Origin of the sequence: Streptomyces pacificus (genome assembly GCF_011766325.1) — a bacterium.
Lineage (GTDB): Bacteria > Actinomycetota > Actinomycetes > Streptomycetales > Streptomycetaceae > Streptomyces > Streptomyces pacificus.
On sequence record NZ_BLLG01000004.1, the window covers coordinates 402913 to 518255 of the forward strand.

90 protein-coding genes and 1 tRNA gene (2 of these 91 only partly in view) are annotated in these 115343 nt (G+C 72.0%); 45 read left to right on the forward strand and 46 right to left on the reverse strand.

The genetic code is table 11. From position 1 onward, the window contains the following. Both nrtL and SCWH03_RS09195 read right to left on the reverse strand, forming a co-directional pair. Positions 1-557 carry the 5' portion of an ArgS-related anticodon-binding protein NrtL gene (gene nrtL / locus SCWH03_RS09190; RefSeq protein WP_173263663.1) on the reverse strand. Its footprint begins 445 nt before the window's first position, so only the first 557 of its 1002 coding nucleotides appear in the window; its start codon is at positions 555-557; the stop codon falls past the left edge of the window. 55 nt (positions 558-612) lie between these two features. Then, positions 613-1038 carry a response regulator gene (locus SCWH03_RS09195; RefSeq protein WP_254076650.1) on the reverse strand — a complete coding sequence of 142 codons (426 nt, stop codon included), beginning with the start codon at positions 1036-1038 and terminating at the stop codon, positions 613-615. 673 nt (positions 1039-1711) lie between these two features. Between SCWH03_RS09195 and SCWH03_RS09200 the strand changes: the two genes are divergently transcribed. Then, positions 1712-1783 (forward strand) — tRNA-Arg (locus SCWH03_RS09200). Positions 1784-1854: 71 nt separating this feature from the next. Here SCWH03_RS09200 and SCWH03_RS28865 read toward each other — a convergent pair. Both SCWH03_RS28865 and SCWH03_RS09205 read right to left on the reverse strand, forming a co-directional pair. After that, entirely contained in the window at positions 1855-2130 is a 276-nt protein-coding gene (locus SCWH03_RS28865; RefSeq protein WP_254076630.1) for a hypothetical protein, read from the reverse strand. Further along, a complete protein-coding gene (locus SCWH03_RS09205; protein WP_254076631.1) occupies positions 2120-2680 on the reverse strand; it encodes a bifunctional DNA primase/polymerase in 561 nt (186 codons plus the stop codon). The genes SCWH03_RS28865 and SCWH03_RS09205 overlap by 11 nt, the downstream gene beginning before the upstream one ends. Positions 2681-3477: 797 nt before the next feature. On the opposite strand from SCWH03_RS09205, the gene SCWH03_RS09210 reads away from it, so the two are divergent. The 3 genes from SCWH03_RS09210 (at position 3478) to SCWH03_RS28555 (ending at position 6294) form a co-directional block, all read left to right on the forward strand. Further along, positions 3478-3939 carry a helix-turn-helix domain-containing protein gene (locus SCWH03_RS09210; RefSeq protein ID WP_173263666.1) on the forward strand — a complete coding sequence of 154 codons (462 nt, stop codon included), beginning with the start codon at positions 3478-3480 and terminating at the stop codon, positions 3937-3939. A 3-nt stretch (positions 3940-3942) separates the two neighbouring features. Continuing rightward, positions 3943-4503 carry a PIN domain-containing protein gene (locus tag SCWH03_RS09215; RefSeq protein WP_173263667.1) on the forward strand — a complete coding sequence of 187 codons (561 nt, stop codon included), beginning with the start codon at positions 3943-3945 and terminating at the stop codon, positions 4501-4503. Between the two features lie 753 nt (positions 4504-5256). Next, positions 5257-6294: an SEC-C metal-binding domain-containing protein gene (locus SCWH03_RS28555; RefSeq protein ID WP_216854728.1), complete on the forward strand. Its 1038-nt coding sequence runs from the start codon at positions 5257-5259 to the stop codon at positions 6292-6294. Positions 6295-6375: 81 nt separating this feature from the next. On the opposite strand, the gene SCWH03_RS09225 is transcribed toward SCWH03_RS28555, so the two are convergent. Continuing rightward, the gene (locus tag SCWH03_RS09225) at positions 6376-7953 is read right to left on the reverse strand and encodes a serine/threonine-protein kinase (RefSeq protein ID WP_173263668.1); all 1578 of its coding nucleotides are present in this window, start codon (positions 7951-7953) and stop codon (positions 6376-6378) included. A gap of 124 nt (positions 7954-8077) precedes the next feature. Next, complete coding sequence (locus SCWH03_RS09230; protein WP_173263669.1) at positions 8078-8605, reverse strand: ATP-binding protein; 528 nt, start codon at positions 8603-8605, stop codon at positions 8078-8080. A 182-nt stretch (positions 8606-8787) separates the two neighbouring features. Here SCWH03_RS09230 and SCWH03_RS09235 point away from each other — a divergent pair, with 182 nt between their 5' ends. Together SCWH03_RS09235 and SCWH03_RS09240 are read left to right on the forward strand one after the other, a co-directional pair. Next, on the forward strand, positions 8788-9636 hold the full coding sequence (locus tag SCWH03_RS09235; protein WP_173263782.1) for a helix-turn-helix domain-containing protein: 849 nt from the start codon (positions 8788-8790) through the stop codon (positions 9634-9636). Beyond that, complete coding sequence (locus SCWH03_RS09240) at positions 9633-9953, forward strand: DUF397 domain-containing protein (protein ID WP_173263670.1); 321 nt, start codon at positions 9633-9635, stop codon at positions 9951-9953. The genes SCWH03_RS09235 and SCWH03_RS09240 overlap by 4 nt, the downstream gene beginning before the upstream one ends. A 59-nt stretch (positions 9954-10012) precedes the next feature. Here SCWH03_RS09240 and SCWH03_RS09245 read toward each other — a convergent pair whose 3' ends face one another. The 4 genes from SCWH03_RS09245 to SCWH03_RS09260 all read right to left on the reverse strand — a co-directional run bounded on the left by SCWH03_RS09245 (position 10013) and on the right by SCWH03_RS09260 (position 18862). Then, positions 10013-13216 (reverse strand): type I restriction endonuclease subunit R, encoded by a 3204-nt coding sequence (locus tag SCWH03_RS09245; protein WP_173263671.1) that lies wholly within the window; start codon positions 13214-13216, stop codon positions 10013-10015. After that, positions 13213-14223 carry a restriction endonuclease subunit S domain-containing protein gene (locus SCWH03_RS09250; protein ID WP_173263672.1) on the reverse strand — a complete coding sequence of 337 codons (1011 nt, stop codon included), beginning with the start codon at positions 14221-14223 and terminating at the stop codon, positions 13213-13215. Before SCWH03_RS09250 ends, SCWH03_RS09245 begins: the two co-directional genes overlap by 4 nt. A gap of 287 nt (positions 14224-14510) precedes the next feature. Continuing rightward, a complete protein-coding gene (locus SCWH03_RS09255) occupies positions 14511-16502 on the reverse strand; it encodes a type I restriction-modification system subunit M (RefSeq protein WP_173263673.1) in 1992 nt (663 codons plus the stop codon). 89 nt (positions 16503-16591) lie between these two features. Beyond that, positions 16592-18862 carry an N-6 DNA methylase gene (locus SCWH03_RS09260; RefSeq protein ID WP_173263674.1) on the reverse strand — a complete coding sequence of 757 codons (2271 nt, stop codon included), beginning with the start codon at positions 18860-18862 and terminating at the stop codon, positions 16592-16594. 66 nt (positions 18863-18928) lie between these two features. On the opposite strand from SCWH03_RS09260, the gene SCWH03_RS09265 reads away from it, so the two are divergent. Continuing rightward, positions 18929-19123, forward strand: coding sequence for a hypothetical protein (locus tag SCWH03_RS09265; RefSeq protein WP_173263675.1), 195 nt, complete (start codon positions 18929-18931; stop codon positions 19121-19123). Here SCWH03_RS09265 and SCWH03_RS09270 read toward each other — a convergent pair. Next, positions 19101-20666 (reverse strand): alpha/beta hydrolase, encoded by a 1566-nt coding sequence (locus SCWH03_RS09270; RefSeq protein ID WP_254076632.1) that lies wholly within the window; start codon positions 20664-20666, stop codon positions 19101-19103. The genes SCWH03_RS09265 and SCWH03_RS09270 overlap by 23 nt on opposite strands. A 1164-nt stretch (positions 20667-21830) precedes the next feature. Between SCWH03_RS09270 and SCWH03_RS09275 the strand changes: the two genes are divergently transcribed. The 3 genes from SCWH03_RS09275 to SCWH03_RS09285 all read left to right on the forward strand — a co-directional run bounded on the left by SCWH03_RS09275 (position 21831) and on the right by SCWH03_RS09285 (position 24051). Then, entirely contained in the window at positions 21831-22394 is a 564-nt protein-coding gene (locus SCWH03_RS09275; protein WP_173263676.1) for a hypothetical protein, read from the forward strand. Between the two features lie 87 nt (positions 22395-22481). Next, the gene (locus SCWH03_RS09280; protein ID WP_254076633.1) at positions 22482-23159 is read left to right on the forward strand and encodes an ATP-binding cassette domain-containing protein; all 678 of its coding nucleotides are present in this window, start codon (positions 22482-22484) and stop codon (positions 23157-23159) included. After that, complete coding sequence (locus SCWH03_RS09285) at positions 23107-24051, forward strand: hypothetical protein (protein ID WP_173263678.1); 945 nt, start codon at positions 23107-23109, stop codon at positions 24049-24051. Before SCWH03_RS09280 ends, SCWH03_RS09285 begins: the two co-directional genes overlap by 53 nt. A 525-nt stretch (positions 24052-24576) precedes the next feature. On the opposite strand, the gene SCWH03_RS09290 is transcribed toward SCWH03_RS09285, so the two are convergent. Further along, positions 24577-25416 carry a DUF4394 domain-containing protein gene (locus tag SCWH03_RS09290; RefSeq protein ID WP_173263679.1) on the reverse strand — a complete coding sequence of 280 codons (840 nt, stop codon included), beginning with the start codon at positions 25414-25416 and terminating at the stop codon, positions 24577-24579. 577 nt (positions 25417-25993) lie between these two features. Here SCWH03_RS09290 and SCWH03_RS09295 point away from each other — a divergent pair. The 3 genes from SCWH03_RS09295 (at position 25994) to SCWH03_RS09305 (ending at position 27638) form a co-directional block, all read left to right on the forward strand. Beyond that, on the forward strand, positions 25994-26323 hold the full coding sequence (locus SCWH03_RS09295) for a hypothetical protein (protein ID WP_173263680.1): 330 nt from the start codon (positions 25994-25996) through the stop codon (positions 26321-26323). Between the two features lie 360 nt (positions 26324-26683). Further along, positions 26684-26884 carry a hypothetical protein gene (locus SCWH03_RS09300; RefSeq protein ID WP_173263681.1) on the forward strand — a complete coding sequence of 67 codons (201 nt, stop codon included), beginning with the start codon at positions 26684-26686 and terminating at the stop codon, positions 26882-26884. A 337-nt stretch (positions 26885-27221) separates the two neighbouring features. Beyond that, positions 27222-27638 carry a hypothetical protein gene (locus SCWH03_RS09305; RefSeq protein WP_173263682.1) on the forward strand — a complete coding sequence of 139 codons (417 nt, stop codon included), beginning with the start codon at positions 27222-27224 and terminating at the stop codon, positions 27636-27638. A gap of 883 nt (positions 27639-28521) precedes the next feature. On the opposite strand, the gene SCWH03_RS09310 is transcribed toward SCWH03_RS09305, so the two are convergent. Together SCWH03_RS09310 and SCWH03_RS09315 are read right to left on the reverse strand one after the other, a co-directional pair. After that, the gene (locus SCWH03_RS09310) at positions 28522-28704 is read right to left on the reverse strand and encodes a hypothetical protein (RefSeq protein ID WP_173263683.1); all 183 of its coding nucleotides are present in this window, start codon (positions 28702-28704) and stop codon (positions 28522-28524) included. Positions 28705-28745: 41 nt separating this feature from the next. After that, complete coding sequence (locus SCWH03_RS09315) at positions 28746-29162, reverse strand: hypothetical protein (protein WP_173263684.1); 417 nt, start codon at positions 29160-29162, stop codon at positions 28746-28748. Positions 29163-29309: 147 nt separating this feature from the next. Between SCWH03_RS09315 and SCWH03_RS09320 the strand changes: the two genes are divergently transcribed. Together SCWH03_RS09320 and SCWH03_RS09325 are read left to right on the forward strand one after the other, a co-directional pair. Continuing rightward, positions 29310-29564 carry a GntR family transcriptional regulator gene (locus SCWH03_RS09320; RefSeq protein ID WP_173263685.1) on the forward strand — a complete coding sequence of 85 codons (255 nt, stop codon included), beginning with the start codon at positions 29310-29312 and terminating at the stop codon, positions 29562-29564. A gap of 222 nt (positions 29565-29786) precedes the next feature. Continuing rightward, a complete protein-coding gene (locus tag SCWH03_RS09325; RefSeq protein WP_216854729.1) occupies positions 29787-30455 on the forward strand; it encodes a TRM11 family SAM-dependent methyltransferase in 669 nt (222 codons plus the stop codon). 81 nt (positions 30456-30536) lie between these two features. On the opposite strand, the gene SCWH03_RS09330 is transcribed toward SCWH03_RS09325, so the two are convergent. Continuing rightward, entirely contained in the window at positions 30537-31277 is a 741-nt protein-coding gene (locus SCWH03_RS09330) for an isocitrate lyase/PEP mutase family protein (RefSeq protein ID WP_173263687.1), read from the reverse strand. A 46-nt stretch (positions 31278-31323) separates the two neighbouring features. Next, positions 31324-32541, reverse strand: coding sequence for a 3-deoxy-7-phosphoheptulonate synthase (locus SCWH03_RS09335; protein WP_173263688.1), 1218 nt, complete (start codon positions 32539-32541; stop codon positions 31324-31326). Positions 32542-33124: 583 nt separating this feature from the next. Between SCWH03_RS09335 and SCWH03_RS09340 the strand changes: the two genes are divergently transcribed. Beyond that, complete coding sequence (locus SCWH03_RS09340; RefSeq protein ID WP_173263689.1) at positions 33125-34003, forward strand: LuxR family transcriptional regulator; 879 nt, start codon at positions 33125-33127, stop codon at positions 34001-34003. A 74-nt stretch (positions 34004-34077) separates the two neighbouring features. Here SCWH03_RS09340 and SCWH03_RS09345 read toward each other — a convergent pair whose 3' ends face one another. From SCWH03_RS09345 to SCWH03_RS28880, 13 genes are all read right to left on the reverse strand, one after another. After that, entirely contained in the window at positions 34078-35532 is a 1455-nt protein-coding gene (locus tag SCWH03_RS09345) for an ATP-binding protein (protein ID WP_173263690.1), read from the reverse strand. A 1-nt stretch (position 35533) separates the two neighbouring features. Next, positions 35534-36307, reverse strand: a complete 774-nt coding sequence (locus tag SCWH03_RS09350) for an ATP-grasp domain-containing protein (protein ID WP_173263691.1) — start codon at positions 36305-36307, stop codon at positions 35534-35536. Next, the gene (locus SCWH03_RS28870) at positions 36304-38952 is read right to left on the reverse strand and encodes an ATP-grasp domain-containing protein (protein WP_254076634.1); all 2649 of its coding nucleotides are present in this window, start codon (positions 38950-38952) and stop codon (positions 36304-36306) included. The genes SCWH03_RS09350 and SCWH03_RS28870 overlap by 4 nt, the downstream gene beginning before the upstream one ends. 79 nt (positions 38953-39031) lie before the next feature. Continuing rightward, positions 39032-40300 (reverse strand): MFS transporter, encoded by a 1269-nt coding sequence (locus SCWH03_RS09360; protein ID WP_173263693.1) that lies wholly within the window; start codon positions 40298-40300, stop codon positions 39032-39034. Further along, complete coding sequence (locus SCWH03_RS09365) at positions 40297-41244, reverse strand: PLP-dependent cysteine synthase family protein (protein ID WP_173263694.1); 948 nt, start codon at positions 41242-41244, stop codon at positions 40297-40299. The genes SCWH03_RS09360 and SCWH03_RS09365 overlap by 4 nt, the downstream gene beginning before the upstream one ends. Before the next feature lie 15 nt (positions 41245-41259). Continuing rightward, positions 41260-42480, reverse strand: a complete 1221-nt coding sequence (locus SCWH03_RS09370; RefSeq protein WP_173263695.1) for an ATP-grasp domain-containing protein — start codon at positions 42478-42480, stop codon at positions 41260-41262. 115 nt (positions 42481-42595) lie between these two features. Continuing rightward, positions 42596-43843, reverse strand: coding sequence for an MFS transporter (locus SCWH03_RS09375; RefSeq protein ID WP_173263696.1), 1248 nt, complete (start codon positions 43841-43843; stop codon positions 42596-42598). Further along, positions 43840-46569 carry an ATP-grasp domain-containing protein gene (locus SCWH03_RS28875; protein WP_254076635.1) on the reverse strand — a complete coding sequence of 910 codons (2730 nt, stop codon included), beginning with the start codon at positions 46567-46569 and terminating at the stop codon, positions 43840-43842. Before SCWH03_RS28875 ends, SCWH03_RS09375 begins: the two co-directional genes overlap by 4 nt. Before the next feature lie 86 nt (positions 46570-46655). Continuing rightward, complete coding sequence (locus tag SCWH03_RS09390) at positions 46656-47279, reverse strand: mycothiol-dependent nitroreductase Rv2466c family protein (RefSeq protein WP_173263697.1); 624 nt, start codon at positions 47277-47279, stop codon at positions 46656-46658. Beyond that, positions 47276-48952 (reverse strand): class I adenylate-forming enzyme family protein, encoded by a 1677-nt coding sequence (locus SCWH03_RS09395; RefSeq protein ID WP_173263698.1) that lies wholly within the window; start codon positions 48950-48952, stop codon positions 47276-47278. Before SCWH03_RS09395 ends, SCWH03_RS09390 begins: the two co-directional genes overlap by 4 nt. Before the next feature lie 17 nt (positions 48953-48969). Further along, on the reverse strand, positions 48970-49845 hold the full coding sequence (locus SCWH03_RS09400; RefSeq protein WP_173263699.1) for a prephenate dehydrogenase: 876 nt from the start codon (positions 49843-49845) through the stop codon (positions 48970-48972). Then, positions 49842-51968 carry an aminodeoxychorismate synthase component I gene (pabB, locus tag SCWH03_RS09405; RefSeq protein WP_173263700.1) on the reverse strand — a complete coding sequence of 709 codons (2127 nt, stop codon included), beginning with the start codon at positions 51966-51968 and terminating at the stop codon, positions 49842-49844. The genes SCWH03_RS09400 and pabB overlap by 4 nt, the downstream gene beginning before the upstream one ends. After that, a complete protein-coding gene (locus SCWH03_RS28880; protein ID WP_254076636.1) occupies positions 51965-52264 on the reverse strand; it encodes a chorismate mutase family protein in 300 nt (99 codons plus the stop codon). Before SCWH03_RS28880 ends, pabB begins: the two co-directional genes overlap by 4 nt. Positions 52265-52719: 455 nt before the next feature. Between SCWH03_RS28880 and SCWH03_RS09415 the strand changes: the two genes are divergently transcribed. Beyond that, on the forward strand, positions 52720-56721 hold the full coding sequence (locus SCWH03_RS09415; protein ID WP_173263701.1) for an amino acid adenylation domain-containing protein: 4002 nt from the start codon (positions 52720-52722) through the stop codon (positions 56719-56721). A 179-nt stretch (positions 56722-56900) separates the two neighbouring features. Continuing rightward, positions 56901-57125 carry a tautomerase family protein gene (locus tag SCWH03_RS09420; RefSeq protein WP_173263702.1) on the forward strand — a complete coding sequence of 75 codons (225 nt, stop codon included), beginning with the start codon at positions 56901-56903 and terminating at the stop codon, positions 57123-57125. A 74-nt stretch (positions 57126-57199) separates the two neighbouring features. Here the strand turns inward: SCWH03_RS09420 and SCWH03_RS09425 are convergent, their stop codons facing one another. From SCWH03_RS09425 to SCWH03_RS09440, 4 genes are all read right to left on the reverse strand, one after another. Next, positions 57200-57418: a hypothetical protein gene (locus SCWH03_RS09425; protein WP_173263703.1), complete on the reverse strand. Its 219-nt coding sequence runs from the start codon at positions 57416-57418 to the stop codon at positions 57200-57202. A gap of 272 nt (positions 57419-57690) precedes the next feature. Beyond that, positions 57691-58764, reverse strand: a complete 1074-nt coding sequence (locus SCWH03_RS09430) for a pyridoxal phosphate-dependent aminotransferase (RefSeq protein WP_371872638.1) — start codon at positions 58762-58764, stop codon at positions 57691-57693. Between the two features lie 54 nt (positions 58765-58818). Next, positions 58819-60261, reverse strand: coding sequence for a nitrosuccinate lyase (locus tag SCWH03_RS09435; RefSeq protein WP_216854730.1), 1443 nt, complete (start codon positions 60259-60261; stop codon positions 58819-58821). Then, entirely contained in the window at positions 60258-62372 is a 2115-nt protein-coding gene (locus SCWH03_RS09440; protein WP_173263705.1) for an FAD/NAD(P)-binding protein, read from the reverse strand. Before SCWH03_RS09440 ends, SCWH03_RS09435 begins: the two co-directional genes overlap by 4 nt. A 1070-nt stretch (positions 62373-63442) precedes the next feature. Between SCWH03_RS09440 and SCWH03_RS09445 the strand changes: the two genes are divergently transcribed. Further along, positions 63443-64102, forward strand: coding sequence for a complement C1q domain-containing protein (locus SCWH03_RS09445; RefSeq protein ID WP_173263706.1), 660 nt, complete (start codon positions 63443-63445; stop codon positions 64100-64102). Between the two features lie 189 nt (positions 64103-64291). Here SCWH03_RS09445 and SCWH03_RS09450 read toward each other — a convergent pair whose 3' ends face one another. From SCWH03_RS09450 to SCWH03_RS09465, 4 genes are all read right to left on the reverse strand, one after another. Beyond that, positions 64292-65581, reverse strand: a complete 1290-nt coding sequence (locus tag SCWH03_RS09450; RefSeq protein ID WP_173263707.1) for an MFS transporter — start codon at positions 65579-65581, stop codon at positions 64292-64294. 2 nt (positions 65582-65583) lie between these two features. Then, positions 65584-66801 carry an ATP-grasp domain-containing protein gene (locus tag SCWH03_RS09455; protein ID WP_173263708.1) on the reverse strand — a complete coding sequence of 406 codons (1218 nt, stop codon included), beginning with the start codon at positions 66799-66801 and terminating at the stop codon, positions 65584-65586. A 70-nt stretch (positions 66802-66871) separates the two neighbouring features. Next, complete coding sequence (locus SCWH03_RS09460) at positions 66872-68104, reverse strand: peptidogalycan biosysnthesis protein (RefSeq protein WP_173263709.1); 1233 nt, start codon at positions 68102-68104, stop codon at positions 66872-66874. Beyond that, positions 68101-68622 (reverse strand): hypothetical protein, encoded by a 522-nt coding sequence (locus SCWH03_RS09465; RefSeq protein ID WP_173263710.1) that lies wholly within the window; start codon positions 68620-68622, stop codon positions 68101-68103. The genes SCWH03_RS09460 and SCWH03_RS09465 overlap by 4 nt, the downstream gene beginning before the upstream one ends. A gap of 420 nt (positions 68623-69042) precedes the next feature. Between SCWH03_RS09465 and SCWH03_RS09470 the strand changes: the two genes are divergently transcribed. From SCWH03_RS09470 to ectB, 4 genes are all read left to right on the forward strand, one after another. Beyond that, positions 69043-72228, forward strand: a complete 3186-nt coding sequence (locus tag SCWH03_RS09470; RefSeq protein WP_173263711.1) for an amino acid adenylation domain-containing protein — start codon at positions 69043-69045, stop codon at positions 72226-72228. A gap of 36 nt (positions 72229-72264) precedes the next feature. Further along, a complete protein-coding gene (locus SCWH03_RS09475; RefSeq protein WP_173263712.1) occupies positions 72265-73599 on the forward strand; it encodes a SidA/IucD/PvdA family monooxygenase in 1335 nt (444 codons plus the stop codon). After that, positions 73599-74768, forward strand: a complete 1170-nt coding sequence (locus SCWH03_RS09480; RefSeq protein WP_173263713.1) for a pyridoxal phosphate-dependent aminotransferase — start codon at positions 73599-73601, stop codon at positions 74766-74768. The genes SCWH03_RS09475 and SCWH03_RS09480 overlap by 1 nt, the downstream gene beginning before the upstream one ends. 137 nt (positions 74769-74905) lie before the next feature. Next, on the forward strand, positions 74906-76174 hold the full coding sequence (ectB, locus tag SCWH03_RS09485) for a diaminobutyrate--2-oxoglutarate transaminase (RefSeq protein ID WP_173263714.1): 1269 nt from the start codon (positions 74906-74908) through the stop codon (positions 76172-76174). Positions 76175-76198: 24 nt separating this feature from the next. Here the strand turns inward: ectB and SCWH03_RS28885 are convergent, their stop codons facing one another. Beyond that, positions 76199-76417 carry a beta/alpha barrel domain-containing protein gene (locus SCWH03_RS28885; RefSeq protein ID WP_254076637.1) on the reverse strand — a complete coding sequence of 73 codons (219 nt, stop codon included), beginning with the start codon at positions 76415-76417 and terminating at the stop codon, positions 76199-76201. A gap of 337 nt (positions 76418-76754) precedes the next feature. Between SCWH03_RS28885 and SCWH03_RS09495 the strand changes: the two genes are divergently transcribed. The 10 genes from SCWH03_RS09495 (at position 76755) to sbnA (ending at position 91718) form a co-directional block, all read left to right on the forward strand. Further along, positions 76755-77717, forward strand: coding sequence for a helix-turn-helix domain-containing protein (locus SCWH03_RS09495; RefSeq protein WP_173263715.1), 963 nt, complete (start codon positions 76755-76757; stop codon positions 77715-77717). Beyond that, on the forward strand, positions 77714-77902 hold the full coding sequence (locus tag SCWH03_RS09500) for a DUF397 domain-containing protein (RefSeq protein WP_109295619.1): 189 nt from the start codon (positions 77714-77716) through the stop codon (positions 77900-77902). The genes SCWH03_RS09495 and SCWH03_RS09500 overlap by 4 nt, the downstream gene beginning before the upstream one ends. A gap of 37 nt (positions 77903-77939) precedes the next feature. Beyond that, a complete protein-coding gene (locus tag SCWH03_RS09505; protein ID WP_116428820.1) occupies positions 77940-78125 on the forward strand; it encodes a DUF397 domain-containing protein in 186 nt (61 codons plus the stop codon). Between the two features lie 287 nt (positions 78126-78412). Beyond that, a complete protein-coding gene (locus SCWH03_RS09510) occupies positions 78413-79579 on the forward strand; it encodes a hypothetical protein (protein ID WP_173263716.1) in 1167 nt (388 codons plus the stop codon). Between the two features lie 366 nt (positions 79580-79945). Continuing rightward, positions 79946-81385, forward strand: a complete 1440-nt coding sequence (locus tag SCWH03_RS09515) for a DUF2254 domain-containing protein (RefSeq protein WP_173263717.1) — start codon at positions 79946-79948, stop codon at positions 81383-81385. A gap of 1347 nt (positions 81386-82732) precedes the next feature. Next, positions 82733-85315 carry a Pls/PosA family non-ribosomal peptide synthetase gene (locus SCWH03_RS09520; RefSeq protein ID WP_173263718.1) on the forward strand — a complete coding sequence of 861 codons (2583 nt, stop codon included), beginning with the start codon at positions 82733-82735 and terminating at the stop codon, positions 85313-85315. A 117-nt stretch (positions 85316-85432) separates the two neighbouring features. After that, complete coding sequence (locus tag SCWH03_RS09525; protein ID WP_173263719.1) at positions 85433-89329, forward strand: non-ribosomal peptide synthetase; 3897 nt, start codon at positions 85433-85435, stop codon at positions 89327-89329. Between the two features lie 32 nt (positions 89330-89361). Further along, positions 89362-90369 (forward strand): TauD/TfdA family dioxygenase, encoded by a 1008-nt coding sequence (locus SCWH03_RS09530; RefSeq protein ID WP_173263720.1) that lies wholly within the window; start codon positions 89362-89364, stop codon positions 90367-90369. Further along, positions 90366-90500, forward strand: a complete 135-nt coding sequence (locus SCWH03_RS29590; protein ID WP_272491046.1) for a hypothetical protein — start codon at positions 90366-90368, stop codon at positions 90498-90500. Before SCWH03_RS09530 ends, SCWH03_RS29590 begins: the two co-directional genes overlap by 4 nt. 123 nt (positions 90501-90623) lie before the next feature. Next, positions 90624-91718 (forward strand): 2,3-diaminopropionate biosynthesis protein SbnA, encoded by a 1095-nt coding sequence (gene sbnA, locus SCWH03_RS09540; protein ID WP_173263721.1) that lies wholly within the window; start codon positions 90624-90626, stop codon positions 91716-91718. Positions 91719-92002: 284 nt separating this feature from the next. Here sbnA and SCWH03_RS09545 read toward each other — a convergent pair whose 3' ends face one another. Together SCWH03_RS09545 and SCWH03_RS09550 are read right to left on the reverse strand one after the other, a co-directional pair. Further along, positions 92003-93088: a mandelate racemase/muconate lactonizing enzyme family protein gene (locus tag SCWH03_RS09545; protein WP_173263722.1), complete on the reverse strand. Its 1086-nt coding sequence runs from the start codon at positions 93086-93088 to the stop codon at positions 92003-92005. A gap of 226 nt (positions 93089-93314) precedes the next feature. Continuing rightward, positions 93315-94808: a hypothetical protein gene (locus SCWH03_RS09550; RefSeq protein WP_173263723.1), complete on the reverse strand. Its 1494-nt coding sequence runs from the start codon at positions 94806-94808 to the stop codon at positions 93315-93317. A gap of 180 nt (positions 94809-94988) precedes the next feature. Between SCWH03_RS09550 and SCWH03_RS09555 the strand changes: the two genes are divergently transcribed. From SCWH03_RS09555 to SCWH03_RS09565, 3 genes are read left to right on the forward strand one after another with little or no spacing between them, the layout of a single operon-like run. Further along, positions 94989-96122, forward strand: coding sequence for a DegT/DnrJ/EryC1/StrS family aminotransferase (locus tag SCWH03_RS09555; protein ID WP_254076638.1), 1134 nt, complete (start codon positions 94989-94991; stop codon positions 96120-96122). Then, positions 96119-96931: a hypothetical protein gene (locus tag SCWH03_RS09560; RefSeq protein ID WP_254076639.1), complete on the forward strand. Its 813-nt coding sequence runs from the start codon at positions 96119-96121 to the stop codon at positions 96929-96931. Before SCWH03_RS09555 ends, SCWH03_RS09560 begins: the two co-directional genes overlap by 4 nt. Continuing rightward, positions 96931-97671, forward strand: a complete 741-nt coding sequence (locus tag SCWH03_RS09565) for an amidohydrolase family protein (RefSeq protein ID WP_173263724.1) — start codon at positions 96931-96933, stop codon at positions 97669-97671. The genes SCWH03_RS09560 and SCWH03_RS09565 overlap by 1 nt, the downstream gene beginning before the upstream one ends. A gap of 233 nt (positions 97672-97904) precedes the next feature. Here SCWH03_RS09565 and SCWH03_RS09570 read toward each other — a convergent pair whose 3' ends face one another. Then, a complete protein-coding gene (locus SCWH03_RS09570; RefSeq protein ID WP_173263725.1) occupies positions 97905-98873 on the reverse strand; it encodes a dihydrodipicolinate synthase family protein in 969 nt (322 codons plus the stop codon). 126 nt (positions 98874-98999) lie between these two features. On the opposite strand from SCWH03_RS09570, the gene SCWH03_RS09575 reads away from it, so the two are divergent. After that, a complete protein-coding gene (locus SCWH03_RS09575; protein ID WP_254076640.1) occupies positions 99000-99980 on the forward strand; it encodes an LLM class flavin-dependent oxidoreductase in 981 nt (326 codons plus the stop codon). Between the two features lie 13 nt (positions 99981-99993). Here SCWH03_RS09575 and SCWH03_RS09580 read toward each other — a convergent pair whose 3' ends face one another. The 4 genes from SCWH03_RS09580 to ku form a co-directional block, all read right to left on the reverse strand. Continuing rightward, positions 99994-100902, reverse strand: a complete 909-nt coding sequence (locus tag SCWH03_RS09580; protein WP_173263726.1) for a carbohydrate ABC transporter permease — start codon at positions 100900-100902, stop codon at positions 99994-99996. Continuing rightward, complete coding sequence (locus tag SCWH03_RS09585; protein ID WP_173263727.1) at positions 100902-101921, reverse strand: carbohydrate ABC transporter permease; 1020 nt, start codon at positions 101919-101921, stop codon at positions 100902-100904. Before SCWH03_RS09585 ends, SCWH03_RS09580 begins: the two co-directional genes overlap by 1 nt. Continuing rightward, entirely contained in the window at positions 101918-103177 is a 1260-nt protein-coding gene (locus SCWH03_RS09590; RefSeq protein ID WP_173263728.1) for an ABC transporter substrate-binding protein, read from the reverse strand. Before SCWH03_RS09590 ends, SCWH03_RS09585 begins: the two co-directional genes overlap by 4 nt. 183 nt (positions 103178-103360) lie before the next feature. Next, a complete protein-coding gene (ku, locus tag SCWH03_RS09595; protein WP_173263729.1) occupies positions 103361-104515 on the reverse strand; it encodes a non-homologous end joining protein Ku in 1155 nt (384 codons plus the stop codon). 50 nt (positions 104516-104565) lie between these two features. Between ku and ligD the strand changes: the two genes are divergently transcribed. The 8 genes from ligD to SCWH03_RS09635 all read left to right on the forward strand — a co-directional run bounded on the left by ligD (position 104566) and on the right by SCWH03_RS09635 (position 115031). Then, entirely contained in the window at positions 104566-105450 is an 885-nt protein-coding gene (gene ligD, locus SCWH03_RS09600; protein WP_173263730.1) for a non-homologous end-joining DNA ligase, read from the forward strand. 32 nt (positions 105451-105482) lie between these two features. Next, positions 105483-106409: an ATP-dependent DNA ligase gene (locus tag SCWH03_RS09605; protein WP_173263789.1), complete on the forward strand. Its 927-nt coding sequence runs from the start codon at positions 105483-105485 to the stop codon at positions 106407-106409. 71 nt (positions 106410-106480) lie between these two features. Next, entirely contained in the window at positions 106481-106912 is a 432-nt protein-coding gene (locus tag SCWH03_RS09610) for a nuclear transport factor 2 family protein (protein ID WP_173263731.1), read from the forward strand. 402 nt (positions 106913-107314) lie between these two features. Next, positions 107315-109492: a HEAT repeat domain-containing protein gene (locus tag SCWH03_RS09615; protein WP_173263732.1), complete on the forward strand. Its 2178-nt coding sequence runs from the start codon at positions 107315-107317 to the stop codon at positions 109490-109492. A 397-nt stretch (positions 109493-109889) separates the two neighbouring features. Next, complete coding sequence (locus SCWH03_RS09620; protein ID WP_173263733.1) at positions 109890-110609, forward strand: hypothetical protein; 720 nt, start codon at positions 109890-109892, stop codon at positions 110607-110609. A 35-nt stretch (positions 110610-110644) separates the two neighbouring features. Next, positions 110645-112027, forward strand: a complete 1383-nt coding sequence (locus SCWH03_RS09625; protein ID WP_216854734.1) for a histidine kinase dimerization/phospho-acceptor domain-containing protein — start codon at positions 110645-110647, stop codon at positions 112025-112027. Positions 112028-112053: 26 nt separating this feature from the next. Next, positions 112054-113568: an FtsW/RodA/SpoVE family cell cycle protein gene (locus SCWH03_RS09630; RefSeq protein ID WP_254076641.1), complete on the forward strand. Its 1515-nt coding sequence runs from the start codon at positions 112054-112056 to the stop codon at positions 113566-113568. Continuing rightward, positions 113565-115031: a penicillin-binding transpeptidase domain-containing protein gene (locus tag SCWH03_RS09635; protein WP_173263735.1), complete on the forward strand. Its 1467-nt coding sequence runs from the start codon at positions 113565-113567 to the stop codon at positions 115029-115031. Before SCWH03_RS09630 ends, SCWH03_RS09635 begins: the two co-directional genes overlap by 4 nt. Positions 115032-115291: 260 nt before the next feature. Here the strand turns inward: SCWH03_RS09635 and SCWH03_RS09640 are convergent, their stop codons facing one another. Then, positions 115292-115343: the 3' portion of a ferritin-like domain-containing protein gene (locus tag SCWH03_RS09640; RefSeq protein ID WP_173263736.1), read on the reverse strand. It continues 1067 nt past the right edge of the window; the window shows 52 of its 1119 coding nt (coding positions 1068-1119); its start codon lies beyond the right edge, outside the window; its stop codon occupies positions 115292-115294.

Here is a 115343-nt window from a genome sequence, read left to right on the forward strand (position 1 = left end):
GGCCTGAGCAGCGCCCAGAGTGCGGCGTCACGGCCGGCGCGCTCGAACACCGCCTCGTCAGGTGCCGGCAGGGCGGTGATCCGCTCCCCCCCGTCGGGCTCGACGGCGGCCGTGGCGCCCTGGGCCTCCAGCAGCCGCACGACGGTGTCGGTGATCACCCGGGCACGCAGCTCGCCGGCGGGCGCGAAGCGGACGCGGACACCGCGGAGGGCGCCACCGTGGCCGTACTGCCGTCCCTCCTCGCCGATCGCGCGGACGAGCCCGGCGGCCGGGTCCGCGCCGAGGGTGAAGTTCAGGAATCCGGGACCGGTGATCTCCACACGGGCGATGCCGGGACTGCCCGTGATGCGGGCCCTGATCGCCTCGGCGACGTCACGCGGCCGCCGTCCGGCGGGCCCGGCGAGCCGCAGCGCGACATTGGTGGCGTAGTCCCCGCGGCCTCCGGGGCGGGGGCGCTCGACCGTGATCCGCTCGGGCACGGGTGCCTGCAGGGCGCCCTCCTCGACCGCGCGGCGCACGGCGCCCAGCACGGTACGGGAGAGGTCTGCGGGGGTCACGGGACAAGCGTAGGGGAGGTGGGGGGTGTGATCGCGAACCGGTTTCGCCATGCGGTCAGCCCCGGGTGCTCTCCGCCCTCCCGGCGCCGTGCCTGCCGTCCATGGACGGCGGGTCCTCCCCGTATACGAGCCGCCGGACGAGCCTCACCAGTTCGGCGGGCTCGAAGGGCTTGGCGAGAAAGGCGTCGACGCCCGCGGCGACGCCCGTGTCGACCTCGTGCCGGGTGCAGGCGCTGATGATCGCTATGGGCACGCGCCCCGTCCTCGCGTCCGACCGAAGCCGTGCGGCGGTCCGCAGGCCGTCGAGCCGGGGCATCACGACATCGAGCGTGATCACGTCCGGGCGCACCTCGTGGACGACCTTCAGGCACTCGGCACCATCGGCCGCGGTCACGACCTCGAAGCCCTCCAGCTCGAGGTTGACCCTGATCAGCTGCCGAATGACCCTGTTGTCGTCGACGACGAGCACCCGGCCGGACACACCTGACACAACTCGAGAGTAGGTCCGCGAACGCGCCCGCGTCCGGCTTTTCTCCACTTCTGACCCGTCCGGGGTGCGCGAGGGGCGCGAGAAGACGCGGCGCGGGCGGGCATGAGGGTGAAACGGCGGCCGCGGAACGGGCGGCGGCAGCACTGGCTCCGCCACGTTCGGCGCCGGAAGTGCCGGAGGGGCTGGGAGTGCCGGAGGGGCTGGGAGTGCCGCGAGTGTTCCGGGCGTTCCGGGTGTTCCGGGGCGTTCCGGGGCGTTCCGGGTCCCGGTCGTGCGAGGAGGCGCGGGGCCCGGACCTGAAGTGAGACGCGGACGGCGGGAGTGCGACTCGGTGGCAGCCGGCGCAAGTGGCCCGGAGAGGGGCCGCGGCACGACAAGGGCACGGGCCGCGGGGCCAGTCCGCGAGAGGGCGCCAGAAGACGGCGCGCGGCGGCCGGGACGGGGGACCGGGCAGACCGGCACACATGGCACACGCGGCCGGACCTCCGGTGGGAAACGGCCGCACGGGTGCGGGGCCGGGCAGCCGCTCCGCCGGAGCGGGAAGGACCGGGTGGCCGGCCCGAACCGCCCGGGCGGCTCCTTGGTCACGGGCTGGAAATACCTGTTCACGGGCACCCCATCGGAGCTGGTAGGGTTCTACCCGTCGCCGCCGAGAGCGGCGGACGCCCCCGTAGCTCAGGGGATAGAGCAACGGCCTCCGGAGCCGTGTGCGCAGGTTCGAATCCTGCCGGGGGCACTCGCCAGTCAGCCAGCAAGAATCATGCTCTGACCAGTGCGGATGCCGACAGAAGAGGGCGGGAGTCAGTCTCACTGACTCCCGCCCTCTCTCATTCGTCTCATCAGCGCCAAGCGCAGGAGGGATGCGAGGCGTTCGGCCGTATCGGGGGACACTCGGCCCAGCTCGACGAGGCCGTATCCAAAGGCGTTCAGATCTGCGCGTAGATAGGGGAAGTCCTTCTCCAGCCCCGCGCGCACGAGGGCGTCACGTAGTGCGGTGGTCGCGCTTCGAGCCGCGTACCACCCGTCGCTGTCCAGGGGCGACCACGTGGCGGAGTCGTGCCCGCTCGTCGGCTCACCCTGCATCCGTGGTCGTCTCCTCGGGAAGTGCAGCGACCGCCGCGTACGGCGTCGGGTACTGCTCGCCGAAGCGGTCGATCCTCGCGAGGAGCTCCGCAGATGCCACCAGTGCGGTCGCCAGGGCGACCGGCCGCAGCGGGTTGGCCTCCGGCCGGCGAATCGGCGTGCGAAGCCACTGGTAGCGGTCGCCGGAGAGCGGGATGGGGCCGGGCACTACGACCGCGGAGCCGTGGCCGAGGTACCGGTACGGCGGAGGTGAAGGGGTTTCGCGTTCGAGGTAGTGCGTGAAGGCGTCGCGGCTCTGCGAGCCGAGGAAGAAGCCGACGCGTTGCGCCTTGCGGTCGACGAGCGACGGACCGAACGGGAGGCTACTGCGGGTGAGCCGGTCGAACATCTCCAAGCCGAGGCGCTGTTCGACGCTCACCACGTCGAAGGAGCAGCCCGTCGCGAGCAGGCACGGCATCCGAGGATCGTCCGCCCAAGCCTGTCGGCACAGCGCCGGGTCTTCCGCCGCCGCGGACAGCCATTCCATGCCGCGCCTGTTCACCCTCTGCACGTCGTCTCACCCGAGGCTGTCAGAGAGGGGTCGGTCGTTCACCGTCGGCACCCTGCGCGACCTTCGGGGCCTGCGTCACGAGATCGGGCAACTTGCATCCTCCCCGAGGCCGAGGGAGGCCCGGAGCCGCTCGAAGTCCGCGGGGTACGCCCTCTCGCGGAGTGCACCACCAATCAGGCGTTCCGCATCAGACGCCAGCCTGCGCCTCGCACTGAACTTGTTGCACGGTACGCCCGAGGCCCGTCGGCGCCTCGCGGGACGTGTCCCACCTGTCCGACCGTCCGGATAAGACTCTCACCTGCACAAAAACCCCGGACAGCCCCGACAGAAGCTGTCCGGGGTGTGAGGGGTGTCCGGTCAAGGACGGGCTGTAACACCCCACGCTCGGGGTGTTGCAGCCCGTCGGCGTAGCCGACCTCGCAATGGGTGTAGGAGCCGGAGGCGACTTCCGATCTCCCCGCCTACACCAGCGGCCCTCGCGACACGCCTCCGCCGCACTCTGTGTCGCCGCACACCCCCGGTCTGGCTTCGCCGCAGGTCAGAGGGATAGACAGCGCCGACCGCCGCAAATCACCCCTAGGATCTGTTGCGAATGTTTCGAATATTGCGGATACTTCGATAGGTAGGCAGCACTGACCACCAAGACCAGAACCACCACCACCGCCACCATGACGGCCGTAGGCCCCGTGCGTCGCGCCGACGACAAACGACGGGGCCTGCAACCGTCACGCCAGCCCACCCTCGCGCCGACGACGGCGGGCTATTGGCGCCCACCCACGGCTACCAGGGGCGCACGGATGACCAAGATCGATATTCGTCCGGTGAAACTCCCGGACGACAAGCAGAAGACTGCACACCAAGCCCTCACCCGGGTCCGGGCCTACCTGGCAGAGCACCAGGAGGCTTCCCAGATCACTGTCATCGTTCAAGATGAAGGCGATCGTGAGCCCTTGGCTCTCCCTCGCGAGGCTGTAGAGCTCCTCGCGTCGCTCCTGGCGCATCTTGGCGCCGGCCGGGCCGTGTCCATCGTTCCGTCAGACGCCGAGCTCACCACTCAGCAAGCAGCCGACATACTCAACGTGTCCCGACCTTTCCTCATCGGCCTCTTGGATGCCGGAGAGATCGAGTTCCGGACCGTTGGCTCGCACCGCAGAATCACCGCGTCGTCTCTGATGGAGTACCAGCGCAGGGACGACCACCGTCGCCGAGGCGTGGCTGATGAGCTCACCCAGCTCGGCCAGGAGATGGGAATGATCTAGGCCATGGCTTTCGTCGCCGTCTACGACGCCAACGTCCTGTATCCGAGCACCTTGCGTGACGTACTCATCCGCGTAGCGCAGGCAGGGCTTGTACAGGCGAAGTGGACGGACCAGATCCTCGATGAGACCTTCCGCAATCTGAGGAAGAATCGGCCTGACCTTGATCCGAAGAAATTAGATCGTACGCGGGAGCTGATGTCAGGGGCGATCCGGGATGTGCTGGTCAAGGGGCACGAACCGCTGATCGACATACTCGAACTGCCGGATCCCGACGACCGGCACGTCCTGGCCGCTGCCATCAAGGCGAAAGCGCAGGTGATCGTCACATCCAACCTGAAGGACTTCCCCACCGACAAGCTGTCCGTGTGGGATGTACAGGCCGTCCATCCAGACGCCTTCATCGAGGCTCAGGTCGACCTCTCCCCCCGGCTGGTGTACGGAGTGCTTACGCAGATAGCGGACTCCTGGGAAAGCCCGCCGAACGCAGTGGTCGCGGACGTGATCGATTCACTGGAGCGAGAAGGCCTGGTGGCGTCGGTAGCGGCACTGCGAGCCTTGACCTAGACACCCTTCTGACGCCCGTGCCCTGGCCGGTCCGGCCAGGGCACGGGCGTCTCCGGGCGCCAGCGAGCTTTCGCGCTCCAGTGCGCGCGACACGCCTCCGACACACTCTGCGTTGCCGACTATCCCTTGCGTGGCTCCACCGCAGGTCAGAGGCCATAGAGGGGGACAACCAGACAATCAATCCGGAGTCGTGTGCGCAGGTTCGAAGCCTGTCGGGGGCACCCGGAGGACGGGAACGGTGCTGCCGGTTTCGACGTTTCGTTCCCCGCGAGTGCCGCGGTCGGGCATCAGCACTTCGGTGGTGATGCCCGATTTCCTGTTCCCCAGGTCCCTCTCTCGGGTGACGGCCACCGTGCGTCAACCATGTGCCCCGGGATCGTCACCCGCAGGGTCACTTCCCCCGCGAGGCCGACGCTGCAAGTCCTCCGGCAGACGGGACGGGTCCACGTCCAACAGCGGCAGGGCGTCCCGCAGAGCCGCGTTGTCGGCGGCGGCCACCGAAGCCGCGCCGGGTTCGGTCAGCCGGGCCAACTGATCGGCAGGCGCCTTCCGGAGCGTGTCACGGAACACCCGCGCATGCTCATGCTCACCGAACCCTCCCCGTCGCCCCCCACCCCTGATACCGGCGGGGGCCGCCGTGCAGCCGTCTGTGACGGGGCGGGCCCCGGACAATGCGGGCGCGCGTTCCACGGGTGATGCCTCGCGAGGGCTCCGCACGCACCGGGACGCATTGCTTATCGGTAGGGTTTTCCCGTGACCGAACTCGCTGCCTCTGATGCCCCAACAACCGCCTACGGGACCTTTCTTGGCACCCAGCGCGGAGAGCCGTCCGCCGCCATGTGCGAGCGCTGGGCGGATGAGCACGCCGGTGATCCGGAGGAACCACGGGCACTGGTGGACGCCGGATGGCTCACGGTCCGAAACGGCGAGGCCGAGGGGGCTCTGTCTCTGTTCCGGCGCGCCGCCGCCTGCGATGGCGAGTACCGCCTCGACGCCCACGTCGGCATCGTCGACCAGTTGTACGCGCTGGGCCGCGCGACGGAGGCCGAGCACACCCAGGAGGACCTACGGGCTCACCTCGACGCCGAACACACCGGGGAGGCGCGGCTGCGGGTCATCGACGACATGGTCGAGGCGCTGACCGAGGCAGGGCGGTACGAGCGGGCACTTGAGTGGTGCCAGGCGGGCCTGGACCGTATCACCGCAAACGACGACGGCCTTCAGGCCGCCGAGTACCGGCATATGCTGCTCATCGACCGCGGCTTCCTGCGCGGCGAGTTGGGGATCGAGCTTGACGAGGACGACCTCGCCGCAGAGGCGGAGGCGAACGCCTCCTTCGCGGAGTTCCGGGAGGGACTGCGGGGTGCGCTGTCGCAGGGACCGTCGGTGGACGTGCCCGAGGACGGGGAGGCGTTCGACGGAATCGTGCTGCGCTGGGTCCGCGAGGACTTCGCCGCCGTCCGCGCCCGCTGGCTGGAGTCGACCGCCCACTACGGCGACGACTACGACACCTACGCCGAGCGGCTGCAGCGTGAGGCCCGCGCCTACAGCGAGGCCGGCGCTGCCCGTGTCCGGATGGTCAGCGCCACCCTCACCGAGTTCGAGGCGTACACGGACCGGCAGGGCCGTGACAAGGACGCGGCGGAGACCCGGCGTTCCTTCGGCGAGTGGTATGCCCTGACGGGACACCCTGAGCGTGTCCTGTTGTGGCCGCCGGCGCGCAACGGCCCGTGCTGGTGCGACTCGGGCCGCAAGTACAAGAAGTGCTGCGGTGCGCCCGCGAAGAACTGACGCACGGTGGGAGCCGCGGCGGCCGCGAGCCACCGTCCGCTGCGGACGCGAGGCGGTGACCGGCTCACGAGTCCGGCCCGTTCAGGCGCCCCGGCCGTCGGGATCCAGCCGTATCAGCGCCAGGGCCTCGGCGACCTCGGCGGTCAGCTCGTCCGCGGGGCCGTAGACGACGTCGAGGTCGGCGTGCAGCGGTTCGAGGACGACCGCGGCGTCGGCGGCCCGGCCCTGGGCGAGCAGCAGCATGCCGATGTCACGGCGGAGTTCGACGGCTTCCTCGCTGACGTCGCCGTCCACGGACCGGACGACGGCCAGTACCGCTTCGAGCGCCGTGAGCGCCTCCGTCACCTGGCCGAGTTCGGCGCGGCAGCGGGCGGCCTGGGCACGGCAGGCGCGGGCCTGCTCGCCCGTGGGCCCCGAGACCCGTGCGTATGCGTCGGCGAGCGCCGTGAACTCGGGCAGGGCGGCGCGGTAGTCGCCGCCGAGCAGCCGGATCGCCGCCCGCTGCGTGCGCAGTTCCAGCACCTGCCGGTTCTCGGTGCCCAGCGCGCGGGCGGCGGGCTCGATGGCCGCGCTGAGCACCTCCGCGGCCTGGGTGAACCGCTCCTCTTCGAGGAGGGCGTCGGAGTGGGCGTAGGCGTCCTTGATGTCCGCCCGGATCTCGTCCGGTACGGGCACGGGCCCGGGGGCCCGCTCCCCCGGGGGCGCCGGGGCGGCCGCCGGCCGGGGCCGGGAGCGGGGTGCGTACGGGTGGCGGAACAGCCCGGTCGGGTCCGGGGCGCCGGCCGGGCCCGTCTCGCCGGGCGGCGGTTCCTCACCGGCCCGCGGGAGGAGGGGCCGCAGCCGCTCGTACACCTCCTGGACGTCGGCGGGCCGCGCCTCGGGGGCCTTGGCGAGCAGGTGCAGGACGAGTTCCTCCAGCGCGGCCGGGACCTCGGGGCGCAGCCGCCGCAGCGGGGTGGGGGCCTCGTTGACGTGCCGGTACATGAGGGCGAGTTCGCTGTCCGCCTGGAACAGGGCGCGCCCGGCGAGCAGTTCGTGCAGGACGCAGCCCAGCGCGTACAGGTCCGTCCGCGGGGTGACGCGCCCGCCGCGGACCTGCTCGGGCGCCATGTACTGGGAGGTGCCGACCGGGCTCCCGGTCGCGGTCAGCTTGGTGGCGTCGGCGCGCAGGATGGCCGCGATGCCGAAGTCCAGCACCTTCACGGTCCCGTCGCGGGCGACGAGGACGTTCCCCGGCTTGAGGTCCCGGTGGATCACGGGCACCTCGTGGGCGTGCGACAGCACGGTGGCCACCTGCGCGGCCACCGACACGGCCCAGCCGACCGGCAGCGGCCGGACCGGGTCCACGTAGGCGGACAGCCGGACGCCGTCGACCAGCTCCATGACGAGGAACAGGTGCTCATGGGCGTCGTCGAGGACGGCGTCGTAGACCTGCGGCACCCCGGGGTGCCGGATGCGGGCCGTGATCCGGGCCTCGCGCCGGAACCGCCTGGCGAGCTCGTCCGCCATCTGCGGCGAGGTGACGGCCTGCGACCGGATGAGCTTCACCGCCACGGGCCGGTCCAGCACGGAGTCGTAGCCGCGCCAGACGTCGCCCATGCCGCCGTGACTCAGCTCCTCCAGGAGTTCGTAACGTCCGTCGATGATCCGCTGCGGCACCGTGCCCCTGCCCCGTGGTGTTGCTGTCGCCGACGTGGCACCCGGGCTGGTGTCGGCCGGCCCCACGTGTCGGACCAGTGTGGTGGGGTCACGATCTTCCGTCCAGGGAGGCGTACGAGGTACGTCACATCTGGCCGAGAACCGTCTGTGCGGCGTGGTTCCGCCTGTCGTACTCGGCCCACACGACCTTTCCCGGCGCCTCGCCGGGCCGTGGACCCCACCCCCACCGGTCGGCGAGGGCGGCGACGAGGAGCAGACCGCGCCCGTCGGTACGGTCGGCCCCGGGAAGCCGCCGCGCGGGTTCCGGGAGCCGCTCGCCCCGGGTGTCGGCCACCTCGATCCGCACGGTGGAGAGCGGCCCTGCGGACACGGTGAGCCGTACGAGGAAGTCCCGGCCCGGCACCCGGCCGTGGTGCGCGGCGTTCGCGCTGAGTTCGGCCACCAGGAGCACCACGGCGTCATGCTCCTCGGTGCCGTACGGGATCCCCCAGGCGTGCAGCCGCTCCGCACACAACCGGCGGGCGAGCCGGGCGCCCCGGGGTGTGGAGGTGAAACGCATCTCGAAGTGGTGTGCGGGCACGGTGGGTTGGGTGGGGGGAGTGGGCTGCATGAGGTGGGTGGGGGTCGTGGGGTGGGCGGGGTTGTTCGTCATGGCTCCACGGTGGGTCGTGGTGGCGTAGCGTGACCATGGGTGACGCGCCGTCGCGTTCCGCTTGTACGCGGCCGGGCGGTGCGGTGTACGTGCGCGGAAGGGTGGCGGCGGTGCGGCAAGATGACGCGGCGGGCGGACGGGAGCCGGTGGACGTGGTGGAACCGGTGGAACGAGTGCCGGCGATGGAACCGCCCGGGGCGGCGGAACCGGCGGGAAAGCGACCGGAGGACGAGCCCGGGCAGGGTGTGGTCACGGCGTTCGGGCGGCAGTTGAAGCTCTTCCGGACCCGGGCCGGGTTGGGGCGGCCGGAGTTCGGGAAGCTGGTGGGATACGCGGCTCAGTCGATCGCCTCGTTCGAGCAGGGGCGGCGCATCCCGCCGCCGAGGTTCATCGACCGGGCCGACGAGGTACTGGACGCGGGTGGTGTGCTCAAGGCGCTGAAGGATGAGGTGGCGCGGGCGCAGTATCCGGCCTTCTTCCGGGACATGGCGCGGTTGGAGGCGGAGGCGGTGGAGTTGCACGTCTACGACACTCACGTGATCAATGGCTTGCTACAGACAGAGGAGTACGCGCGAGCGGTGTTCCGGATGCGGCGTCCGTTGCTGGACGAGGACACCATCGAGCATCGGGTGTCGGCGCGGTTGGGACGCCAAGCGATCTTCTCGCGCCGAAGGCTGCCAACACTCAGCTTCGTCATCGAGGAGTCGGTACTGACACGGCCCATCGGAGGTCGAGAGGGCATGCGGGGCCAGCTGGAACAACTTCTGCTACACGGCCAGCGGAGGAATGTGGAGATCCAGGTCATGCCCAACGAGCGTGAGGAGCACAGTGGATTGGCGGGCCCTTTCACCTTGATGGAGACGGCGAAGGGGCGCAGGATCGCCTACGTAGAGGTGCAGAAGGACAGCCGCCTCTACACCGATCGCGAGACGGTCAGGGAGATGGAAGCCCAGTACGGCATTCTGCGGGCGCAGGCCCTGACGCCGCGCGAGTCCCTGACCTTCTTCGAGAAACTGCTGGGAGAGAGATGAACGAGAAGTTGCCCGAGCCTCCTCTGTCGGCCCTGGCGTGGTTCAAGAGCAGCTACAGCAGCGGCGAGGGTGGCCAGTGCGTCGAGGTCGCCTGGCGCAAGAGCAGCTACAGCGGTGCCGAAGGCGGCGAGTGCGTCGAGGTCGCCTGGCGCACGAGCAGCTACAGCGGTGCCGAGGGCGGCCAGTGCGTCGAGGTGGCCGCCACCCCCGGCACCGTGCACGTCCGGGACTCCAAGCAGCTGGGCGGGCCCGTGCTCAGCGTGAGCCCCCGGGCGTGGGCCGGGCTCGTGGAGTTGGCGGCCGACCACTCGGCCTGACACGGGAGGGGCCCCGTACACCTCGCGGTGTACGGGGCCCCTGCTCATGCCGAGGGCGGCTACGCCGCGTCGTCCACGCCCTCCTCGCGGCGGATCATCCGCCAGGCGGCACGGCGTGCACTGCGGTCGAGGCTGGACTTGAAGTTGCGGTCCGCGCCGAAGTACTGGCGGCCGAGGCCGGCGATGGAGTCGACGTGGTCGGCCATCTTGTCCGCGAAGACCTTGTCGAAGACCCTGCCGAAGTTGTCCTCGTCGTTGACGACCGCCGCGGCCCGGACCTTGGCGTCGGCCTTGGCCTCCTCGAAGGGCCGGATGACGTCCTGTTCGGTGAAGTCCGTGCCGAACTTGGCGTTGAACTTCTCGATCAGCTCCGACAGGAGGGACTTCTCGGGCTCCTTGGCGCCGCCCGGCCCCTCGCCGAAGCCGGGCATCATCGCGGGCCCCTCGGGGCTGAGGGAGACGTCGTGCTCGCCGGTCCTCTGCACGCGCAGGTGGCTGAGGTCGACCTCGCCGATGTCCACGCCGCCGTCCGTGCGTCCCCGCAGCCGGGTGAGGAGGTAGCGGCCGTAGAGGTGGAGTCGTTCGAGGTCGGGGTCGCGGTAGGGCACGATCTGGGCGAGGAAGCCGTACTTGCGTACGTAGTCGTGGAGGTCGGCGCGGAAGTCCTCGGCCGTCCTGACGTCGTCCTCGTCCTCGTCGTTGTCGCGCAGGGCCTCGTAGCGGGTGACGGCCGGGGACAGCAGGCGGTACAGCTCGGCGTGCAGCTTCTCCCACTTCGCCGGTGATCCGGCTGCCTTCTCCTTCGCCTCGAACCAGGCGGCGGCGAACTCGTCCATCTCGGTCTCGGAGATGATCGGCGCGGACATGACCCGGCTCTGGGCGGTGTAGAGAAGGTTGGGATCCGAGGGGAGGGTGTTCGCCTCCTCGAAGTACGGGCGGAACGCCTCCTTGATGTCCTCGGCCTCGTTGCTGAAGTCCAGGACGGCGAGGTCGGCCTGCGCCTTGCGTTCGGCGGTGCGGTTCAGCCGGGAGAGGGTCTGGACGGCGGCGATACCGGTGAGCTTCTTGTTGACGTACATGGTGGTCAACAGGGGCTGGTCGAAGCCGGTCTGGTACTTCTCCGCCACGACCAGGATCCGGTACTCCTGCTGCCCCTTCGCCCCGGCCTTCACCGCCTTGTCGTCGGCGCGCGTGTAGCCGAAGGCCTTGGGTAGGGCGGTCTCGGACAGCCCGCCGTTCTCCTTCGGCTCGGTGGTCTCCTCGCCGTCGATGGTGAGGGAGCCGGAGAAGGCGACCAGGACGCCCAGGTCCGGATACCTGGTGTGGTAGTCGCGGTCCCTGATGTAGCTCCTGATGGCGCGGGCCATCTGGACGGCGGAGTGCCGGGAGCCGGTCACGACCATGGACTTGGCCCGTCCGCCGAGCCGGCCCCTGGTGTGGGTGACGAAGTGCTCGACGATCACCTGTGCGTGCTGGGAGACGGTCGAGTCGTGGGTGAGGACGTACCGGGCGAGCAGCGAGTTCGCCTTCGCGGGGTCCACTTCGCGCTCGTCCTGGTTGTGGTTCACCAGCTTCCAGTACGTGTTGTACGTGACGTAGTTGCGCAGCGGGTCGAGGATGAACCCTTCCTCGATGGCCTGGCGCATGGAGTACGTGTGGAAGGGGCGGTACGCCGCCTTGCCGTCGACCTGTTCCGGGGTCCCGAAGAGTTCGAGGGTCTTGGACTTGGGCGTGGCGGTGAACGCGAAGTAGGAGAGGTTCGCCGCCCGGGACCGCTCCAGCGCCTTCTTCTTCAGCTTGTCCGTGACGGTGTCGGTGACGGTGACGGTGGTCGCGCCGGCGTCCTCGGAGTCCGAGTCAAGGCCGAGTTCGCGCAGTGCGGCACGGACGGAGGTCGCCGCGTCGCCGGACTGGGAGGAATGGGCCTCGTCGATGACGATCGCGAAGGTGGTGCCCCTGATCTCGGTCGGGTTGCGCTTGAGGTAGTCCAGGAGCGCGGGGAACGAGTGCAGGGTGACGGTGACGATCTTCCCGGTGTCGCGGGAGAGCGCGCGGGCGAGCTGCTCGCTCTTGGCGCCCTGCCGCTCGTCGATCTTGACGACCAGGCCGTCGGTCTGGGAGAAGCTGCCGACCGTCTCGCGAAGCTGGGCGTCGAGGTTCCGGCGGTCGGTGATGACGATGACCTTGTCGAAGACGGGCGCCCCGGGCTTGATGAACCCCGCGGCCAGGGCCTCGGTGTTCAGCATGCGGGGGTCGTTGTCCGCGTGCAGGTCGGAGAGGCGGTGGACGAGCCACCCGATGGTGTTGGACTTGCCGGACCCGGCCGAGGCCATGATCAGGTAGTTCTGTCCGGCGCCGTGGGTGGCCGCGTGGGCGGTGAGCTTCCTGACCGCGTCCCACTGGTGGTAGCGGGGGAAGACCGTGGTGCGGGTGGTACCGCCACCGGGCGTCCTGGTCTTCTGCTGGTGCGCGAACCGCTGGAGCAGATCGAGCCAGTTCTCCCGCTCCCAGACCTGCTCCCAGAGGTAGGAGGTCGCGTACCGGCCGAAGGCGGTGGGAGCGGGGTTTCCGGCGCCGCCGGGGCGGCCGGGGCCCTCGGAGCCGGTGTTGAAGGGCAGAAAGCGCGTGTTCCTGCCCTTGAGGGTGGTCGCGACGAAGACCAGGTCGGGATCGACGGCGAAGTTCGCGACGACCCGGCGGGTGAAGATCGGCTCGGTGGGGTCGCGGTCGGTCCGGTACTGCTCCTTGGCATGCTCGACGCCCTGTCCGGTGAGCGGGTTCTTCAGCTCGGCGGTGGCGACGGGGATGCCGTTCAGGAAGAGGGCGAGGTCGAGCCGGTTGTTCCAGTCGAGCTGCTTGGTGGCGTAGGGCAGCTCGCGGACGACGGTGAGGCGGTTGGCGCGGTAACCGTCGAGGACGGAGGCGTCGGGGACCAGGTTCGGCCTGAAGTAGGCGACGCGGAGGCGTACGCCGCGGTCCTTGACGCCGTTGCGGAGGACGTGGAGCAGGCCGTCGTTGGCGATGGCCTGGTCCAGACGGCGGACGAAGCCGCGCTCGGCCTCGGCGGGGTCGCCGTAGACGGTGCGGAGTTCGTGCCACTCCTCGGCCTGGGTCCTGCGGAGGAACTCGAAGAGTTCGCCCGTGTCCAGGCCGAGATCGGGCTGATAGCCGGCGGGGCTCGCCTCGCGCCAGCCGCGCTCGGTCATGGCGGCGACTATCGCGTCGCCGAACGCGGACTCACTGTGGACCGGGCCGGGGCTCATGCGCTGATTCCCTCCGTGTTGTTGCGTCCGCTGGCGGTGGAGACGTCGAACTGGCCGGTGACGGCGGCGGTGATGAGGGCTTGGCGGCGCTCGGCGAGCATCTGTCCCTGTTGCTGGAACTTGTCCTTCAACGCGTCAAGCCCAGCGACTCGTTCGTCGAGTGCTTTGACGATCCTCTCCTGCCGGGCGAGCGGCAACGACGGGACAGGGATCTTCTTCATCGACCCAATATTGAAATGCGCCTGGATGCTGCCGACCGCATGCTCCGAGACGTGCGCTTGGGCGTACTGAGAGTTCAATACGTACTCAAGGTACCTCGGCGCCATGCTCCTACCTGGACGCACAACAATGAGATCAATACAGTTCGCGCCGGCCAAGTGCGGCGGAACGACTGCCGCCGCGCCAGCCTGACCGGTGCGCACCACGACCACGTCTCCTGCCCGCAGCCGGGACTTCACATTCTCCGCATCCCCTTCGTCGCTAATCCGCACGAGATCGCTGTCTTCGATGACACCAGGTCGGACGTTCAGTCCCCGCAAGGCAGGCGTCCCCCCCGACTCCACGTACCACTTGGCTGGAGTGATGACGATGCCAACGGTGATTCCTTCCACCAGGTACTTGAGCGGAGCCATATCGTGGGCGTGGCTGTCGTGTTCAAGGCCGAGAGCAAGCTCAACCACTCGTTCTCTCTTCAGAGCGAGCAGATCAGTCATCTCACGACGCCTGGTGACGAGGCCGTCGATACGGGCGGTCTCGGCGTCGAGGAAGTCGGCGATGCGACATTGTTCCTCCTGCCGCGGATACGCCCACAGCGAAGAGAAAAAGGTTCCGGTGTCCAGATTCTGGATACCTGTGGTCTGCTTAATCGCGCTCTGCGTCAACCCCTGCCCGTATGCCGCGGCAAGAACATATGTCAGGAAGCGGGGGTCGACACCGGCCGCCGGAGAGAGGCGTGCACAGAAGTTGGAACATACGGACTTTTCTGGGCCCTCGAACAAGACAGCCATCCCCACAGGCTGTTTCTCACCTCCACCCGACTTCTCAAGGATAAGGTCGCCGGGCCGCAAGAGGTATTGCCTGAGCGATGACGCATCGACACGCCTCAACGGGGCGTTATCGATACGCACTCGGCGCCTTGGGCGGTCGAAATCTGCGGCGCGGACGCAGCGAACGTCACTGCCGTCTTCAGCAGGATCACTTCCCCAAGTTCCGTTAGCAGCCTTGGCAATGAGGTTCTTGAGACGTCCTCGCGTCCAACGATCTGGTGCTTGCTGAATCCAGTGGACTGCGGCGGTCACTCCGTCACCTCCCCCAACAGCGCCTGAATCTCCGCCTCCAGAGCCTTCAGCTCCGCGTCGATCTCCGCCAGCGGCCTCGGCGGCTCGTACACGTAGAAGTGCCGCGTGAACGGGATCTCGTAGCCGATCTTCGTCTTCGTGTGGTCGATCCACGCGTCCGGTACGTGCGGGTGGACCTCGCGCTTCAGGTACTCCTCGACGTCCTCGCCCAGCGGGACGTTCTCGTAGTCCCGGAGTTCCGTGTCCGGTTCCGGCTCGCCCTTGACCTTCTGCACCTCGCCCTCGGGGTCGCGGACGCCCACCGCCTCCCGCAGCGCCTTCGCGAACGGCGCGCCGGTCGGCCACAGCAGGCCGGCCGCCACGACGGCGTCCTTGAGGGACACCAGACACTCCGACTTGGTCGCCCACGTCGAGCCCAGCAGCGTACGCACGGCGGCCACGAACGCCTCCGCGTCCGCCAGCTTCTGGACCGGCTTCGCCGCCGCCAGGGCCGTCAGCGTCTCCTCGGTGACCTCGAAGCGGAGCTTGAGCGGGCGTTCGACGGTGATGCGCTGGTAGCCGAAGGCGCTGTTGTCGAAGACCTTGACCTTGGCGTGGAGTTCGTGGTCCGGGTCGGCCGCGGCCTCGACAGCCTCCCTGTACAGGCGGGTCACGTCCGCGATGTGCCGCTTGCCCAGTTCCTTGCGCTTGTCGCCGAGCGACTTGCGCATCTTCTGGAACTGGTCGCGCGCGTCCAGCAGGACGACCCTGCCCTTGTGGTCGGGGGACTTGCGGTTGGTGAGGATCCAGAAGTAGGTGGAGATGCCGGTGTTGTAGAAGAGCTGGTCCGGGAGGGCGACGATCGCCTCCAGCCAGTCGTTCTCCAGGATCCAGCGGCGGATCTCGGACTCGCCCGACCCGGCCGCGCCGGTGAAGAGCGGGGAGCCGTTGAAGACGATGGCGATGCGGGAGCCGCCGCCGCCCTTGGCGTCCACCGGCTTCATCATCGAGATCATGTGCTGGAGGAAGAGGAGCGAGCCGTCGTTGATGCGCGGCAGGCCCGCGGCGAAGCGGCCGGCCTCGCCCATGTGCTTGTGCTCGTACTCGACCTCGTCCTTGACCTTCTTCCACTCCACGCCGAACGGCGGGTTGGCCAGGATGTAGTCGAACCTGTCGCGGCGGTGGGCGGGGTCGCTGAAGGAGTTGCCGAACGCGATGTGCTCCGGGTCCTGCCCCTTGATCATCAGGTCGGACCGGCAGATGGCCCAGGACTCGGGGTTGAGCTCCTGACCGTAGACCGCGACGGTGGCGTCCGGGTTGAGGGACAGGATGTGGTCCTCGGCCGCCGACAGCATGCCGCCGGTGCCGCACGCCGGGTCCATGACCGTGCGCACGACGCCCGGCACCTGCAACGCGTCCCCGTCGGGTGCGATCAGCAGGTTGACCATGAGCTTGATGACCTCGCGGGGGGTGAAGTGCTCACCCGCCGTCTCGTTGGACTGCTCCGCGAAGCGGCGGATCAGTTCCTCGAAGATGTAGCCCATGTTGTGGTTGGGCACGGTCTCCGGATGCAGGTCCAGGTCGGTGAACCTGCCGATGACCTGGTAGAGGAGGTCGGCGCCGTCGAGGCGCTTGATCTGCTGGGCGAACTCGTACTTGTCGAGGACCTCGCGGGCGTTGTCCGAGAAGGCGCCGACGTAGATCTGGAGGTTCTTCGCCGCGTTCCGCGGGTCCGCGGCGATCTTCTTCAGGGTCAGGTCGCTCCTGTTGTAGAAGGAGTGGCCGGAGGCCTTGCGCAGGAAGTACGCGGTGTCGATGTCCTGGCCCTGGAATCGGGCGACGGTCTCGGCGACCTTCTCCCGGGTCGGTTCCAGGACGCACTCGAGCCGGCGCAGCACCGTGAACGGCAGGATGACCTTGCCGTAGTCGGACTGCTTGTAGTCGCCGCGCAGGAGGTCGGCGACGGACCAGGCGTGGTTCGCCAGTTCCGTGTGCTTACTGCTGTTCAAGGGGTTCCCCGGTTTCCTTCCGGACCGTCCCGCCCAACCGGAGCGGGTGCGGACAAGTGTGGTGGATGGGTGCGAAGTTCGGGTGCGGTTCAGGCCGGTTCGGTGCCGGCCGGCGGCCCGGCCGCGGCCGAAGGCGGGCCCTCGGCCGGGAGCAGCGCGCCGCCCGTGAGGCCGTCGGCCAGCAGGGCCGCCGTCTCCTCCGCGAGCCGCGCGGCCCGCCGTGCCCCGGCGCGCAGTCGATGGACGTGCCGGAAGGCCTCGCCGTAGCGGCGCTGCTCGTCCACCGGGAGCAGCGGGACCCGGAGCCGGCCCGGGGCGACGTGCAGGACGGTGCTGCCGGTGGAGGCCCCGGCGACGTTCTCCGCCGAGCCGACGAATCCGGCCAGGAACCAGGAGTCCAGGCGCGCCGGGTCCGGTCGCAGGAGGTGGACCTGCGGGCCGAGGAGCGCGCCGGTGTCGCCGTCGTCGGCGACCCGGGCCATCGGGCCGCCACCGCCCGCGATCGCCCGTACGAGGACGTCCCCGGCGGCGATCACGGGTGCGGTCGTGGCCGCCGGGCCCAGCTCCGCCGGATCACCGGTCGGGCCCGTACCCCGGGCGATGTCGGCGCCGGTGAGGACCGGCGCCGCCGCGGCTGAACCGTCCGGCACGGGGGCTTGGGTGTCCGACACGAGAGCTTTGGTGTCCGGCACGGGGGCTTTGGTGTCCGGCACGGTGCGGAGCAGGGTCAGCGCGCCGCCCCGGGCGAGGTCGGAGGCGTTGGCCGTACGCCACTCCCGGACCGAGCCGCCGGGTGCCGTCCAGCCGGTGAGACCGGCCGTGTCGAGGAGGGCGCGGGCGGACTCGGCCAGCTCGCGGCGGCCGGTCTCCGTACGCGCGGACAGCTCCGCGGGGTCGACGTCCCGGTGCGAGGTGCGGACCCGGCGGGCGGGGGTGAGGTCGACGAGGTCGTCGAGGAGGTCGACGACCGGCACCGTGCGTGCGGTGCCGGGTTCGGCGGCGAACCGGTCCGGGTCGGCGGTGAACGCCTCCCAGTGGGCGAGCGTCCGGGCCGTCAGGCCCGCCCAGTCGATCGGGGCGCGGGAGGGACCCGTACCCGTACGCGGTATGCCGGCCGCCCGTGCGCCGGTGCCCGAAGGGGGTGCGCCGCCGTCCGTGGGGGGTGCGCCGGCCGGGTCGGCGAACAGCACCGACTTCCGCTCCGGGCCGCCCGGTTCGGGCCGGGACAGGACCCACAGGTGCAGGCCCACATGCAGCGGAGGCGCGGCGCCGGGCGGGAGGGCCAGCACGGCCCGCACGACACCGCTGCGCACCAGCTCCGCCCGGATCCGGCGCCCGGAGACGCGGGAGGCGGTGGCGGGCGGCAGGATCAGCACGGCCCGGCCGCCGGGTACGAGGTGGGCGAGGCAGTGCTGCACCCAGGCGAGTTCGGATTCGGAACGGCCCGGTACGCCGTACGCCCAGCGCGGGTCGTAGGCGAGGCGGTCGTGGCCCCAGTCGCGGTCCCCGTACGGCGGGTTGCACACCACCGCGTCCGCCGTCAGGCCGTCGAAGGCGTCCGCGCGCAGGCTGTCGCCGATGCGCACGGTGACCTCGGCGCGCGGCGCGGCGAGGCTCAGGCCGACCGCGGCGCGCCGGGCCTGCACGGGTACGGAGTCCTGGCCGAGGAGTTCGCCGGCGCCGCGCCCGGCGGCGGCCGCCAGGAGCGCGCCGCTGCCGCAGGCCGGGTCCAGGACGCGGGCGGCCCCGGCCGGGAGCAGTGCGGCGACGAGCCGCGCCAGGGGCTCCGGGGTCCCGTAGACGCCGGTCGCGGCGCTGTCGTCGAGTTCCCTCTCCGCGAGCACCGTGAGGGCGGCCGGGGCGCCGGCCTCGCGCACGCAGCGGAGGAGGGCGCGCAGTGCGGTGCCGTCGGAGGCGGAGAAGAGGGGGCTCGCGGGCGCCGGGCCGGGGAGCGAGGCCAGGAGCCCGGCCACCTCCCCGGAGGCGCGGGCGGCGAGTTCGGCATCCGTGAGGCCGGCGAGTTCGGCGTTCTTGAGGCCGGCGAGCGCCGCCGTCTGGTCCGCGGGGCGGCGGGCGAGCGTGAGGACGAAGGCCATGCGACCGGTCGTGCCGTCCGGGTCGGAGGCGTGGAGGCGGACCGCGGTGCGCAGTTCCTCCCGGGGGTCGGCCACCCGCGTGTGACCGCGGGAGCCGAGCCATGCCCGGACGGCCCCGAGGTCGTAGAGCGGGCTGGTGTCGGTGCCGGCGGTCGGTGCGGGGAAGTCGGCGTGGCGCCTGCGCCAGTTGCTGACGGTGGCCCGGGTGACGCCGGCGATGCGGGAGATCTCCGCGGCTGTCACATGGGCTGCGGTCTCGGGCATGGCCTGGCGGCACCTCTCCTCGACGGGGACAGCTCACAGCCTACCCCATCACCCCAACGGAAATTCATGTTTGACAGCGCTTTCACTGGCGTCGGGGAACTCGACGGCATCATCGTCTCGAACGACAACTTCGCCCGCATCGACATCACCGGCAGCGCGCACGGCTGTCACCACCGTTCGGGGCGTGGGGGCGTGCGCGCCCCGGGGGAGGTGAGGTGTGGTGGTGACGAGCCGGGCGTCAGCAGGTCGCGCCTGCCTTGACCGGCTTGAGATGGATGAGGTAGCTGTCCACAGCTTTGTCCACGCAGCTACTGCCCCGCCCGTAGGCGGTGTGGCCCATTGCCTCAAAGGTCAGCAGCATGCCCTTGGGTAGCTGGCGGGCCAGGCTCTGTGCCTCGTGATAGGGCGTGGAGGGGTCGCCGGTAGTGCCCACCACCAGGACCGAGGGGAGACCGTCGGCACTCACACGGTGCGGGCCTGGACCGCGGTGCGGCCAGCCCTTGCAACCAAGCTCGGCGATCACGCTCTCGGCCCCGAAGTCGCCCTCGGCCTGATGGGCCTGGTCGAGGGCCTTCCAGTATGCCTGGGGGTCTTTGGGGTGGGGGATGTCAAGGCAGTCGACGGCGGTGATGGCCACATCGGAGTTGTCGGGGTGGCTCTCCTCCCGCTCATCCTCCTGTGCCTCGCCCTCGCCGGCGCCCTCCTCCCCGGCGGCAATCCTGTCGAGCCGCGTTCCATCACCCCCGGCCGCCTCGCTCAGAGCGCGGGACAGGTCTTCCCACTGCTCCTCGGGGGTGTACATCGAGGTGACGATGGCACTGTGCAGGGCCGCCGTGTCCAGGTCCGATTCGCCGTCGTCGACCGGCAGCGGCTCCTGTTCGGTTTGCGCGTACAGACCGTCGAGCAGCTCATGAATGCCCTCAGGGGTGTCGGCGGGGCAGGCGTCCCCCACCACGTCGGCGCAGTACTCAGCGTAGTCATCGACCGCTGTGCGGAAGCCGACGGCCTGGCTGCGGGCCCGCTCCACCCAGTTGAGCGAGGGGTCGATGGCCCCGTCCAGCACCATCGCTCGTACCCGCCGGGGGAACAGCTCGCCGTACACGGTGCCGAGAAGAGTCCCGTAGGACCAGCCGAGATAGCTCAGCTTGCTATCGCCGAGCGCGGCGCGCAGCACGTCCATGTCGCGGGCGGCGTCGGCCGTTCCCACATACGGCAGGATCGGGCCGCTGTGCCTTCTGCAGGCCGCGACCGCGCTCTCGGCATCAGCCAGAGCAGCCCGGCGCTGCTCGGCCGTTGTGGGGTACAGCGGCTGCGGCACGGCGTCGTCAACCTCCGCCTCTTCCTCAGGGCCGCAGTCCACGGCGGGCTTGCTGCCCGCCACACCGCGCGGGTCGAATCCCACGATGTCGAAGCGGGCCCGTATTCGCTTGCTGAATGACTGAACTCCGCCGTCCTGGAGCAGGGCGACCCCGGACTCTCCGGGGCCGCCGGGATTGACGACCAGCGACCCGCTGCGGCGGGCCGTATCCGTTGCGGCGGCCCGTATGAGGGGGAGAGTGAAGGTCTTGCCATTGTTGGGCGCTGTGTAGTCCATGGGGACCTTCAGCGTGGCGCACTCCTCCTGGCCGCAGGGCTTCCACTGGGGCTTTTGGTGGTAGAAAGCGCGCAGGTCGGCGCGGGCGGCGGGATCGTCGGCGGACGTCTCTGGAGCGTTCTGCGTACAGCCGCTCAGCGAAGTGGCGGCGAGGGCCGCTGCCACTGCCAGGACGACGGCGCGGTGATGGCACTTGACATGGATGAACAAGGGTGTCTGCTCCGGAGTCCGAACGGTGAGCATCGCTTCGGGCATGTCAGCGACCCGGATACGGTACGGACCGGAATCTCACCCTCACGTCATTCTCAGGTAGAGGTTCGTCTCTGTTCCTTGTCCCCAGGGATGACAACCAAGAGAGCGGCACAGCCCTCCGGGGGCGCCGTCGGGCGTCTTACCATCGAGGCCCGGGGGGGACGAGGACCACGGTCGGTTCCTGGAGGGAGCGGAATCCGGGTGTGTGAGGGCCGGTACCCGGCCTCCGGCGCGCGTCCCGTGGTGCCCTACGAGCCCGCACTGCCGCAACAACGAAGATCGCGTCGTCAAGGTTACGGCCTCCCGCTGAGCACGCAAACGGGGTGCGGGCAGACGAAAGCCCCGGTCAGCGGCCGTAGGTGCTGGTGCAGAGCCTGGCGAGGTCGTCGGAGGTGACCCCGGCGGCCTTGCGGCAGAGCTGGCGCATCTGCGGGACCTGCGCGGTCGGCGGGGCTTTGCGCACGCGCGGTGCGGCGGGCTTCGGCCGGGCGGGGGCCTGCCACCGCACCCGCGGCGCCGGCACCCGAATGGTAGACAGCCGCCAGGCGCAGTTCTTGGTACTGGCCGACAGTGAAACGGGTGGATGGCGGGTCGGCGTTGAAGCGCTGACCACGGCGTTCCGGGCCCGATGGGCAGCCGTCGAAATCGATTGGTAGCTCCCAGCTGATCTCACCTCCGCCTGCCGTCCCTTCGGGCTGCGGCGCTGGGGCGCCGGTCCCGGCCGAGCGGCAGGCCGGGAAACGCGCCAGAGGATCCCAGGGGAGCGAGGAGACTTCCGACAGTCCGGGACACGCTGACGCAAGGGGCCAGGTCGTCTGACCGCCGGACTGCGCCGAGACCGCTCATCAGCGCCAAGCGCAGGAGGGCGCCCGTGGACGAGGCGTGGGACTTGTTCCGCCTCGCCGTACAACCACGAAAGACGAGAGAGCCTGGAAACAGCTAAATCATGACAGACACCGATCAATCCCTAAATCTGAGGAAGGCCTGAGCAAGGAATGTGACGCCCGTCACTGCATGGGACGGTTGGGCCTGATGTGATCATTCGTGACCAGACGGCTACAACACCCGCACTTGCGGCAGATGTCGGGGGAGGGATGGCCGTGACAACTGAATGGAGATCAAGTGCGCAAGCGCTTTATGACCATCGCTGCGTCCTGCGGACTCGCGCTGGCGGTCGTGGCGCCCGCCGCTACTGCCCTCGCGGTTGCCGCCGACGACCCGATCGCCGTCAGTGAGGACGGGCAGGCGGTCCAGGCGGAGCAGCTGAGCCCGGAGCAACTGGCGGCCTTCACCAACGAGCCGGTTGCGGAGGGGGTCGACGTCTCGGGAGAGGGAGCCGGGGCCGGGTCGGTGCAGGCTGCTGCCGCCGCGACCAAGTACCGGAAGGCCCAGTTCAAGCGGGGCGGTTCGCTGATGTGGACCCGTGACACCGTGTACTTCGGCTACAACGGGAGCAAGGTCACGTCCTCGAAGGGCTGGCAGGAGAGCGGGCACGTCTTCCCGAATATCGCGAAGAACAACGGGATCACGCGATACCACACCACCTCGTCGACTCACAAGTGGCGTGCGAAGGACACCATCGGTGCCGGTGTCCCCACGCCTTGGGGCGATGTGAAGGCGTACTCGAAGGACTACACGCACTACTTCTCGGGTAGCAAGTCCGGGGCCTGGAACTGGAAGGGCTGAGGTTTCGCGTACGAGCGCGGTGAGCGGCCGGGGCGCCTGTGGATACTCCGGCCGCCCGCTTGTCGCGCCGTACACGGGATGTCACCGATGATCAGTATCAGGAACCTTACGAAGAGCTATGGTGGGCACACGGTTCTGAACAGAGTGTCTGCCGAATTCCGCGCAGGCAGGGTGAGCTACCTCTTGGGCCCGAACGGAGCCGGGAAGACTACCCTTTTCAAGTGCCTGGCCGGCCTGGAAACACACACCGGAACCGTCGAGTTCGACGGCCGTCCACTGGCGGACGTGCGTGAGCATGTCTTCCCAGTGTTCGACGACTGTGCCCTGTACCCGCACTTGTCCGGCTTCGAGAACCTGCACTTCCTCCTTGGCCGGAAGACCCTCTGGGAAGATGTCCGCACGGTCGCGGACGGTGTGCTGGACCGCGCGACGCTGCGCAAGCCGGCCCGGGCGCTGTCCTACGGGCAGCGCAAGAAGCTGTACACGGTGGGCCTGCTGCTGGCCCGGCCCTCGTACGTCGTCCTCGACGAGCTGGCGAACGGCCTGGACTACGACAGCCTGCAGTGGCTGCGCGCCTCGCTGGCGCAGCTCAAGCAGGACAGCGTCGTGGTCGCCTCCGGCCACCAATTCGACTTCTACGACCGTGTGGCGGACGATGTGTTCGCCGTATCCGAGAACGGGCTGAGCAAGCTTGACTTCAACCACGCCGCCGGTGACCGTCTCGAAGACGCGTACCTGGCCCATCACGCGCACGGTCCGCGCTGATCTGCGCTACCAGTGGGCGTCGCGGTACTTCCTGTACACGCTCGTCTGCTTTATGGCGGTCGCGTCGGCTTTCGCTGTGGGCGCGTACGCCACTGCGCACAGCGCGGTGAACAGCCTGCGGCAGGAGTGGGCATTCCTGCACCAAGACGGCGGCTACACCTTCGAGCGGGCCATCGGGCGCGGCAGCGACCCCACCGACGACCCTCTGAAGGAGACCTGGGAGAGCGCCGGGCAGGCCGTGGCCAACCTCCATCCCTTCCAGGGCACCGTCAACCTGCTCCAGGTCCTGTGCTTCGTCATCGGCCCGCTCGTCTTCTTCACCTACGGCGCGATCGCACCGACACGCGACACGCACTACAAGACCCTGAAGTTCCGCGCGGTCCGCGAAGGACCGCGGAGGCTGTTCCTGTCCCAGGCCGTCACCCTGACGGCGGCGGTCACCGCTCTGACCGCGGCAGCCTTCGTCGCAACACTGCTCACCAGCACGGCTCTGCACCTGGCGGTGAACGGACGCGTCGACACCCGGCTGCTCGAAGTGCCTGGCGACCTCTCCCCGGCCGACACCCTGCCGACCCTGGCGATGACGCTCACAACCGGTGTGGTCTTCGCTCTCCTGGGCATGAGCGCGGCGCTCATCGTTCGGCGCCCACTGTACGTGCTGCCGGTGTTCCTGGTCGGTTTCTTCCTCGTGCCCATCCTGGGCCGGTTCGACCCCCGCAACCTCCTGATGGCGATCGCCTACCCACACCTGGAGTTCGTCGGCGGATTCATTCCCCCTGCCCCCGCACCGGTATCAGAGCTCGCCGCCGCCGCGCTCCTGACCGTCGGCACGGCAGTGGTGCTGGCCATCACCTATGCCGTGCACTCGCGCAGATCGCTCTGCACCACGTGAATGCGTCAGTCACCCTCGCGAGGTGCCCGAGCAGGGGTGGCGGTGGCTCTCTCCTGCAGGGGACGCCTTCCCCCCCTCATGGCCTGGCACCGGCCCTGCTGATCCGCCGCTCCACCGTGCCGAACAAGAAGAACGAGAACGGTGAACTCGACCGCGAGGTGGCCTGCTTCCTGTGCCACCACGCCCCCGGCGCCACTCTCGCCGCGCTGGTGACCGCCGTGATGCCCGATCTTCTGTTCCCCGGGGCCATTTCTCGGGTGACGGCCACCAGTGCGTCAACCGTGTGCCCGAGATCGTCACCCGCAGGCTCAGGTCGCAAAGCCCACACCGTCGGGGATCCCGGCCCCGAGACTGGGTGCCGGCGACGACCAGGACCCCTTCCGGATCACCGAGGCCGGGCCACGATCCGCTCACGCCCCGCCGCCTCCAGGACCGCCGCGCTCCACGCACCCCGGACAAGAACGTCCGAATGCGGCCGGGCTGAGAGTGCCCGGGGTGTTCCGCGATGGTCCGGCCGTTTCTGGGCTACTTCTGGTTCAGCGGAATGGCGATGTCGAAGACCTGCCGGCCGGAGGGGAAGGAGCCGACCCTCTCGGCCCTGCCGGTGATGAGGCTGACTTCGTAGAAGCGCTGGGCGGCGTTGACGGTGAGGGCTGCGAAACCGCGGTGGCTCTGGTCCTTGGCGGAGAAGTAGATGTCGAAGCCCGCACCGGGACCCGCGTCCACGCCCAGGTTGCCGGTGGGGGCGAGCGTGCCGGAATTGGCGGGGGACTGCAGGACCACACGGTCGTTGCGGGTGTCGATGTCGAACAGACTGGTGGCGGTGTCCGTGTCCAGGTCGTTGTTGGTGTAGGCAGCACCGGTCACCCCGAGGGCGGCGCCTGGGGCCGGCGGGTTGGTGAGCGGGGTATCGGCGACGGTTCCGCCGACGGCGACGTCGACGTTGTGCCGCAGGTTCTGGCCGGCGTCGCTGATGATCCGCAGCCGGTCCGCGGCCGGGTTGAAGTCCACGCCGAAGAACCTGCCCTGAAGAACGATGCTCAGCTGGGACACCTTCGTCGCCGCAGCACTGCCGGTGCCGATGATGTATACGCCGCCGGCGTTGCCCACGCCGTACAGCAGGCCGTTGCGGACGCGGTAGTCGATGCCGACCAGATCCGTGTCGCCTTGCAGGCCCGTGACGGTGCCGATCGGGTCGACCCTGTTCGGCCGGTCCGCGCGGAACTGCACCAGCCGCAGGTCGTCGGTCAGTCCGATGACCTCCAGAGCTCTGCGGCCATCTCCCATGTCGGGGGCGGCGGCCACAGCCGGAACGGACACGGACCAGGCAGTGGCAAGCACCACTGCGAGAACTGCCTTGCGCATGAGAATCTCCGATGGAATCGAGGCACCCGTGCTGCCGGGCACCACCCCCACGACGACAACAGCCGCCTCCGTGCCGAGCAACCGCGAGGCGGCCAGACGGCGGCACCCCGGCCCGGGCGTGCGCGGCCTCGCGGGCCTTCTCCCCTTCCGCGGCCGCGGAAGGGCGGCGGGCTGTCCTGTCAGTCCCGGGGGACCGGGGATCGGGGGATCGGGGGCCCGGGGATCGGGGGCCCGGGGGCCCGGGGGACCATCACTTCGGGGACACCTTGCCGGGCGCGGCCGATCGCAGCGCGGGAACTCCCGTGATCGCGGGTCAGCGGGTACTTCTTCCTCTTTCCCCCTGCGCGGGCCGATCACCGGCCGGTGCGTCGGTGCCGAGTCCGTGGCCACTGCCGAAGCAGCTGCACCTACTCCGGAAGGTGGACTCGTCTTCGCGTGGCCATGTCTCTCACCTGCGAGGACGAATCGAACAGGCTGCCACGGACAGCGTCGGCGGCAATCCGGGCCATCACACGGTGCGAATGACTCACGGAATGCCCTTGACGGGCCTGAACACCAGAGAAAGTGAGTATCCGTGATGCGTAGTCTTCTGCGTGCCGCTGTCGTCACCGCCGTACTCGTTCCCGCCGCGATCGCCACCGCGGGAGCGGCCAGCGCGGACAGCTACGGGCAGCACAACTCGTCGGCCGGCCCCAACGGGGCCGTCTCCAGCCACGTCGCGAGCGGCACCACCGCCGACGGAGGCACCTACTACATCGAGCGCACCACCATGGCAGGCCCCGGCGGGGCGATGAGCTCCAGCACCCACAGCGTCGCCGACGGCGGTATGAGCCACGGCCAGGGTGACGGCGGGCTCGGCGGCGGACTCGGCGGCGGGTTCCTCGGCCTCGGCGGCCTCCTCGGCTGACAGTGAACCGGGCCGACCAGACGGCCCCCACCCAGCAGCGACCCCACCCCCGGCAGGGTGGGGCCGCGGCGGGCCGGGATGAGCCGGAAGGGCCCTGGCTGCCGGCTCGGTTACGGGATGGAGACCGTCCCGTTTGCGGAGCGGGGGTGCCCGTCCGTGACGCCCTGACACGCGTTCCTTCGGCGAGGACACCGCAGGCGTGCCCACCGGGGGCGTACAGCATCGACTGTCCGACCGGGCGATCCTCAACCTGACGGCCCGCGTCCGCCCGCCCGCGCCACCGCCCTTCGCCTCCCTTCACACCAGTACCCGGAACCGGGTCCGGACGGAGATCACGCGGATCGCTCCTGACCTGCCGGCATGGATGTCGATGCTCGCCCTCGTCGGCACCGCCGCGCGGTGGCGGCCCGCCGCCTGCGACTGCGGCGACTGTTCTCCGCCGCTGCCCCGCCGGTCGCCGACGGGCGGTGCCGCATCCTCCGCCTCGCGAAGCACCGGTCCCGGACCGGCGAGGTCACCGGCGCCCTGCAGTTGCCCACGGCCCTGCCGGACCCCGACTGACGGGCAACTTGCCGCTGCTACGAGCACGAGCAGCACCACCCCACCGGAGCCGTGGGACCCGGCGCCCACTCGACGCGACAGCCAAACCCGCGATCCGCCGTGATCAGTCCGGACGGCCGGAAGGGCCCGACAGCGATTCCGACGGACCGTCACTCAAGTTTCGTAGATGATCAATTATCGGCCATGTGTGAACACTTCATGGCTCATTTGTTTCTTCTCGGACCGAGTTGGTGTCCATAAGATCAACTCGCTCACTCCAGGGCAATGGAATGAGTCCAGAAACGGACCCCGCTCCGCCATTACGCAGCGGGAAATAGACCGAGGAGATGGAATTCCCATGCGCTTCAAAGCTCTGACGGTTGCCGTCGCCGCTGCGGGAGCCCTCGCGCTCGCCGCTTCCCCTGCCAGCGCTGCGGCGAACTGGCAGGAAGTGAAGACGAACAGCAACTGGGAATGTCTCCCTTACAAGACACACACCATATCCACGAACATCAAGTTCAAGCCGTGTGTCGTCACCAACGCCAACCACGACACGCAGGTCGTTCTCGTCGTCCAGCACTCAGGGACTGCCGCTGCCGTGATCGCTGGTGAGGTCGTATCGAGCTTCGGCAGCAACACGCTGTGCAACAGCTCGACCCTCAACCCGGGGTTCACCCGCGGCTGCTACGCACCGACGGTCACCGTCCCCTCGTCGGGCGGTGGAACCGTGAATGTGCGGCTGAGTGTCAACGGCACCAGCAACTGGTACGTCTGATCACGGTCTTTCACTAGGGGGCGGTCCCAGGAGTGGCCGGATGAGCGAGGACTGCCTCTGAGCGGGGACGGTAGCCGGGCCCGGGTCTCACACACCGACGAGCAGGTGGTCGTGGACCTCTACGGCGTGCAGGTGTCACGTCGGGCGCGCCCGTCCCCGTGCCGGCGCTCGGGCGCCCACTGCCCTCATCGACGCGTGTCCGGTGTTCGACCGCGGCGACCGCTCGGAAGTGCCCCACCTCATATACGGGCTCATGCACGGGTTTGGAGTGGGCTGCTGCGAGCGGCGCTGCGGGAACGTGATCGGCACCGGGCTCTTGCGGAACCACCGCAACCGGTCAGTTGTGAGAACCAGGCGGCAGCGGATTGCTCCCGAGCCGGCGACGGATCGCCCCGGCCTCGTGCTGACGTCCTGCGCCGCCGGGCACATGTGCGGCGAGTGACGGCAGGCGGCACGCCCCGCAACGCCGGGACCGGCCCGGTGAACCGAGTCGGGCCGGAAAGCGGGGATTCCGTCAGCCGAACGTGACACGGTCACGCGGTGTGACGTGGGGACGAGTGCCTGCCGGGGAGCGGCACGGGGCCGCCCCGGCGGTGGCCGGCTCCGCCGCCTGGCGGGCGGCGGGGAGGGCGGCGGCAGCCGGGAGTCGGCGATGGGGGCGCCGGCGGGCGGCCGCAGGTACGTCGGAGCCCGCGACAGCCCGGGGCTGAGGGCTGGGCCCGTACGGAAGACCCGTCGGCTCCGGGCATCCCGAGCCGCGAAGCCCCTAGCCGGGCCTCCCGCCGCTCCCGCCAGACGCGGACCAGTCCTCCGTACCCCCGGTGGGCCGCGGGCGGCAGACCGCCGTCGACACCGCTGCGGGGCGCCTCGACCAGCGGCGCGGTCAGTCGGCGCGGCCCTCGTGCCGTCGTCGCCCGTCCCCCAGGAGGTCGAGCGCGTCGGGTACCGGCGGGAAGCGCGGGGCGCACTCCGGGCAGGCGTACACGTTCCATCCGGGCCCGGAGCCCTGGTGCACCTCGGCGACGACCACGGGCTCATCCGTGACGCGCTGGCAGCGCACGCACATGCGGACCGGCTTCCGCGTGGGCGGCCTGGGGGCGGACTCGTTCACCGGGCCGCCCCCGTCAGGCACACGTGCCGGGCGGCCAGGTCCACGCCGACGTCCGCCGCCATCCCGGGGCCGAGGCCCCGCCACCGACGGCGGGCGGCCCGCTCCTCCTGGCGCTCGTACGCGGCCAGATAGGGGCGGACCAGGGCGGTGGCCTCACCGTCGAGCGTTTCGATCAGCCCGTACGGGGACCTGGGCCGCGCGCCCCCTCCCCCGGCCGGCCGGAACCGCTCGTACGGCGCCGACCGGGCTCCCTCCGGCCGCCGGGCCTCCTCCGCCGACCAGGCTCCCTCCGCGCGCCGGACGGAAGCCCGTGCGGCGGGCGGAGCGCAGGACCGGCGCCTCCCGGATCCAGGTGCCAGCGCGCCCGTCAGCCACGCGAGCAGCGCGAGCAGCGCAGCGATAGGGTTCCGCATAGCCGAAGCTCCTTTCTTCGGTCAGCCCCTGGGTACGGCCCTAGCCTGGCCGCCCGGGGGCGCTTGTGTGTGGGGCCACACTGTATCCGTAGTTATCCGCGGTTATCTACGGATGCGCAGAGACCTGCGGTCATCCACGCTGGCGACATGGACCTTGATCGCACTCGCCCACTCTGGAGACAGATCGCAGCGGAGATCATCCGGCGCATCGAGTGCGGGACCTACCCGCCGGGAAGCCGCGTGCCGTCCACCCTGGAGATCGCCCAGGAGTTCGGCGTGGTGAACGCGACGGCGGCCAAGGCCATGCGGGAGGTACGCGAACAAGGTTGGACTCGAGGCGAGGTGGGACTGGGGACGTTCGTCGTCGACCCGCTCCCGTCCGGTGGCGAGCCCGGCAGCTGACGGCGTCCGGCCCCACCACGACTCAGCCCCTCCCGGCCCCTCCCAGCCGGTTCCGGCCCCGGCCGGGGCGCATGCGGCGGGGCTCGCCCGGCGCCGTGCGAGCAGCGCGCCGGACGCCGCTCCCCGACCAGATCCCGACTCCGGGCAGGCCCTAGCATGGCGGTCCCGGTGCCGCGCGGTGCCCTGACCGCGGCCGGGAGGGCGAAGGGATGGTGGTTTCCGGTGGGGGTGGCCAGTTGGCTCGTGCTCGGAGGAGAGGACCCGGAGCATGCGCTTCCCGAGGCGGCGGGGCAGGCCGGTCTGGTCAGCCAGTTGCGGCCGTTGATCCGGGAGTTCAGCGCGCCCGGGGAGCTGGTTCTCGACCCGTTCGCCGGGTGGGGGACGACGCTGGTCGCGGCCTCGGTGGAGGGGCGGCGCGGGTTCGGCATCGAGGTGGACGCCGAGCGCGCCGAGAAGGCGCGCAGGCGCCTGGAGGGCTACCCGGGGCAGGAGTTGGTCCCCGGTGACGCCCGCAAGCCCCCGCTGGAGCCGGGCTCGGTCGATCTGGTCCTGTGCGACCTGCCGTACTTCGGCACCGATCTGAACACCGACGCCACCGACGGGGCGCAGTTCTACGCGCTGCGCGACTACGAGGACTACCTGGGCGCGCTGGACGAGGCGTTCGGCGCGATCGCGGGGACCATGCGCCCGGGCGCCCGGGCCGTCGTCGCGGTCCAGAACCGGCGCATCGCCGACCGGTTCGTTCCGCTGGCCTGGGACGCGGCGCGGGTGCTTGGCCGCCATCTCACACTGGGCGACGAGCGGGTGCATCTGTACGACCGCCCGGCGGGCGGTGACGACCCGATGCGCACCAACCGGTCGCACGAATACCTGCTGACGGCCGTCAAGTAGGGGTCGGCGCCCGCCCCCGGGCCGGTCGGTGACCGGCCCGGGGGCGGGCGCCGGGGGCGGGCGCATGGGGGGCGCGTGAGGCTACCGGGCCCCGTATGCCCGTCCGATCTTCCGCGCCAGGTCGGTGACGTCGGCAGCGGCCTGCTGGTACAGGCCGCCGCCGAAGGTGACCCGGGCGGCACCGAGGGAGCCGAGCCTGCTGGGCGACGCGCCGCCGGGGCGGTACAGGGCGTTCAGCGGCTTGCCGACACCGTTGGCCAGGTCGGGGAGCACTTCCTCGGGGGCGAGGATCGGGTAGACGACGTCCGCGCCGGCGTCGACGTACAGGCGGGCGCGCTTGACGGCCGACTCCGCCGAGCGGTCGCCGTAGAGGAAGGTGTCGATCCGGGCGTTCAGCACCAGGCGGTCGCCGGCGGCGACGCCGACCTCGGAGAGCCACTCCGCGTGCTGCCCGGCGTCCTTGAGCCGCCCCGCCGCGGAGTCCTCCAGGTTGCAGCCGGCCACGCCCGCGTCGAGCAGCCGCTCGACGATCTCGGCGGGGGCGAGGCCGTAGCCGGCCTCGATGTCCGCCGTCACCGGCACTCCGGCGGAGCGGACGATCCGCTTGATCGCGGCGAACATCTCGTCGGCCGGGGTGTGCTCACCGTCGTCGTACCCGAGTACGGCGGCGACCGCCGCGCTGGAGGTCGCCAGCGCGGGGAAGCCGGCCTCGGCGAACGCGTGTGCGCTGACCGCGTCCCAGACATTGGGGATGACCAGCGGGTCTCCTGGTTCGGTCCGCTGGTGAAGTGCCAGGAACTCCCCGGCACGGGTGGCCACCATCAGGCGGTCTCCTCACTCGTCGTCGTCGGGCGACGGGGTGGCAGCGTCACACCGTCGCCCAGGTGGTCCCGCGGTCGGTGACCGGAGAAGCCGTGTACATGGCAGCGAGCTCGAAGGCGACGTCCAGTGACTGACCGAGGTTCAGCCGAGGGTCGCAGACGGTCTCGTAGCGGGTGGGCAGGTCCTCGAAACGGATCTCGTAGGTGCCGCCCACGCACTCGGTGACATGATCACCGGTCAGCTCCAGGTGGAAACCGCCGGGATGGGTCCCGAGCGAGCGGTGGACCTCGAGGAAGCCCCTGATCTCGTCGAGCACATCGTCCAGCCTGCGGGTCTTGTGCCCCGTCGGGGAGGACACGGTGTTGCCGTGCACCGGATCGCAGACCCAGACCACCTCGGCGCCGGACGCCGCGACCTTCGCCACCAGGTCGGGCAGCGCGTCGCGCACCGCGCCCGCGCCCATCCGGCTGATGAAGGTCAGCCGGCCCGGTTCACGGTCCGGGTCGAGCAGGTCGATGAGGCGCAGTGCGTCGTCCGGGGTGCTGGACGGGCCGAGTTTGACGGCGACCGGGTTGCGCACCCGGGCGGCGAAGGCGACGTGCGCGCCGTCCGGCCGGCGGGTGCGCTCGCCGATCCACAGCAGGTGCCCGGAGAGGGCGTAGCGGCCGGCCGGGGTGAGACGGCTGAGTGCGCGCTCGTACTCCAGGATCAGGGCCTCGTGGCTGGTCCAGAACTCGCCGCCGTCGGCGGCTGTGAGCCGTTCCAGGTCGTTCAGGGTCCCCAGGGAGGCGTGGTAGACGCGCCGCAACCGGTCCGGGTCCGGGGTCCGCGCGGCGGCGGTGAAGGCCGGGCCGTTGACCATGTCCCCTCGGTAGGCGGGGAGTTCGACGTCTCCGCGCAGTTCGGTCGGGCTCGACCGCGGTTTGGCGAACTGTCCCGCGATGCGGCCCAGCCTGATCACCGGAAGGCCGGAGGCCTCGGAGACGACCGCGGCCATGAGGTTCAGGGTGCGGTACTTGGCCGCTGTGGTGTCCGGGCCGGCTTCGGCGAGGCTCTCGGCGCAGTCGCCCCCCTGGAGCAGGAGCGCCTCGCCTCGGGCGACCGCGGCCAGCCGTTCCCGCAGGCGGTCGCAGTCCTCGGCCGCGACGAGCGCGGGGAGGGCTGCGAGGTCGTCCGCGGCCCGGCGCAGCGCGGCGGTGTCGGGCCAGTCGGGTTGCTGGGCGGCGGGCGGGCCGGTCATGGCGGAGGAGTGGTTCGGGTTCATCAGGTATCGCCCCTTCGTCCGCCGAGGGGCGCGGCTCTCGCGCTGCCTCGGCGGGTTGGTCCGGCACCGGGGCGGCCGGCGGGTTCCCGGGGCCGAAGGGTGTACCCCGGTACCGAACTCTTCCTAGTGTCGGGCCAGTTGCCGTGCGGCAGTGGTGCGAGTGGAGAGGTGTGGGGGGCGGGTCGGGCCGAAGGCGGATCAGCTCACGCGGGCAGGGCCGGGCACGGCGTTCCAGCCCACGTCCCTGGTGCCACCGGAGCACTCGAGGCCGGCTCGTCCGGTTCCGGCCGGAGCCGGGGTCCTGCGTGTGCGTGTGCGTGTGGTGGCGGGTATTTCACGGTTCGTCATTTTTTTCACCCTGATTGTTTCACCGTGGCTCAACGGCCGGAAGGCTTCCGGTGATTGATGCGGCATACCGGTTGCGAATAACCGAATTCCACCGCCCTGACCTGCCCCCTTGCCGCCTCAGAGGCAACTATGTATCCCCCTCGACTGTCTGAAAAGGATGACCGATACTTCGGGTAGGCGCACTTCGGTGAAGCGAAGGATGCAAATGGAAATACACTGGAATAAATCAGACAGTATGGGCTTAACAGTGACCGGCGCCGAGACTCAGGACGGCACCCTGGCCATCACCCTGCCACCCGACGACCCAGCCTGCCGCGAGGCACTGACCCGCGTGGGCGAAGCGCTGGGAGACCTGTCCCGCGCCGTCTCCAGCAGAGCGGGGCGGCCTCCTTCCGCGACCGTGCCACTGCCCGGGCAGGACTCTCCGGCGGTGGGCTTCGAGAGCATCGAGGGACTGCCCCGGATCAACGCCGCGATCCAGGACCTGCTCGACGGCGTCACCTTCGAGATCCTCACCGCCCAGCCCGACGGGCCGCGCCCGATCGCGGTGCTGGACGAGGCGCTGACCTCGGTGCGCGACCGGATCGCGGCAGGCGTCTCGATGCGGACCCTGTACCAGCACAGCACGCGGTTCGACGAGCCCACCAAGGAGTACGTCCGGGCGGTCACGTCGTACGGCGCCCAAGTGCGCACCCTGGCGGAGTTCTTCGACCGGATGATCATCGTCGACCGGCGCGCCGCGCTGATCCCCGCGAACGCGGCGCGCACCTCGGCCGTGGTGATCACCCTCCCGGCCGTGGTGCACTTCCTCGCCGACATCTTCGAGCGCGCCTGGGACCGTGCCGAGTCGTACCCCTTCCTGCCGGTGCGGGCGGCGGACGCGGCGCCCGAGGTCATTCCGGCGATCCGCGGGTCTATCCGGAGGCTGCTCATCGAGGGCAGATCGGACAAGGAGATCGCCCGGCGGCTCGGCCTCAGCCTGCGCTCCCTGCAGGCGCACGTCGCCCGCCTCAAGGAGGAGCACGGCGCAGAACACCGGCTCCAACTGGGCTATCTGATGGGTCTGCGGAGCGTCGCGGCGGCCGACCGGGAACGCGAAGCCGACGGTCCCTGACCCGGCGGGTGCAGCGGTGGCCCGGCCGACGTCCCGTGCCGGCCGGGCCATGCCCCGGGCGCTCGAGGGACGGCTCAGACCATGTCGCCGAGGTCCGTTTCGCCGGCCGGCGCGCCGCCGGAGGCCGCACCGCCGGAGGCCGCACCGCCGGAGGCCGCGCCGGCGCCGGCGCCGGCGCCGGTTCCAGGCGCCGCACCACCGGCCGGCGCACCGCCGAGGTCCGTTTCGCCGAGTTCCGTTTCGCCGAGGGCCGCCCCGCCGGCAGGCGCACCGTCGACCGGCTCAAGGAGCAGCTCGCCCAGGAACCACTCCTCCAGGGCCCGCAGCCGGGCCTCGCACTGCGCCCGGTCGGCGCCCGAGACCAGCGCGGTGAGCAGGAAGTCGGAGGAGTACGCGGCCTCCCGCATGGTCTGTCCCGGCCCGACGAACACCTGGTACTTCTCGACCCAGGGGAGGTCAGGCGGTTGCTGCGGAATCCGCACCACCCGGCCGGGACGCTTCATCAGCACCAGCTGTCCCACCATCCGCTGCGGCGTGCGCTTCTCCGCGCCGAGCCACCCGGGCAGCGGAAGGCCGAGCTGTGCCCGGACCCATGCCTCGCCCGGATCGACGCCGAACATCAGGCGGACGATGTCGCGGATCGCGGCACCGCCGTTGCGGCAGGCGATCTCGCACAGCACCAGCTCGTCCTCGGGCGTGTGGAAGACCTCCGCGTGGAAGGCGAAGTCCTCCGGGCCGCCGAGCGCCTCCAAGGTCCGCTCGGTGAACTCCAGCAGCCGATGGGCCAGCGGATCGTCCACGTCGAGGGTCAGGTCCAGCCGGGCCCCGGTGTCGGTCGCGTACGAGGCCAGCGCGTACTGGTACTGCGAGGCCCAGGCGAACACCGTACGGCCGCCCACGACCAGCCCGTCCACATGGCACATCCGGCCCGGCACGAACGCCTCGGCGAGCAGGTTCGGCAGATGCGGCCCGTACAGGTCGAGGCCGTCGGCCAGATGCGCGTCCAGCTCGTCGCGGGAGCCGAGGATCCGCAGGCCGACCGATCCGGCGCTGTCCACCGGCTTGAGCACCAGCGGGTAGCCGTGCCGCTCGGCGAAGCCGATGAGTTCGGTGGCGCTCTCCACCTCGAGGTACGGGGCCACGGCCAGTCCCGCGGCCTCGGCTCTGCGCTTCATCAGCGCCTTGTCGCGGTAGGGCAGCACGGTCTCCATCCGCTGCCCGGGGAGCCCGAGCATGTCGCGCAGCTCGGCGGCCCGCTCGAGGTCGCGCTCCTGGCAGGCGACGAGGTGCCTGACGCCGTGCTCGCGCGCCCAGGCCAGGGCGAGCCGCTCCAGATCGCCCCCGGTCTCGTACGCGTCCACGGCGGCGGTCCGCCGGTAGGAGCCGCCCTCGGGCGGCAACTCCTCCGACACCAGGGCCAGATGCTCGCGGGAGGCGATCAGCAGCAGATCGCCCTCGTAGTCCGCCAGCCATGCGTGGTACGGGGTTCCCGTCAGCGAACCCCGGTGGTGCAGGATCAGTACGGACATCTCAGAGCACCTCCGAGGACAGCGGGTCGATCCCGGCCTGGGCCCGCACCAGTGCGCGGGCCGGCCGGGATTCGGGGGCGTAGCGCACCGCGTGCACCCGCCGGTCCCCGTCCGGGCCCCGGACGGTCTCCACCACGTACGGGTGCCCCGGGTCGACGGGCAGCGCCCCGGGCAGCGGCAGGTCGACATCGCGCCGCGGCTCAACCATGAGGGCGGGTTCCACGGTCAGGCTCGGTACCGCCGCCGGATCCGCGGGCAGCAGCCCGCCCGCCACCGCGGCGCCCAGCGCGGCCTCGTCGGCGGGCTCGGCGACCACCGGCCGGTCCGGGCCCCTGCGGCGCCGGATCACCAGCGGGTAGCCCCACTGATGCGCCCACCAGTACAGATCGGCGACCCGCCGCACCTCGGCCCGGGGGGTCGTGGCGATCCGGGCCCGCGCCAGCAGCGCGTGCGCCGCCATCGAGTCGGCGAGGGCCAGCGCGGCCTCCCGGGTCCGGCCGGGGAGGCCGAACCGCTCGCGCAGGCACGCCGCCCGCAGCTGGTCCCCCGGCGCGATCGCCACCACCGCCCGGACCGGCCTGCGGGCGGCGGAGGCGAGGACGGCCAGCTCGGCCCCGGCGCCTTGCTCGTACCGCTCCACCACCGACACCTCGGCGAAGCCAGGGTGGGCGCCCGCCCGGCCGGTGACCAGGTGCAGCTCCTCGCCGGCGTCGGCGAGCCAGCGGGGGCAGCCGGCCGCGTACCGGCCGTCGGGGTCCAGCACGACCAGGGTCATCGGTCCTCGTCCTCGGCCTCGGTCGCGGTCTCGGTCGCGGCCTCGGTCGCGGCCTCGGTCTCGGTCGCGGTCGCCTCCTCGGTCGCGTCCTCGATCGACACGGTCAGCACGGTGGCGAGCAGCTTCTCGCAGAGCACGACCGCCTCGTCCGTGCCGGCGGCGGTGACGGCCAGCAGGCCGAGCCGGTCCCAGTTGTCCTGGATCGGCCGGATCACCGAACCGGGCCGGGCCGCCAGGTCGAGGGCGAGCACCGACGGGTGGGCGCGCAGCTCGTCGGCGCCGGTGATCGCGGCGACCCGGCCGGGACGGCCGACGATGCCGCGCACACAGCCGGCCGCGACCGGCTCCGGGCGCTTGGCCATCGGCTCCACCAGGCCGAACGGCCAGGCGATGGCGTAGCGGGTCAGATCGACGCCGTACGCGGCCTGGACCAGTTCCGGGATGCGGTCGCCGCCCAGCCGGTTGTGGCCCTCGATGATCAGCGGCCCGCGCGAGCTGAGCCGCAGTTCGGTGTGGCTGGGGCCGTCGGTGATGCCGATCGCGTCGAGGAACTCGCCGGCGGCCTCGACGAGGCGCTGCTCGTCCGCCGGGTCCAGCCGGGCCGGCTGGGCGTGCCCGAGCTCCACGAAGTGCCCGCCGCCGGTGAGCTTCTCGGTGACGGCGACCACGGTGTGCCGCCCGTGGAAGCTGAAGGCCTCGACGCTGTACTCGGGGCCGTCGATGTACTGCTCCATCAGGAACTCGGTGACCGCGTACATCGTGGAGCCGCGGTCCATGCCGGTGCGGCGGGCCTCGCCGATCCGCTCCCACACCCCGTCCACGTCCTGGGGGCCGGCGACCCGGAACAGGGCGTAGCCGGCGGTCAGGTCCACCGGCTTGACCACGAAGGGGTAGCCGTGGGCCGCGCCGAAATCGGCCAGGGAGTCCCGGCCGGTGAGCGGCTCGGCGGCGACCGTGGGGGCACCGGCCGCGGCGAGGTGGCGGCGCATGGCGAGCTTGTCACGGAGCAGCCGGGCCGGTTCGAAGCCGGTGCCGCCGAGGCCGAACAGGTCGTTCACCCGGCCCGCGGGCTCGAGACCGGGTTCGGTGAGCGACAGCGCGGCGGAGAAGTTCCAGATCGTGTGGGCGGCCCTGGCGAGCGGCTCGAGCACCGACCAGTCGGTGTAGTCCGCGATCAGGGTGACGTCGGCCAGCTCGGCCTGCTCGGGCTGGAACTTCTCCTTGTGCTGGACCAGGATCACGTTCAGCCCCAGCTCCTTGGCGATCCGCACCGGTTCGGTGAGATGGCCGATCAGGAGCAGGGTGCGGTCGGGCCGCATCGGGGCGGCGGGCGCGGCCGTCACGGCGTTCAGCACGGCGGAGCCCGTCTCCACCCTCGGCAGCGCCTTCGTCTCGGCGGCCAGGCGTTCGGCCTCCTCGGCGGTGCCGCCCGTCACGATCACATGGCCGTGCCGGGAGCCGGAGTGCCGGGTCGGCGGCAGCACGTCGCCCTCGGCGAACGGGAACCGGACGCCGTGCACATGGGGGAGGGCGTCGAGTTCCGCCATGCCCTCCAAGCGGGTGATCCTGCCCGGCGGGAAGGCGAAGAACGAGATGGCCGCCGTCCGTTCGGCGGGGGCCGGCTCGGCGGTGCCGCCGACCAGCAGGTCGAAGACGGCCCCCTCGATGTCGAAGCCGGTGGCGAGCCGGATGAGGGCGGGGATCCGGTCGCCGCCGAACCGGGCCTGCGACTCCACCACCCGGGGGCCGGCTCCGGTGAGGATGACCTCGGTGTGGGCCGGGCCGAACCGGTATCCGGCCGCGTCCAGCACCGCGGTGACCAGTGCGCCGATCGCGTCGGCGTCGGTGTCCGCCAGCGGCGCGGGGAAGACGTGCCCGGTCTCCACGAACGCCGGGGCGGGCGTCTTGCGCTTGGCGGTGATGCCGACCACCAGATGGCGGCCCCCGCGGGTGAGCGTCTCGACGCTGAACTCCGGCCCGCGCAGATACTCCTCGACCAGCACCGGCCCCCGGTACCCGTGCCCGGCCAGCTCCCGCCGCCAGGCGTCGAGGTCTGCGGGGCCTCTCACCAGGCGTACGGCGGCGCTGCCCTGCAGCCGGGTCGGCTTCACCACCGCGGGCAGCCCGAAGCCGGCCAGCAGTGACGCGACCTCGTCGGGGGTGCCGGCGACCGCGGTGCGCACCGGGGACAGGCCGTGCCCGGCGAGCAGCTCGCGCAGCGCCGCCTTGTCGTTGAGCCGCCGGAGCGCCTCCGGCGGGTTGAGGGCCAGCCCGAGGGCTTGGGCCTCCTCGGCGACGGCGACCATGGTGGCCTCCTCACCCAGGTGCAGCAGGCAGCCGACGTCGTGGGCGAGCGCGGTCCGGCGGACCAGGCGGCGCAGCGCGGCCTCGTCGGAGAAGTCCACCCACAGCATCTCCCTGGAGGCCTTCTCGACCCCCGCGAGATAGGAGGCGGGCTGGAGCGTCGGGTCCCAGATCGACCAGACCTCGAAGCCGAGGGCGACGGCCTTCTCGACGAACTGGGTGTACGGCTGCACCATCAGCAGCCGGTTGTTGGCGGGTGCCGCGTGCTCGGTCTTCGCCGCGTGCTCACCCTCCGCGGGTGCCGCGTGCTCGGTCTTCGCGGGTGCTGCGTGCTCGGTCACGGAGTGCCATCCCATCCACGGCGGGTGCGGGGGTCACCGGTGGCCCCCTCTTCTGCGGGCACCGGTGGGGTGCTCGGGGTCATGCGCCGGCCTCGGCCTTCGGCTCCTCGGCGGCCGCGCGGGCGTCCTGGATCCGGAAGAGCTGCCGGTACAGCAGGATCGCGGCCGCGCAGAAGGCCGCGTACAGCAGGGCCATCACCCAGGGCTCGACGACCGAGCCGAGGATCACCGACAGCGAGCCGACCATGTAGCCGAGCCGGACGTGCAGTCCGTAGGCGGCCATGTACTTGGTACGGGAGCCCGCGGGCACCAGGGCGGCCACCAGGCTCTGGTTGACGGGCTGGTTCATCAGCTCCCCCAGGGTGACCACGACGGCCGCCGCGATCATCAGCCAGGCGTTGTCGCCGAGCGCCCACGCGATATAGCCGGCGGTGAAGATCACCACCCCGGCCACCAGGCGCAGCCGGTCGTCGAGGCGCCCCAGCAGCCGGCCGGCCCACAGGCCGCAGGCCACGACGAGCAGGGTGTTGGTGGCCCGCAGGATGCCCAGCACGTTCACCCCGTCGACGGTCACCTGCCAGGAGCCCAGCGACAGCAGTTGCTGCTCGGGGAAGTCGGAGCCGAGCCGGACGGCGAGATAGGAGGAGATCTGGACCTCCACGGACCAGACCAGCAGGGCCGCGAGGACGAGCCGCAGGAACACCTTGTCGCGGGTCACCGCGAGATAGCCGCGCAGGGCGGGGCGCACCCCGCGGGGATTGCGCGCGGCCTCGGGCGGCGCGGTCTCGGTCAGCGCCAGGAACGTCACCACGAAGATCCCGCCGGTGGCGATCGCTGCCGCGGTCAGCAGATGGAAGAAGTACCCGCCGTAGAAGAAGCCGCCGACCAGCGAGCCGAGCATGAAGGCGACGTTGATCACCCAGTAGTTGATCGTGTAGACGGCGGTGCGGCTCTCCGGGGTGGAGACGTCCACGATCATCGCCTCGTTGGCGGGCAGCGCGAGGGCCGCCATGCAGGCGGCGCTCAGATAGAGCACGTAGGTCGCGGGACCGGACTGCAGCAGCGGCGAGTTGACCAGGGCGAGGCCCGCGTAGGAGAGGAAGACGCCGATCTCGCCGGCCATCAGCACCTTACGGCGGCCGTACACGTCGGACAGGTGCCCGCCGACCAGGTTGCAGCCCACCGTGGCCACCGCCACGGCCAGCGTCATCAGGCCGGCGGTGGCCGCACCGTACAGGCGCGCGAAGTGGATGACCATCAGCGGGACCAGCATGATGTCGAAGAACCGCTGGAAGAAGCCGACGCCGATCCGCAGCTTGAGGTTGCGGTGCAGTTCGCCGAATCTCACCGCTCCTCCTCCGGCGGCCACCAGCTGAGGTAGCGCTCCCCGCTGTCGGGGAAGACGGTGACGACGGTCGCCCCGGACAGGTCGTGACGGCGCGTCAGCTCACGGCAGGCGTGGGCGGCGGCGCCGGAGGAGACACCGACCAGCAGGCCGCTGCCGGCGGCCAGCGCCCGGGTCGTGGCCGCGGCGTCCTCGTCGGAGACCACGACCACCTCGTCGATGCAGGCGACATCGGTGACGGGGCTGGTGAAGCCGCCGTTCAGGCCGGGTATCCGGTGCGGGCCGGGGGAACCGCCGGACAGCAGCGCGGAGCCCTCCGGCTCGACCGCGACGACGCGCAGCGCGGGGTTGCGCTCGCGCAGGTAGTGGGCGATCCCGGTGAGGGTGCCTCCGGTGCCGACGCCGCAGACCAGGACGTCCACCCGCCCGCCGGTGCCGCGCCAGATCTCCGGCCCGGTGGTCTCGTAGTGGGCCCGGACGTTGGCCGGGTTCTCGTGCTGCCGGGCGTACCAGGAGCCGGGGATCTCGGCGTGGAGTTTCTCGGCGCGCTCGACACAGCCGGCGAGGCCCAGCTCCGGGTCGGTGAACTCCACTTCGGCGCCGAGCATCCGCAGCGTCATGACCCGCTCAGCCGAGGCGCTCTGCGGGAGCACGATGACACACGGGTGGCGGTGGGCGGCGGCCAGGGCCGCGAGCGCGATGCCGGTGTTGCCGGAGGTGGACTCGATGACGGTGGCCCCGGGCGCCAGTTCGCCGGAGGCCTTCGCGGCGCGGATCATGTACAGGGCGGGCCGGTCCTTGATGCTGGAGAGCGGGTTCGCCGCCTCCAGTTTGGCCAGGACGGTCACGTCCCGCGGGACGCCGTCCATGGGCAGGTGCAGCAGGGGGGTGTTGCCGACCAGGTCCTCGAACGAGGCGGTCGCTCCCGCGGCCGGTGGGTTGGTCATCGGTTACCTCGGGGCTCAGTGCTGCTCGGTGGTGATCTTCTCGGTGGTGATCTTCAGGGTCCCCCGTACGCGCTTCAGGGCGTCCTCGCGCTCGGCCGGGGAGGGTGCGTCGACGAGCACATGGCCCATCCGCCGGGAGGAGGACGTCAGGGGCAGGACGGTGTCGCCGGGCCGCTTGCGCAGCCGCACCCGGACCACCGACGGGTGGGCCGCGGTCTCCTCGGCACCCGTGATCGCGGTGATCGTCCCGGGGGCCGCGGTCGGGAAGTGGGTGGCGGGCCAGGAGACCGGCTCGGTGCGGATCAGCTCGTCGACGGGGAGCCCGAGGGCCAGCCTGAGCACGGCCTCGTACAGGTCGAAGCCGTAGGCGAGGCCGACCGCGTCGGGCAGGTAGTCGCCCGGGGTGCGCACCGCGATCTCCATCAGCGCCGGGCCGTGCTCCCCGACCTTGAACTCCAGGTGGACCAGGCCGGTCCGCATGCCGACGGCGCTCAGCACGCGCCGGGTCAGCTCGTGGACCCGGGCGGCCGGCTCCCCGTCCTCGAAGCGGTGGGCGCAGCGGTGGGTGAGCTCCACGAAGTACGGCGGCGGGGTGGTCTCCTTGGCCGTGACGTTCTCGAACAGCACCTCGCCGTCGCGGACCAGCGCCTCCCAGCTGTACTCCGGTCCTTCGACGGCCTCCTCGACCAGGACCTTGCCCTCGCCCGAGCGGCGGGCGACGACCTCGGCGGCCTCCTCGGGGGTGCGGACCAGTTCGACGCCCTCACTGCCCGCCCTGGTGAGCGGCTTGACCACCACGGGCAGCCGCTCCAGCATCCAGGTACGGGCGTCGGCCACGTCCGCGACCAGCAGGTGCTCGGGCTGCCGGACGCCGTGGGCGGCGAAGAGGGCGCGCTGCAGCGCCTTGTTGCGGGAGACCACAGCGGCGTGCAGCGAGGGGCCGGGCAGGCCGAGCCGTTCCTGCACCAGGGCACCGGCGAGCACATGCGGTTCGGCGAAGGACACCACGCCGTCCGGCTCCCGGTCGGCGACGGCCCGGGCGACCGCGGCCGTCCAGTGCTCCTCCTCGTGGCCGTCGACCCGGTAGAAGTCCTCGGCGAGTCCGAGCGGCCGGGCTTCCCAGCCGGCCGCCGCCTCCACGGCGCGTACCCGCAGGCCGAGCCGGGCGGCCGCCTCCAGATAGGGCCGGCCCATCGTGCCGACGCCGACGAGCAGCAGATCCCCTGGCGCGCTCACGGCGCCACCTCCTTCTCCACGGGCAGCCGCGCCGCGGACGGCGTGCGCGGCACGCGCCCGGCCACCGGCCCCACGGCACCGACGAACACATCAAACGACGGACGACCCGGCACACTCACCGCGCCACCTCCCCCTCCACCGACGGCCGCGCCGCGGACAGCGTGCGGGTGACGGGCCGGACCAGCAGCGCGGCGAGGCCGAAGAGCACCGCCAGGCCGATCCAGCCGACGGGACCGGCCGCGATCACCACGGACGTGATCAGCGCCGGTCCCACGATCCGCTGGCCGGTGTTGCCGAGGCTGAACACCGACAGATAGACGCCCTTGCGGTCCTCGGGCGCGAAGTCGTAGCTCAGCTCCCAGCCGCCGACCGCCTGCCACATCTCGCCGAAGGTGAGCAGTACGCAGGCCGCCAGCAGCACCGCGGCGGCCGCCGCCGCGGAGGACGGGGCCTTGGACAGGGCGAGCGCCAGGCAGCACGCCGTCAGGGCGAACCCGCCCATCCGCAGCGCCCGTTCGGCCCCGCCCCGGCGCTCCACCATCCGGGAGACCGGGACCTGGAGCAGGATCGACATCACGGTGTTGAGCAGGATCAGCACCGGCAGGAACGCGGCCGGCACGTCGGTGGCCTGGATCGCCCACAGCGAGAGGCCGACCGCCAGGATGGTGGTGTGCAGGTTGAGCACCCCGTTGAGGGCGGTCAGCAGCAGGTACCGCCAGTCGCGGAAGTCGCGCAGCGCGGCAAGCGGGTTCACCTTCTTCTGGACGGTGGCCGCGGTGGCGGTGCGCACCCGCGACAGCATCGCGGCGGACAGCACGAACGCCGCAGCGGTGCCGAGCACGATCCCCCGGTACGTCCAGACCCGGTCGGCGGCCAGCAGGGGTGCGGCGAGCAGGGCGCCCAGCGAGAACCCCACATTGCGCACGGTGCGGACGATGGCCATGGTGCGGGTGCGGTCGGTCCCCTCGGTGGTGGCCGAGGCGACCGCCTGGGTCATCGGCTGGGTGGCGGCCTCCGCCGCCGCCAGGCAGCAGGAGATCACCGTGAAGCTCACCATGCCCTGGGCGAAGGCCAGCGCCACGAACCCGCCGGCCCGCCACAGTTGCAGCCCCACCAGGGTCGGCTTGGCGCCGAGCCGGTCGGCGAGCGCGCCGATGGGCACCGTGGTGAGGAAGCCGACCACCCCGGACAGCGCCAGGCCGAAGCCGACCTGGGAGGTGGTCAGGCCGACGGAGCGGACGAAGAACACCGCGGACCCGGCCAGATACAGGCCGGTGCCGATGGCGTTGATCAGCGAGGTGATGGCGAAGGACCGGCCGGCCGCCGTGGCGGGTATGTACTCCCTCGGGGAGGGCAGCCTCATCGCGCACCCCCGTCGGCGCGTGTGCCGGCGTGTGTGCCGGCAGATACGTCGGCGTCCGTGCCGGCAGGCGTGCCGGCAGTGATGACGGCGCGTTCCTCGACCCGTGCACCGGCAGATACGTCGGCGTCCGTACCGGCGTCCGTGCCGGCAGGCGTGCCGGTGCGTATGTCGACCAGGGACAGGGCGTGCTCCGCCCGGCGGCCCGCCTCGGCGGCGTCCTCGCCGGTGGCGATGACCAGTCCGGCCCGCTCCCAGGAGCTGGTGGCGGAGTGGACGGTGGAGCCGGGGGCGGCCGAGAGGTGCAGTTCGGCGACGCCCGGCGCGGCCCGCGCCTCGTCGGCTCCGGTGACGGTCTCCACCACGCCGGGGGGCGCGATGAGGAACCGGGCGGCGGCGGCGCGGTGGACGGGCAGGGGGCCGACCGGGCCGGCGCCGGTGAGCACGTGCAGCAGGCTGCGCAGGATGTCGGTGCCGTAGGCGAGGTCGATCAGCACGGTGATGCCGCCGCCCGGCAGCCGGCCGGCGCATTCGACGAGGTGCGGGGTGCCGTCGGCGAGGATCCACTCGGAGTGCAGCACGCCCGAGCGGAAGCCGGTCGTGTCCACCAGCCGGGCCACGGCCTCGCGCAGCGCGTCCGCGAGGGACGGCGGCAGTGCGGCGGGGACGGTGTGGCCGGTCTCGACCGGGTGGCCGTTGTCCTGCACCAGCTTGGCGGTGATGTTGGTGAAGCCGACCTCGCCGTCGTGGACCACGGCCTCGACGCTCACCTCGGGCCCGGACAGCCGCTGCTCCACCAGGAACCGGGTGGTCTCCTCGTAGGGGGCGCGCAGGGCCGGCTCGTCGGCGGCGGTGGTCCCCGCCCAGGCCTCGTCGATGTCGTCGGCGGGTCCGAGCAGCCGTACGCCCAGGCTGGCCTGGCGGTTGGCGGGCTTGAGCACGCACCGTCCGCCGTGCGCGGCGCGGAAGGCGGCGACCTGTCCTGCGCTCTCGGCCACGGCCCAGTCGGGCTGGGCGATGCCGCTGCCGGCCAGGGCGGCGCGCAGCAGGCCCTTGTCGCGCAGCACGCGGGCCGCTTGAGGGCCCGCGCCCGGCAGGCCCCAGGCCTCGGCGAGCGCGGCGGCGGTGACCACGCCGTACTCCACCACGGGGACCACGGCGCGGACGCCGGGGGGGCGGGGCACGGCCAGGACCACCCGGTGGGGGTCGGCCTCGTCCTGGCTGGGCGCCGGGAACAGGGCCGCCACGCAGGGGTGCCGTTCGGCGAGCGCCGTGATGCCCCGGGCGTCGATGACGGCCGGCTCCTCCAGGACAAGCACCGAGCCGGCCGGCAGCTGCTCGTCCAGTTTGGCCAGCATGACGGGGCTGTAGCCGACCAGGACGTGCGTCACGGTGTCCGGGACGTCCGGTTCGGTGTGGACGGTGACGGCGCGCCGCACCCGGCTCTCCAGCAGGTCCAGTTCGGCGGCGGTGGGCGCGTCGACGAAGAAGGACACGGCCCGGTCCTCGGAGCTGCGCAGCGGCCCCAGTGCGGTGCCGCGGTCGCGGTGCACCAGGACCGCGCGCAGGGTCGGCGGGTCGGCGGGCGCGGCCGGTCCGACGGCGGGCCACAGGCCGCCCTCGCCGACCCACACGGGCTCCACGCCGAAGCCCCGGACCCGGACGTCGGCGAGCACACCGGGCACATGCTCCAGATAGACCTGGCGGGCGACCCGGGCCGGCTTCGGGTACGCGGCCGGCTCGCCGAGCGCGATGCGCACGATCTCCGGCTCCAGCGGCGCGCCGGTGGCGAGTTCGTAGAGGGTGCACAGTCCGTCGCCGGGGGTGCGGGCGGCGACCTCCATCAGATAGGCCCGGCCGTCGGCGCCGATCCGCCACTCGGCGTGGGCGATGCCGTCCTGGAAGCCGAGGGCCTCCAGCATCCGCCGGTTGGCGTCCAGCAGGAGCGGGTCGGCATCGGGCCGGTCGCTGGGCACGGTGTGCGCGAGCTCGACGAAGGTGTGGGCGTGGGAGTCGGTGGTGGTCTTGCGGGTGGCGGAGGAGAAGACGATCCGGCCGTCCTGCACCAGGCTCTCCACGGAGTACTCCTGGCCGTCGACCTTCTCCTCGACGAGGACCGTCTCGTGGCCGGGGTAGGAGCGGAGCAGGGCCGGCAGGGCGTCCGGGCCGGTCACCGTCTCGACGCCGGAGCTGGAGTGCCGGCCGGCGGGCTTGACCACCACCGGGTAGCGGACGGCGGCCGGGTCGAGGGATCCCCGGGCCTCGGGCGGCACGGTCAGCGACACCGGGCTGAACTCCGGGAGGTACCAGCGCTGGAGGTACTTGCTGCGGCACGCCCGGGTGGCCCTCAGGCCCGGGGTGCGCAGTCCGAGCGCGTCGGCGAGCAGACCGGTCGGCTCGACCTGGGTCTCGCCGACGGCGTAGGCGCCGGCGATGCGGTAGTGGTCGCGCCAGCGCCGGGCGGCCGAGAGCACCCCGGGCAGGTAGGAGTTGTCGCGGCTGACGTCCCCGTCGACGAAGGCGATCTCGTCGATCGCATGGGCGGGGTGGCCGGGGTCCTCGGCGGCGGCCAGCGCCTCCTCGCGCCAGGAGGAGGGGGTGATCAGCAGGATCCTCAGGCCGCGGCGGGCCAGTTCCGCCAGGTAGAGCGGCGCCCGGCAGACCACCAGGAAGGATCCGGTGAGTATGAAGGCGTCCGGCCTCGGCCCGGGGGCCGTCTGTGTGTCCATGAGTCCTCGTGTCCGTCCGTTCGCATGGGTGCGAACCGCCCCCCGGACAGGAGCGGTTCGCACGTGGGGGTCCGCGTGGGGCGGGGTCAGCTGTAGTCGAGACCGCCGGTGCGGGTGCGCTTCAGCTCGAACAGGTCGGGGTGGCCGGCCAGCACCCGGAAGCTGTCGAAGAGCTCGGCCGCGTGCTCGCCGCGCGGGATGGCGCGGAGGACGGGGCCGAACCAGGCGGTGCCGTCCACGTGGATCGTGGGGGTGCCGACGTATCCGCCCGCTTCGGGGTCCCGGCCGGCGTCGTGGCTGGCCCGGAGGGTCTCGTCGTGGGCGGGGTCGTGGGCCGCGGCTGCCAGTTCGGCGGGCAGGCCCGCCTCCGCGAGGGATTCGGTGACGACCTCGTCGAAGTCCGCCGCCTTCTTCTCGTGGATCCGGGTCCCGTACGCGGTGTAGAGGTCCCGCAGCGCCTGCTGGCCGTGCCGGGCGGCGACCACCGCGGCGACCCGGGCCGGGCCGATCGACTTGTCGACGAGCGTGCGGTACCAGTCCGGGAGCTCGTTGCCCTCGTTGTGGAAGTAGAGGCTCATCGCGTGGAAGCGCAGCTCGATGTCGCGCTCGCGCTCGACCTCCAGCATCCATCGGGAGGTGATCCACGCGAAGGGGCACGCGGCGTCGAAGTAGAAGTCGACCTTCGTGGTCGGGGCGGTGCTGCTGGTCACGCGGCGTCTCCGGGGTTGGCTGCGGCGAAGGACTTGCCCTGCACCGACTGACGGTACTCGGACAAGGCAGCGTACTTCTCCCGGAGTTGGCGCTTCAGCACTTTTCCGGTGACCCCCACCGGGAAGTCCTCCGGTGAAGCGGCGATCTCCAGGAAGCCCAGCTCCGGGTGGCCGGCGGCGCGCAGCGCCTCATTGGCGAGGAGCAGCAGCTTCTCCGGCTCCGCGGACCCGTCGGCGGTGACCACGGCGACGGGCACCACGGCCTCGCCGTCCCGGCCGGCCACCACCGCGACGTCCTCGACCTCGGGCACCCGGAGCAGCACGACCTCCTCCATGAAGACCGAGTAGCCGGTCCCGTGGGCGGTGCGGATGGCGTCCGCGGCCCGGTCCACCAGGTAGAAGTCGCCGTTCTCGTCCCGGTACGCCATGTCGCCGGGCATCCAGTAGCCGGACATCTTGAAGGAGTAGGTGGTGGCGGAGTCGCCCCAGTAGCCGGGCGTCACCGCGGGGCCGCGGGCGGCCAGGTGGCCGACCTCGCCGGTGTCGGCGATCGAGCCGTCGGGGCGCAGGATCGCCACCTCGGCGACGCCGACCGGCTTGCCCGCGCACCGGTTGTTCGGCTTGTCGTCCAGCGTGTGGACCTGGAGCAGGCAGCCCCAGCCCAGTTCGGTGGTGCCCAGGCGGTCGAAGAACGCCGACGGGGGCAGCTCGGCGCTGCGGCTCTGCAGCACCTTGTCGATGTGCGCGCGGTGCACCGCGTCGCCGATCGACACCCACACCTGCACCGAGTCGAGCTGACCGGGCGCCAGGTCTGCGGAGGCCAGCTCGGCGTAGCCGTGCGCGAAGGACATCACCGAGGTCGGCCGGTACTTCTCCACCGCGGCGGCCAGTTCGTCGCCCTTGCGGTCGCTCAGCGCCACGATCGGCGTACCGCCGAGCACCGCGTAGGTGGTGTAGGCGACGCACCCGAGGTGGGACTGGGGCAGCGCGGTCATCATCAGCGCGCCGGGCGTCTCGGTGTGGTCCACCAGGCGGAACCTGGGGCCCGCCACGATGGTGCTGTGGGTGTGGATGGTCGGCTTGGGGCGGCCGGTGGTCCCGGAGGAGTGCAGGATCACCACCGGGTCGTCGGCGTGGTGGTTCCCGTAGTCGCCGTCGGCGAGCCGCGCGGCCGGCGGCGCGGGCAGCTCCTCGGCCGTGCGGGTCCAGGCGATGCCGGGCAGCAGGGACATGTCGAGCAGCGCGAGCCGCTCCCGGTCCGCGTACAGGCCCACGGGAGCGGTCTGCTCCAGCAGCGACCGGGCGATCGGCCCGGTGGCGTTGCTGTTGATCAGTACGGCGACCGCGCCGATCTGGGCTATCGCGTAGTAGTGCACCGAGTACGCGAAGGAGTCCTCGAACCAGACCGCGACCCGGTCGCCCCGGCGCACGCCCTGGGCCAGGTAGTACGCCGACCAGCTCTGCGCCAGGTCGTCGATGTCGTTCAGGCTGAGGTCGTGGGTCTGCTCGCCCGAGGTGGTGGTGATCGCCCGGTAGGAGTGGACGAACGGCAGATCGGGGCGGGGGTTGGCGGCGATGGCCGACCGCAGCAGGTTGCCACCGCCCACCGTGGGGTCGGCGGCCAGCTGCTCGCGCTGCTTCGGCGTCAGGACGGTCGCGGCGAACGTTGCCATGGGGTGCATCTTCCTTGTCAGAGGGACGTGAACATCCGCGCGCACAGGTCGCGGTAGTGCGGGGCGTGCTCGCCCAGTCGGCCCCGGAGGCGCCCGAGGAGGGCGGCGAAATCCTCCTCGGAGCCGTGCTCCACCAGATCGGCCAGGACGCGCACCCCCTCGGCGAGTTCCCTGCGCACCGCCGCCGCCTCCGGGTTGGCTGCCTGGACGTCCCGGTAGACGGCAGGTGCGCCGGAGCTGATCCGGGCCAGGAGGGCGAGCAGCGCGTTGTGCGGGGGCGGGGCGATCTCGCGGATCCTCCCCATGTCGGGGCCGAGCCGGTCGAGGGCCAGTCCGAAGCCGAGTACGGCGGCGTGGGTGAGTACCTGGGAGGCGCCGGCCAGCCGGTCGTGCTCGGCCGCGTCCATCGGCACCACCCGGGCGCCCCAGCTGCCGACCAGCTCCAGGAGGGGACCGACCCGGGGCCCGTCGTTGACCACGACGGCGGCCACCGGGCGGCCCTCGAACCCGAGGGCCGGGGCGAACATCGGGTTCAGGCCGACCGCCTGCACGGCCGGGGCATGGGCCCGCAGGGCGGCGGTGACGGGCTGCTTGACGGACAGGGTGTCCACCAGCAGCGCGTCCGGCCGCAGCACCCCGGCCAGGCCGGGGACGGCCGCCAGCGCGACGGCGTCCGGCACCGCGAGGACCACCAGGTCGGCATGGCCGAGGTCGGCCTCCAGGCGGGCGCCGGGAGCGGTGACGTCGCCGCGTACGTAGTGGGTGCCACCGGGCTCCGCGCCCGGTTCCACGGTGTCGGCCACCGCCACCCGGGCGCCGCCGGCCAGCAGCCGCTCGGCGAACAGCCGGCCCACCGCGCCGGCGCCGCCGACCACCACACAGCGCCGGATCACGGCCGGCTCCCCGCGGGCTCGAGCGCGGTGGCGAGGACGGCGGAGACCACGGCACGGGACTTCACGGCCGTCTCCGCGTACTCCTCCTCCGGGTCCGACAGGGCGATGATCGCCCCGCCGACGCCGAAGCTGAGCCGGTCCGCGGTCGCCACCAGGGTGCGGATGACGATGTTCAGGTCGGCCGCGCCGCTCAGCGAGAACCAGCCGATCGAGCCGGAGTAGACACCGCGGGCGCCCTCCTCCAGCCGGTCGATGATCTCCATGGTGCGCAGCTTGGGGGCGCCCGTCATCGATCCGCCGGGGAAGGCCGCCCGCACACAGGACACCGCCGACTCCTCCGGCCGCAGGGTGCCGCGGATGGTGGAGACCAGCTGGTGGACCGGCGCGTAGGTCTCTACGTGGAACAGGGCGGGCACATGCACCGAGCCGACCTCGCAGACCACGTTCAGGTCGTTGCGGATCAGATCGACGATCATCAGGTTCTCGGCGCGGTCCTTCTCCTGGGAGAGCAGGTCCTCGCGCAGCGCCGCGTCCTCCGCCGGGGTGGCCCCCCTCGGGCGGGTGCCCTTGATCGGCTTGGACTCGGCGACCCGGTCGGTGCCGATGGTGAGGAACCGCTCCGGCGAGGCGCTGAGCACCGCCGCCCCGGGGAAGTCGAGCAGCGCCCCGTACGGCACGGGCGAGATCCTCCGCAGATACGCGTAGGTGCGCAGCGGGTCGACCACGGCCCTGAGGTCGACCGTGTTGGTGAGGCAGACCTCGTAGGTCTCGCCGTCGCGGATCTCCTCCAGGCTCTCGGCGATCCGGTCCAGATAGGCCCGCTTGCCGTGCCGCGGTGCGACGATCGGCTCGGCCTCGGGGTCGGTCATGCCGGCACCGCGGAAGCCGGCCGCCTCACCGCGCGGACCGCCGTCGCCGTCACCCGCACCGTCGCCGCGGCCTTCGCCTTCGCCCCGGCCTTCGCCCCGGCCGGGCAGCGCCAGCACGGCGGCCTCGGTGCGGTCGAGCCAGGCGACGGCCGCGGCATGCTCCTCGCCCTCGGACAGGGCCAGCAGATAGGCGGCGCCCTCGGCGTGGTCGAGCGCGAGCATCCGGTCGGCGAACAGCATCGCGGCGTCCGGGGTCTCCGCCTTGTGCGCCGCGCGGGCACCCGCCTCGGCCTTCAGCTCGTAGCCGAGGTAGCCGACGTAGCCGAGGTTGAAGTCGAACGGCAGCCCCTCCGGCCGGGGGACGGCGCGCAGGCGCAGCTGCTCCGCCAGATAGTCGAAGAAGCCCTGCTGGACGAGCTCGTCCCCGCCGTCGCCGCGGCCGGGCCGGGTGATCCGGACGGTGCCGTCCTGGACGCGGTAGGTCATGTACTCGGCCAGCGGGCCGGATCCGTCGCCGAGGAAGCTGAACCGGGACAGCCCGTCGACGACGCTGCTGCTGTCCAGCCAGAACGCGGTGCCGTGGTCGGTGAACAGCTCCCGGTAGGCGGCCTCGGCGTCGGGCTCGGCGTCCACCCGGCGCACATGCACCGTGTAGCGCGGCTCGCGCCGCTGGGCTGCATGGTGGGCCATGGCCAGGTCGCGGAAGTTGGCGAGCAGCTCGCGGCCGTACTGGCTGCTGATGGACTCCGGGTGGAACTGGACGCCCCAGATCGGCCGCGTCCGGTGCCGCACGCCCATCACCACGCCGTCCCCGGTCCAGGCGAGGGCCTCCAGTTCGTCGGGGAGCGGGCCGGCCGCGAGGGAGTGGTAGCGGACCACGTCGTAGGGGCTGGGCAGGCCGGCGAAGATGTCGGTGCCGTCGTGGCGCACCGGGCAGACCCGGCCGTGCATGGGCTCCGGCGCGTGGACGACCTCGCCGCCGAACAGATGGCAGATGCCCTGGTGGCCGAGGCAGACGCCGAGCACCGGCAGGCCGCTCTCCAGGATCGCGCGCCGGCTGACGCCGAAGTCCCGCTCCCGGTCCGGGCGGCCGGGTCCGGGAGAGACGACGATCGCGTCGAAGTCCTCGAAGCGCAGCTCGGAGAAGTCGGTGCCGTTCCTCACCACCACCGGCGGGCGGCCGTTGGTCTCGCCCAGCAGCTGGTACAGGTTGTAGGTGAAGGAGTCGTAGTTGTCGATCAGCAGAGTCCTCATGATGCGCCCCCGATGACCACGTCCTCGACCCGGCAGGTCTCCTCGATGATCAGGTCGTAGAGCCTGCGCAGGAAGTCCTGGCTGATCCCGTGCTCCTCGCCGTACCGGGCCGCGCGCTCCTGGACGAGCCTGATCCGATGCGGCTGCATCATCCGGACGTCGTTCCTGCGCTTGTAGTGCGCTATTTCCACGCAGGTCTCTATACGGGCGCGCAGCTCCTCGAGGAAACGCACGTCTATGCTGTCGAGCTTCGCCCGGAGAATTTCGAGTCCCTCATCGGACGGACTATCCAGCACGAACTCCCCCTCCGTTCTTGCGCCTCTTGCCGAAGGCGCCGGAAAAGAGTTCCCTGGGCGCCCCGTTGACGGTCTCGACTCTGCCGCCCGCCAATGCCCGGTGCCACGGTCGCGATGGTTCGGATCCACGCAGTGCGGGAAACTCCGGGGTTCACATGCCAGCAAAACGGAACATACCGCCACCGCAGTGGGCGGCGAAAGGTGCATGATGGGGGACACCGAAGCAGCAAACCGGCCGAGAACCACCGCCGCCGCCGGGCTGCCCGGACGGCTTCCCACCCCGTTTGCAGAACTCCGTCCGCTTATGCCCGGGCGGGCAATCGGACACCCGCCGCCCAAGCCGCTTGCCAAAAGGGCAGGGATCAACCCATAGTTTCGGTCTATTCAGCGCATGGAAATCCATTCGAACGGGGGGCGTTGTGGAAATCCCTACCGCGGGCGGAGCGGTGGCTCCGGTGCGAGGAACGGACGAAGCACCCGGCCTTGTCGACCTGCTGTGCGCACAGGCCAGGACGCGCCCCGACGACATTGCGGTGGAGTACGGCGAGGAGACCCTCACATTCGCGGAACTCGCCGGTCGGGCGGGGGAGGTGGCGGCCGGCCTGAACAGCCGCGGACTGGGCCGCGACGACTGCGTCGGGATCTTCCTCGAACCCTCCGCCGCCCTGCCGGTCGCCGTCTGGGGCGTCCTGTTCGCCGGCGCCGCCTACCTCCCCCTGTCACCGGACTACCCGGACGAGCGGATCCGCGCGATGGCCGAGGACTCCCGCGCCCCGGTACTGCTCACCGAGGCGCCGCTCAGGGACCGGCTCGCCGCCCTCGCACCGCCCGGAGCCACCCTCCTCACCCCGGCCGGGCTCGCCACCGGCCCCGGCGCCGCCGCGGACGGCCCGGCCGGCTCCGCCGCGCCCCGCGACCCCGCTCCCGGCGCCCACGGACCCGCCTCCCCCGCGCCCGGCGACCTCGCCTACGTCATCTACACCTCGGGCAGCACCGGCCGGCCCAAGGGCGTGATGGTCGAGCACCGCGGCATCGCGCACCAGATGCACTGGCTGGCCCGGACCTACGGCCTCGGCCCGTCCAGCACCGTGCTGCAGAAGACGCCGATGAGTTTCGACGCCGCCCAGTGGGAGATCCTGGCGCCGTGCCTCGGCAGCCGGATCGTGCCGGCCGCACCCGGTGCGTACCGCGACCCCGAGGCCCTGCTCGACACCGTCGTCCGGCACGGCGTGACCGTCCTGCAGTGCGTGCCCACCCTGCTCCAGGCGCTGCTCGACAGCGAGCGGCTGCCCGCCTGCGACTCGCTGACCCAGGTGTTCTGCGGCGGCGAGGCGCTGTCCCGGCGGCTCGCGCAGCGCTTCACGGAGACCCTGCACAAGTGCGAACTGGTCAACCTCTACGGGCCCACCGAGTGCACCGTCAACGCCTCCGCCCAGACCGTCGACCCCTCGTCGGTCGGCGACGGCCCGGCCGGTGTCCCGATCGGCACCCCCGTGGACGGTCTGGCCTTCCACGTGCTCGACGAGCGGATGCGGCCGGTCGCTCCCGGCGCGGTCGGCGAGCTGTACATCAGCGGTGTGCAGGTCGCCCGCGGCTACCGGCACCGCCCCGACCTGACCGCCGAGCGCTTCCTGGACAACCCGTTCTCCGCCGACCCCGCGCACACCGTGCTGTACCGCACCGGCGACCTGGTCCACCGGGAGGGCGGCACCTACCGCTTCGACGGCCGCGTGGACCGGCAGGTCAAACTGCGCGGCTACCGCGTCGAACCGGACGAGATACGACTCGCCATCGAGGCCCACGACTGGGTCAGGAACGCCGCCGTACTGGTCAAGGACGACCCCGCGAGCGGACACCGGAACCTCGTGGCCTGCGTCGAACTCAGCCCGCGCGAGGCGGCCCTGATGGACCAGGGCGACCACGACCGGCACCACGTCTCCAAGGCCGGCCGGTTCCAGGTGCGCGCCCAGCTCTCCGACGGCGGCTGCCGGGACGCCGCCGACCTCGCCGGCCGGCACCGGGTCGACCTCCCCGGCCGCACTCCCACCGCCGAGCAGTGCCGCCGGGTGTTCGCCCGCAAGACCTACCGCTTCTACGAGGGCGGCGAGACCCGTCCCGAGGAGCTGCTCGCCCTGCTCGCCGCCCGCACCCCCGGTGCCGCCCCCCGGCGGCCCGAACGGCTGCGGGCAGCCGAACTCGGCGCCGTCCTGCGCTACTTCGGCCAGTACACCAGCGACGAGCGGCTGCTGCCGAAATACGGCTACGCCTCCCCCGGCTCGCTGTACGCCGCCCAGCTGTATCTGGAGGTCACCGGCCCGGACGGCTGCGCGGGCCTGGCCCCGGGCCACTGGTACTACCACCCGGTGGAGCACCGGCTGTACCTGGTCGACGCGGGGAGCGGCGACGACGGGGGCAGGGCCGACGCGGACGGCGGCGACGGCAGCGATGGCAGCGGCGACGGCGGGGACAGGGGCCGCGGGGCGTCCGACGGCCACGGGGGCCACGGGGGCGGCGGAGACCACGGGGGCGGACGCGGCGGGGACCGCGGGCCCGGTATCCGCTTCCACTTCGCCGGCCGGCGGGGGGCGATCGAGCCGGTGTACCGCAACAACGTCCAGGAGGTCCTGGAGATCGAGGCGGGACACATGGCGGGCCTGCTCGAGGAGGTGCTCCCCGCCTACGGTCTGGACATCGCCGAGGCCCCCTGCACGCCAGGCTCGATGCGCCGTCTGCACTGCGCCGACGAGGACCACTACCTGGGGGCCTTCGACCTGGTCCCGTACCGCGACGACCGCCCCGACGTCCCCGTGGACGTGTATCTGCAGGTCCACCCCGGCCGGGTGCCCGGCATGGCGGCCGGCCAGTACCACCACACCGGCGGTGCGCTGGAGCGGATCGCGGACGAGCTGGTGCTCAAGCGGCACGTCATCGCCATCAACCAGCAGGTCTACGAGCGCGCCGCGTTCGGGATCACACTGGTCAGCCCCGGCCCCGAGCACCCGCGCTCCTACCTCGACCTGGGACGCCGGCTCCAGCGGCTGCAGATGAACGGCGCCGGCTTCGGGTTCATGCCGTCCGGTTACAGCTCCAGGACCGGCCACGACCTGCCGGCCGCCAAGCGCATGGACGCCGTGCTGCGGGCGGCCGGACGGCCCACGGGCCCCTCGTACTTCTTCGTCGGCGGCCGGGTCAGCGCCGAGCAGCTCGCCCACCGGGGCATGCGCGAGGACAGCGTGCACATGCAGGGGCCCACCGAGATGATCAGGGCCGATCTGGTGGAGATCCTGCCCGACTACATGGTGCCCCACCGCCTGGTGGTCATGGACCGGCTACCGCTGACCGCAGGCGGCAAGGTCGACTACCGCGCGCTGGAGTCCTCGCCGGAGACGGACTTCACGACGGCGGGCCGCCCCTTCGCCGCGCCGGGGACCACCACCGAGCGGATCATCCGCGACCTGTGGCAGGCCGGTACGGGGCAGCAGGCCGCCTCCGTCCGGGACGACTTCTTCGAGTGCGGCGGCAACTCCCTGATCGCGGTCGGGCTGGTGAACCGCATCAACCGCCGGTTCGGCTGTGCGCTGCCGCTGCAGGTGCTGTTCGCGTCCCCGACCATCGAGGAGCTGGCCCGCCGGGTCGACGGGCAGCGGGGCGCCTCCTCCTCCAGGCTGGTGCCGCTCGCCGCCGCCCGCTCCGGCCGGCCGGTGTACTGCTGGCCCGGCCTCGGCGGCTACCCGATGAACCTGCGTGCCCTCGCTCGCCGGCTCGACGCCGGCCGGCCGTTCCTCGGCGTGCAGGCCCACGGCGTCAACGCGGGTGAGCAGCCGTACGCCACCATCGCCGAGATGGCGGGGCGGGACGTGCGGGCCATCACGGAAGCCCAGCCGGAGGGACCGTACACCTTGTGCGGCTACTCCTTCGGCGCTCGGGTGGCCTTCGAGACCGCCCATCTGCTGGAGCGCGAAGGCCGTCGGGTCGACCGGCTGCTCCTGCTGGCCCCGGGCTCACCGAAGCTCCGTACGGCGGGCAGCGGACGCGCCTCGTACACCGACCCCGCCTATCTGACCATCCTGTACTCGGTCTTCGCGGGGACCGTCACCGGACCCGGCCTGGATGCCTGCCTCCGGGCCACCACGGACGAGGAGAGCTTCGTCTCCCATCTGACCGGGCAGTTCGACGGTCTGGACGGGGAGCTGGTGCGCCGGATCACCGCGGTGGTCCGGCAGACCTACGACTTCCGCTACACCTTCGCCGAACTGCGCTCCCGGCGCGTCCAGGCCCCGGTCACCGTCGTGAAGGCGGCGGGGGACGACTACGCGTTCCTCGACGACAGCACCGGCTGGTCGGCCGCCGCGCCGGCGATCCACCGGCTCGACGCCGGCCACTACGACATCCTGCGGGAGCCCGGTGTGGCGGAACTGGCCGACCTGGTCGGCCCCTTCCTCGCCGGCACGGACTGAGGGAGTCCTCCCCCGCAGGGACCGACTCCACCGCCCTCCCGGGAACCGGCCCCCTGCGCACCGCGGGGGGCCGGCGGGCCGGGCGCGGGCGGCGGGCCCGTACCGGTACCCACACGCACACCCACACCCACACCCACGCCCACAGCCGGATCAGCTCACAGCCTCCGAAGGAGACCACCGTGCCTCACGTCAACATCAAGCACTTTCCCACCCCGGTCGGCGACGAGCAGTCCGCCCGCCTGGTCGCCGCGATCACCGCGGCGCTGACGGAGAACCTCGGCTGCACCGAGGACGCCGTGTCCATCGCCCTGGAGCCCGTCGAACCGTCCGAGTGGAACGAGCGCGTCTACCGCCCCGAGGTGGTGGAGCGGCGCGCACTGCTGCACAAACTCCCGAACTACTGAAGCGCACCGAGGAGGCGTCCGCATCCGCCATGTGCACCCGCCGGTCCCGGGCCCCCGCCCGGGCCCCCGGCGGGCTACTTCGCGGCAGCGAGGGCGGCCAGCGCCTGCGCCCAGCGGGCGTACTTCAGTTCGGCCAGGTCGGCGACGGTCTTGACCCCGAACGCTTCCTGCAACAGCTCTCCGTCGCGCTCGGAGACGCCTTTGAGTGCGTCTACGGGTGCTGTCAAGATCTCGGACAGACTCTTGTCGGCCCACGCCTTGTCGAGCACCTTGTTCAGGTCTACCGAAGCCATGTGTCCTCTTTCCTCGTGAGAGCAGGTGAGAGGCGGCCGCCAGGGGAAGAACCGCTGGCGGCAACACCGCCTCTCCGCAATCTCGTTGAAGCATATGACCGTCGGGGCCGCGCCACGGCATGTGCCCGGAGTTGCAGCGGGAAAGTCCGAAAAGCATCCTCCCGTGTCCTGAGCTGATAGACCGAAGGCAAGGGACCCCGCGGACGCCACGCCGAGCGGCCCCGCACCACCGGAGCCAGTGCTCCGGCGGCGCGGGGCCGCTTCCCGGGCGGTCAGATCTGCTTGCGGAACACCTCGGCGGCCGCCAGGAAGGCGTCGTTGCCCCGCGCCTCGCCGATCGAGACCCGTACGCCCTCGCCCGCGAAGGCGCGGACCAGCACGCCGGCCTCGGCGCAGGCCGCGGCGAAGTCCACGCTCGGACCGCCGAGCGGCAGCCAGACGAAGTTGGCCTGGGAGCCGGCGACCGTCCAGCCCTGGGCGCGCAGCGCCGCGGTCACCCGGGCCCGCTCCCCGACCAGCGACTCCACCCGTTCCAGCAGCGCGTCCTCGGCGCACAGCGAGGCGACGGCGGCGTCCTGGGCGAGCTGGCTGACGCCGAACGGCACGGCCGTCTTGCGCAGCGCGGTGGCCACGGGCTCGTGGGCGATCGCGAAGCCGACCCGCAGACCGGCCAGACCGTACGCCTTGGAGAAGGTGCGCAGCACGCAGACCTGGGGGCGGTCGCGGTACAGGTCGATGCCGTCGGGCACCTCGGCGTCGCGGGCGAACTCGAGATACGCCTCGTCCAGGACGACCAGGACCTGGGCGGGGACGGCGTCGAGGAAGCGGACCAGCTCGTCGCGGCGCAGTGCGGCACCGGTCGGGTTGTTCGGATTGCAGACGAAGACCACCCGGGTGCGGTCGGTGACCGCGGCGAGCATCGCGTCGAGGTCGTGCGCCCCGTCGGCGGTGAGGGGGACGGGCACGGGGACGGCGCCGCCGATCCGGGTGAGGACCGGGTACGCCTCGAAGGAGCGCCAGGCGAACACGACCTCGTCGCCCTCCCCGGCCATGGCGAGCACCAGGGACTGGGCGACGCCGACCGAACCGGGTCCGGTGACGACGTGCCCGCCGGGGACCCCGAAGTGCCGTGCCAGCTCCGCGGTGAGGCCGCCGGTGGCCATGTCGGGGTAGCGGTTGGCGCCGCCCGCCGCGGCGAGGGCGGTCTCCAGCACCCCGGGCAGCGGCGGGTAGGGGTTCTCGTTGGCGGACAGGACGAAGGAGCCGGCGTAGTCCGGCCTTCCCGGGCGATGGGCGGGGAGGGTGTCCAGATGGGGCCGCGGCCGGGGCCCTTGCTGACGGTCAATCACAAGTTGTACGCCTTTCTCACAGGTGGGCGGGTACGCGAGACCGGCGGACGCTCACCCCGGTGCCCACCGCCCGGCACCGGGGACGTCGCCACCGTCCGGCCGCCCGTCGAGGGCGCGGTCGACGAGCGGCCCCGCCGCCCCGGTGTACTGCTCGGGGTCCAGCAGGGAGGCCAGTTCCCCCTCGGCGAAGACGCCCCGCAGCTCGGGCAGCCCGCCGAGGATCCCGGCGAGCGGACGGCCCTCGCGGTCGGCCAGGGCGGAGGCCCGGGTCAGGCACCGGCGGGCTTCCGCCCTGCCGATCCGGGGCGCGAGGACGGCAGCGATCCGCTCCGTGACGACCTGGCTTCCGGTCAGGTCGAGATTGGCGCGCATCCGCTCCGGCCGGACGGTCAGGCCCTCCGCCAGCTCCACCGCGGTGTGGGCGGCGCCGCCCGTCAGCCGGAGGCACTCGCGCAGCAGCAGCCACTCGGCGTGCCAGGCGCCCCCGGAGCGCTCGTCCTCGGTGGTCAGGCACTGGGTCAGGCCGGCCGCGAGCACGGGCACCTGGAGCGCGGCGGAGCGGATCAGCGTCGCGAGCACCGGGTTGCGCTTGTGCGGCATGGCGGAGGACGCCCCGCGGCCCGCGGGAGCGGGTTCGCAGGCCTCGGCCACCTCGGTACGGGCCAGTACCTGCACGTCCACGGCGAACTTCCCCAGGGCGGCTGCGGTGTGCGCCAGCGCCGCGGCCAGGTCGGCGACCGGGGTGCGCAGCGCGTGCCACGGCAGCGGGGGCCTGGCCAGCCCCGTCTCCTCGGCGAAGGCCGCGGTGAGCCGGTCGAGGTAGTCGCCGAGTGCGTGGCCGGGGACGCCGCCGTCGACCTTCGCGTACTCCAGGTATCCGGCCAGCGTGCCGGCGGCGCCGCCGAGCGCCACCGGCAGCCCGTGGTCCAGGACCCGCTCGAGCCGCTCGGCGGACTGGAGTACCAGCTGGCGCCAGCCCGCCGCCTTGAGGCCGAAGGTGGTGGGCACGGCGTGCAGGGTGAGGGTACGGCCGGCCATCGGGGTGTCGCGGTGCTCCCGGGCGAGGCGGGCCAGGGCGCCGGCCGTGCGGTGCAGGTCGGCGAGGACCAGCCGGAGCGTCCTGGCGGCGACCAGCATGCTCCCCGTGTCGAGGATGTCCTGGCTCGTGGAGCCGCGGTGCACATACTCGGCGGCGGCCGGGTCCTCGGCGGCGACGGCGGCGGTGAGGGCCCGGACCAGTCCGACGACCGGGTTGGCGGTCTCCCGGGCGGCCAGCGCCAGGGCCCGGGTGTCCAGCCGCCCGGCTCGTGCGGCGGAGCCGATCGCGTCGGCCGCGGACGCGGGCAGCGTACCCAGCCGGGCCTGGGCCCTGGCCAGGGCCGCTTCGGCGTCGAGCATCGCCTGGAGCCACGCCGGATCCCCGGTGGCCGCCTCCACGGGGGTGCCGGCCCGCACCGGGGAGAGCAGTCCCGCGTCGATGTCGTGCTCGTTCACGCCACGGCCTCCCCGGCGTGGGCGGCGGCGTGGGCGTCGGCGGCGGCGAGGGTGTCGTCGGCGGCGGGGTGGGCGTCGGCGGCGGCGGCGAGGACGTCGGCGTGGGCAGGGGCATGGGCATGGGCAGGGACGTCGTCCGCCGCCAGGGTCAGCACGGCGGCGGCGATCGCGTCGGAGTCCTCGACGGTGACCGAGCCGACGCCGGGCCGGATGCCGGCCGCGGTGACCCAGTGCACCGACTCGGTCGGCACCCCGTGCACGAACCGGCGCGGATGGGCGCGGCCCTCGGCGTCCAGGGGGTGGTGCGGCCGGCCCGAGACGGCCACGGCACCGGTCTCGTACGTGCTGCCGCACTCGCCCGGGATCCGGTAGGGCACGTACTGCCCCGTCGCCAGCAGATGGCGCATCAGCCGGTCGCCGGTACGGCGCAGGTCCGGCTCGGGCAACCGCGACTCGACCAGCGCCCCGGCCCGGTGCCGCTGCCCCGGTATCCGGCGGGAGCTCACCTCGAAGGCGGCGCCGCCGCCGTCCGCGACCGCCTCGACGACCACGCCGGGGCCGATGACCTCGACCGTGCCGGCCTCGACGAGGGCGATGAGCTCCTCGATCCTGGAGGTGGGCGGGCCGATCGACAGGAAGGCGTTGAGCGGGGTGTACCAGCGCTCCAGCTCGTCCCGGTGGGAGTCACCCGCCAGCCCGCCGTGGTCGACCGCGAGACGGATCTCGTTGCGCAGGTCGCGCAGCACGTCGAGGGCCGCCTTGAGCGGACCGCTGACGTTGCCCTCCCTGGCCGCGGCGACATCCCGGCGGAGGTACGCCAGCAGCCAGCCGCGGAAGTCCCCCGCGGTGGCGAACTCCCGGTCCCCGTACGGCCGGGCGATCCGGTCCCAGTCCCAGCGTTCGGCGGAGTCGACCCCCGCGGCGCCGAGCAGCCGGTCCCGCTCCGCCGCGTCCCCGGCCAGCAGGAAGCGGTCGGTGAAGGCGGTCACCTCGTCCGCGTCCACCCCCCGGTCGGCCAGCAGGGCGGCGTAGTAGACGCTCTCCACCTCCGCGGTGATCAGCGGCCACAGGTGGGTGCCGAACCGGATCCACTCGCCGTCGGCCGCGAGCGCCCGCAGTTCGTCCGCCTTCTCCGCCGTCAGCAGCCTCGGCAGATACCGCCCGTAGGCGCCCTTCTCGTTCTCGCCCCGGGCGTGGTACGGGACGCCGCGCCGGGATCCGGCGAGGATCCGCGGCTCCCGCCCGGACGGGTGGTAGACGAGCCGGTCGTCCACCCGCGTGAACGACCCGCCCCGCCCGGTGGTCAGCAGCGCCATGTGGTCGAAGAAGTTGAGACCGAGGCCGCGCAGCACGACACTCTGGCCCGGCCCGATCCGGGAGTGGTCCGTGTCGGCCGGGTTGGCCGGCCCGAGGTACACCAGACCGTGCTCGGCGGCGAAGGCACCGAGCCGCTGCTCCTCGGCGCCGGCCAGGACCGGCACATGGCCCTGCGTCAGCACCACCGCGTCCAGGCCGGACAGCCGGGTGCCGTCGGCCAGCAGCAGCGTCTGGTGCGCGCCGTACACACCGGACTCGTCGTCCAGCGCGACAGCGGCCTCCCGGTGGACCGCGATCTCCAGATGCCCCGGCGCGTCGGCGACCAGCGTCCGGAACACCCACTCCAGGTAGTGCCCGTAGAACGCGCGGCGGGGATAGTCGTCCGGGCCGAGCCGGCGGGCCTCCTCGACGGCGGCGGCGCCCCCCTCCCCGGGGACGGGGACCGTACCGGCCGCCACGTCCCGGGCCCACTCGTGGAGGCTGGGCCCGTCCTCCACCGGTCCGACCAGGTTCACGGTGGCGTCGGCGAACACGGTGACCTGGGAGGCCACGGTGTTCATCAGCAGTTCCCCGGACTGGTCGGTACGCCACACCCGGCCGGGGCCCGGCGGGTACGGATCGACGACGTGGACCGTGAGGCGGCTCGTGGACGGGGACTTCCGCTCCTGGGCGATCAGGCGCTCCAGGACCGACAGGCCACGGGGGCCGGCCCCGACAACGGCGACGGCAGGCGGGCCGGTTGACGTGCTGCTTGACGTGCTGCTTGACGTGCTGGCTGTCGTACTGCTCTTCACGGGCGTTCTCCGCTCGACGGTGCAGGGGAAGAGGGAAGAGGGAAGAGGGAGGTAGTAGCGAAAAAGGGGGAGGGGACGGGAGGGGAGGGGAGAGGACGGAAGGGAAGGAGACCGGTCGCACGGCCGGATCCGGGGGAGGACGCACGGGGACACCACACCCACCCCCTCCACCGCCGCACCGGCCGGGCGTCGGCGACGCGTGGTAGCGGCGGTCCGCAGGAAGGACTCCGGGAGGGCGGAGGCAAGGCGGAACCTTTGGGCACCGCGGCGCGCCGCGCCCCGACGTCAGCAGAGGCGCGGCGCCGGAGGCGGAGCCGCAGCCGGCACGGCCTGCGCCCGCGAGCCCCCGCAGGGCCGCTGCCGCCGAGGACGCCGGGCACGGGAACGCGCCGCTGCGCGGACGCGCCTGCCCGCCCCGCCGCTGAGGCGGACGGGGCCGGTGCCGCCCCGCCCCTGACAGGGCGGGCGCCGAAGCCCTCCGGTCCGCGCCGGATCCCGGACTTAGCGGAGCGGGCTGGGGATGAGGCTCTGGATCACGTCCGCGCGGACGGAGCACTCCTCCGCACCGCGTGCCGAAGCCCTCAGCGTGGCGGCGTCGGCCGCTGCTGCGGTATCTCGCAGAGTGCGGCCGGACTCCCGGAGCGCCATCGGTTTCCCCCAGTGGAAGATCTGCCGTCACGGTCCCTCGGGGGACACCGCGCAAGGGTGCCCGCGGGCCGGAAACTGTCGTCACAACCTCTGACAGCAACTATGGGAAGGCGCCCCGGTCTCGGACAAGGCAGCCAATCCCTCGGATCGGCGCACTGCCGGGAAGCGAAGGATGTAAAGGGGGACAGATCTGAGCGAAAGCCGCGCCCGCGGACGCGCTTCCTCCACCGGGGCGGGTCGTGCCCCGCGAGGACGCACCAGCGCGGTGCCGCGACCCGTCACCCGAACAAGCACCCCCGGACACCCGCCCGGCCCAATTTGTCGCATATATGGACCATGTGTGTTGCCGGAGAAACACCGGCGGACCAGTCTTTCCCCCGCCGCAACAAGGCGGCAGAAAGACAAGATGGAGAGTCCTCATAATGAAGAACGCCGCTCACGGAATCGGGATGCGATCCCGCCGCGCCCGACTGACCGCGCTCGCCTCGTTCACACTGGCCCTGTCGCTCGGCATGGCCACCCCTGCGACAGCGACTCAGGCGACCACCGAGCGCGCCACGGTGTCGAGCAGCCCGGATCCCGGCAGCGAAGACTGCGGAAAGGATCCGAAGCGCGGCTGCAAACAGCAGGTCGACGTCGGCGCGAGCGTCTTCCGCAACGCACAGGCTCAGCTCATCCCGTCCGGCACCCCGACGCAGATCCTGTTCGACCAGGCCCTGTACGACACGGACGCGATGTTCGACCCGGTGAACTCGACTCTCGTCGTCAACACACCCGGCCGCTACCTCCTCAACGCGAACATCTCCTGGGGGAAGCTCGTACCCGGCGTCAACGACTTCTACTCGATCTTCCTTCAGGTCAACGGCAGCAACATCGCGTTCAACGAGCAGGTGGCAACGGCCGCGTTCGCCACCCAGGCGGTCACCACCGTCCTCGAACTGGAGGAAGGCGACGTGATCTCGCTGATGGCGCTCCAGAACACGGACAACGACGCCGTCTCGGGGACCGTCTTCGGCAACAACTTCGACCCCCTGGCCCCGGTACTCCAGGCAGAACTGCTCGAACCCGGGGACCCGGCCTAGGAACCCCTCCGCGAACGGTGGGGCGGACAGCCTCGGGGGCTCCCGGGGCAGACGAGCCCGACACCTGGGACACGCCGTACGGTGTCCCGTCGGCGCGCGGCACGAGAGTGCGGGGGGGGGGCCGCCTCCCCCCACAGCGCGCTCCGCGCAGCAACTGCGCCTCGTCAAGCAGGTGTTGACAGCCGTACACTACTCTGCCATCTCACCACCCGCTGCACTCTGGAGGCGGTCTCCAGCGGGGCTCTTCGTCACGCTGGCGCGCAGTCGTGCCCTTCGCGCCTGGGTCTGCTGCCGCGGGAAGAGCGCGAGCGCCAGTATCGCGAGCACCGCGGCAACGGCCAGGAGTGCGAACCAGTAGACATCCCCGAGTCTGCCCTCTTGTGCGAGGGCGGACGAACCGAGGTTGGCCGCCGAGCCGCCGAGGGCGATGCACACGCCGATCAGCCCGAAGGCCGTGCCACGCAATGAGGCGTCCACGGTGGCGGCGACTTCGCTGTCGAGACGGGGATCGATGATCACTTCACCCAGCGAGAACAGCACCACGCCGGTGATCAGCAGCACCAGAGAGCCGAACCCGAGCAGTGCGAAGCCGATCCCCATCACCAGCAGGCCGCCGGCGACCACGACTGGCGTGTGCGGCACCTTGCCCATGGGGGCGCTGACCAGGACCTGGAGCACGACGACCGATACGGCGTTGACCGTGAAGAGGACGCCGGCGTACGCGGGCCCGTAGTGGTCAGCGGCCAGCACCGGCATGGCGTACTCGATGTGGACGTAGCAGAAGCCGAAGGCCGTGGCCACGCCGGCGATCCACAGGAGGCGCCTGTTGTGGCGCAGCAGGGAGAGGAATCTGCGGATGTGTCCGCGGGAGCGCTGCCCTTCCCTCGGTGGCACCGGAACGTGTGACGCAAGGCGGCGCAGGCGCCAGAAGGCCGGCACGAGAAGGGCGAACACCGCAGCCGTCGCCACCAGGCCGAGTTCGGGCCGGCCCAGCAGCAGCACACTGCCGACCAGCGGGCCCACTGCGAGACCGGCGTTGTTGGCGGCGCTGCGCAGGGAGAAGACCGGTGCCGACGCCGAGGAGTCCCGCAGGAGGGCGACGATCGCGGCCTTGCCCGCGGGAATGTACAGGGCGCTGCCCAGGCCGAGGAGCCCGCACGCGACGATGACGCCGGGGGCGGAGGTGGCATGGGCCAGCAGGAGGAACGACGCCACGCGGACGCAGAGCCCCAGGCAGATCGCCGCGATCGCGCCGATCCGGTCCGCCAGCGCGCCGCCGACCATCATCAGACCGAACTGGGACCAGAGTTTCACCGTCAGGGCGACGCCGGCGACCCACGGTGCGAGACCCTGATGCCCGGTCATGTAGACCGCCAGGTAGGGGACGACGATGCTGCTGCCGAGCGTGATGAAGAAGTTCCCGATGAGGAGCAGCGTGCACCCCGGCGTGTTTCTGACCAGAGCGAGAGTCTCCCGCATCGTCAGACGCCGACTTCGAGGACGTAGGCGTCAGACAGCTCGTGCAGGTGCTGGGCCATCTCCGCTTCGTCGCGGGCGGTGAAGAAGACCAGTCCGGTCGTGGTCGCGGACGTCAGATCCGGTGGCACCACGTCGCCGACGGACAGGGACATGTTCACTGCGACGACGCCCGGACACGCGGCGAGCTCCGCCTCGGTGCTGAGCCCCGTGATCCGGCCGGGCCGGGTCGGGAGCATCACCGTCGCAAGGATCCCCTCGGGGCTGCGGGGGGCGATGTCGGGGGTCCGGCCGAGCGATACCTCCCAGAACACGTCCCACAGATCGACGCCGTGGTGCCGCTGCACCGCTGCCGTGATGCCTCCCCCGCCCGGGCGGCAGGCGATCTCGCCCACGACGAATCCGGAGCCTGTCTTGAACAGTTCCAGATGAGTCACCCCGTCGGTCAGCCCGAGAGCCCGGACGACCTCGGCATTGAGTTCAGTGACGGCCGTGAAATCCTCGTGCCCCTGCGGAAGGAGGTAAGAACCGCTGAACGTGTCGACTTGCCCGAGAATGGGCGAGAAATAGCGGGACGGAGCGGCGAAGACCACCTTTCCGTCACGGACGACAGCGTCGCAGTGATACTCGTGGTCCATTTCGATGAACTGTTCCACGATCAGAGGGGTCGTACTGTTCCGGATTTCTTCCCCGGCGGGTCCGGACAGGAGCCGCTCATGGTCCTCCGGAGAGTCAAGTACGGTCACACCCATGCAGCCGCCGCCGAAAACGGGCTTGGTCACACAGGGCCAGCCCGTGTGCGCGGCCGCCTCCGGTACGTCGTCCACCTTCATCACCTGCCGGAAGGCCGCGGTGGGAAGTCCGGCAGCCGCCAGGCGCTGTTTCATGATGAACTTGTTGGAGAAGGCCAGGGACATGTCGTAGCTGTCGCCCGGAATACCCAGGGTGGAGCGCACATAGCCGGCTGACGGTACGGCGAGTTCCACGGGAGAGACGATGCGGTCGACGGGGTCTTTCCTGGACAGCTCCGATACGGTTTCCAGGACCAGTCCCGGATCGCGCACTGTGGCTATCTCCCGGACCGTGACCGAGGGGCCGAATACATGAGTGTGCCCCTGGTCGGCGATCACCGTTATGCGCAGGTCGTCCGACTTCTGCAACAAGCGCAGGGGAAGCGCGCGGCGTCTCGTGGCGAGTACGGCGACATGAGAGGTCTTAGGCATGGCTTCTTTCGTGCCGATTCCATACGGGTGGTGAGCCGTGTCGGCCCCGGGCTTCACATCGGTGGCCGGTTCAGAGCAGGCCGGCGTCCTGCCAGGAGGTGCGTTCCCAGTAAGCGGGAGGCAGAGCTCCCAGGACCCCGCCGAAACGTCTTTCCAGCTCGGTGAGCTGCTCGCTGTTGCGCCGCCGGGCATCCACGCTCCGCACCAGGCCGTCGGGGAAGGACATCATCGAGAATCGGGGTTCCAGGATCGCGCCGCGCCGCACCTTGGCGTCACTCGTCTCCAGGCTGAACCGGATCGCCTTCACGCCGTTCCTGATCGCGTGGCGAATGGGCTCGTAGAAGGCGAGGGTGAAATACGCGCCGGCTTCTTCGGGGATCCTTTCGTAGTCGAAACCGACGATCCGGAAGTAGAGTTCGTCCTTCCAGGGATAGAGCAGGGAAAAGCCGGTGATCTTCGAGTCCTGGCTGATCGTGAGGCACAGGGGCTCGTCGCCGAACACCTCGGCCTGCCGGCCTATATGGGCGCGCAGCCTGCGCTCCGAGCTGTTGGCCCCGTACCGCCGGTTCAGATTGGCGAGGAGGGTCGCCATCCGCGAGTGGTCCCTGCTCAGGCTGCCGTTCTCGACGGCCAGCCCGGACGCCTCGAACGCCGCGAGGTCCTTGCGGGCCGCCCGGCGGCGGCTGCTGCTCAGCATGTCCAGGTAGCCGTCGAAGTTGTCCCAGGTGACAGGAAGTACCGTGTCGCCCGCTGCCAACTGAGGTGTCGTGGCGGGGGCGGCGGCCGAGGAGAGCGCCCCGGCGGTGGAGGCGTCCGCGTACAGGAGCGAGAAGCTCCGCACCGTGTCCGGCACCGCCTCCCGGCAGGCATCGACGAGGCATCGCACGGCATCCGCGCGGGTCGCCTCGTCGAGGTCCGGTGCGACCGGGATCCGGGTGGTGTAGCCGGCGCGCCCGCCGAGGAGCACCGCGGGATAGAGGCCGTCGCGTGGAACGTCCGGACGCAGGCTTTCGATTTCCAGCGCGAGGTAGGGGTCGTACGGCTTGTCGGGCGGGGCCTCGTCCGTGGTGTAGAAGGGAAGCCCGGCCAGCAGCCGTCCGTCTTTGCCGCGTACGACGACGTACCGGGCACGGAAGGTGTCGTGCACTTCGGCGACTCGGAGCCATTTGTGGCTGCTGTAGAAATCTCCGGGCCCGAGCAGCGCATCCCACTCCGCCTCTCCGACGGACCGCAGGTCGTCGCATACTGACACGTGCCAGTCGTGTGCTGTCCGCGCATCCGCCATTGCGCTGTTCTCTTTCACACCCACTCCTCGGGGTCGGATGCGGAGTTTCCATACCGGGCGTACCGCCCTTGTTCCACGATGGCCGCGTGCTCGACTTCCTCGAACCCCTCTCTCGGCACGAGGAGGACGGTGTTGCCGTCCGGTCGGGAAACGAGGCTCACACGTTCCAGATCGCAACCGGTCGAGCGCAGGCGTGCGAGGAGGCTTCTCCTTGCTCCGCGGCCCGGCAGGCGCAAATCGATCCGGGTCACCTGCCGGTCGACACGGATGCGGGAGCATGCGGCGCCCCCGGCAGGGTGGCGAATCGATCCGAGTGCCTGGTGGAGATCGGCCGCGGGCAGCAGGAAATGCACGTCGACACGTCCGGAATCCCTGGCGGCATCCCCGGTTTCCTCGGCCCAGACCATTTCCACGGCAGGACCGGCCCCGATGATTCCCTTGAGCGCCCGGAAAAGGTTCTCGCCGTCCCGGGGAACGCCCATCAGGGTCACCCGCGCCTGCTCGTACGGGTCGGCCAAACGCGCTGACTGATCCACGTTGAAGACTCCTAGACGTCCAATGAGCCGCGTGTAGAGGCCGGTTCACAGAGCCGTCACGGCGAGATGCGGTTACTCAGTAGTACTTCACGTAGTCTGACGACGTCAACGCGATGCGCGAGCGGCGGCCTATGTGATCATGATCACGCATAATACGGTGTCATCTCAGCTGGTGGACATGGCAAAGTCCCTCATGGCACGCCGTTCGCGGCACCCGTAGCGGTGGTCGCGCCGGGCGGCCGGGAGTGCGTCATCCGCCGAAGAGCGGTCGGCATGCGGGGCACGACGCAGACGGGGCCTCACGGACTTCACGGTCTCCACTGACCGATACCTTTCGCGTTTCCCCCCCACCCACGCACCCGACTCCTTTCGGCTGCCTTCCCACGGTCATTCATTCCATACAAGAAAGATGTCGCCACAATGCGTACCGGCGCCCATGCGTCCAGGAAACCGTCGGCAGGTGGCGGCGATCCGTCCGGCTCGGTCGTCAGCCTCTTCGAGGCTGCCGCTCTGCGTGATCCCGCCGCCCGGGCCGTGGAAGGGCCGGGCGGCACGGCCCTCACCTACGGCCAACTCCGTTCGCGTATGCACATGATCGCGTCCGGACTGGTGCGCCGCGGCCTGGCCCCGGGAGAGGTGGTGGCCGTACGCGGCAGAAGCTCAACCGATCTGGTCGCGGCGGCGCTTGGGGTCCTGTGGACGGGCGGTGTCCTGCTGCTGGTCGACGAGAATCTGCCCGAACCGCGACGCGCTCTGCTGCTGGACCGGGCGCAGCCGGCGATCAGGCTGACGACCGGCCTGCCGGAGCCGGGGACCGGCGAACTCACGGTCACCGCCCTTGAGCCGTCCACGCCTGAGGCCGCTGCTCCGGTCACCTCGGGGAGGGCGCCGGAACGCACCGAGGCCGCGTATGTCTTCTTCACGTCGGGTTCCACCGGCACACCCAAGGGCATCCTCGGCAGCCACCGCGGTCTGGCCCACTTCATCGCCTGGGAGATCGACGCCCTGGGGGCCGGTCCCGGGGATCGCGTCGGCCAGCTCACCAGCCTGTCCTTCGATGTGGTCCTGCGGGACCTGTTCCTGCCGCTGTGCTCCGGCGCGACGCTCGTCCTCCCGGAGGAGCCGGGCCGGCTCAACGGCCGGACCGTCCTGCCGTGGCTGCGGAACGCGGGCATCACCGTCCTGCACACCGTCCCCTCCCTGGTGCGCAGTTGGCTGAGGACCCCCACGGACCCCGGAACCTCCCCGGCCCTGCGCGCGACCTGCTTCGCCGGGGAACCCCTCACCGGCGAACTGGCCTCGCGCTGGCAGGAGCGGACCGGCGGGGGCGACATCTGGAACCTCTACGGGCCCACCGAGACCACCCTCGCGAAGTTCGCCTACCGTGTGCGCGGCGACGAGGAGCCCGGCGTCCTGCCGGTCGGCAGTCCGCTGCCGGAGTGCGAGGTACGGCTCCTGGACGCGGCCGGCTCCCCGGTGGCTGACGGAGTCCCGGGCGAGGTGGTGCTCCGTACCCCGCACCGCAGTCTGGGCTACCTCGACGGGCGCGGGGAACCCACGGGGGGATTCCGGCAGGACCCGGAAGGGGAGCCTGACGACTGGCTGTACCACACCGGTGACCTGGCGGCCCGACTCCCGGACGGCCGTTACATCGTTCGCGGGCGCATGGACGACCAAGTGAAGATCCAGGGCGTCCGGATCGAGCCCTCCGAAGTGGCCGCCGCCGTCCGCACGGCAGCGCGACCGCTCGGCGGAGGCGATGCCTTCGCCCTGGCCGTGGAAGCCGCCGGCGGCTCCGAGGCTTCCGGCGCGCCGGGCGCTCCCGGTGCCCCAGGGGTGAAGACCCTGGTCGCTGTCGTGGAAGGCGGACTGGGTGCCGAAGCGGTCGAGCACGTCGTCGACGAGCTGCGACGCTCCCTGCCCCTGCCCATGGTCCCGGCCCTCCTCCACTCCGTCGAGGAGCTGCCGCTCACCTCCAACGGCAAAGTGGACCGCGCGAGCCTGCGGCAGCAGGCCCTCTCGCTCCTTGCGGAACGCGGCAGGACCCGGGCCGCCGGGGCACGGGCTCACCACAAGGACCCCGATCCCCTCCTGAGCACGGTGCGCTGGGCAATGGCGACGGCCCTCGGCGTCGGCACAGTGCAGCCCGGCGACAACTTCTTCACCCTCGGCGGAGACTCCCTCGCCGCCGCGGAACTGTCCGCGATCCTCGAGGAGAAGGAAGGGATCGCACCCCTCGGCCACACGACGCTGCTGTCCGCGCCGACCCCCCAGGCGCTCGCCGACGCCCTTCGCGACGGCGACATGCGCCGCGACCGGCAGAGCGGCGGCACACCCGAACTGCCCCGGGTGCCCGTGGTCGGACAGCCCTATCCGCTCTCCCCACAGCAGCGCCGGTTCGCCGCCTTCTACCTGGCCGACGCCTCGCGCAGCTGGGCCAACGTCTCTCTGCGACTGGCCCTGCCGGCGGCAGCGGACACAGAGCTCGTCCGTGCGGTGCTCCGTCTCCTTGTCGCGCGGCACCCGAGCCTGCGGACCCGGTTCACCCACGACGGCGGGGAGATCCGGCAGACGGTCGCGGCGCCCGCCGACGTACGTGCGGACCTCGTGGAACGCCACGCAGAGCCCGCATCGGCGGCGCGCGAACTCATCGCCGTTCCCGTGCCCTTCACCGGCGGCCTCCCCTACGTGACCCACCTGGTCCGGCATCCGTCGGGCGACGAGCTCATCCTCGTCCTGAACCACATGGTCACCGACGGCACCTCGCAGGAGATCCTGCGCACCGACTTCGCGCACATCACCTGCCACCTGCGGGACGGAGCGCCGCTCCCCGCCGTCCCGCCCGCGCCCGCCTACGCCGAGTACGCGCGGCACCGGAGCGCGGCCGAGCGGACGGAGTCCGGGCGGCTGTGGGACTTCTGGCGCGACGAACTGGCCGGTGCCCGGCCCACGTGCCTGCCGCGCGAAGGCATCGCCGCACCCCGGCCGGGCCAGGACACGGAGCTGACCAGGGGAGCCTTCACGGCCCTCCGCCTCGACGCCGGCCCCGAGCGGCTCGCCGCCCTCGCCGCCCGGCACCAGTGCACGTCCTTCGGCGTCCTGATGGGGCTGTTCACCCGGGCGCTCACCGCACGGCTGGAACGGGACGACGCGGTACTCCTGGTCCCCACGACCGGCCGGGAACCGGCGACCGCGACCGTGGTGGGCAACTTCCACAACATCCTTCCCGTCCGCGTCCGCCGTGCCGACGACCTGGCCGGCACCCTGTGCGGCGCCCAGGCCGCACTTGCGCGCTCGCTCGACCACCAGTGGATGCAACTGGACCACCTCGTGGAGCGGCTCGGAATGCACCCCGCCGACGACCCCTATCCGCTCAGCAGCGTGCTGTTCAACGCGATCCCCGGCGCAAGCCCCCTGCTGCCCCCAGAGGCAGCCGAAGCGGCCGGGCCCCTGCCCTACGACGTGCGGTACGACCTCATGGGCGTCGTGCGCACGGAATCCCAGAGCCTGGTGCTGGAACTCCACTACCGGTCGGCCTTGATGGCACCGGACTCCGCCGGGCAGTTGCTGCAGGCGTTCGCCGCCCAGCTGACTCCGCACGAATGAGCCGAGCACTCCGAACCGACAGACGAGGAGTCTGACATGTCCCGACACGATGCCGACATCATCGGTGTGGGATTCGGCCCCGGGAACATCTCCCTGGCCGTCGCCCTTCAGGAGCGATACCCCCACCTCCGCGCGATCTTCCTGGAAAGCCGGCCCGGACCCACCTGGCAGTCCGGCATGCTGATCGACGGCTCCGACATCCAGAACAACCCGGTCCGCGACCTGGTGACCCCCGCCAACCCCCGCAGCCGCTTCAGCTTCATCAACTACCTCCACGAGACCGGGCGTTTCTTCACCTACCTGAACCTCGGACTGCACTATCCGCTCCGCAAGGAGTACGCCGCCTACGTCGAGTGGGTGGCGCGTACCCTCGACGCCGACGTGCGCTACGACACCGAGGTGACCGGCGTCCGCCGGGACTCCTCACACGGGGGCACCGGCGTGGTCGAGCTGGCGGACGGCACCGAACTGCGCGCGCCCGTCATCGTCGCGGCGCCCGGCCGGACGCCCCACATTCCGGCCCCCTTCGCCGACGCCGACGACCCCCGGGTGGTCCACTTCACCCACTACAACCAGGCCCTCGAACAGCTGGAAGGCGCGGAGCAACCGCAGATCGCCGTCGTCGGCGGCAGCCAGAGCGCCGTGGAACTGCTGCTGGACCTCCGCAGCCGCCTCCCGCAGGCCCGGGTGCACGGGATCCTGCGTTCCTTCGGGTTCCGGCAGAAGGACACGAGTCCTTTCATGGACCACGTCTACTTCCCCGAGTTCGTCGACTACTACTACGCGGCCTCCGAGTCGTCGAAGCGCGACCTCAACGCCGATCTGAGGTACACCAACTACTCCGCCGCCGACATCGATGTCGTGCACGAGCTGTATCTGCGCCTCCACGAGGACCGGCTCGACAACCGCGAACACACCAGGGTCATCGGCAACACGCTGATCGACGCGTGCCGGCCCGGGCCCGACGCCGTAAGGCTGTCGCTCACGGAACGCCACACCGGTGACACCTCGGAGCTGGCGGCGGATCTCGTCATCCTGGCCACGGGCTTCCGCGACCTCGGATCCCGCGCCGAGGGACAGGAGTTCCTGCCGCCACTGCTCCACTCATTCGAGGGCTGCGCGAGGGTCACCCAGTCCGGCCGGGCCGCCGTCACCCGCGACTACCGCCTCGCCATGGCGCCGGAAGCCGGCGACGTACCGCAGGTCTACCTCAACGGCCTGTGCGAGTCCTCCCACGGCATGGGCGACGCCGGTTCCTTCAGCCTGCTCGCCCTGCGGGCCAAGGAGATCGCGTCCTCGATCGCCGCTCATCTGGAGAAGCAGGCGGGCGACGACAGCTACACGTACATCCACACCAGGAAGGCCCAGTAATGCCCGTGCTCTCCCAGCGGTCCCAGGCGTTCCAGCCCCAGCCCATGTTCGAGATCCTCGCCGCCGCACAGGACCTCGAAGCCCAGGGGCATCCGGTCCTCCACCTGGAGATCGGCGACACCAAGGGGTTCACCAATCCCCACATCGTCAGCACGCTGCAGGAGCTGTCGCAGAACCCCTCGCTGGGCTATATCGCCTCCGGTGGCATGCCAGAGATCCGGGGTGCCTTCGCGCGGCAGTACACGCAGGAGAAGGGCGTCACGTTCGGCGCTGACAACGTCGTCGTGGCCCCGGCCAACGCGCTGATCAGCGAGTACCTCGGCGTGGCGTGCGACCCGGGCGACGCGGTGCTGCTGCCGGACCCCGGCTTCCCGACCTACTTCCTGGCCGCGCGGTACAACGGCTTGCGGATAGTCACCTACCCGCTGGACCCGGAGACGGGCTGGAACCCGGACCCCGCCCAGGTGGAGCGGCTCATCGCCCAGGAGCCGGGGATCCGGGCCATGATCGTCAACTCACCGTCCAACCCCTTGGGCACGGTCATGGACCCGGAGCGGCTCGACGCCCTCCTCGACATCGCGGAGCGGAACGGGCTGCACTGCCTGTTCGACGAGACCTACAAGAACCTCGTCTTCGCAGGGGACCTGGAGCCGCTGCCCCACCGCCCGTCCACCACGTACCTCTACTCGCTCTCCAAGGACGCCGCCGCACCGGGCCTGCGGGTCGGCTGCGCCGTCAGCCAGGACACCGGACTGATAGCCAAGCTCGTCGACTACAGCTCGCTGTTCTTCTCGTGCGGCCCGGGCCTCATGCAGCAGGTGGCCGCCACGTACCTGTCGCGTCCCGACGCGCTCGCCTTCGCGCACGAGATCCGCACGGAGACGTCGTCGCGCGTCGCCCTCGTGGAGAAGATCCTCGGGGACGTGGACGGGCTCAGCTACATCCGGCCCAGTGCGACGTTCTTCGTGTTCCTGAACATCTCCTGCACGGGTCTCGACTCGCGGGCCTTCGCCTACGAACTGCTGCGGGAGAGGCACGTCTGCGTGTGCCCGGGCGACTCCTTCGGGCAGCAGGGCGAGGGCCACGTCCGGGTGACGCTCACCGGTGACCGGCAGGAACTCGAAGAAGGCGTGCGGCGGCTCGCGGACTTCGTCCGGGCGCGCAGCTGACAGCAGCCGGGTACACCGGGCCGGGCACCGCTCCCCCGCTGGGGGAACAGCGCTGCCCGCCCGTCCGGGAGCCGCACCGCTCCCCGCGTCCGCGGCTCTCGCCCCCACAGCCTCAGACCACCCCCTCGGGAGATCAGATGACCACCGCCCCGTCCCCTCTGAGCGTCTTCGACAGCCTGGAGTCGGAGGTGCGCAGCTACTGCCGCGGTTGGCCCGCCGTGTTCGACCGCGCGCAGGGCGCCCGCATGTACGACGAGACAGGCCGCGCCTACCTCGACTTCTTCGCCGGTGCCGGCGCCCTCAATTACGGGCACAACAACCCCGTGCTGAAAAGGCCGTTGATGGATTACCTCCTGCGTGACGGCATCACGCACGGCCTGGACATGGCGACGACCGCCAAGCGCGCCTTCCTGGAGAGCTTCCAGAACGCCGTACTGCGGCCGCGTGACCTGCCCTACAAGGTCATGTTCCCCGGCCCGACCGGCACCAACGCCGTCGAGGCCGCGCTGAAGCTGGCCCGCAAGGTGAAGGGCCGCGAGTCGATCGTCTCCTTCACCAACGCCTTCCACGGGATGTCGCTCGGCTCCCTCGCGGTGACCGGCAACGCCTTCAAACGCGCCGGTGCCGGCATCCCGCTGGTCCACGGCACCCCGATGCCGTACGACAACTACCTGGACGGCCAGGTCCAGGACTTCCTCTGGTTCGAGCGCCTGCTCGAGGACCAGGGGTCCGGGCTGAACAAGCCCGCCGCGGTCATCGTCGAGACCGTGCAGGGCGAGGGCGGCATCAACGTCGCCCGCCCCGAGTGGCTCCGGGCCCTGGCCGACCTGTGCCGGCGTCAGGACATGCTGCTCATCGTCGACGACATCCAGATGGGCTGCGGCCGCACCGGCGCCTTCTTCTCCTTCGAGGAGGCGGGCATCGCCCCGGACATCGTCACCCTGTCGAAGTCCATCAGCGGCTACGGCCTGCCCATGTCCCTCTGCCTGTTCAACCCGGAGCTGGACGTCTGGGAGCCGGGCGAGCACAACGGCACCTTCCGCGGCAACAACCCCGCCTTCGTCACGGCGGCCGCCGCGCTGGACGCCTACTGGGCCGACGGGCAGATGGAGAAGCAGACCCTGGCCCGCGGCGAGCAGGTCGAACGCGCCCTCCTGGGCATCTGCGACGAGAACTCCGCCCTCGGCGCCCACTACCGCGGCCGCGGTCTGGTCTGGGGCCTGGAGTTCGCCGACAAGAGCCGTGCGTCGGCGGTCTGCGCGCGCGCCTTCGAGCGGGGCCTGCTGCTGGAGACCTCCGGCCCGGAGAGCGAGGTGGTGAAGCTGCTGCCGCCGCTCACCGTCAGCGCCGAGGAAGTCGACGAAGGTCTCGAGATCCTGGCTCTCGCGGTGCGGGAGACGTCCTGACGGTCCGGCCCCGCGGGCCGGCCGTCACTCTTCAAGCCGGCTGAGCCGCTCCAGCGCGTCCGCCACGGTGGCCTTGCCGACGGACAGTAGCGGCAGCCGCACGTCCGGTGGGGGAATCAGGCCCCGCTGGACGCCCTTGATCACGGTGGGGCCGGGCTCACAGAACAAGGCGGCCGGCAGCCGGGCCAGCGCGTGCCCCAGGCAGCGGGCCTCCGCCACGTCTCCGTCGCGCCAGGCGTCCACGAGGTCGGCGAACCGGCGCGTCGCCAGGTGCGCGGAGGCCAGGATGCCCCGGAGGCCCCCATCGCCAGCATGGGAGGGGCGAACAGGTCGTCGCCCGCCATCACGTTGAACCCGGGGGAAGGCCGCCGAGGGAACCCCGGACCGGCGGACGTCCCGTACACGGAGTGACGGAACGTCACATGGCTGCGTGGCAGGCGGATCGGCGCTCGCATCGGCGGTGCGGCGCGTACGCTGAGCCGGCGTACGCGTTGTTCGATGGACCGTACGTATCCCGTCACGTGACGATGGACCGGGCAGGGGGCGGTTCGGCAGCACGCGCACGGAAGGCGGCCCGCACATGGCCTACGACGACACGGACGCGGACGACAACGCGGACGGGCACGACAACGCCGACGCGGATGGTATCGCGGACGCGGACGCGGACGCGGACGCGGACACGGACGCGGACGGTGCAGCGGGAGCGGCGACCGGAACCAGAACCAGCCACGGAAACCAGCCGCAGATCTCGGACAGTCTCCGCACCTTCGGCGCGGTCGTCCAGGCACTGCGCGAACACGCCGGCCTGAGCCGCGAGGAGTTCGGCACCCGGGTCGGCTACTCCAAGCACACCGTGGCCTCGGTCGAGCAGGGCCGGCGGATGGCCGACCGCGACTTCGTGGAGCGGGCGGAACCACTGCTCGGCAACACCGGCGCGCTGCGGAAGGCGGCGCCGCACCTGTCGCGTCAGGCGGGGCTGGCGAGTTGGTTCCGGCAGTGGGCAAGACTGGAGGCGCAGGCCCTGACCCTGTGGACCTACGAGTGCCGTGTGGTGCCCGGCCTGTTGCAGACGGAGGCGTACGCGCGGGCGGTGACCGAGAGCGTGCCGCCGGTCAAGGACGAGCAGCAGGTCGCGAAACAGGTCACGGCCCGGCTGGAACGCCAGCAGCTGCTCGACCGCAGGCCGCCGATCGCGTTCAGCTTCATCGTCGAGCAGTCCCTCTTGGAGCGTGGCACGGGAGGACCGGACGTGATGCGCGAGCTGCTGGACAAGCTGCTGGAGATGTCGGCGCAGTTCAACGTCGAGTTGCAGATCATGCCGCGACACCAGCCCGACCACGCCGGGTTCGACGGACCGTTGAGGCTCCTGGAGTCCCCGGACAACAAGTGGTCCGGCTACGCGGAGGGCCAGCGGGGCGGCCTGCTGGTCTCGCACCGGAAGGAGGTCAGCATCATGCTCCAGCGGTATGCCAGACTGCGTTCGCAGGCCCTCACCTCCGATGACTCCAGGCGCCTGCTGAAGCAACTTCGAGGAGCGCTATGAGCAGCATCGACGAACGGACCTGGTTCAAGAGCAGCTACAGCGGTTCCGACGGCGACGACTGCGTCGAGGTGGCAACGGGCACACGGGCAGTCCACGTCCGGGACTCCAAGGACCAGCGCAGCCCCCAACTCACCCTCTCCCCCACCGCATGGCACGACTTCATCACCCACACAGCACAGAACTGACCGGCAGGCGCCTGCTGAAGCGATTGCGAGGAGCGCTATGAGCACGTCCGACCTGGCCTGGTTCAAGAGCAGCTACAGCGGCTCGCAGGGGGACGACTGCGTCGAGGTGGCAACGGGCACACGGGCAGTCCACGTCCGGGACTCCAAGGACCAGCGCAGCCCCCAACTCACCCTCTCCCCCACCGCATGGCACGACTTCATCACCCACACAGCACAGAACTGACCCGCACGCCAGGTGCCCCGCTCCGGACCTGTCCGGCGCGGGGCACTGCCGTTCACGTCGCGTGAGGCGTCCACTTGCCCGCGCCGACAGCCTGCTGGAGACGCGTGGAGAAGTACGCGTGCGCCGCACGCATCTCCGCCTCGCGGTCTGCCTTGCAGAGGGGCACGGTGCAGCCCTCCGGGCGCTCGGGGTGCTCCTCCTTCCGGTACGGGCCTCGCGGGCGTACCCGCACGGATGCGGGCGGTCGACGGTCACCCCTCAACAGGAAAGAAGTATGCCTATCGCATATGTCCGGAAAGGACCGCTATGCCGCAGAGGTACTGGCAGACTCCCGCCGGTGCGCCGGGGAGATCCGGTCCACCGACGACCACGAGAGGAATCGTGTGAACCCCAGGACCCTGCTCCGCCGGTTCGGGCTGCTGACCGGCATCGGCATCCTCGCCGCCCTGCCGCTCTCCCCCGCCGGCGCCCTCCCCGCACCGTCGGCCGCGGCACCCCGCGCCACCGCACCCACCCTCGTCACCGGTTCCGAGGGCCGCCAGTCGATCGCCAGGTGCCCGGCGGGCACCACGGTGATGGGCGGCGGCTACCAGGCCACCCGCTTCGCCCGGGCCAACGGCGGCAGCGTCTACGACTACGTGACCGCCAACGGCCCCGTCGCCGCCGACAACTCCTGGCGCGCGGGCGTGCTCAGGGACACCAGCACCGTCGTGGCCTACGCCCTGTGCGCCCCGGACGAGCAGGGGTACCGCATCGCCACGGGGAACTCGGCGCACCAGTCGGACGCCACCTGCCCCACCGGCACCCGCGTCGTCGGCGGCGGCTACGGCATCCAGAGCTTCGCCCGGGCCAACGGCGGCACCATCTACGACTACGCCACCGCCAACGGCCCCGTCGCCACCGACAACTCCTGGCGCGCCCGCATGCACCAGGGCAGCAGCAGGATCACCGCCACCGCCGTCTGCGCACCCGAGAGCATGGGCCACCGGATCGCCACCGGCCCCTCCGCAGGCCAGTCGGACGCCACCTGCCCCACCGGCACCCGCGTGATCGGCGGCGGATACGGCATCCAGACCTTCGTGCACGCCCGCGGCGGCACGCTCTACGACTCCCTCACCGCCAACGGCCCCGTCGCCACCGACAACTCCTGGCGCGCCCGCATGCTCCACGACAGCGGCAGGGTCATCGCCCTCGCCGTCTGCGCGCCCGAGAGCCTCGGCTACCGGATCGCCACCGGCCCCTCCGCACGCGACTCCCAGGCCGCATGCCCGGCCGGCACCCGCGTCGCGGGCGGCGGATACGGCGTGCAGCGGTTCGTCCGCGCCAACGGCGGCGAGATCTACGACTACCCCGTCGTCAACGGCCCCACCCCGGGCGCCACGTCCTGGCGCGCCCATATGCTCCACGACAGCGGCAGGGTCATCGCCCTCGCCGTCTGCGCACCCACCGGCTGACCCCACCACCCGCCCGCGGCCGGCCGGCCCGCCACCCACCGGGCCGGCCGTCCCCGCCGCCGCGAGCCCCGGCCCGTACGAAGCGCTCCACACGACGAGCGGTACGGGCCGGGGTCCTGGTGGTCGGGGGCCGGCATCGCGCCCCGGCCGGGGTGACGAGCGGGGTGCCCGCACCGCAGAAGATGTGCCCCTTCTGCCGTGTTCGGTAGCCTGATGCCGTGCTGACACGGAAGCGGTACCCCCGTCTCCACACCTCGGGAAACACATCGGCCCCGGCCCGCTCCCCGGCTCGCTCCCCGGTCCTCGGACTGGCTGGTTCACCGGCCGGCGCCACGGCCGGTACGACGGCCCCCGGGTCACGCACCGATGCGTGACACCCTCCGGGTCCAGCTGTGGCCGCTGCCCACGCTGGGCATCGCACTCGCCGTCATCGCCGGGGTGGGGCTGCCGCTGCTGGACGAGCGGTTCCAGAGCGACATGCCCTCGTGGCTGAGGACCTACCTGTACAGCGGCACCTCGGACGCCGCGCGTTCGGTACTGGAGGCGATCGCCGGCTCGCTGGTCACGGTCACGGCGCTGACCTTCTCGCTCACCGTGCTGACGCTGCAACTGGCGAGCAGCCAGTTCTCGCCGCGCCTGCTCCGCACCTTCACCTCCGATCGGTACGTCCAGGCGACCCTGGCGCTCTTCCTCGCGACCTTCACCTTCGCCCTGACCGTGCTCCGCAGCGTCCGCACCGGCGAGGACGGGCGGACCGAGTTCGTCCCCCAGGTGTCGGTGACCGCGGCCCTGGTGCTCACCCTGGCGAGCCTGCTCGCCCTGGTGCTGTTCCTGTCCCATCTGGCGCGCGAGATCCGGATCGAGACGATGATGAACAGCGTCCACTCCGACGCCGACCGCACCCTTCAGCGGCTCCTCCCGGAGAACCCGCAGCGGCTCCTCCCGGAGGGGCGGAAGTCCTCGGGGAAGCCGCAGGCGCCGGAGAACCGGCAGCCCCACTCCGGCGGTCCCGCCGGAGGGACCGCCCCGGCGGCGCCACCGCCCCCACCGGCACCGGCCGCACCACCGGAACCGCCCGCGAATGCGCTCGTCCTGCCCGCCGGCACCTCCGGCTTCCTCACCCATGTGGACGAGGCGGCCCTGCTGAACACGGCGATCGAGACCGACGCCGTGGTGCTCATCGACCGCCATCCCGGCAGCTCCCTGATCGCCGGGACACCCATGGGAGCCGCCTGGCCGGACTCCGGAGAACCGTTCTCCGCGGGCACCCGTACCCGCCTGGCCGAAGAGGTCTCCCGAGCGGTACGGACCGGTACCGAGCGCACCGACCTCCAGGACATCGCCTTCGGGCTCCGGCAGCTCACCGACATCGCCGCGAAGGCGCTCTCTCCCGGGATCAACGACCCCACCACCGCCGTACACGCCCTGTCCCACTCCTCCGCCCTGCTGTGCGAGATGGTGCGCCGCGACCTCGGCCCCCGGCTGCTGCGGGACGACGACCAGCGGGTGAGAGTGGTGCTGCGACGCCCGGACCTGAGCGAACTGCTGGGTCTGGCGGTGGACCAGCCGATGCGCTACGGAGCCGGCGAGCCCGCCGTGCTGGCCCGGGTCGCCCAGCTGCTGCGGGAACTCGCCTGGTGCGGCGCCCCCGCACAGCACCCGCCGATCACCGCGGCACTCGCCCGGCTGCGCTCCGCCATCGGCAGCGAAGACCGGGACGCGGCAGAACGCCACCGGCTCACCCGCTTGACCGAATCCGTCGACGAGGCCCTGGCCGGCCGATGGGCACCCGGCAGAGGGCACTGACCGGCCGGGGGCCGACCCGGCCTGCCGATCAGCGCCCCAGCCCCTGCGGCTCCACGCCGCACCGGAGCGGCGACCGGCTCCGGCAGGGGAGGCGACCACACTCGCTCCCGCCGGTCCGGAGCGCGATCCGGTCGTCCATGCGTTCCGGGTCGCGTTCCGGATCGTCCACGACGGTGAGCGGTCAGGCCGTTCCGGCGGGTGTCTCCGCCTGCCCCCCCCGCACCCGGTCCCCGGCCCCCCACTGACCCCGGATCCGGCCAGCCCCCTGCTCACACCTCGCCGCCGCGCTCTCCCGGCCGCCCCGGCCCACTCAGCCGACTCGGCGGCAGTCTGAACTGCCCGTCCACCGCGTTCCGGCCATTCCTCTCCCACCCGGTGGAAGCATTCCCGCAGCCCGCGGCAGGGCCGCCGCTTCGCGCCCCTCGGCCCCACGGCCCCTCAGCCCCACGGCCCCACGGCCCCACGGCCCCTCGGTGCACCGTCCGTGTGACGGCCGTCAGGGTTCTCTCCTCATGCTCTCCTTTCCCCGACCGGCGTCACCGCCTCCTGGGGCCCACACCACCCATGCGGCCGCGCGGCAGCCGCCCTCCTCCTCGCGCGGTCGTCCGCCCCGCCCGGAGCAGACACCGCCACAGCCGGACGATCCCACAGCCCGCGCGGTCCCGGGACCGCTCCGCACAGGGCGCGGCCGACCACCCGGAGCCGACAGGCCGGGCTCTCCTCGGCGCCCCTGGTCAGCCCGGCCCGGCTCAGGGCCGACGCCCGGCCCGGGAGCGACGCCCGGCCCAGGCCGGCGCCCGTCGCCACCCGCCACCGCCACCGCCACCTGCCACCTGCCACCTGCCACCTGCCACCTGCCACCTGCCACCTGCCCGATCTTCCGCCGGCCTTCCACGCGCCTCTCACCCGTGCGGCCGCATTCCTCCCCCGGCCCTTCCGCAACATTTGATTGAAAAATTTCCCATCCGCCCGGGCACTGGTGCCGAATACCAGACGGGTGCGATTCAAGCGCTTCCGAGACGGCCGTGACCAGCGGCCCGCACGGGGATCATGGCCTCGTGCCGACGATGACAACAGCTTTGATGCGGTGACCGGACCGCCGGTCACCGGCGGTTCCGTGGTCTGGAGTCATCGGCCTCTCCCTCATGTCAGGGGCGGTCCGTCGGGGCACAGTCCAAGTGGCAACCCCTCGATACACGGCGGAGACTGTGATCGTGATTGTGACCGGAGAAGAGCTCACGACCGCGTGACTTCCGGATTGCTCGCTCCGGCCATCCACCGGAGCGTGAGGACAACCAGTGCCGCGCGCAGGGACGATCGCGACCGGCATTTCCTCAAGGAGCTCGCATGGTGGAAAAGTCTGTCGAGGTCCTGACGCCCGAGCCGGATGACTCGGCGCTCACACAGCGCCGGATCAACGGCACGGCGGCGGGAACGGGAACGACAGGTGCCGAGAGGGACTTCACCGAACTGCTGGCCGGCCTGGTGAAGGCCGAGCAGATATCGGTCGACAGCCACTTCTTCGAGGACCTGTGCGCCAACTCTCTCGTCATGGCACAGTTCTGCGCCCGGGTCAGGAAATGCGACGGCCTCCCCCAGGTGTCCATGAAGGACATCTACCAGTACCCGACGATCCGCAGTCTGGTGACGGCGCTCGCGGCCGAGGCGCCCGCGGCCGAGGCGGCGCAGACGTCCGAGCCCGCCGAGACCGTCACCCCCGTGAGCAGAAGCGCACACGTGCTGTGCGGCACGGCACAGACCGTGATCTTCCTCGTCTACTGCTTCGCCGCGGGTACCGTCACCATCCGCGGCTACGAGTGGGTTTCCCGCGGCTCCGGCCTGCTGCACCTCTATCTGCGGTCGATGGTCTTCGGCAGCGCGGCGATACTGGCTCTCTGCCTCTTCCCCATCGCCGCCAAATGGATTCTCGTCGGCCGGTGGAAGCCGCAGGAGTTCCCGGTCTGGGGCCTGGCCTATCTGCGGTTCTGGACCGTCAAGGCGCTGGTCAACGCGAACCCGATGAGGTTCTACGTCGGGAATCCGCTGTATGTGCTCTATCTGCGTGCCCTCGGCGCCCGTATCGGAAAGGGCGTCACCATTCTCTCCCAGAGCGTCCCGGTGTGCACCGACCTCGTGACGATCGGCGCCGGCACGGTCATCCGCAAGGAGTCCCACTTCGCCGGCTACCGCGCCCACGCCGGACGCATCCAGACGGGCCGGGTCACGATCGGCCGGGACGCGTTCGTCGGCGAGAAGACGGTGCTGGACATCGACACCTCGATGGGCGACCGCAGCCAGCTGGGTCACGCCTCCGCGCTGCAGACCGGTGATGCGGTCCCGGACGGCGAGCGCTGGCACGGCTCCCCGGCCCAGCGCACCGACGTCGACTATGTACGCGTCCCTGCGGCACGCTGCGGCAGCCTCCGCCGGACCCTGTTCGGACTCGGCAGCGTACTCCAGCTGTTCGCGTTCTCGGTCCCGCTGTTCGTCGGCGGCGCCTACATCGTGGTCACGGAGATCCCGGTGCTGAACCGGCTGCTGGCCCCCGGCGCACAGCTCACATCGGCGAGTCTGTACATCGACGCCCTGATCCTGTCCGCCGTCCTCTTCGCCGGCTCCCTCGTCCTCGGTCTGGCCTGGCTGTTCACCGTGCCACGGCTGCTCAATCTGGCCATCAGGCCCGACCGGGTCTATCCGCTGTACGGCCTCCAGTACTCGCTGCACCGGATGATCGCGCGGATGACCAACGTCAAGTTCTTCGGCTGGCTCTTCGGAGACAGCTCGTACATCGTCCACTACCTGCGCTTCCTGGGCTACGACCTGTCCAAGGTGGAGCAGACGGGCTCCAACTTCGGCACCCATGTGCAGCACGAGTCCCCGTACCTCACCACCGTCGGCAGCGGCACCATGGTCGCCGACGGGCTGTCCGTCATCAACGCGGAGTTCTCGGGGAGCTCGTTCCGCGTCTGCCGGACCGTCATCGGCCCCCGCAGCTTCCTCGGCAACAACATCGCCTATCCGGCCGGCGGCAGGACCGGCGGGAACACCCTGCTCGCGACCAAGGTGATGATCCCGCTCGAGGGCGAGGTCCGGGAGGGCACGGGACTGCTGGGCGCACCGTGCTTCGAGGTTCCGCGGACCGTCGAGCGGGACACCCGCTTCGACCATCTGCGGACCGGCGAGGAGTTCCGCCGCAACCTGGCGGCGAAGAACCGCTACAACCTCCGCACCATGGCCCTCTGGCTGTTCCTGCGCTGGGTGCACGTGTTCGTGCTGATGGTCTGCGCACTGGCGACCCTCGATGTGTTCGCCGCGTTCGGGCCGCTCGTGATCGCTCTGTACCTCGCGACCGCGCTGGCGTTCACGGGCTGCTACTTCGCCCTGTCGGAACGGCTCCTCGCGCGCTTCCGCCCCCTCCAGCCCAGGATCTGCTCCATCTACGACCCGTACTTCTGGTGGCACGAGCGACTCTGGAAGGTGCCCGAGCAGTACCTCAAGATCTTCAGCGGTACGCCCTACAAGACGCTGCTGTGGCGGATGCTGGGCGTACGCATCGGCAAGCGGGTCTTCGACGACGGCGCGGGACTCACGGAGCGGACGCTGACCGCGATCGGCGACTTCTGCACGCTCAACCAGGGAAGCACGATCCAGTGCCACTCCCAGGAGGACGGCACCTTCAAGTCCGACCACTCCGTCCTCGGCACCGGGTGCACTCTCGGCGTCAACGCCCTCGTCCACTACGGCGTGACGATGGGCGACCACGCGCAGCTCGCCGCCGACGCCTTCCTCATGAAGGGCGAGGAAGTGCCCGCACACGCACGGTGGATCGGGAACCCTGCCGCCGAGGCACGCGGAAACGCCCACCGGCCCGCAGCGCTGAACGGCAGTCCGCAGGCGCACCACGGGCAACCGGTGCCCGGACGAGGCTGAGGGAGCGTACCGATGGACACGCAGGCGGCACGGACGGCAGCACGGACGACGCAGACGACACGAGCGGAACAGAGCGGACAGCCGGAGCGGACGGAACGAATGGAAGGTGCAGACCGGATGGATCCGCTGGATCTGACGGAGCGGTCGGAACGGACGGAGCGGTCGGAGCGGTCGGAACGGTCGGAACGGTCGGAACGAGGCGAAGCCGACCGGGAGTTCTGGCGCGGGGTACTGGCGCCGGGTGGCTGCACCGTCGTACCGCGGTGGGTGGCGGCCGCTCCGGCGCCGGTCACCGGCGAGAGGGCGACGTACGAGGTGACCGTCCCCGACGCGTTGCTGCGGGGGTTGGGGCGGGTCGCGGGGGAGCTGGGCGTGCCGGTGTCGTCGCTGTTTCTGGCGGCTCATGCACGGGTGCTGGGGGTGCTGTCGGGTGAGGACGACGTGGTCACGGGTTGGGTTCCGGTCCCCGGTGGGCGGGCGTTGCCGTGTCGGGTTGCGGCCGGCGGCGGGGAGACATGGCGGGGGCTGGTGGTGGACGCGGATCAGGCGGCCTCGGGAGTGCTGGAGTATCGGGGCTTCCCGGTGGACGAGCTGGCGCGGGAGCTGGGATCGGCCGAGCCGCTGTTCGAGGTGGAGTTCGACGCCTGGGGCGGGAACGGGCCTGCGGGTGTGGATGGGCATGCGGGTGTGGCTGAGGGTGCCGGTGGTGTGAGCGGCGGGACGGTGTTGCGGCTGTCGGTACGGGGCGGGGGTGACGGTGCCCGCGGTCCCGCTGGTACCGGTCGTGCCGCTGGTACCGGTCGTGCCGGCGGTGACGGGGGTACCGGCGGGGTGGTGTTGGGGTTGCGGTATCGGATGGACGTGCTGGACCGGGAGGCCGCGGGTCGGTTCGTGGGCTATCACCTGGCCGCGCTGGAGCGATTGGTGGCGGGTCCGGACGGGGCTTTGGGTTCGGTGGTGCCGGAGGGGGAGGTGGCCTTCCAGGTGGAGGGGATGGCGGGACCGCAGCGGGAGTTGCCGGCGTTGCGGGTGCACGAGTTGTTCGAGGAGCGGGTGCGGGCGCACCCGGACGCGGTGGCGGTGGTGGACGGGGGTCGGGCATGGACGTACGGGGAGTTGAACGGACGGGCGAACCGGCTGGCACGGGCGCTGCGGGTGCGCGGGGTGGAGCGGGAGAGTGTGGTGGGGGTGGTACTGGGGCGGAACGCGGACTGGTTGGCCTCGGTGCTGGCGGTGTTCAAGGCGGGTGGGGTGTATCTGCCGATCGAGCCGGGTTTCCCGGCGGGGCGGATCGCGGCGGTGTTGTCGCGGGCGGGGTGCCGGGTGGTGCTGAGCGAGTCGGGGAGCACCGGTTCGCTGGATCAGGCGCTGGCCTCCGCCGGTGCGGATGACGGTGGGGCGGCGGGAAGGGGCGGCCGCAGGACCGGTCGCCGGGCCGGCGGTGGGGCAGCGGGCGGGACCGGCGGTGTGGCCGGTGGGGCCGGCTCGGCGGATTCTGCCCGTGGGGTGGGCAGGGTGGTTGGGGTGAGTGGGGTGCAGCGGGTGCTCGTGGAGGAGGCATACGGGGAGGGGCATGCCTCGGATGATCTGGGGCTGGCGGTGGGGCCCGAGCAGTTGGCGTACATCTATTTCACTTCGGGTTCCACGGGTGAGCCGAAGGGGGCGATGTGTGAGCACGCGGGCCTGGTGAACCATCTGCTGGCGAAGATCGACGATCTGGGGATCGTGGAGGGCAGTGCGGTGGCGCAGGTCGCGCCGCAGTGCTTCGACATCTCGTTGTGGCAGTTGCTGGCGGGTCCGCTGGTGGGCGGGCGGACGGTGCTGGTGGAGCAGGACGCTGTGCTGGATGTGTCGCGGTTCGTGGACACGGTGGTCGGTACCGGGGTGAACGTGGTGCAGGTGGTGCCGTCGTATCTGGAGGCGGTGGTGAGCGCGTTGGAGCACACACCGCGGGGACTGGGTGGGGTGCGGTGTGTGTCGGTGACCGGTGAGGCGCTGAAGCGGGAGCTGGTGGAGCGGTGGTTCGCGGTCCAGCCGGGGATCCCTCTGGTGAACGCCTACGGTCTGACGGAGACCTGCGATGACACCAACCACGAGGTGATCACCGGGGTGGTGGATCGGGTGCTGGTGGGGCGGCCGGTGGCGAATGTGCGTGTGTATGTGGTGGACGAGGAGTTGCGGCCGGTGCCGTTGGGCGCGCCGGGGGAGATCGTGTTCTCCGGGGTGTGCGTGGGGCGGGGTTATGTCAACGACCCGGAGCGGACGGCGGCGGTGTTCGTGCCGGATCCGCTGCGGCCGGGTGAGCGGTTGTACCGCAGTGGCGACCGTGGGCGCTGGGACGCGTCGGGGCGGTTGGAGTTCCTGGGGCGGCGGGATGCCCAGGTGAAGATCCGCGGGTTCCGGATCGAGATCGGTGAGGTGGAGAACGCGTTGCTGGGTGTGGCGGGGGTGCGTGATGGTGCGGTGGTGGCCGTCGCGGGTCCGTCGGGCAAGCGGCTGGTGGCGTTCTACACCGCGTCGGCGGCGCTGGAGGGCGGGGTGCTCGCCGAGGGCCTGGGGCGGGTGCTGCCGTCGTACATGGTGCCCTCGGTGTTCCACTGGCGGCAGCGGCTGCCGCTGACCGCCAACGGCAAGGTCGACAAGAAGGCACTGACCGCGCTCGCCGGCTCGCTGGAGACCACCGGCCCGACCGGCGGCGGAGAGGGTGGGCGTCAGGCGCCGGCAACGGCGGCGGAGCGGCGGCTGGCTGCTGCCTGGTCGGCCGTGCTCGGCGTCCCGCCGGAGCAGATCGGGCGGAACGACCACTTCTTCGACCGCGGCGGCAGCTCACTCTCCGCGGTCAAACTCGCCATCGCCCTCGACCGTGCCATCACTCTCAAGGACGTCACCCGCCACCCCGTCCTCACCGACCTCGCCGCACTCCTCGACCCCGAAACCGACCCCGACCCCGAAACCGCACCCGGCCCTGACCACGCCACCGGCCACGCAGCCGATCCCGCCGCCGATCCCACCGCCGACCGTGCCGAGGTCACCGACCGCTCCACCGCCGGCCAGCGGCCCGCCACCGGCAGCCACCAACCCGCCACGGACCAACGGCCCGGCCCCCACCCACAGCAGGCACCACAGGCCATGAGCCCGCAGGGCACGGCACCGGGCACGGCACCTGGCACGGCTCAGGGCACGGCACCGGGCACCGCGCAGGGCGGCAGCACCCCGAAGGGCACCCGCCGCAACGCCGCGGACCGCCTGCTGGAGCGCCTGTCGGAGTCCGGTGACGCGCGGGCCGGCGCGCTGGTCTGCTTCCCGTACGCGGGCGGCAACGCGGTGAACTTCCACCCGCTGGCCCGGGCCCTGGGCAGCCGCGGCCCCGCCGTGTACGCGGTCGAGCCGCCGGGCCACGACGTGGCGGCCGCCCGCGAGCCCTTCGCCCCGCTGGAGCAGTTGGTCGACCGGGTCGTCGACGAGATCACCGGGCTCGGCCTGCCCCGGGTGCTGCTGTGGGGCCACTCGTCCGGTACCGCTCCGGCCGTCGAGACGGCGCGCAGACTCCAGGCACGCGGTGTCGGAGTGGAGCGGGTCTTCCTCGCAGCCCAGCTGCTCGGCGAGGCGGCGGAGCGGCGCGGCGCGGCCGAGCGGCTCTCCCGCAGCAGCGACGCCGAGATCGCCGCCGGGCTGGGCGCCGATCTCGGCCACACCGCACTCGGCGAACTGGACGCCCGGCGCGCCGAGCGCATCGGCGCCGCCTACCGGCACGACTGCGTGGCCGCCCACGGCTACTTCGCCGGTCTCCTGCAGACCCCGCCCGCCGTGAAGCTGTCCGCGCCGGTCACCGTCGTCGTGGCCGCCGACGACCCCGTCACCGCGCCTCCCGGACGGCGTCTCGACTGGCGGCTGCTTGCGGACCGCGTCGACGTGTGCGAGCTGCCCGACGGCGGCCACTGGTTCCTGCGCACCCGTCCGGCAGAGGCGGCACGCGCCGTGCTCCGCGCCACCGTCCTGCCGGCTCCCTCCTGAGCTTCCACCGACTTCCACCGAAAGGAAAAGCGATGTCCTCCTCATCCCAGGTGTCCGTGCTCGACGTGGAGTCCCAGCCGGGCAGGCCCCCGGTTCTGCACGTCGAGTCCCCCGGGGACGCGTCGAGTTGGGCCGCCGGGCAGCGGGACGCGCTGCGCTCCCTCGTCGCCGGGCGCGGCGCGGTGCTGGTGCGCGGTCTGGGGCTGCGCGGGGCGGACCAGGTCGGGGCGGTGTTCCAGCAGCTGGCGGGCGGGCCGCTGATGAGCGAGCGGGAGGCCTTCGCCGCCCGGGAGTCGTACCGGGACGGGGTGTACTCCTCCACCACATGGCCGCCGAACCAGCCGATGTGTATGCACCATGAACTCAGCTACGCGCTGACGTTCCCCGGGATGATGATGTTCGCGTGCCTGACCGCTCCCGCGTCCGGCGGGGTGACCGGGGTCTCGGACGCCTCGGCCGTGCTGGAGGCACTGCCCGCGGCGATGGTGGAGCGGTTCGAGCGGGAGGGCTGGCTCCTCACCCGCAGCTACAACGACGAGATCGGCGCCTCCTGGGCCGAGGCCTTCGGGACCGGCGACCGCGGCGCCGTCGAGGAGTACTGCCGTGCCAACGCCATCGACTTCGCCTGGCAGAGCGACGGCGGACTGCGCACCCGCCAGCGCCGCAGCGCGGTCGTGCGCCACCCGGCGACCGGGGCCCGCTGCTGGTTCAACCAGATCGCCTTCCTCAACGAGTGGACCCTCGCCCCAGAGGTCCGCGAGTACCTCATCGACGTCTACGGCGAGGACGGTCTGCCGTTCAACACCCGCTACGGCAACGGCGACCCCGTCGGCGAGGACGTCGTCCAGACCCTCAACGAGGTCTACGAGGCCCATACGGCCCGCGAGCCCTGGCAGCCCGGCGACCTTCTGCTCGTCGACAACATCCGCACCGCCCACAGCCGCGAACCCTACGACGGCCCCCGCGAGATCCTCGTCGGGCTGGCCGACCCGGTGCCGCTGTCCGGCTGCTCGCCGACCGTGGAGGTGAGAGCCACATGAACGCCGTCCGGTCCAGCGGGACGGAGTCCGCCGCGGAACCCGCCCACGAGAGGCTGATCGTGGAACTCGTCGAGGCCGCGTACCGGATGCACGGCCAGGGCCGTACGGATGAGCGGCCCGGACGCGGATGAGGAGGCTCTTTGCCGGACTGGTCCCAGGAGAGATCAAGGGTCAGGTCTCCGTAGCAGTTACGGACGACACCACGGCCGCTGACGCAGGGGCCCCACGGACCCGCTGCAGATGAGGAGGCCATCGTGCCTGTCATATCCGTTCCCCAGGACTTCAACGAAGACGATCTCTACATCGACCTCGCGTCGATCTTCGGACACTCGCTCTTCCTGAAGTGCGAGGGCTTCAACTTCGCCGGCTCGATCAAGCTCAAGGCCGCGATCGAGATGGTGGAGGCCGCCGAGCGGGACGGAGTCCTGACCCGGGATTCGATCCTCGTGGAGTCCTCCTCGGGCAACCTGGGTGTGGCGCTGAGCATGATCGCGGCAAGCAAGGGCTACCGGTTCCTGTGCGTCACCGACTCCCGCTGCAATCTGACGACCAGGCTGATGATGGAGGCGCTGGGCAGCCAGGTGCACGTCATCGCCAGCCAGGAGGCGAGCGGCAGCTTCCTGGGCGCGCGGATCGACTACCTCCGCGCCCTGTGCGCCTCCGACAGCCGGTACGTGTGGCTCAGCCAGTACACGAACCCGGGCAACTGGAAGGCGCACTACCGCAGGACGGCGCCGGAGATCGCGAGCCGCTTCCCCGAACTGGACACGCTGTTCGTCGGCGCCGGGACCACCGGCACGCTCATGGGCTGCGCCCGCTTCTTCCGCGACTGGCACCGGCCGGTGCGGATCGTCGCGGTGGACAGCGTCGGGTCCGTGACCTTCGGGGGTGAGTCGGGGCGCAGAATGATCCCCGGGCTGGGGATGAGCATCCGCCCCCCGCTGCTCGACGAGTCCTATGTGGACGAGGTGATCCGCGTCGAGGAACGGGACACCATTCGGACCTGCCACCGGCTGGCCCGCCGCGGTTTCCTGTTCGGCGGCTCCACCGGCACCGTCGTCAGCGGCGCCATGGGCTGGCTCGCCGAACACGGCGGCGACGGGCGGACGGCCGTGGCCATCGCGCCCGACCTGGGCGAGCGCTACCTCGACACCGTCTACCAGACCAACTGGCTGCAGGGGCTCTACGGTGACGACGTCCTCGACCCGGAGCTGACGGAGACCGAGTCCTGGATCCTGCCCGCCTCGCCCCCGCCGGCACCCTCGCCGGGCGGCCGGCGTCCGCACCTGGGGACGGGCGGCCGCGCGGGCAGTCGGCGCCACCGGCGCAAGAGCGGCGGGGAGTCCTGAGGGCGCGGAGGAGACGGGGCCGCCCCGGGACGCCCGGCACCAGGCCCCCTGGCGTCCCGTGACTCCCGGGACCTCCCGTGCCCCCGCGCGACCTCCGGGGGCACGCGCGACCTCCGGGGGCACGCGCAACCTCCCGGGGCACGCGCAACCTCCCGGGGCACGCGCAACCTCCCGGGGCACGCGCAACCTCCCGGGGGCACGCGCAACCTCCCGGGGCCTCCGAGCACGAGACCCGGAGGGCGAGGCACCGGGCACGAGACCCGGAGGGCGTGGGACCGCCCTGCTCAGAGCGGCGCCAGCCGGTGGCCCAGGCCGGGCAGGTCCGGGAGCTGGACATGGCCCGTGCCGTCCGTCGCCGCGAAGGTCTCGGGGGCCAGCGGCTCCTGTTCGACGAGCAGCGGGCCGACCAGATCGGGCGGCACCGTGGCGTGCGGAAGGGCCGCGGCGAGATGGGCCGCCGCCAGGGTGGCGACACCCAGCTCCGGCATGGTGCCGATCTTCACGGCGAGCCCCGCGGCCTCCGCCACCGCGGCGATCTGGCGCGCCCGGTGCAGGCCGCCGACCTTCAGGATCTTGATGTTGAGCACATCGGCGGCCCCGCGGCGGACGATCTCCAGAGCGTCGTGCAGGGACTGCAGCGACTCGTCGGCCATCACCCGGGCACCGCCCTGGGCGCGCAGCGCGGCGAGCCCGGGGAGGTCCCAGCGGGGCAGGGGCTGTTCCACGAGGTCGAGACCGGCGTCGGAGAGGCGCGCGACCGTACGGAGCGCACTGCCGGGCGCGTACCCCTCGTTGGCGTCGAGGGAGAGCGCCACCGAGTCGGGGACGGACTTGCGTACGGCAGAGACGAGTTCCACGTCCCGCTCGGGGTCCTCACCGCCTTTGAGCTTGATGTGGGGGAAGCCGCGCGCGGCGTACCGGGCGGCCTCCTCGGCGCTCTCCTCGACACCGCCGAGTCCGACCACCCAGGTGGTGGGCACGCGGCGCGTCACGGCCCCGCCCAGGAGGACATGCGCGGGCCAGCCCGCCGCGCGGGCGGCCAGGTCGTGCAGGGCGAGGTCGAGCGCGGCCTTGGCCAGGTGCTGGCCGCGGATCGCGGCGTCCATGGCGGCGTGCGCCCCTGCCAGGTCGCGCGGATCGCGGCCGATGAGGGCGGGCGCGGCGTGCTCGGTGAGGGCGGCCCGCAGCCCGGCCAGGGTCTCCCCCGTATAGGGGGTCATCGGCGAGGCCTCGCCGAAGCCCGACGCCCCGTCGGCGGTGCGTACCTCCACCAGCAGGCTGACGAGTTCGGGGCTGGTTCCGCTGCTGATCGCGAACGGACGGCGGTAGGGGGCGCGGACCACTCGGGTGTGGAACGAGGCGATCTTCAAGCCGGCTCAGCTCCTTCGCAGCTGTGGTTTCGGTCCGGACCGTAACCTCCCGCACGGCAGCCGTACCCAAACGGGTGGGTGCCGTGCGGACCGTACGCAAACCCGCGGCGCCGGAGGCCGGTGAGAGGCATGCCAACCGAGCCGCGGGAGGCCGGGCGCAGAAGGGCGCCGGTGAAGGCCGCACGCCCGCCGGCGGCGGCGATGGAAGCCGCGGCCGCGCGCGGGACTACAGCCGCACCCGGTACACGGTCGGCGGCCGGCCCGTCTGCCCCTCCTGGCGGATGCCGGTGGGCACGGCCACGCCCGCCCGCTCGAGCCGCTTGAGTATCCGGCGCGCCGTGCGCTGCTGCACGGACAGGTACCCGGCCACCGCATGGGCCGTCAGCTCCTCGCCCCTCTCCCCGGAGGCGAGTTCCCGCAGCCGGTCGAGGGTCTGCGGGCTGATGCCCACCCGCCGCGCGAGCAGGGCCGCTCCCCCGGGCGGGGCGGACCCGCCGACCGCCTCCCCGGCGCTGTCGGCGGCGGCACCGTCGATGACGATGTCGACGTCGTCCGTCATCGACACGACGCCCGCGGCAGGCCCCACGGATCTGGCCCGCTTCACCGCGCGGCGGGCCAGGGCCTCCGCCTCGGCCGCGGTGCGTCCGACGCCGAAACCGATATGTGCCGTGCCGTGCCGGGCGGCGAGGCCGTCGAGGAAGGGGATGCGGGTGAACCGGTCGGTCGCCTTCTCCAGCACCCCCCGGGTGGTGACCACGAGCCGACGGCCGTCGGGCAGAGCGGCGAGGCTTGCGCCGAGAACGCGCACATCGTCGGCCAGCCGCTCGTCCGCCGACCGCTCCCCCGCCGGCCCTTGCCCCGCCGGCCGTTCGTCCACGAGCCGTTCCCCCGCCAACCGGCCGTCCGCCGACCGCTCCCCCGCCGGCCGCTCCCCCGCCGGCCGTTCGCCGGCCGGCCCTTCACTCCTCGACCGCTCGCCCAGCGACCGCTCGTCGACGCGCCGTTCAGCCGTCGACCGCCCGTCCGCCGGCCGATGTCCCCCCGGCAGGCCGCCGGACGGCCCGCCGCCGTCCGTCGGCAGCTCGATGACGCCGAGAGCGACCTGGGCGTCTCCGCTCTGCCGGCCCGCCGCGTCAAGGGCGAGGGCCCGGAGGGCCCCGAGGACCGAGTGCCGCGAGGGGGCGAGCCGTACCGTGTGGGTCCTGTGCTCCAGGACGTGGAACGCCGAGCCGAGACAGGTGATCGCGACCCTGGCCCCCCGGGTGTCGCGTGCGTCGAGGTGGAAGTCGACGAGGTCCTGGGAGGTGAGGCCGGGCCGGTGGGGCAGCACCCGTATGTGCTCGGTGGGCAGCTTCGCCTCGGTGAGCGTCTCCAGCACCTCGTCGCGGCGGAGGGTGTCGATGGACACGCGGGAGACGTCGTGGCCGAGGCGGAGCAGTTCGACCAGGGCCCGCAGCAGGGTGGCGCCGCTGTAGGGGACGTACGTCGCGGGGCGGTCCAGGGCGCCGGCCGCGGCGGCGAGGCCGTACGGGACGACACCGGTGAACAGCAGGGCGTCCGCGGTCGAGCCGGCGCCGGCGGCGATGCCCGCGGTCTCCTCCTCGTGGCGGTACGGGAGAGGCAGCAGCCGCCCGAAGCCGCTGCGCCCCGCATCACCGCCGACCGCGACCACCTTGCGGACCAGGTCTTCGGGGCCTATCACGCCGACCGTGAGCGGCATGGCGGGGTCTCCGTTCTGCTGAGGCCGCCGGGACGACCTGCGGGGGAGGATGGCGCACGCACCGGCGGGACGGCCGGGGACGCGTTGCGCGGAAGGTCACCGCGTGATTGACGGCCGACCCACGGGGTCCTAGTTTCGGCCCAGTCCGTAATCGTGTGCTGTCGAGAGGATAGTCCCCCGATGCCGCAACGGGAAATGCCCCTGCCCACGGTTCTCGAACCACGCGGCAGGACCTTCGGCGAGGAGGAGCGGGCCGCCGTGCTGCGGGTCCTCGACTCGGCGGTCCTGTGCGGCGCGTTCGGCCGGGAGACCCGGGCGCTTGAGGCGGAGATGGCTGCGCTGTACGGGCGCGCCCGGGCCGTGTCGTCCAGTTCCGGCACGGCCGCCCTGCACCTCGCGCTCGCGGCCGCCGAGGTGGGCCCCGGTGACGAGGTGGTCACCACGCCCCTCTCGGACTTCGGGACGGTGGCGCCGGTCCTCGCCCAGGGCGCCCGGGTGGTGTTCGCGGACGTGCGGGCCGACGACGGCAACCTCGACCCGGCCGCGGTGGAGGCCGCGATCACCCCCCGCACCCGGGCTGTCGTCGCGGTCCATCTCTTCGGCGGCGCAGCGGACGTGACCCGGCTGCGGGAGGTCTGCGACCGGCACGGGCTCCTTCTGGTCGAGGACTGCGCGCAGGCGTGGCTGGGTGAGGACGAGGACGGCAGGCTGCTCGGCACCGTCGGCGACATCGGCTGCTTCAGCCTCCAGCAGTACAAGCACATCACGGCGGGCGACGGCGGTCTGTGCGTCACGGACGACCCGGAACTGGCGCGCGGGATGAGGCTGTTCATGGACAAGGGCTGGGACCGCGCGGAGGGCCGCATCCACCGCACGATGGGGCTCAACTACCGGATGACGGAGCTCGTCGCGGCGGTGGCGCGGGCCCAGCTCGCCAGGGTCCCCGAAGTCGTGCGGGTGCGGCGGGAGCGGGCCGCCCGGTTCGCGGCCGCCGTGGAGCGGCTCGGTCCGTCCCCCGGGGTCCGCCTCCCGTCCCGGCGGGCCGGGCACGCCTGGTGGGTGATGCCGCTGCGGGTGGACGACAACTCCCGCTGGGCGAAGGACCTTCAGGCCGCGGGTGTGCCGGCGCTGCGCGGCTATCTGGAGCGTCCGCTGTACGCCAATCCGGCACTCTCGGGGCATCATCAGGGCCCGTGTCCCCGGGCGGAGACGCTGATCGGCCGTACGCTGCTGGTGCTCCAGTGGAACGAGGGGTACACCGAGGACGACGTCGACCGGATCGCCCGGACGCTGGGCGAGGTGGGAGCGCGATGAGCACGAGCACGGCGGGTGACCACGACCGGCCGCCCGCGTACGACCGGCCGCCCGCGTACGACCGGCCGCCCGCGTACGACTGGCTGACCCCGTCCCCGGCGGAGCGGATCGGCTGGGACGTGGACGTGCTGTACGGGCCGTGGCCCCGCCACCACCGGGACGTCAGCCTCGCGGAGGTGCGCCGGAGCCTCGAACGCTCCCCCGTGGGCGGCGCGCTGGCCCTGTCCACGCGCGGGCCGCTGTTCGACGACCGGGCGGGCAACGAGGAGACGCTGCGCGACCTCGCCGGCTGCCCGGAGCTGCGGCCGGTGGGCACCGTCGACGTCCGGGACGCGCTGACCGCCGAGGACCGGCTGGACGAGCTGGCGGCGGCGGGGGTGCGCTTCCTCCGGCTGTTCACCGTCGAGCAGGCCGCCGACCCGGGCTTCCCCGGCTACCGGCGGGTGGTCGACCTGGCCCTGGCACGCGGGATGGTGCTGCTCCACGACGGTGATCCGCGGCGCTACGGCCCTCCCCTGACGGGCCGGGGCGCCGATGTGGTCTTCCTGGACCTGCACGCCTATCTGCTGGCGGACTTCCTGCTGATGGCCCGCGAGGAGCCGGGGTTCCGGGTCACCACACGGATGCTGTCGGGGCCCGACTCCGTCGAACGGGTGGTGCACTCGGTGGGCGCCCGCCATCTCGTGTTCGGCTCCCGCGCCCCGTTCATGGACATCTCGCCGCCGGCCCTGCGGCTGCGGTACGCGGACATCTCCGACGACGAGCGCCACGCGGTCGCCACCGGGAACATCGAGGAGTTGCTCGGCTGATGCCGATCATCGACGTGCACGCCCATGTGGGGCGCTGGCAGTTCCCCCTCAGCTGCGGCGACGCCGACGACAACCTGCGCCTGATGGACCGCTACGGCATCGACCTCCAGCTGGTCTCGGCGTCGGAGGCGGTGGTCTACGACGCGGTCGCCGGGAACGCGGCGCTGACGAAGGAGCTGGCGTCCCGGCCGCGCCTCTGCGGGTACGCCGTGGTGAACCCGAACCGGATCGAGGAGAGCGCCGCGGATCTGCGCCGCTGCCTGGACTCCGGCCGGTTCGTCGGAGCGAAGATCCACACGCACTATCCGGGCCGGCTGCCCGGCTCGCGGGAGATGGGCGAGGCGTTCGACGCGGTCGCCGAGGCCGGCGTACCGCTGCTGCTGCACACCTGGGGGCGGGAGGTCCTCCAACTGCCCGACATGGTGGCCTCCCGCCCGGGACTGCGCGTGATCATGGGCCACGCGGGCGGCGACGCCTGGCGCGAGGCGGCGCACGCGGCAGCCTCGTGCGAGGGGCTGTACCTGGAGCACTGCCGTACCGCCGCCGACGCGGGCAGGATCGCGTACGCGCGGGAGGCCGGGGTGCCGGTGGAGCGGCTGCTGTTCGGGACGGACGCCACGCTGATCGACCCCTGCTGGTCGCTGGGCGTGCTCCGGGACGCCGGGTTCACCCCCGCGGAACTCGACCGGGTGCTGTGGCGGAACGCGGCGGACCTGTTCGGGCTCGAGGTCCCCGGCTGAGCCCACCGGGCCGCGACCGCTCGCCGGACCCGCGACCGCCGCCCGGAGCACGCTCACGCACGGGCCCTCCCCACGCCCACCGGGCCGCGACCCCTCGCCGGGACCGGCGGCCACCTCACACGGGCACGACCGCCACCCGCGACCCGATCACTCACCGGGACCCGATCACTCACCGGGACCCGGCAGCCGGCGGCCCCACCCGGCTCCCGTCCCCGCCCCGGCTCCCGGCAGCGTCAGCGTGGAGCGTCCGGCTCCTTCGCGAGGTGGTCCAGGCACTCGACCACCACCCGGCGTTCCGCGTCGGGCAGGCGCGGACCGTACGGATCGTGGGCCGCCTCCTCGGGCAGGACCCCCTCCCAGACCGCCGCCCACAGCATGCGCTGCACATAGCCCTCGATCGGGTCGAGGAACGTGGCCCGGGCGAAGGCGTCGAGCCGTGCCGAGGCCCGGACGAACGCCCCGTGGTCGCCCGTGCGCCAGGCGTCCAGTACCGCGGTCGTCAGCGGAACGCGGGCCGCCGCGACGCCGACGAGGGCCGCGTCGGCACCCCACATCAGCGAGGGGCCGAACATCCGGTCCTCTCCTGTCACCACGAGCTTCCCGCTGGGCAGCGCCGCCCGGATCGCGTCCTGGCAGGCCATCGCCCGGTCCAGGGTGGCGAGTTTGAGGCCGGCCGCGGACGGCAGGGCGAGCAGCCTGCCGACCAGCCGCGGCGGGTAGGGATATCCGCCCGCCCCGCCGTGCAGCAGGAAGCCGAGCACGGGCAGCCCGCTCGCGGCGGCCGCCTCCTGGTGCAGGGCGACGGCCGCGTCCTCGTCATCGGCCAGCAGGGCCGGCGGATAGACCATCACGGCGTCCGCTCCGCCCTCGGCCGCCCGCACCGCCATCGCGACCGTGGCGTCCACCAGGTCGCGGGGCCGCTCGGCCCGTACGGACCGCGGCACGCCGACGCCCGCCACCACCGGCCCGTCCACCGCGGACCGCCACACCGCGAGCACCCGGCCGCGGTCCTCGTCGGAGAGGTGCAGCCCGCGGCCCGTGTGCGCCCAGACGGCGACTCCGCCGACCGGTTGCCCGGCGACGTACCCGGCGTAGCGGCGCAGCGCCGCGAAGTCGACGACTCCGCGCGCGTCCATGGGCGTCGCGACCGCGGGCAGCACCGTGCCGCGGAGCCGGCGCACCAGCAGATCCGTCGCGGACATGGGCGTCCTCTCCCGTCTGCCGCGGCCATCGCGGCCATCGCGGCCATCGCGGCCATCGCGGCCATCGCGGCCATCGCGGCCATCGCGGCTACGCTAGCCTTTACGGTCCGGACCGTAAAGGAAGGGATGTACCCCCCGATGCGCCTCGGCCTCTACGTCAACCTCTATGCGGACAAGGCCGACCGGCCACGGCTGGCCGACGCGGTGGAGCAGGTCCGGCTCGCCGAGCAGGCCGGGTTCTCCTGGGTGGTGCTGGGCGAGCGCCATCTGCACCGGCCCGGTTACCACGAGGCGCTCACCTCCCTGGCCTACCTCGCCGCGCACACCGAGCGGATCGGGCTGGCGACGGCGGGGCTCATCGCGCCGGTCCACCAGCCGGTGTGGCTCGCCGAGGCGCTGGCGCACATCGACGTCCTGTCGGGCGGCCGGCTCACCGCCGGATTCGTCCTCGGCTACCGGCCCGAGGAGTTCGCGCTGTTCGGCGCCAGGCCCGAGGAGCGCGTGCCGCGCTTCGAGGAGTGCCTGGAGCTGCTCAGCCGGCTGTGGACCGAGGAGGAGGTGACGTTCGAGGGCCGCTGGACCCGGGTCGAGGGCGCGTATCTGTCGCCGCGTCCGGTACAGGCCCCGCGGCCCGTGATCTGGAACGGCGGCCGGGTGCCCGCCGCGTTGGCGCGCACGGCCCGGATGTGCGACGGCTGGACCACCTCCTTCAACGAGACGGACGAGGAGCTGCCGGAGAAGATCCGCGCGTACCGTTCGTACCCGCGGGGTCCCGGCTCGCTCGGCGCGGAGGTCATCGTCTGCCGCGAGGGGTACGCCGCCGCCACCACCCAGCGGGCGCGGGATGCGCTGGAGCGGCCGCTGCGGGGGCTGTACGACGCGTACGGCGACTGGAAGCGCACCTCGGCGGACGCGGCGCGCTACGCCCAGCAGTGGGACGACATCACGGCCCGCTCGGTGATCGGCTCACCGGACGAATGCCGGGAACGGATCGGCGGGTACGCGGAGATGGGCGCGGACGGGCTCGTCCTGCGGGTGCAGCCGCCGGGGATGCCGCAGGCGGACGCGCTGCGGGCCATCGAGGCGTTCGGAGAACTCGGCCGCTGACCAGAGGGCCGGGTCACGACTTGAGCCCGGAGGTGGCGATCGAGTCGGTGAGGTAGCGCTGGAGCAGCCCGAAGACGAGCAGACAGGGGATGACGGTGATGGTCGCCCCTGCCATGACCTGGTTGATCGCCACGTTCTCCCCCTCCAGGGTGGCGAGTCCGACGGTGAGCGTGCGCATCTCCGCCGACTGGCCGATGACCAGCGGCCAGAGGAAGTCGTTCCAGTGCCAGAGGAAGACGAACACGCCCAGCGTGGCGAGCACGGGCCGGATCAGCGGCAGCACGACCGCCGTGTAGATCCGCCACTCGGAGGCCCCGTCGATCTTCGCCGCCTCGAACAGCTCGTCGGGCAGCTGCACGATGAACTGGCGCATCAGGAACACGGCCTGCGAGTTCGCGAGCGTCGGCACGATCAGGCCCCAGTACGTGTCCACGCCGCCCAGTTCCGAGACGAGGATGTAGTACGGGATGAGGGTGGCCTGGAACGGCACCATCAGCGTCGCCAGGAACGACCAGAAGAGGATCTCCCGGCCGGGGAAGCGCTTCTTGGCGAACGCGTAGCCGGCCATGGAGGAGAACAGCAGGATGAGCAGCACCGACACCAGCGAGTAGACGAGCGAGTTGACGGCCCAGCGGGTGATGTCGGCGCCGGCCAGGACGTCGGCGAAGTTGTCCAGGGTGGCGCGGCCGACGTCGAAGGCTCCCGGGAGGGTCTGGCCGCCCGCGGGTGCGAACGCCACCAGCACCATGACGGCGAACGGCGTGACGGTCACGACGGCGACCAGCGCCAGCAGCACGGGAAGGCCGAGCCGGGCCACCGCCCGCCGCGGGGGCCGCGCGGTCGCGGCCGGGTGCTGGGAGACGGGTCCGGGGGCGGGGGCGGGGGCCGCGGCCCGTTCCGCCGATGTGGACGGGGGCGCCATCAGTCCGCGTCCCTTCCGATGAGTCTCCGCTGGATCAGCGAGAACACGAGGACGATCGCGAACAGGACCAGTCCGACGGCACTGGCGTAGCCGAAGTCGAAGAACGTGAAGCCGGAGTCGTAGAGGAAGTACACGAGCGAGTAGCTGGCGCGGACCGGGCCGCCCGCCGTCATCACGTACATCGCGTCGAAGACCTGGAAGCCGAGGATCGCCTCGATGACGAGGACGAAGAACAGCACCGGCCGCAGCAGGGGCAGCGTCACCCAGCAGAAGCGCTGCCGGCCGCTCGCGCCGTCGATCCTGGCGGCCTCGGTGACCTCGCGGGGGATGGACTGCAGTCCGGCCAGCAGGATGAGCATCGAGTAGCCGAAGCCCTTCCACGCGGAGGCGGCGGCGATCGACGGCAGGACGAGGGACTCGCTGCCGAGGAAGTCGACCGGGCCCGCGCCGAGGAGGCGGAGGGAGGCGTTGAGCAGCCCGTCCTGGACCTCGTAGATCCATTTCCAGATGACGGCGGCCAGCACGATGCTGGTCACATACGGGAGGAAGAACAGGCCGCGGAAGAAGCCGCGCATCCAGAGCGTGCGGTGGAGCAGGACGGCGGTGCCGAGGGCGAGGGCGACGGTCATCGGCACATACAGGGCCGTGTAGACGGCGGTGACGCCGAGGCTCTCCCAGAACAGGTCGTCGCCCAGGAGCCGGGTGTAGTTGCCCGCGCCGATGAACGTCCACTCCCCGCTGAGCCGGTAGTCGGTGACGGAGAGGAACGCCGCCCCGAGCGTCGGCCCGAAGCGGAACACGATGAACAGCAGGAGCATCGGCGCGACGAACGCGAGGCCGGTCAGCGCCTCGCGCCGCCGCGGGATGCCGCTCCGCGCCCCGACGGCGGCGTGGGCGGGGGCGGGCCGGGGCCCGCGGCCGCGGGGGCCCGCGCCCTTCGCATCGGCGCAAGGGCCGCCCGCTCCCGGCGGCCCGTCGCCCTCGTCCGGGGCGATCTCGTCGGTGGCGGCCTTCCTCAACGCTGACGCGCCAGCAGTTCGTCGGCCGCGGACGCGGCGGACTCAAGGGCGGCCTCGGGGCTCTTCTTCCCGGTCAGGGCCGCCTGGATCTCCGGGCTGAGAAGCGCCATCAGCTGGCGGGCCGCCGGGTTCGGCTCACCCGGATACGCGTGGTCCAGGGCCTGCTCGTACTCCTTCGCGTAGGCGCTGTCGTGCGGCACGGTCACATCGGTCCGCGGGGAGAAGAAGCCGCCCGCCCTGCCCATGGACTCGATCTGGGCGGGCTGGACCATGTAGGCGATGAACTTCTCGGCACCCTGCACGTTGGCGGACCTGGCGTTGATGCCGAGCCCGCCGGGCATGCCGAAGCAGACCTGCCCGCCGGGGCCGGTGAGGGCGGGGCCGACGATCACGTTGCCCTTGCCCCAGGCCCTCTCGGCCAGCGCGGCGTCGGCCGGGGTGTTGGTGTAGCCCATGGCGACCTGCTGCCTGCCGAGTGCCTGGTCGGTGAAGAGGTTGGCGTTGTTCATGGCGGACCTCGGCACGGCCCCGCTCCGGTAGAGATCGACGAGGAAGGTGAGCGCCTCGACGCCCTCAGGGCTGTTGAACGCCGACTTCCCTCCGCCGTCGGCGAAGACCCTGCCGCCCGCCTGCCAGAGCAGCGGGTAGAAGCTCATGTTGAGCGAGGCCTCGTTGCTCGCGGAGTAGTCGAGTGTGGACGCCCCGGCCTGCTTCAGCCTGGGGGCGGCGGCCCTGACGGCGTCCCAGGTCGCGGGCGGCTCGGTGATTCCCGCCTTCGCCAGCAGCTTCCGGTTGTAGAGGGTGCTGGTGACGGTGTGGTAGATCGGCGCCGCGTATACCCTGCCGTCCTGGCTCATGGCCTCCAGGGCGTTCGGGCGGAAGGCGCTCCGGGCCTCCTCGATGGCCCGGTCGACCGGGCGGAGCGCCCCGGTGGCCTGGTACTGCGGGATCTGGTCGGGTCCCAGCAGGACCACGTCCGGGCCCTTGCCGCTGCCGAAGGCGGTGGCGAGCTTCTGGTCCCGGTTCTCCCAGGGCAGATGTTCGACGCGGAGGTCGACGCCCTGCTCCTTCGCCTCGAACCCCTTCTCGATCCCCTCCCAGTAGGCGGCGTTGGCCTTGGAATCCATGATCACCGGATACATCCACACGGTGACCTTCCCGGACCCGGCGCCGCCGTCCCCGCAGCCGGCGGCCGCGAGCGTGCTGAGGGCGAGCAGTGCGAGGACAACGGCGGAGCGCTTGAACCCTGTCTTCATGGGGGCCTCCGGAAGCCCTGGGGGACCTGGGAAACGAGCAAAGTCCGGCAATTTCGGCCTGGGCCGAAAGTAACCGCGCAGTTCAGGGGTGTCAACGCACCCTCAGCACCCCCTCCGCGCGCGGGTGTTACGGCATCGACCGAAAGGCGTAGTGCCGCCGCTCGGGACTCGCGGCGCAAGGCCTCAGGACGCGCGCCTGCGGCCGGCGCTCTTCCCCGCGGCCGTCTTCCCGGCCGCCCTCCCGGCCGTCTTCCCGGCCGTCTTCCCCGCCGCGGCCTCCGAGGGGGCCTGCCTCGAGGACGTGGCCGACTCGGGCGCAGGCTTCCCGGTGTTCGCACCTTTGGCCGTCGCACCTTTGGCCGTCGCGCCCCTGGCCGTCACCCGCTCGGCGGGGGCCCTGCCCCCCGAGGCCTTCCCCGCGGGCGCCCTCCCGGCAGCCGTCCTGCCCGGCGCCGGCTCGGCGGCGGCCGCCCCGGCCCGCTTCGACGCCTTCCTCCCCGCCGCCGCCTTCCCGCGGGGCTTCAGCTCCGCCACCGGCGCCGAGGCCTCCGCCGCCTCGTCGCCGCGCGCCTCCTTCGCCGCCCGCACACTGCTCTCCAGAGCGGCCATCAGGTCGATGACCCTGCCGCCGCCCGCAGGAGCCGGCTGCGGCTCCAGTGCGACACCCTCCGCCTTCGCCGCGATCAGCTCCTCCACCGCCTGCCGGTAGTCGTCGTGCAGCGAGTCGACGTCCACGTCGCCGAGCGTGTCCATCAGCGCGTCGGCCAGGTCGAGCTCGGCGTCCCGGATCGCGACGTCCGCGTCCGGCGCGACCCCCTCCGGCCTGCGGACCTCGTCCGGCCAGAGCAGTCCGTGCATCGCGATGACGTCGTCGACGACGCGGAGCATGCCGAGCCGCTCCCGCCCCCGCAGGGCGAACTTGGCGAGTCCGACCTTCTTGCTCCGTTTGAGTGCTTCGCGCAGCAGGGTGTACGGCTTGGCCGCGGGCACGCCGTTCGCCGCGAGGTAGTACGCGCCGTCGATCTGGAGCGGGTCGATCTCCGAGGCCGGGACGAAGGCGACGATGTCGATGGTCTTCGTGGTCGGCAGCGGCAGCGAGGCGAGGTCCTCGTCGGTGATCGGGATCATCGTCCCGTCCGCGTCCTCGTACGCCTTCCCGATCTCCGCCTGCGGCACCTCCTGGTCGTCCAGCTCGCAGACCTTGCGGTACCGGATGCGCCCGCCGTCCTGCGTGTGGATCTGGCGGAAGGAGACCGAGCGGCTCTCCGTGGCGTTCACGAGCTTGATCGGAATACTGACCAACCCGAAGGAGATCGCACCGTTCCAAATGGATCGCACCTTATATCCCCCTTCATTCACTATGGAGGGATTCATGGGATTCTCATCGTATGACGCCCATCACGGAGGTGGAGGGGCGGCGCCTGGCCCTCAGCAACCTGGAGAAGGTCCTCTATCCGGTCACCGGGACCACCAAGGGCGAGGTGCTGCACTACTACGCCGGCATCGCGGACGTGATCCTCACGCATCTGCGGGACCGGCCGCTGTCCTTCCTCCGCTATCCCGACGGCCCCGACGGCCCGCTGTTCTTCACCAAGAACCCGCCCCCCGGCACCCCGGAGTGGGTGGAGGTCGCCGAGGTGCCGCGCTCGTCCCGGGAGACCGGCGCGCAGGTCGTCGTGCAGAACCTGCCCTCGCTGATGTGGGCGGCGAACCTGGTGGTGGAGTTCCACACCCCGCAGTGGCGGACGGACCGGCCCGCCCGGGCCGACCGGATGGTCCTGGACCTCGACCCCGGGGACCCCGCGACCGTCGTGGAGTGCTGCCGGGTGGCACGGTGGCTGCGGGAACGGCTGGCCGCCGACGGCCTCGGCGCATATGTGAAGACCTCGGGCTCGAAGGGCCTGCATCTGCTGGTGCCGCTGGACCCGGCCCCCTCCGCGGAGGTCTCGTCCTACGCCAAGGGCCTGGCCGTGGAGGCCGAGGCGGAACTCGGAGGGCTGGTGGTGCACCGGATGGCCCGCGCCCTGCGCCCGGGGAAGGTCTTCGTCGACCACAGCCAGAACGCCGCCGCCAAGACCACCGCCACGCCGTACACCCTCCGCGCCCGCGCCGAGCCGACCGTGTCCGCGCCCGTCACCTGGGAGGAGGTCGAGGGGTGCGGGTCGCCCGGGGACCTGGTCCTGCGACTCGGCGACATCCCGGGGAGGCTCGAACGCCACGGGGATCTGCTCGCACCCCTGGCCGACCCGGCGGCGGCGGGCGTACTCCCGTGACCCCCCGTACCGAAGGCCGACCGAGACCGCCGGTGCAGCCGGCGCTCGCCGCCTCCGTCGCCGCCCTGCCGCGCGGCGAGGGACTGGCGTACGAACCCAAGTTCGACGGTCACCGGATACTGCTCTTCAAGATCGACGGCCGCGCCGTGCTCCAGGCCCGCTCGGGACGCCTCGTCACCACCGCCTTCCCGGACCTCGCGGAGGCCGCGCTCGCCCTGCCGGACGGCACCGTGGTGGACGGCGAGGCCGTCGTCTGGACCGGGGGCCGGACCGACTTCGCCGCCGTACAGCGCCGGGCCGCCGCCACCGCGGCGCGGGCCGGGCTCCTCGCCCGCCGGCTGCCCGCCTCCTATGCCGCCTTCGACCTGCTCTGGGAGCGCGGCGAGGATCTGCGCCCCGCTCCCTACGAGCGGCGCAGGCAGCGGCTGACCGCACTGCTCGGCCCCCTCGGGCCGCCGCTCCAGCCGGTCCCGATGACCACGGACCCCCGACTGGCCGCGACCTGGTACGAGACACTTCCCGCCGCGGGGATCGAGGGGCTGGTGGTGAAGCGTCTGGCGCGGCCGTACCGGCCCGGTGCGCGCGACTGGCTCAAGCTCCGCCACACGGAGGTGCGCGACGCGGCGGTGACCGGCTTCACCGGGCCGCCGGCCCGCCCGGCCGCCCTGGTCCTGGTGCTTCCCGACGACGACAGCCCGGTGGTGTCCAGCCCGCTGCCGCCTGCCCTGCGCGCACGCGCGGGACGACTGCTCTCGGGCCGCGCCGCGGAGCAACCGGAGCAACCAGAGCAACCGGAGCAACCGGAGGGGGCGCCCCGGACGGCGACGGCCGTCGGGATCGGGGAGGTGCCCTACCGCGCGGTGGCACCGGGGCTGCTGGCCGAGGTCGAGCGCGGCACCACCCGGCACGCCGCCGTCCGGGTCCGCCGGCTCCGGGACGACCTCATTAATCAAATTTGACCACACCCCGGGGCGGGAGTATCCTCCGGAGCAACTGGTCAAATTTGACTACCCTGCTTCGAGGAGACTGCGTGCCCCAGCTGCCCGACACCGGATACCGCCCGACCGCCGACGAACTCGCCTCGATCGACGCGTGGTTCGCCGAGTACGATGCCGCCGCCGCACGGCGCGACATCGAGCGGATGGCGGACCTGGCCGTCTTCCCCCTCAACCTCGTCAGCGACGACCCGGCGGGCGACGGCGCCTCCGCCCAGTGGGACCGCGACCGGTTCGTCCGGACCATGACCAAGGTCATGGGAGACGTCGGCGACGGCATCGCCTTCGAGTCGGTGCGCACACCCGTCTTCCTCGGTCCCGCGATGGTGGTCGTCTTCAGCGACTCCACCATGACGGCGGGCGGCACCACCCAGCAGCTGCGGTACGCCGACATCCTGATCAAACGGGACGGGCGATGGGCGTTCCAGACCATGCTGCAGGGCGGCTGGGGCGACAACCTGCGCTGAGCCGGCGCCTCCCGCGTCCCTTCGGCCCCGTCCGCAGCCGTGTCGTACGGCTGCGGACGGGGCCGTACCCGTGCCCGCAGGCGCCCGCAGCGGAGCCGCGGGGTGCGGTGCGCAGCAGGTGCGGAGGGCCGGTGCCCGAAGGCGTCAAGACCCCGTGCCCGGAGGGCCGGTGTCCGAAAAATGCCGAGGCATCCCACCCTGCCCCGCCTCTCCCCCTGTCCCTGTCCCTGCCACAGCCCCTGCCACAGCAGCCGTCACCCGCCGGCGGGCGTGTCCCGGAAGGGTGGCGTACTCTGCGGCATGCCCGGGAAAGGCCGTTCATCCGGCTCACTTGCGCGGGGTGGGTTCCCTCAGTCCTGGTGCACACTCTCCCCAGGCATCCGGCTCACTGAAGGGAACGGCGTGTTCACGGGGATGGACGAGGTCGACTGGGCCTCGATGGGACATGCGTACGGCCCGGCTGACGATGTGCCGGCACTACTCAGGGGGCTCGCCTCCACGGATCCCGCCGAGCGGGAGACCGCACTCGACGGGATCTACACCGCGGTCCACCACCAGGGCGACGTGTACGACTCCACGCTGGCCTGCATTCCCTTCCTCCTGGAACTCGCCGCCAGCCCCGAGGTGCAGGACCGGGGCGCCATCGTGGAGTTGCTGACCAGCATCGGCGGCATCGACCTCGACGACGACGAACTCGATCCGGAGGACGAGGAGTTCGAGGACGCCGCAAACTACGCGATGGCCGCAGCCGCGGTGGCCTCGGGGGCCGACGTCTTCGTCGGGCTGCTGGACGACCAGGACGCCGGGGTCCGACTCGCCGCGCCGTGCGCCCTGGCGATGCTGCACGGCGACCCGGCCCGGGTGCTGGCCCTTCTGCGGGCACGGCTGGAAGGGGAACGGGACACGGAGGTGAGGCTCGCGCTCGTCGAGGCGGTGGGGCGGATCGCCCTGCGCCACGAGGCCCTGCGCGCCGAGTCGGTCACCTGGCTGACCACACTGCTCGCCGGGGACCGGCCGCCCGGGGTGCGGCTGTCGGCCCTGACCCAGCTGGCGCGCTGCGCTCCCGGCCTGCTGCCGGACGACGTCGCGTCCACGGCGACCGCGCTGCTGCGGGCCGCGGACGGGGACGGCTCCGCGGACGGGTACGGGTACGGAAACGGGGACGGGTACGGGTACGGGGACGGCTCCGCGGACGGGGCCGGAACGAGTACCACCGGGCCTGGTGCAGGGGCCGGAACGACGGCTGCCGGAGCCGGGGCGAAAACCACCGGCCCCGGGGCAACGGCCGCCGATACAAGGGCCGGCGGAGCCGGGACGGCGCAGGGCCACGGCGCCGGACCGGGCACGCCGTGGGCGGACGACCTGCTGCGGACACTCCACTCCGCGCTCGGTGACCGCGTCGACGATCGGGTCGCGCTGCTGACCGGCCAGCTGAGCAGCGCCGACCCGGCGCAGCGCACGGACGCGGTGTGGATGTGCCACGGTCTGATCCGGGCTTGGCGCGGACCGTACGACGATGTGGTACGACTCGTCGGGGCCCAGCTCGGCGACCCCGATCCGCTGCTCCACGGCGCCGCGTCCAGCCTCCTGGAGAGCCTGTTCGGGCTGGCGCTGCCCGCGGCCGACGCTCTCGCGGAACGCGCGGGGGCCGCAGGGGCCGCAGGGGGCAACCGTCCGGCCGACCGCCGCGCGCTGATCGCGCTCGCCAGGCTCGGCGACCCCCGCGCCGTCCCGGCGCTCGCCCGCGCGCTGGGGCAGCCGGAGCTGCCGCACGATGTGGCGTTCGCGGTGCCGTACCTCGGCGACCTGGCGGTACCCCTGGTGCCGGTGCTGCGGGGGCGGCTCGCCGAGGTGGCTCTGGACGAACGGCTCTACGACCGGGCGGTGCCCCTGCTCGCCGGACTCGCCGGAGTGCGTGCCGCCGAGGCGCTGCCCGAGGTGCTGAGCGTGCTGCGCGGAGCGCCTGCGCGGAGCGGCGAGTGGGTGACCGAGGCGGCGCTGCGCGCACTCACGTCGTTCGGGGCGGCCGCCCTTCCGGCGGCGCCGGAACTGCGCGCGCTGCTCGGCGGTGCGTCCGCGGGTCCGTCCTCGTCGGTCGTCGCGGCCGCGGCACGGGCGCTGTGGGCGGCGACCGGGGACGCCGCCGCGGTGCTTCCGGTGCTCCACGAGCTGCTCGCGGCGGACGGTCCCGACGAGCGGCGCGCGGCAGCGGCCGCGCTGGGCTCGGTGGGCCGCGCGGCCCGGGGCGCGGCGCCCGCTCTGCGCGAGCTGCTCGGCTCGCCGGAGCGCTGGCTCCGGATGGACGCGGCGGTGGCGCTGTGGCGGGTCACGGGTGCGCCAGGGGAGTCGCTGCCGGTGCTGCGGACCGCGTGGGAGGAGAACCGTTACGGACGTGTCGAGATCGCCGAGTGCCTCGCCGAGATGGGCCCCTCTGCGGAACCGGCGGTGCCGCTGCTGCGCGCGGAACTCTCCCGGCCACGGCGGCACAACGTGCTCGACGGGGGTTCCGGGAGCCACGACATCGAGCAGGACGAGCGTCTGCTCGCGCTCTGCCGGGCGGCCCTCCGCGGTCGGGGATGACGCCCCGGCCGCGGTCGGCGCCGCGGCCGCCCGGGCCCTGAGCACCGCGGGGCACCGGGGGCACCGGGGGCACCGGGGGCACCGGGGTCCCGCGGTGGCGGCCCACCCGGCGTGCGCGCCGGCGCTGCCGGGCGAGCGGCCGGGCGCTGCCACCGCGTGCCGCACCATGCGCCGCCGGGCCGTGCCCCGCACGGCGCCGAGCGCCGAACCGGGCACACACCCCCGCCGCGGCCGCAGGAGCGCCGGACCCCCGCGCACATACCGTGCGGACCGCACCGAGCGCCGCACCTCGCACGCGCCCCCGCGAACCACCCGCAGATCGCCCGCAGGGCGCAAACACGACTTCCGTACCCTGGAGGGCGTCCCGCTCTCGATTCGACCCGCCCCAGGACCCCTCGTGCCCCGTCACCGCGCGCCCCGCGCGCCCCGCTCCGCGCCAGCCGCCGTCGTCGCCGTCGCCGTCGCCGCGCTGCTGCTCGCCGGCTGCGGCCACGCCGGCGGACTGGAGAGCGCGGGGCCCACACCGACCGCCGTCGGGCCGGTGCAGCTGTGGCCGGAACTCCCCGAGATTTCCACGCCCCCGGTCGACTACGGCGAGAACCGCACGGAACGCGTCGAGGGCATCGCGCTCCCCGGCGGCGACGTCCACGCCGTGGACCCGGTCGCCGTCGTGCAGGCGGATGCGGCCGCCCGCCCCGGCCGGGCTCCGGCGCCCGACGGGCTGGACGAGCGGACGGCCCGGCGGATCCGGGAGTGCGGCGCCAAGCCGCAGCAGTGCCCGGTGATGAAGCCGTACTACCGGGACCTCACCGGCGACGGGAGGGACGAGCTGATCGTCGGCGTCAGCATGCCCGGGCAGCAGACGTCGGTCCGGGTGTACGCACCGGAGCGGGGCGGGCTGACCCGCATCATGGCGGACACGGAGGCGATCGTCGGTGTGGAACTCGCCGGCCGCGACCTGATCCTGCGCGCCGTGTCCGCGGGCATCCCCGGCTACGAGTACCGCACGGTCTGGTCCTGGGACGGGCAGCAGCGGGCGATGCTGCCCGAGCGGGACGAGATCATCCATGTCAGGCCGTCCGGGCCCGCACCCGGGCCGTCGGCGGACGCCCGATGACCCGCCCCGCCCCGGCAGGCTCCGACCGGCGGTCGCTGCGCCTTCCGCGGCTGCGCGGGCCGGCCTGGACCGCCACGCTCACCTGGAAGGCCGCGGTGTTCATCACCGTGATGTGCTGCGCGCTCGCGGCGCTGCTCGGCGCGCTGGTGCATGTCTCGGTGACCCGCCAGACGGTGGACCAGGCCCGCGAGAAGGCGCTGTCGAAGCTGGCGGCCGTGACCGATGCGTACGAGGCGGGCGAGTCGGCGGACGGCTCACCGGCGGTGGACCCGCCGGGGCTGCCGGCGGGGCTGCGGGAGCTGGCGCTCGGCGGGCAGCGCGGCACGATGGTCTCGGATGTCGAGGGGCGGCCGACGATGTGGGCCGCGGGGCCCGCGGACGGCCGTGTGCTGGCGGTACGGATCGACTACACGCTGAGCGCGCAGACCATCGTGGGCCTGGACCGGGCCATCGTCGGCTCCTCGGCGCTGGCCATCGGCGCGACACTGCTGGCGGGGGCGTTCTCGGTGACCCGGGTGACGCGCCGGCTCCATCTGACCGCCCAGGTGGCGCGGCGGATCGGTGCGGGTGATCTGGACGCGCGCGTCAACGACCCCCGTACCAGGGACCCGTCGCGCGGCCAGGACGAGGTGGCCACGGTCTCCGGCGCGCTGGACACCATGGCCGCCACCCTTCAGGACAAGCTGCTGAGCGAGCAGCGGTTCACCGCCGATGTGGCGCACGAGCTGCGCACCCCGTTGACCGGCCTGTCCGCGGCGGCCGAGCTGCTGCCCCCGGGCCGCCCCGCCGAGCTGGTGCGGGACCGGGTCCGCAGGATGCGGGCACTGACGGAGGATCTGCTGGAGATATCGCGGCTGGACGCCGGACGGGAGACGGTCGACCTCGACGTCCACGACCTGGCGCCGCTGGCCGAACGGGTGGTGCGGATGGCGGGCGCCGGCGGCTCGGAGACGGAGCTGACGGTCGTGCGGGGCGCGTGCGTGGAGACGGACAAGCGGCGGCTGGAGCGGGTGCTCGGCAATCTGATCGGCAACGCGCACAGGCACGGCGCGCAGCCGGTGGTGGTCTCCGTGGACGGGCCGGTGGTGTCCGTCCGTGACCACGGGGCCGGGTATCCGAGGTATCTGCTGGAGCACGGCCCGCAGCGGTTCCGCACCGAGTCGGGGGGCAGGGGCCATGGTCTCGGGCTGACGATCGCGGTGGGGCAGGCGGCGGTGCTGGGGGCGGAGCTGGAGTTCGCGGACGCCCCCGACGGCGGTGCGCTCGCCCGGCTGACGCTCCCCGAGTACGCACCGCTCGCCGGCCGCCCGGACGGCACCGCGCCGGCCTCAGGCCCCGGCACTCCGACCGCTCCCGCCACGGGCGGCGACCAGAGCACCGACATGCCGCACACCATGTCCCCGGATAGGCGGACATAAGATCCCTGCTTGCTACGTTGCGTCGCATGACCGCAACGGCAGCGGAGGCTCCCCCACCCGAGCGGACCCGCCCGGCGCGACGGCGGGGCGTCGAGTTCTCGCTCCTCGTCTGCGCCGTCCTCATCTCCGTCTACGGCTACACCCACGTCGGCCTGGCCAGGAGCGGAGCCGTCCCGCCCGACGCGCTCGCCTACGGTGCGGGGCTCGGTCTGCTCGCCCTGCTCGCGCATCTCGCCGTGCGGCTGAGAGCGCCGTACGCGGACCCGCTGCTGCTGCCGATCGCGGTCCTCCTCAACGGGATGGGCCTCGTCCTCATCTACCGCCTCGACCTGGAGACCCCGGCCGACCGCGCCGCCCCGGCCCAGCTGGTCTGGTCCACCCTGGGTGTCGCGCTGTTCATCGCGGCGGTCGTGCTGCTGCGGGACCACCGCGTGCTGCAGCGCTACGCGTACCTGTCGGTCGTCAGCGCGCTCGTCCTGATGATCGTGCCGATTCTCTTCCCCGCGGTGAACGGCGCCCGGATCTGGATCCGGGCAGGCGGCCTCTCCTTCCAGCCCGGCGAGTTCGCCAAGATCCTGCTCGCGGTGTTCTTCGCCGCGTACCTGGCCGCGAACCGGCACGCCCTCGCCCACACCGGCCGCAGGATCGGCCCCGTGCACCTGCCCGCCGGCCGGGTGCTGGGACCGGTGGTGGCCGTGTGGCTGATCAGCGTGGCCGTGCTGGTGCTGGAGCGGGACCTCGGCACCTCGCTGCTGTTCTTCGGGCTCTTCGTGGTGATGCTCTACGTCGCCACGGGCAGAACCGGCTGGATCGTGGTCGGGCTGCTGCTCGCGGGGTCCGGGGCGTTCGCCGCGGGCACCCTGGAACCGCATGTGCGCGGCCGGGTCGAGTCCTGGATCGATCCCTACGCGTCCATCGCGGCGGGTGACGGGCCGAGCCAGCTCGCCCAGTCGATGTTCTCCTTCGCCTCGGGAGGGGTCCTCGGCACCGGTCTCGGCGCGGGGCACTCCATCCTGATCGGCTTCGCCGCGAAGTCCGACTTCATCCTGGCGACCGCCGGCGAGGAGCTGGGGCTGGCCGGGCTGACGGCGCTCTTCCTGCTGTACGGCCTGCTGGTGGCGCTGGGCTACCGCGCCGGACTCGACCTGCGCGACCCCTTCGGCCGGCTGCTCGCCGTGGGCCTCGCCGCGATCCTGGCCGTCCAGGTCTTCGTCGTCGCGGGCGGGGTCACGGGCCTCATCCCGCTGACCGGAATGGCGATGCCGTTCCTGGCGCAGGGCGGTTCGTCCGTCGTCACCAACTGGATCATCGTGGCACTGCTGATCCGGCTCAGCGGCTCGGCCCGTGCGCCGCACCCGGAGCCGGTCGAGACCGGGGTGATCGCATGCGCCCCGGACCCGGCGGAACCGGAGGGACGGCCCGCTCAGGCGGGACGGCAGGAGCGGGCCGGCCCCGCCGGGCAGAAGCGAGGGCCGGGCCCCGCGGGACAGCGGAGCCGAACCGGCCCCGCGGGGCCCGCGGCTGCGGGGGAGGCGCGATGACGCGGTACATCCGGCGCGCGGCGGCACTGAGCCTGTTCCTGCTCGCCGCGCTGTTCGTGAACGCCGTACGCGTCCAGGTACTGCAGGCCGAGAGCCTCGACGGCAGTCCGGCGAACCGGCGTCCGGCCATCGCGCGCTACGGTGAACCGCGCGGGGACATCCTCGTCGGCGGCAGACCGGTCACGGGCTCGAAGGACACCGGCGAGCAACTGCGGTACGAGCGGATCTACCGGGACGGCCCCCTGTACGCTCCGGTCACCGGCTACTCCTCGCAGACGTACGGCACGGCCCTGCTCGAGCACGCGGCGGACGGCGTGCTCTCGGGTACCGACCCGGCGCTCGCCCCGCTGCCGTTCTGGAACGACTTCACCCGCTCCAGGCAGCCCGGCGGCCGGGTCCTGACCACGATCAGGCGGTCCGCGCAGGAGGCCGCGTACCGGGGCCTGAACGGCAGGCGCGGCGCGGTCGCGGCGATCGAGCCGGCGACGGGAAGGATCCTGGCGCTGGTCAGCAGTCCCTCGTACGATCCCGGACTGCTGTCCGGCAACAGCCCGGCGGTCACCGAGGCATGGCGGCGGCTCAACCGGGCGGAGAGCCGCCCGATGCTCAACCGGGCGATCCGGCAGACCTATCCGCCCGGCTCCACCTTCAAGATCGTCACGGCCGCCGCGGCGCTGGAGTCCCGGGTGGTGACGGATCCCGACGCCCCCAGTGACACGGCGGACCCGTTCGTCATCCCCGGCACCAGGACGACCCTGCCCAACCCCGTGCCGGGCTGCCGGCGGGCGTCCCTGGTGTACGCGATCACGTGGTCGTGCAACACGGTGATGGCGGACCTCGGCGTGAAGGTGGGTCTGGAGGGCATGCTCGCGACCGCCGGCCGCTTCGGCTTCAACGACGACTCGCTGCGGATCCCGTCCGGTGTGGCGGTGTCCAACTTCGACCGGCGCATGAGCGCGGACCAGCTGGCGCTGTCGTCCATCGGCCAGTTCGACACCACGGCCACGCCCCTGCAGATGGCCATGGTGGCCGCGGCGGTCGCCAACGGGGGCGAGCTGGCCCGCCCCTATCTGGTCGACCGCACGACCACCCGGGACGGGGACACGGTCCGCCGGACACCGCGCCGGTCCTATCGCCGCGCGATGTTCCCGGCGACCGCGAACGAGCTGCGACGGATGATGGTCGAGGCGGCGGAGCGGGGCACGGGCACGCGGGCGCTGATCGACGGGGTGACCGTGGGCGGAAAGACCGGCACCGCCCAGCACGGCGTCGGCAACGCCGGTACGCCGTACGCCTGGTTCATCGCCTGGGCCCAGGAGCGCGGCGCGCCCCGGCCCGCCGTGGCGGTCGCGGTGGTCGTCGAGGACCCGGCGGCGGCGGGCGGTGACATCAGCGGCGGCGGCGACGCGGCGCCGATCGCACGGGCGGTGATGGTCGAGGCGCTGAGACCGGCGGCGCCCTGAGCGGCGGGCGCCGGGCGCGCGCCACGCGCCGGGCACCCCGGACGGGCGCGCGCCGACGGGCCGGTCAAGCCGACCGGGAGGGCAGCGGTGCCCGACCCGAGCGGGCCGCTCGTACACCGGGCACACGCCGGGCACACGCCGGGCCCGGGCCGGTCGGCCGCGGTCGGGCCGATCCCGCCGCACCCCTCCCCCGTCCCGGTACCGCCCCGGCGCGATCCCCTGCTGCGCCCCTCCCGGTACCGCGCCGTCCCGATCCCCTGCTACGCACCCGCCTCGCGCTCGCCGCCGTCCGCGATCGCCTCCGCCACCTCG

What these genes read in the sequence shown, in the direction of transcription:
- SCWH03_RS09500 (WP_109295619.1), top strand. Translation starts at nt 77,714, where the DNA reads ATGAGCAGCATCGACGAACGGACCTGGTTCAAGAGCAGCTACAGCGGT.
- SCWH03_RS09280 (WP_254076633.1), top strand. Translation starts at nt 22,482, where the DNA reads ATGATCAGTATCAGGAACCTTACGAAGAGCTATGGTGGGCACACGGTT.
- SCWH03_RS09575 (WP_254076640.1), top strand. Translation starts at nt 99,000, where the DNA reads ATGTACCCCCCGATGCGCCTCGGCCTCTACGTCAACCTCTATGCGGAC.
- SCWH03_RS09580 (WP_173263726.1), bottom strand. Translation starts at nt 100,902, where the DNA reads ATGGCGCCCCCGTCCACATCGGCGGAACGGGCCGCGGCCCCCGCCCCC.
- SCWH03_RS09630 (WP_254076641.1), top strand. Translation starts at nt 112,054, where the DNA reads ATGACCGCAACGGCAGCGGAGGCTCCCCCACCCGAGCGGACCCGCCCG.
- SCWH03_RS09515 (WP_173263717.1), top strand. Translation starts at nt 79,946, where the DNA reads ATGCGTGACACCCTCCGGGTCCAGCTGTGGCCGCTGCCCACGCTGGGC.
- SCWH03_RS09215 (WP_173263667.1), top strand. Translation starts at nt 3,943, where the DNA reads ATGGCTTTCGTCGCCGTCTACGACGCCAACGTCCTGTATCCGAGCACC.
- SCWH03_RS09510 (WP_173263716.1), top strand. Translation starts at nt 78,413, where the DNA reads ATGTCCGGAAAGGACCGCTATGCCGCAGAGGTACTGGCAGACTCCCGC.
- SCWH03_RS09505 (WP_116428820.1), top strand. Translation starts at nt 77,940, where the DNA reads ATGAGCACGTCCGACCTGGCCTGGTTCAAGAGCAGCTACAGCGGCTCG.
- ectB (WP_173263714.1), top strand. Translation starts at nt 74,906, where the DNA reads ATGACCACCGCCCCGTCCCCTCTGAGCGTCTTCGACAGCCTGGAGTCG.
- SCWH03_RS09395 (WP_173263698.1), bottom strand. Translation starts at nt 48,952, where the DNA reads ATGGCAACGTTCGCCGCGACCGTCCTGACGCCGAAGCAGCGCGAGCAG.
- SCWH03_RS09315 (WP_173263684.1), bottom strand. Translation starts at nt 29,162, where the DNA reads ATGCGGAACCCTATCGCTGCGCTGCTCGCGCTGCTCGCGTGGCTGACG.
- SCWH03_RS09590 (WP_173263728.1), bottom strand. Translation starts at nt 103,177, where the DNA reads ATGAAGACAGGGTTCAAGCGCTCCGCCGTTGTCCTCGCACTGCTCGCC.
- SCWH03_RS28865 (WP_254076630.1), bottom strand. Translation starts at nt 2,130, where the DNA reads ATGCAGGGTGAGCCGACGAGCGGGCACGACTCCGCCACGTGGTCGCCC.
- SCWH03_RS09450 (WP_173263707.1), bottom strand. Translation starts at nt 65,581, where the DNA reads ATGCGGGAGACTCTCGCTCTGGTCAGAAACACGCCGGGGTGCACGCTG.
- SCWH03_RS09330 (WP_173263687.1), bottom strand. Translation starts at nt 31,277, where the DNA reads ATGGTGGCCACCCGTGCCGGGGAGTTCCTGGCACTTCACCAGCGGACC.
- SCWH03_RS09455 (WP_173263708.1), bottom strand. Translation starts at nt 66,801, where the DNA reads ATGCCTAAGACCTCTCATGTCGCCGTACTCGCCACGAGACGCCGCGCG.
- pabB (WP_173263700.1), bottom strand. Translation starts at nt 51,968, where the DNA reads ATGAGGACTCTGCTGATCGACAACTACGACTCCTTCACCTACAACCTG.
- SCWH03_RS09525 (WP_173263719.1), top strand. Translation starts at nt 85,433, where the DNA reads ATGGATCCGCTGGATCTGACGGAGCGGTCGGAACGGACGGAGCGGTCG.
- SCWH03_RS09555 (WP_254076638.1), top strand. Translation starts at nt 94,989, where the DNA reads ATGCCGCAACGGGAAATGCCCCTGCCCACGGTTCTCGAACCACGCGGC.
- SCWH03_RS09565 (WP_173263724.1), top strand. Translation starts at nt 96,931, where the DNA reads ATGCCGATCATCGACGTGCACGCCCATGTGGGGCGCTGGCAGTTCCCC.
- SCWH03_RS09560 (WP_254076639.1), top strand. Translation starts at nt 96,119, where the DNA reads ATGAGCACGAGCACGGCGGGTGACCACGACCGGCCGCCCGCGTACGAC.
- SCWH03_RS09480 (WP_173263713.1), top strand. Translation starts at nt 73,599, where the DNA reads ATGCCCGTGCTCTCCCAGCGGTCCCAGGCGTTCCAGCCCCAGCCCATG.
- SCWH03_RS09425 (WP_173263703.1), bottom strand. Translation starts at nt 57,418, where the DNA reads ATGGCTTCGGTAGACCTGAACAAGGTGCTCGACAAGGCGTGGGCCGAC.
- SCWH03_RS09550 (WP_173263723.1), bottom strand. Translation starts at nt 94,808, where the DNA reads ATGCCGCTCACGGTCGGCGTGATAGGCCCCGAAGACCTGGTCCGCAAG.
- SCWH03_RS09470 (WP_173263711.1), top strand. Translation starts at nt 69,043, where the DNA reads ATGCGTACCGGCGCCCATGCGTCCAGGAAACCGTCGGCAGGTGGCGGC.
- SCWH03_RS09235 (WP_173263782.1), top strand. Translation starts at nt 8,788, where the DNA reads ATGGAACCGCCCGGGGCGGCGGAACCGGCGGGAAAGCGACCGGAGGAC.
- SCWH03_RS09445 (WP_173263706.1), top strand. Translation starts at nt 63,443, where the DNA reads ATGAAGAACGCCGCTCACGGAATCGGGATGCGATCCCGCCGCGCCCGA.
- SCWH03_RS09250 (WP_173263672.1), bottom strand. Translation starts at nt 14,223, where the DNA reads ATGGCTGTCTTGTTCGAGGGCCCAGAAAAGTCCGTATGTTCCAACTTC.
- SCWH03_RS28875 (WP_254076635.1), bottom strand. Translation starts at nt 46,569, where the DNA reads ATGGACACACAGACGGCCCCCGGGCCGAGGCCGGACGCCTTCATACTC.
- SCWH03_RS09570 (WP_173263725.1), bottom strand. Translation starts at nt 98,873, where the DNA reads ATGTCCGCGACGGATCTGCTGGTGCGCCGGCTCCGCGGCACGGTGCTG.
- SCWH03_RS09320 (WP_173263685.1), top strand. Translation starts at nt 29,310, where the DNA reads ATGGACCTTGATCGCACTCGCCCACTCTGGAGACAGATCGCAGCGGAG.
- SCWH03_RS09245 (WP_173263671.1), bottom strand. Translation starts at nt 13,216, where the DNA reads ATGAGCCCCGGCCCGGTCCACAGTGAGTCCGCGTTCGGCGACGCGATA.
- SCWH03_RS09290 (WP_173263679.1), bottom strand. Translation starts at nt 25,416, where the DNA reads ATGCGCAAGGCAGTTCTCGCAGTGGTGCTTGCCACTGCCTGGTCCGTG.
- SCWH03_RS09335 (WP_173263688.1), bottom strand. Translation starts at nt 32,541, where the DNA reads ATGAACCCGAACCACTCCTCCGCCATGACCGGCCCGCCCGCCGCCCAG.
- SCWH03_RS09210 (WP_173263666.1), top strand. Translation starts at nt 3,478, where the DNA reads ATGACCAAGATCGATATTCGTCCGGTGAAACTCCCGGACGACAAGCAG.
- SCWH03_RS09520 (WP_173263718.1), top strand. Translation starts at nt 82,733, where the DNA reads ATGGTGGAAAAGTCTGTCGAGGTCCTGACGCCCGAGCCGGATGACTCG.
- SCWH03_RS09635 (WP_173263735.1), top strand. Translation starts at nt 113,565, where the DNA reads ATGACGCGGTACATCCGGCGCGCGGCGGCACTGAGCCTGTTCCTGCTC.
- ligD (WP_173263730.1), top strand. Translation starts at nt 104,566, where the DNA reads ATGACGCCCATCACGGAGGTGGAGGGGCGGCGCCTGGCCCTCAGCAAC.
- SCWH03_RS09300 (WP_173263681.1), top strand. Translation starts at nt 26,684, where the DNA reads ATGGATGTCGATGCTCGCCCTCGTCGGCACCGCCGCGCGGTGGCGGCC.
- SCWH03_RS09260 (WP_173263674.1), bottom strand. Translation starts at nt 18,862, where the DNA reads ATGCCCGAGACCGCAGCCCATGTGACAGCCGCGGAGATCTCCCGCATC.
- SCWH03_RS09345 (WP_173263690.1), bottom strand. Translation starts at nt 35,532, where the DNA reads ATGTCCGTACTGATCCTGCACCACCGGGGTTCGCTGACGGGAACCCCG.
- SCWH03_RS09240 (WP_173263670.1), top strand. Translation starts at nt 9,633, where the DNA reads ATGAACGAGAAGTTGCCCGAGCCTCCTCTGTCGGCCCTGGCGTGGTTC.
- SCWH03_RS09295 (WP_173263680.1), top strand. Translation starts at nt 25,994, where the DNA reads ATGCGTAGTCTTCTGCGTGCCGCTGTCGTCACCGCCGTACTCGTTCCC.
- SCWH03_RS09265 (WP_173263675.1), top strand. Translation starts at nt 18,929, where the DNA reads ATGTTTGACAGCGCTTTCACTGGCGTCGGGGAACTCGACGGCATCATC.
- SCWH03_RS29590 (WP_272491046.1), top strand. Translation starts at nt 90,366, where the DNA reads ATGAACGCCGTCCGGTCCAGCGGGACGGAGTCCGCCGCGGAACCCGCC.
- SCWH03_RS09305 (WP_173263682.1), top strand. Translation starts at nt 27,222, where the DNA reads ATGCGCTTCAAAGCTCTGACGGTTGCCGTCGCCGCTGCGGGAGCCCTC.
- SCWH03_RS09310 (WP_173263683.1), bottom strand. Translation starts at nt 28,704, where the DNA reads ATGTGCGTGCGCTGCCAGCGCGTCACGGATGAGCCCGTGGTCGTCGCC.
- SCWH03_RS09340 (WP_173263689.1), top strand. Translation starts at nt 33,125, where the DNA reads ATGGGCTTAACAGTGACCGGCGCCGAGACTCAGGACGGCACCCTGGCC.
- SCWH03_RS09365 (WP_173263694.1), bottom strand. Translation starts at nt 41,244, where the DNA reads ATGACCAACCCACCGGCCGCGGGAGCGACCGCCTCGTTCGAGGACCTG.
- SCWH03_RS09475 (WP_173263712.1), top strand. Translation starts at nt 72,265, where the DNA reads ATGTCCCGACACGATGCCGACATCATCGGTGTGGGATTCGGCCCCGGG.
- SCWH03_RS09530 (WP_173263720.1), top strand. Translation starts at nt 89,362, where the DNA reads ATGTCCTCCTCATCCCAGGTGTCCGTGCTCGACGTGGAGTCCCAGCCG.
- SCWH03_RS09495 (WP_173263715.1), top strand. Translation starts at nt 76,755, where the DNA reads ATGGCCTACGACGACACGGACGCGGACGACAACGCGGACGGGCACGAC.
- SCWH03_RS09350 (WP_173263691.1), bottom strand. Translation starts at nt 36,307, where the DNA reads ATGACCCTGGTCGTGCTGGACCCCGACGGCCGGTACGCGGCCGGCTGC.
- SCWH03_RS09230 (WP_173263669.1), bottom strand. Translation starts at nt 8,605, where the DNA reads ATGACGAACAACCCCGCCCACCCCACGACCCCCACCCACCTCATGCAG.
- SCWH03_RS09375 (WP_173263696.1), bottom strand. Translation starts at nt 43,843, where the DNA reads ATGAGGCTGCCCTCCCCGAGGGAGTACATACCCGCCACGGCGGCCGGC.